This is a genomic window from Microcella frigidaquae (genome assembly GCF_014200395.1).
GTDB lineage: Bacteria > Actinomycetota > Actinomycetes > Actinomycetales > Microbacteriaceae > Microcella > Microcella frigidaquae.
The window spans coordinates 510,021-622,731 of the sequence record NZ_JACHBS010000001.1 but is presented as its reverse complement, the minus strand read 5'-3'; the positions used below and the strand labels follow the sequence as shown (position 1 = coordinate 622,731).

Here is a 112,711-nt window from a genome sequence, read left to right as displayed (position 1 = left end):
TCGGCGGACGAGTCGGTGGCGCTGCTGCTCGGCAGGGGGGCGGTCTCGGGCTCCACGGCGCACAGCCTAGGCCCGAGGCCGCACCCCCGGCTAGAGCGGGTTAGGCCGCGGTCTCCGCGACGGCCGGCACCGCATCCGGCGCGTCATCGCGGTCGACCCGGATGCGGATCGCGACGAGCGACGCGACCAGCGTGATGAGCGACATGCCCGCCAGAACGATGGCCGGGTGCCACCAGGCGTTCGCCGTCGCCGCCCCGAGCGCGCCGGTCAACGCGGGCACGAAGCCCGCCACGACGGCCGCGAGGGCGTAGGCGAAGCCGAGCGCCGAGTAGCGGTAGCGCTCGTCGAACAGCTCGGTGAAGATTCCGCCGAGGGCCGCCCAGCTCATCGTCGGCAGGATGCCGCCGATGATCATCATGCCGACCAGGAAGGCGAACGAGGCCTCCTGCAGGAAGTAGTAGATCGGGAACGACACCAGCAGGGTGCCGAGCGCGCCGATCGCCACGACGAGCCCCGAGCCGATGCGCGTCGCCCACGCGCCGAACAGCGGAATCGTCACCAGCTGCAGCAGGCCGCCGATCGTCGTCGCGATCAGTAGCTGGTAGTAGTCGTAGCCGAGCACCGCCGCGCCGTAGTTGATCGTGTACGTGTTCATCAACGAGTACGAGCCGATGCCCAGCAGGGCCACGCCCACGGCGACGACGATCGTCACCGGCTGGGCCCGCAGCAGGGCGGCGAGCGGGATGCGCGGCGCGCGCCCCGCATCCTTCACCGCCGTGAACACCGGCGTCTCGGTGATCGCCAGCCGCAGGTAGAGCGAGACCGCCAGCAGCGGGATCGCCGTCAGGAACGGGATGCGCCAGGCCCACTCGGAGATCTCCTCGCTCGTGAGCGAGAGCGTCAGCCACAGGAAGGCCACGGCCGAGAGGATCGAGCCGATCGGCGAGCCCAGCTGCGGCATCGCGGCGGCGAAGGCGCGCTTGGCGCGGCTCTCGTGCTCGGTCGCGATGAGCACCGCACCGCCCCACTCGCCGCCCAGCGAGACACCCTGCAGCACGCGCAGCAGCACCAGCAGAATCGCGCCGATCCAGCCCGCCTGCTCGTAGGTCGGCAGCACGCCGATCAGACCCGTCGCGATGCCCATCATGGTGATCGTCACGATGAGCGTCGTGCGGCGGCCGATGCGGTCGCCCAGGTGGCCGAAGATGATCGCGCCGAGCGGGCGGATCACGAAGGCGACGCCGATGGTCGCGAGCGCGGCCAGGTTCGCGCCGACCGCCCCGAGCGGCTCGAAGAAGAGCGGCCCGGCGAAGAAGGCCGAGAAGTAGGCGAACAGGTAGAAGTCGTACGACTCCAGGGAGGTCCCGACGAGGGAGGCCCACCGCGCGCGTCGAGCGATGCGGGGGTCGGAGGGGCTCACGGCGACAGCGGTCTCCGTGACGGCCCCGGACGTGGTTGGCGCTTTGCCACGATCGGTGTTGGTCACAAGCACCACAGCGTACTCCGGCGGCCGCGCATTCCCGGCGCGCGCCCAGCGCGCCGACGGCTAGCATGGAGGTATCGACAGCGATCCGGCCATCACCGGGGAGTCCTCGGAAGAACGCGCGGCCCTCGGGCCGGGCAACTAGACCCGAGCGGGGCAGGCCCGTCACAGCCGCAGGGAGAGAGGCGCAGCATCCGTCAGCCAGAGCATGGCGGCGGGGGTGCTGGGCAAGCGGGGTGGTACCGCGGTGGCGTGAACGACGCCGTCGTCCTCGCGGTGAGACGCAGCAGCGAACCCCCGGAGCCCCTCATGACCTACCCCCTGCACCGCGACGACCAGGGTGTCGTCGCCTCGCCGCGCTTTCCCGAGCTCGAGCACGAGGTGCTCGGCTACTGGGCCGCCCACGACACCTTCCGTCGTTCGGTCTCGCAGCGCGAGGGCTGCGAGGAGTGGGTGTTCTACGACGGCCCCCCGTTCGCCAACGGCCTGCCGCACTACGGCCACCTGCTCACCGGCTACGCGAAAGACGTCTTCCCGCGGTTCCAGACCATGCGCGGCAAGCAGGTGCACCGCCGCTTCGGCTGGGACACCCACGGCCTGCCGGCCGAGCTGGAGGCGATGAAGCAGCTCGGCATCACCGAGAAGGCCGAGATCGAGCAGATGGGCATCGAAGCCTTCAACGCGAAGGCCCGCGAGAGCGTGCTCGTCTACACGAAGGAGTGGGAGGACTACGTCACCCGCCAGGCCCGCTGGGTCGACTTCGAGAACGACTACAAGACGCTCGACATCACGTTCATGGAGAGCGTGCTGTGGGCCTTCAAGACCCTCCACGACAAGGGGCTCGCCTACGAGGGCTACCGCGTGCTGCCGTACTGCTGGCGCGATGAGACCCCGCTGTCGAACCACGAGCTGCGCATGGACGACGACGTCTACAAGCTGCGGCAGGACCAGTCGGTGACCGTCACCTTCCCGCTCGTCGGCGAGACGGCCGAGGCGCTCGGGCTCGCCGGCGTCGAGGCGCTCGCCTGGACGACCACGCCCTGGACCCTCCCGACCAACGCGGCGCTCGCCGTCGGCCCCGAGATCGCGTACGCGGTCGTTCCCCAGGGCTCGGGCGACGGCGAGGCGGCGGCGGATGCTCGCACCTTCCTGCTCGCCGCCGACACGATCGCGGCCTACGCCAAGGAGCTCGGCTACCCCGACGCCGCCGCGGCCCGCGCCGCCGTCACCCGCACCCTCAGCGGCGCCGAGCTGAAGGGCGTGCGCTACGAGCGCCTGTGGGGCTGGTACGCCGAGGCCTACGGGCCGGAGGCCTTCCAGATCCTCGTCGCCGAGTACGTTGCCACGGGCGAGGGCACGGGCATCGTGCACCAGGCGCCCGCGTACGGTGAAGACGACCAGCTCGCGTGTGCCGCGGCGGGCATCCCGATCGTCATCTCGGTGGACGACGGCGGACGCTTCCTGCCCGCGGTCGAGCCCGTGGCCGGCCTGCAGGTGTTCGAGGCCAACAAGCCGCTCACGCAGCTGCTGCGCGAGGCCGGCCGCCTGTTCCAGGTGCGCAGCTACGAGCACAGCTACCCGCACTGCTGGCGCTGCCGCAACCCGCTCATCTACAAGGCGGTGTCGAGCTGGTTCGTGCGCGTCACCGAGATTCGCGACCGCATGCTCGAGCTGAACGAGCAGATCACCTGGGTGCCCGAGAACGTCAAGCACGGCCAGTTCGGCAAGTGGCTCGAGGGTGCCCGCGACTGGTCGATCAGCCGCAACCGGTACTGGGGCAGCCCGATTCCGGTGTGGAAGAGCGACGACCCGACCTACCCGCGCGTCGACGTCTACGGCTCGCTCGCCGAGCTCGAGGCCGATTTCGGCACCCTGCCGCGCAATGCCGCGGGCGAGGTCGACCTGCACCGGCCGTTCATCGACGGCCTGACGCGCCCGAACCCCGACGACCCGACCGGCCGCTCGACGATGCGCCGCATCGAGGACGTCTTCGACGTCTGGTTCGACTCGGGCTCGATGCCGTTCGCGCAGGTGCACTACCCGTTCGAGAACGCCGACTGGTTCGACTCGCACAACCCGGCCGACTTCATCGTCGAGTACATCGGGCAGACCCGCGGCTGGTTCTACACGATGCACATCCTCGCCACGGCGCTGTTCGACCGCCCCGCGTTCAGCAACGTCATCAGCCACGGCATCGTGCTCGGCAACGACGGCCAGAAGATGTCGAAGAGCCTGCGCAACTACCCCGACGTGGGCGAGGTGTTCGAGCGCGACGGCGCCGACGCCATGCGCTGGTTCCTGATGTCGAGCTCGGTGATCCGCGGCGGCAACCTCGTCGTCACCGAGGACGGTATTCGCGCGGGTGTGCGCGAATTCCTTCTCCCGCTGTGGAGCACGTACTACTTCTTCACGCTCTACGCCAACGCCGGCGACCTCGGGGCGGCCCAGCGCCGAACCGACTCGACCAACGTGCTCGACCGGTACCTGCTGGCCAAGACCCGCGACCTCGTCGTCGAGGTGACGGCGCAGCTCGAGGCGCTCGACGCGCCGATGGCCGCGGCCGCCCTGCGCGACTTCGCCGACGTGCTGACGAACTGGTACGTCCGCCGCTCGCGCGACCGCTTCTGGGCGGGCGACGATCGGGATGCCCACGACACCCTCTTCACCGTGCTCGAGACGCTCGCCCGCCTGGCGGCGCCCCTCGCGCCCCTCGTGACGGAGGATGTCTGGCGCGGCCTCACCGGTGGCGAGAGCGTGCACCTGGCCGACTGGCCGGTGGCCGAGGAGTTCCCGGCCGACGACGCGCTCGTCGCAGCCATGGACCGCGTGCGGCAGCTCGCGAGCTCGGGCCTCGCGCTGCGCAAGGCCCAGGGCCTGCGCGTGCGCCTGCCGCTCGCCACGCTCACCGTCGTCACCCCCGACGCGCAGGCGCTCGCGCCCTTCGCCGACATCGTGCGTGACGAGCTCAACGTCAAGGCGGTCGAGCTCGTCGAGTTCGACGACAGCCTCGTCGCCGAGTACGGCATCGCCCGCCGCCTGGCGGTCAACGCCCGCGCCGCCGGCCCGCGCATCGGAAAGCAGGTGCAGCAGGTCATCGGCGCGGCGAAGGCCGGCGACTGGAGCGTCGACGGCGACGGTGCCGATGGAATGCGTGTCGTCGTGGGAGGCGTCGCGCTCGAGCCCGGGGAGTTCACGCTCGAGCTCGAGCTCGACGACCCCGCCGCCGCGGTCGCCTTCCTGCCGGGCAGCGGCTTCGTCCTGCTCGACACCCGCGTCACGCCCGAGCTCGAGGCCGAGGGTCTCGCGCGCGACGTGATCCGCGCCGTCCAGCAGGCCCGCAAAGATGCCGGGCTCGACGTCGGCGACCGCATCGTGCTGCGCCTCGGGGCCGACGCGGCCGCCCGCGCCGCCATCGAGGCCCACCGCGAGCTCATCGCGGCCGAGACCCTCGCCACCGCGCTCGAGCTCGCCGAGCCCGGCGGGGGCGAGCCGGTGCCGGTCGGCGACGGCTCCACGGTCACCGTCGCGGTGGTGCGCGCATGAGCCCCCGCGACGAGGCGTTCGACGCCGCCGCCTCCAACCCCGAGGCGGCCGCCGACCGCGCGGCCGCCCAGGCCGTGCACGACGAGCTGTTCGCGCGCTCCGGCGAGGCGGTGCCGCAGCCGCGGCTCGAGCCCACCCGGCGTGCGGTCGAGCTGCTCGGCGACCCGCAGCGCAGCTTCGCGATGATCCACCTCACCGGCACGAACGGCAAGACGTCGACCGCGCGGCTCATCGAGAGCATCCTGCGCGCCTACGGCCTGCGCACCGGTCTGCTGACCAGCCCGCACCTCATGCTCGTCAACGAGCGCATCGTCATCGACGGCGAGCCGATCAGCGACCGCGCGCTCGCCGACACCTGGGCCGACATCGCGCCGTACCTGCTCATGGTCGACGCCGAGCTGACGGCCAACGGTGAGCCGCCGCTGAGCACCTTCGAGGCGCTCACCGTGCTCGCCTATGCGGCCTTCGCCGACGCTCCCGTCGATGTCGCCGTCGTCGAGGTCGGCATGGGCGGCGAGTGGGATTCGACCAACGTCGCCGACGGCGACGTGGCCGTGTTCACGCCGATCGACCTCGACCACACGCGGTTCCTCGGCGCGACCGTCGGCGAGATCGCGCGCACCAAGGCCGGCATCGTCAAGCCCGCCGCGACCGTCGTGACCGCCCTGCAGCAGACGGAGGCGATGGACGAGCTGTCGAGCGCCGCCGAGCACAACGAGGCCGGCCTCGTCGCCGAGGGGGTCGGCTTCGCCCTGCTGGATGCGCGGCTCGCGGTCGGCGGGCAGGTCATCGACGTGCGCGGCCGGGCGGGGGAGTACCGCGACCTCTTCCTGCCCCTCTACGGCGAGCATCAGGCGCACAACGCCGCGGTCGCCATCGCCGCGGTCGAGTCGTTCCTCGGCGACGGCACCCAGCGCCTCGCCGATGATGTCGTCGCCGAGGGTCTCGCGACCGTCACCAGCCCCGGTCGCCTGCAGCTCATCGGCATCGAGCCGAGCGTGCTCGTCGACGCCGCGCACAACCCGCACGGCGCCCAGGCGCTCGCCCGCGCGCTGCTGAGCTCGTTCGCCTTCGACTCGATCACGGCCATCGTCGGCGTGCTCGCCGACAAGGACGACCGCGGCATCATCGAGGCGCTCGACCCGGTGGTCGACCGCTTCATCGTCAGCCGCTCCGACTCGGCCCGCGCGATCGACGCCTCGACCCTCGCGGAGACGGTCGACGCGATCGCCGGCCCGGACCGGGTGCGCATCGAGCCCGACCTCGCGGTCGCCATCGCCGAGGCGCGCGAGGCCGCCGGCCCCAACGACGCGATCCTCATCACCGGATCGGTCACCATGGTCGGTCAGGCGATGCTCATCGCGCGCGAGCAGAATTGGATGCTGTGACCGACACCACTGCCCCCGAGCCCGGCCCCTCCGGCGACGAGAGCCCCGCATCCGCCCGCCGCCCCCGCCGCGAGAAGGGCGCCCGCGAGTCGCTGCTGCAGGTGACCATCGTGATGGAGGTGCTCGCCGTCATCTTCGGCGCGCTCGCCATCAACGGCCTCGAGGTTCTGCCCTCCGCCGCCGTCTTCGGCGGTGCAGCCGCGTTCATCGTGCTGCTGATCATCGCCGCCCGCGTAGCGCGGTACACCTGGGGGGTCTGGTTCGGCAGCGTCCTGCAGCTCGCGCTGCTCGCCACCGGCTTCATCGAGGTGCTCGCGGCCGTGACCGCGGCCGTGTTCGTGGGATTCTGGATCTACGGCGTCGTCAAGGGCGGCCAGCTCGACGCCGCCAAGCGCGCCGCAACCGAAGGAGCATCGTGACTACCCCTGTCGAAGAGACCCTTGTTCTCATCAAGCCCGACGGCGTCGCCCGCAACCTGACCGGCGAGATCCTGCGCCGCATCGAGGCCAAGGGCTACCAGCTCGTCGACCTGCGCATGGTGCAGCCCAGCCGCGACCTGCTTGCCGCCCACTACGCCGAGCACGAGGGCAAGCCGTTCTACGAGCCGCTCATCGAGTTCATGGAGTCGGGCCCCGTCGTCGCCGCGCGTGTCGCCGGCAACCGCGTCATCGAGGGCTTCCGCTCGCTGGCCGGCACGACCGACCCGACGACGGCCGCGCCCGGCACGATCCGCGGCGACCTCGGCCGTGACTGGGGGCTGCGTGTGCAGCAGAACCTCGTGCACGGCTCCGACTCGCCCGAGACCGCCGCGCGCGAGCTCGCGCTCTGGTTCGGCTGATCCCGGCGCGACCGTGACCTCCGACAGCGACGAGCTCGTTCGCTGGTTGGGCGAGGTGGCGGCCGACGCCGACCTCCGGATCGAAGCCCTCCGTCTCGGCGACAGCGCCGACTGGGCGCTGCGCGACGGAGCGATCCGGCACCGTACCGACCGGTTCTTCCGGGTCGTCGGCGTGCGCACCCCGGAGGGCGACCAGCCGTTGCTCGAGCAGCGCGAGATCGGCACCCTCGGGTTCCTGCTGCGCGGGGATGCCCGCCGTGAGGTGCTCGTGCACGCCAAGGTCGAGCCGGGCAACGTCGGCGGCGCTCAGCTCGCGCCCACGGTGCAGGCCACCGCGAGCAACGCCGACCGCGTGCACGGCGGGCAGCCGCCGCCCTTCAGCCGCGAGTTCGCCTCTGACGCGGTGCGCGAGCGGTCGCGGGTGCTCGGCAGCGAGCAGGGCACCCGGTTCGCCGGCAAGCTCAACGCCAACGTGATCGCCGACGCGGTGCGGGCGCTCGACAACGGCCCGACCCACCGGTGGCTGGCGGTCGACGCCCTGCTCGAGCTGCTCGACCACGACTGGCTCGTCAACACCGACGCGCGCTCAGTGCTCGTCACCGCCGACTGGGCGGACCTCGTCGGCCGCGCTCCCTTCACCCGCCGGCGCGACGACTGGAGCGCGCGCTTGGCCGCCTCGCTCGCCGCCCCCGCCGACACCGACGCGGTTCGGGATGCCCTCGCCGCGGCACGGCGGGCGGCCGGTGTGGCGCATCCGGTCGCGCTCGACCTGCTCGAGGGCTGGGTGCTGGACGACGAGGGGGTGTCGCCGCGCGGTGCCGGCGCCTTCCGCGTGCGGCAGGTGGCCGTGCACTGCCGCGGTCGCGAGGTCGAGCGCTGGGACCAGCCCATCGTCGACAGCGCGGGGGAGGGGCTCGTCGAGCTGTGGGTCGATGACCGCGGCCCGCATCCGCTGTTCGGGCTCACCGCCGTCGCCGAGCCGGGTCTGCTCGACCGGGTCGAGCTCACGGCGACCGTCGTGCGCCCGCCGGGAGTGCGCCGCCCCGAGCCGCAGCGGGGCGGCGCCGATGCGGTGATCGCCACCGTGCGGCAGTCCGACGAGGGCGGGCGGTTCCTGCACGATGCCAGCCGCTACACCCTGCTGCGGGTCGCCGAGCCTGAGCGGGCTCCGGCCGGCACGCACTGGCTGAGCCTCGGCCAGCTCGTTCCGCTGCTGCGGTCGGGGCGCACGCTCACCAACGAGGCGCGCAGCGCGCTCTCGCTGCTGCTGCCGTGGCTGTGAGGCGCCTATGACCGTCCGCTCGCTGGCACTCCAGTCGATCCAGTACTGCACCTCGCCCGCCGCCGTCGAGCGGGCCGCCGCGAGCGTCGTCGCGGCGGCCGAGACCCTGCGTCGCGAGCGCCCCGCGGTGTCGCAGCTCAGCTGGCGCATCGGCGACTGCTCGCCCGAGCCGGTGCTCCATGCGGCCGCCGTCGCCCGCCTGCGTGCCCAGGTCGGCGCGGCCGGCGTGCGCCTTGAGCATCGCGTGTTCGGCACCAACCACGGCCCCTCTCGCGGCCACAATCTGCTCTGGGAGGAGTTCGGGGCCGCCGACGCGCTCTTCCTCATGGCCCCCGACCTCGTGCTCGCCCCGGACTCCCTCCTCGAGCTGCTGCGGCTGCTCGACGACCCCGCGGTCGCCGGGGTCGAGGCCCGGCAGATCCCGCCGTTGCACCCGCCGCGGCTCGGTTCGTACGACGCGCCCGCGTCGTGGATCGGCGGCGCGTGCAGCATGCTCCGTGGCAGCGCGTTCAGCGCGGTCGGCGGCTACGACGCCGACACGTTCTTCCTGTACCACAACGACGTCGACCTCTCGTGGCGACTCCGGGATGCGGGCTGGACCTTGCGCGCCTCCGCCCACGCCGTCGTCTTCCACGACAAGCGCCCCGACCGCGACGGGCGGTTCGCCCTCGGGCCTGCCGCCCGGCAGGCGGCCACGCTCGGCTGGCTCAGCTGCCTGCACGTCTGGGGTCGGGCGGACGCCGTCGCGACCCTGCGGGCGCGCATCGAGGCGGCCGCCAGTGGCACCCGTGACCGCTCGGCTGATGCTGACGCTGCGGCAGACGCCGCAGCCGACGCCGCAGCCGACGCCGCGGCCGACCGGGCCGCGCTGGCCGACTTCGACGCCCGCCTCGCCGCGGGAGCCCTGCGTGCGCTGCGCCGCTCGGCGGTCATCGATGCGGGGCTGCGGGAGCATCCCCTGGGGGGACTGTCGTGACTCGCGTCGGCCTCGCCGTGCGCGTGCGACTGCGGCCCGCCCGGCTCTGGCACTCCGGTCGCGCGGCCTCGCGCGGGGTCGGCGCGGTCGAGACGGCGCTCTCGCTGAGCGCGCAGACCGAACCCGCCGACACGGGCCGCGCCGCCTGGGTGCTGACGCTGCGCGAGGGCGACGTGCTCATCGCCGACGGGCTCGAGACCGTGCGCGACGCCGCCCCCCGGCTGCGGCTGCCCGCCTGCTGGGTGCCGGTGCAGACCGTGCCGGCTCGCATCGACCACGAGCAGGGCCGGCCGCTGCTGCGCGTGCTCGGCACGCCCGAGCCGCAGCCCGCCGAGGGTCGGCCGCACCGGCGACTGCTGCGCCGTCGCGGCCCCGTCGGGCTCGCCGCCGCGGCGGTGCTCGTCGTCAGCGGGCGCGCGAACACGGCACCGTTCGACGGCACACCGGTCGTGATCGTGCCGGTGCCGGAGAGCGAGTAGCGGCCGGCCGGAGCGCTCAGCCCAGCAGCAGGCTGATCAGCGTCGGGAACTGCACGAGGATCGCCGTGGCGATCGCCACCAGGTTGGCGAGCACGATCACCCAGGTGAACGGCCACACGGCGGACGCCACGCGCTGGACGCGCGGGCTGTTGATGAGCACGCCGCTCTTCAGGCACCAGAGCAGCAGCACCCAGAACATCGGGATCACCATGAGCCAGACGAGCATGCACCAGGGGCACAGCGCGCCGATCGCGTAGACGGCCTGCTCGAACAGCCAGTGCACGAACAGGTAGGCGCCGAAGACGCCCGTCAGGAAGGCCCACCAGAACCAGCGGTCGAAGCGCGCCCCGGCGAGCAAGGCGACCCCCACCGCGATGGGCGCCACGAGCCCGGCGACCCCGAGCAGCGGGTTCGGGAACCCCAGCAGCGAGGCCTGCCACGACTCCATGACGTTGCCGCACGAGATGAGCGGGTTGATGTCGCAGTTGAGCGTGTACTCGGGGTCGAGCAGCAGGCGCACGCGCTCGGTGATGAGCTCCATCGCGCCCCACCAGCCGATCGCGCCGGTCAGGATCAAGAAGATCGCGAGCCCGATCGGGCGGCGCGCGGGCGCGCTCTCTGTCGAAGCGGCGGGGTCGGCGGGCGAAGTCTCGACAGCGGTCACGCTCCGATTATCCCGGGCGGATGCGGCGCGCACCCCGGTCGAAGGTCCCGACTCGACGGCCCGCGTGCGATAATGAGGGGCAGTCGTCGCCAGCCGCGCTCGCGACGACGAACAGAAGAGCTTCCTGGGCACACCAGACCAGTACCGCGGCACCGATTGCCGCGACCGCGGGGAATAGCCAGTTTCCCCAGCCGCACCGTCGTGAGAGGGCGTGTGGGGCGGCGGAGCCCGACCGTGAGAGGGTCGCCCGCCAGAGCCGCCAGGCGCAGCACTCGAACTCGGGGGCGCCGCGGCCCACAACAGAAGATTTCGGCGGGGCTCCGGCACCGCCCAGAGGTTTCCGTCCGGGCGCGGCCCGCACGGCTGAGGAGTGCACCAGCAATGGTGAATGACGAGACGAACGTGAACGACGGCGCCGGTACCGGCAGCAGCAGCGGCGCGAGCAACGGCGCCGAAAAGGTCGGCCGCAAGCGCGCCCGCCTGTTCGGTGGCCTCGCGCCCAAGAAGGCCAGCGAGCACGCCGCCAAGTCCGAGACCGGCTTCGACGAGGGCCACCTCGCCGAGCCCGACCCGACCGAGCCGGTGCTGCAGGCGACGGATGCGGAGGCCGAAGCCGCCGCGACCGAGCCCGCGCAGCCCGCCGCGGTCGAGGAGCCCGCGGTCGAGGAGCCCGCGGTCGCGGAGCCCGCGGTCGCGGAGGACCCGGCCGCCGAGGAGGCAGAGGCCGAGGGCGCTGCCGAGCCCGCGCAGCCCGCCGAGCCCGCCTTCCCGGTGCTGAAGCCCGAGTCGACCACCTCGCTGCTGTTCTTCGCCCCGCCCGTGTCGGCGCTGCCCGCCGGCCCCGTCGTCGACGACCTCGACGACGACGAGCCCACCAGCTCGACCCGCCGCCGCTCGCGCTCGCGCCGCGGCCGCGGGGGAGCATCCGGTGACGACGACGCCGCGTCGACGACGACCGGCGGCGACAGCAGCCGCACCCGCACCCGTCGTGCTCCCGAGCCGATCACCGAGCCGCAGCGCATCAAGGGATCGACCCGCCTGGAGGCGAAGAAGCAGCGTCGCCGCGACGGTCGCGACGCCGGCCGCCGCCGCCCGGTCGTCACCGAGGCCGAGTTCCTCGCCCGCCGCGAGAGTGTCGACCGCGTCATGGTCGTGCGGTCGAAGGACGGCCGCATCCAGATCGGCGTGCTCGAGGACGGCGTGCTCGTCGAGCACTACGTCGCCCGCTCGAGCGAGTCGAGCCTCATCGGCAACGTCTACCTCGGCAAGGTGCAGAACGTGCTGCCGAGCATGGAGGCCGCCTTCGTCGACATCGGCCGCGGCCGCAACGCCGTGCTGTACTCGGGCGAGGTCGACTGGGATTCCGCCGCGCTCGACAGCGATGGCAAGACGCAGCCGCGCCGCATCGAGCTCGCGCTCAAGCCCGGCGACAAGGTGCTCGTGCAGGTCACGAAAGACCCGATCGGGCACAAGGGCGCCCGCCTGACCAGCCAGGTCAGCCTGCCCGGCCGCTACCTCGTCTACGTGCCGAACGGCTCGATGAGCGGCATCAGCCGCAAGCTTCCCGACACCGAGCGCGCCCGCCTGAAGAAGATCCTCAAGGAGGTGCTGCCCGAGAACGTGGGCGTGATCGTGCGCACCGCCGCCGAGGGCGCCACCGAGGAGCAGCTGACCCTCGACGTGCAGCGCCTGACCAGCCAGTGGGCGCACATCGCCGAGCAGGTCGAGAAGGCGCAGGCCCCGGCCCTGCTGCACAGCGAGCCCGACCTGCTGATCAAGATCATCCGCGACGTCTTCAACGAGGACTTCCGCTCGCTCGTCATCAGCGGCGCCGACGCGCAGCAGACCATCGAGGCCTACCTGCGCGGCGTCGCGCCCGACCTGCTCGACCGCGTGCAGAAGCACGAGGGCGACCGCGACCCCTTCGACGAGTTCCGCATCTCCGAGCAGATCGAGAAGGCGCTCGACCGCAAGGTCTGGCTGCCCTCGGGCGGCTCGCTCGTCATCGACCGCACCGAGGCGATGACGGTCGTCGACGTCAACACCGGCAAGTTCGTCGGCTCGGGCGGCAACCTCGAGGAGACCGTCACCAAGAACAACCTCGAGGCGGCGGAGGAGATCGTCCGCCAGCTGCGGCTGCGCGACATCGGCGGCATCATCGTCGTCGACTTCATCGACATGGTGCTCGAGTCGAACCGCGACCTCGTGCTGCGCCGCCTCGTCGAGTGCCTGAGTCGCGACCGCACCAAGCACCAGGTCGCCGAGGTCACGAGCCTCGGCCTCGTGCAGATGACGCGCAAGCGCCTCGGTCTCGGGCTGCTCGAGACCTTCAGCGAGCAGTGCGAGGTGTGCGCGGGCCGCGGCCTGATCGTGCACCACGAGCCGGTCGCGAAGCACCGCGCGGCTTCCGACAGCGGCTCGTCGAACGGCGGCTCGGGCCGTCGGCGCGGCGGCGGCAGCGGCGGCGGCAGCGCCTCCGGCTCGGGCTCCGGCGCGGGTCGCGGGGGCAGCCGGCCGGGCACCGCGACGGCCGCCCACGCGATCACCGACGACGTCAGCCGCGCCGTGGCCGCGATCGCCGCCAAGACGGTCAACCACGAGTCGACCGCGACGGGTGCGATCACGCTTCCGGTGACGGATGCTCCCGCCGAGGGCGCCGCCCCCGCGGCCGGCACCGCCGCGACCGAGGCCCCCGCGACCGCCGTCACCGTCGAGATCCTCGACATCCCGGTGGAGTCGAAGCCCGCGCGCCAGCGCCGCGCGATCGACCCCTCGTCGGCCGACGAGCTGCTCGGCGCCGTGCTCGAGGCGCTGCCCGAGCCGCCCGCTCCGGGCACGCGCAAGCGCCGCTCGCGCCGCGCCACGAGCGGCACGATCTCGACGCAGAACCCCGCCGAGTAGGCGCGCGGCCTCCGGGCCGCCGCCAAGGAGCCTCCCTAGACCGGAAAGCGTGACCCAGACGCCGGCAGACACCTTCGCGCGCGCCGGCGACCACGGCACGCACGGTCACGGCACGCACGGTCACCAGGGCCACGGCCACGACGGTCACTCCCACGACGGCCCGCGTCGCGCGCGGCTCGTGCACGTCATCTGGCTCGTCGCCGCGGTCGCCGTGGTCATCGGCATCGTCGTCGTGCGTGAGTGGACGGCGCAGAACCTCGAGGCGGGCGTCCCGGATGCCCTGCAGGACCTGCTGACGCTGTCGACCAGCGTGCTCGTCGAATCGCTGCCGTTCATCGTGCTCGGCATCGGGCTGTCGATCCTCGTGCAGGTGTGGATCCCCGAGCACTGGCTGCTCCGCATCCTGCCCCGCAACCCGTGGGGGCGCCGCGCCGTCATCTCGCTGTTCGGCATGTTCCTGCCGGTCTGCGAGTGCGGCAACGTGCCGCTCGCGCGCGGTCTCGTGCGTCGGGGCTTCTCGGTGCCCGAGTCGATGACCTTCCTCGTCGCCGCGCCGATCCTCAACCCGATCACGATCATCACGACGCACCAGGCCTTCGGCTTCGACGACGGCATCCTCGTCGCGCGCCTGCTCGGAGGCTTCGCGATCGCGAACATCCTCGGCTGGCTGTTCAGCAAGCACCCCGAGCCGATGAACCTGCTCACCGGTCGGTTCGCCGAGCAGTGCGCGATCGACGACGGCCACCGGCACTCCCGCACGCGGCGGGAGGCGAGCCTCGACCTGTTCGTGCGCGAGTCGAGCATCCTGATGCCTGCCCTCGTCATCGGAGCCCTCGCGGCCGGCGCGATCCAGGTCGTCGTGCCGCGCGACGTGCTCGTCGCCCTCGGCAGCGACCCGCTGTTCAGCGTGCTCGTGATGATGCTGCTCGCGTTCATCATCTCGGTGTGCGCCAACGTCGACGCGTTCTTCATCCTGCCGTTCGCCTCGACGTTCCTGCCCGGCTCGATCGTCGCCTTCCTCGTCTTCGGGCCGATCGTCGACATCAAGATGCTCGCTCTCATGCGCACGACCTACTCGACCCGCACGTTGATCCAGCTGACCACCGTCGTCGCCCTGCTCAGCCTGACCCTCGGACTGGTGGTGAACTACCTTGCCTGAGCCCGGAACCCGCGCGCCCCTGTGGCGAGCCGTGCAGCGCTGGCGCGGTGTCGCCATCATCGGCACCATGGCCGTCGTCACGCTGTGGTTGGCGTACTCCGGCCAGCTCGTGCTGTACATCCACCCGCGCTACATCCTGTTCACGGTGACCATGGCGGGCATCGCCGTCGTGCTGTCGCTGCTGGCCGTCGCGGGTCGCCGCGACCACGATGACGAGCATGCGGGGCCGCCGCCCCGTCGCGAACGGATGCTCGCCCTCACGGCCGCGGGCATCGCCGGCGTCTTCACCCTCGGCATGGTCGTGCTGCCGCCCGCCACCCTCTCGACCGCCACCGCGCAGCAGCGCGAGGTCAACGCGACGGCGAGCGACGACGCCGAGGCTCTCGCGGCGGCGACGACCGCCGACGCCGCCACGGTCGCGTCGTTCACGGTGCGCGAGTGGTCGGCCGTGCTGCGCCAGACCAGCGACCTCGGGTTCTACGCCGACCGCCCGGCGACCGCGCTGCTCGGCTTCGTGGTGCCCGACGATGAAGACCCGGAGAACCTCTTCTACGTCTCGCGCTTCTCGGTGACCTGCTGCGCGGTGGACGCGCAGCCGCTCGGCGTGCCCGTGTACCTGCCCGGCTGGGCTGCGCAGTACCCCGCCGACACCTGGGTCGAGATCTCGGGATCGTTCGGCAGCAACCCCTCGCGCACGAGCACCGAGCCGATCGTGCTGATCCCCGACACGGTCGAGGTGGTGGAGCAGCCGCGTGAGCCCTACCTCTTCTGACGCCGACGCCGGCGCCGGGGCTGCGGGCGCCGCGGCCGAGAGCGCGGCACACGCCCGGGTGGCCGCCGCCTCCCACCGCCTGCGGCTGCAGCGCGACCGCCGCCGCTTCGAGCGCACCTTCTGGGTGCTCGTGGCCGCCCTCGGCGCCGTGTCGGCCGTGTTCCTGCTGCTCGGCGCCCTCCAGGGGCCGAAGCTGAGCTCGGCGATCGTCGACCCGCAGCGTGTCGTCGAGCAGCCCGGCCAGCAGCTGCGGCTGTTCGCCAACCAGCCGCTCGCCGAGGTCACCGCCGAGCAGGTCACCGTCACGCCGGCCGCGGCGGTCACCACCCTCGTGCAGGACGACGTGCTCATCGTGCAGTTCGAGCAGCCGCTGCGGGCCGGCACCGAGTACACCGTCGAGGTCACCGAGGTCGGGGCGCTCAGCCGCGACGCCACGAGCACCTTCACCCACCGGTTCACCACGGCGGGATCCACCCTGCTCTACCTCGACCGCGGGGAGACCGTCGACGAGGTGCTCCGGGCCCCGCTGGACGGCGCGGGTCGCGGCGAGGTCGTGTACGCGGCGGAGGGCATCCAGCACATCGCCCCCGTGGAGGGGCTGCTCGTCGTCGCGCGCGACGCCCCCGACGGCACCAGCGTGCTCGAGCTGGTCGCGTCCGACGGCACCGTGCAGACCCTCTCCCTGCCGGAGGGTGCCCAGATCGAGCGTCTCGTGCCCTCGCCGAGCGGAACGCTGCTGGCGATGATCCTGCTCGTGCCCGACCCGGCGCAGGAGGGTGCACGGGTCGAGGCGCTTGCCGCGATCGATCTCGGCACCGAGACGGCCGTCGAGCCGGTTCTCGGTCTCGACGGGGTTCCGTTGCGCGCGATGGCCGCCGAATTCTTGTCGGATGCCCGCACCCTGGTCGTCCACGCCTTCGACACGAGCCTGCTGCGGGTCGAGCTCGCCGAGCCGCCCCTGGCGCTGCCGTTCGGCCAGGTGCCGACGATGTACGCCCTGTCGACCGACAGCACGCGGGTCACCGGGGGCGACGGCTTCGGCGAGGTCGTCGTCGATGTCGCGACCGGCACGGAGGACCGCCTGGTGCCTTCGCTCGTCAACGGGCAGCTGGCCTTCGGGGGCGAAGTGCGGCTCACGCGCGGCGAGCTGCGCGTGCAGAAGGTGGCCGTGCCCGATGAGACCGGCGGCACGATCGTCTCGCTGCTGATCGCTGACGAGGGCGCGGGGGAGGCCCGGGTGCTGTTCCGCACGGTCGACGACCGGGGCAGCATCGGCGACTTCGTCCTCTCGCCCAACGACCAGTACGTCGCGGTCGAGGTGACCCCCTCGGTGGCGGATGCTCAGCCCGACGGCAGGCCGGTCAACGGCCGCCCGACCAGCGTCACGACGGTCGTCATCGACATCGCCACGGGAGCCGTGGTTCGCACGCTCGAGGGCTTCGCGCCGCACTTCTGAGCGGGCGGCGCCCGGGTGCGGTTCGCGATGCCGCGTCGGGGCGCTACAGGCCGCGCTTGGCCCGCTGGCTGACCCTCAGGCCCGCGGCGTTCAGCCGGGCGACCAGCTCGCGCCCCGTCACGGGCACGGCACCCTGGGCGATGAGCGCCTCGCGGCGGTCCTCCGGGTAGTCGTAGTGGTCGTGATCGAAGCCGCGCGGAGGGATCCCAGCGGCGACCGCGAAGGCGTGCAGCTCCTCGAGAGAGGTGTCGCTGACCAGGTGGCCCCAGAGTCGACCGTGCGCGGGCCAGATGGGCTCATCGATCAGCACGGTCACCCTGGCGATTGTAGGCTGGGTGACGAGCGCGGCCCGCATCGGGCCCGTTTGACCCTGACTCTCCGCGTCGGCTATTCTTGACCGTTGGTGCGCGCTGGGCTATGCCTGCGCCGACACCCCCCAGAATGTCTCCTCGCGGCAGATGTTGCGGTACGAGGAGTTGTCTCGCGGGACAGCTCCCGGCGAGATTCTTCCCAAACAGAGCAAAGGTGAAACGTGGTCTACGCAGTTGTGCGCGCCGGTGGGCGGCAGGAGAAGGTCGAGGTCGGCACGGTCGTCGTCCTCGATCGCATCAAGGCGAGCGAGGATGGCACCATCCAGCTCACCCCCGTGCTGCTCGTCGACGGTGACACGGTCACCACCGACGCCAAGAAGCTGGCCAAGGTCACCGTGACCGCCGAGGTGCTCGGCGATCTGCGCGGCCCGAAGGTCGTCATCCAGAAGTTCAAGAACAAGACCGGGTACAAGAAGCGCCAGGGTTTCCGCGCCGACCTGACCCGCGTCAAGATCACCGGCATCAAGTAAGGAGTCGCGCACATGGCACACAAGAAGGGCGCATCGTCCACCCGTAACGGTCGCGACTCGAACCCCCAGTACCTGGGCGTGAAGCGCTTCGGCGGCCAGGTCGTCAAGGCCGGCGAGATCCTCGTCCGCCAGCGCGGCACCCACTTCCACCCCGGCGCCAACGTCGGCCGCGGGGGCGACGACACCCTGTTCGCGCTCGCCGCGGGCTCGGTCGAGTTCGGCCAGAAGGGCGGCCGCAAGGTCGTCAACGTCGTCAGCGCCTGACGCTCGACACACAGATTCCACGCGAGGGGGCGGGCTTCGGCCCGCCCCCTCGTCGTTCCAGCAGCACCGCACAGAGAACCACCGATCAGCGAGGGGGATGCCCATGGCCGCGTTCGTCGACCGCGTCACCCTGCACCTGCGCGCCGGCAACGGCGGGCACGGCTGCGTGTCGGTGCGCCGCGAGAAGTTCAAGCCGCTCGCCGGCCCCGACGGCGGCAATGGCGGTGACGGCGGCGACATCGTGCTCGTCGCCTCCGCGCAGGAGACCACCCTGCTGCCGTACCACCGCCGCCCGCACCGCTCCAGCGACAACGGCGGCCCCGGCATGGGCGACAACCGCGCGGGCTTCACCGGCGCCGACCTCGAGCTGCCCGTGCCCGTCGGCACGGTGGTGCGCGACGCCGACGGCACCGAGCTCGCCGACCTGACCGAGCCGGGCATGCGCATCGTCGTCGCGCCCGGCGGCCAGGGCGGCCTCGGCAACGCCGCGCTCGCCACCACGAAGCGCAAGGCTCCCGGCTTCGCCCTGCTCGGCACGCCCGGCTGGGAGGGCGACGTCCTGCTCGAGCTGAAAACCGTCGCCGACGTGGCGCTCGTCGGCTACCCGAGCGCGGGCAAGTCGAGCCTCATCGCCGCCATCTCGGCCGCCAAACCGAAGATCGCCGACTACCCCTTCACGACCCTGCACCCGAACCTCGGCGTCGTCGAGTCGGGCGAGTCGCGCTTCACGGTCGCCGACGTGCCGGGCCTCATCGAGGGCGCGAGCGAGGGCAAGGGCCTCGGCCTGGAGTTCCTGCGCCACGTCGAGCGCTGCAGCGCCCTGCTGCACGTGCTCGACTGCGCCACCCTCGAGCCCGGGCGCGACCCGATCAGCGACCTCGACGTGATCCTGGGCGAGCTGGCGGCGTACCCGGTTCCCGAAGGGCAGCTGCCCCTGCTCGAGCGTCCGCAGCTGATCGCCCTGAACAAGGTCGATGTGCCCGAGGGGCGCGACCTCGCCGCGCTCGTGCGGCCCGAGCTCGAGCAGCGCGGCTACCGGGTGTTCGAGATCAGCGCCGTCAGCCGCGAGGGCCTGCGCGCCCTCACCTTCGCGCTCGCCGAGATCGTCGAGGCCGATCGCGCCGCGAAGGCCGCCGACGCGGTGGTGCGCGAGCGCATCGTGCTGCGGCCCGCGCCGGTCAACGAGAAGGACTTCCGGATCGTCGTCGAGGGCGGCAGCGACGGGCCGGTGTACCGCATCCTCGGCGCGAAGCCCGAGCGCTGGGTGCACCAGACCGACTTCCGCAACGACGAGGCCGTCGGCTACCTCGCCGACCGGCTGGCCAAGCTCGGCGTCGAGGACGGCCTGTTCGCCGCGGGCGCCGTCGCGGGCGCGACCGTCGTGATCGGCCCCGGCGACGGCGTCGTCTTCGACTGGGAGCCCACCCTCACCAGCGCCGCCGAGCTGCTCACCGCGCCGCGCGGCACCGACCCGCGCCTCGACGCGGCGACGCGCCCCTCGACCTCCCAACGCCGGCACAGCTACCACGAGCGCATGGACGCCAAGGCGGCGGCCCGTGCCGACCTCGAGGCCGAGCGCATCGCCGAGCGCGACGCGAGCCGCTGGGACGATGACACCGCATCCGCATCAACCGCCGAGGAGGGCGATGACTGAGCACAGCACGGGCTCCGGCACGCGTGCCGCCGTGGCCGCGGCGAAGCGCATCGTGGTGAAGGTCGGCTCGTCGTCGATCAGCGGCGCCAACGCGGGGCAGATCGGCCCGCTCGTCGACGCCCTCGCGGCGGCCCACGCCCGCGGCCAGGAGGTCGTGCTGGTGTCGTCCGGGGCCATCGCCACGGGCATCCCGTACTTGAAGCTCGACGCGCGCCCGACCGATCTCGCCACCCAGCAGGCGGCGGCGGCCGTGGGCCAGAACGTGCTGATCCACCGCTACCAGGAGAGCCTCGACCGCTACGGCATCGTCGCCGGGCAGGTGCTGCTCACCGCGGGCGACCTCGAGAACGCCACCCCGCGCAGCAACGCGCAGCGGGCCATGGAGCGCCTGCTCGGCCTGCGGATCCTCATCATCGTCAACGAGAACGACACGGTCGCCACGCAGGAGATCCGCTTCGGCGACAACGACCGGCTCGCCGGGCTCGTCAGCGAGCTGATCGGCGCCGACCTGCTCGTGCTGCTCAGCGACGTCGACGCGCTCTACACGAAGCCGCCGCACGAGCCGGACGCCGAGCGCATCGCCGTCGTACCGCACGACGACGACCTCGCGCGCGTCGAGATCGGCTCGATCGGGGCCGCGGGCGTGGGCACCGGGGGAGCCAGCACGAAGATCGCCGCGGCCAAGCTGGCCGTCGGCCAGGGGATCCCCGTCGTGCTCACCTCGACCGACAAGGTCGCCCAGGCCCTCGCGGGCGAGCCCGTCGGAACCTGGTTCGAGGCGGCCCCCGTAGACTGACGGCATGTCGATCGCCGACTCCGACACCCGCTCCAGCGCCCCCGCCGACGCCCTCATCGCGACCGAGCTGATGGCCGCGAAGGAGGCCTCGCGCGCCCTCGCGACCCTCACCACCGCCCGCAAGAACGCCGCCCTCGAGGCCATCGCGGCGGCCATCGAGGATGCGGTGCCGGCGATCATCGCGGCCAATGCCGACGACCTCGAGCGCGGGCAGGCGACCGGGCTGTCGGCCGGGCTGCTCGACCGGCTGCGCCTCGATGAGGCCCGCATCCGGGCCCTCGCCGCCGCCGTGCGCGACGTGGTCGCCCTGCCCGACCCGGTCGGCGTCGTCGTGCGCGGGTCGCGCCTCCCCAACGGGCTGCAGCTGAGCGAGGTGCGGGTGCCGTTCGGCGTGGTCGGCGCGATCTACGAGGCCCGCCCCAACGTCACCGTCGACATCGCCGCGCTCGCGCTCAAGAGCGGCAACGCCGTGCTGCTGCGTGGCGGCAGCGCGGCCGAGAGCTCCAACCGCGTGCTGGTCGCGACGATCCAGTCGGCCATCACCGCCGCGGGGCTGCCTGCCGAGGCGGTGCAGACGATCGACGCCCACGGCCGTGCCGGGGCGACCGCCCTCATGCGCGCCCGCGGCTTCGTCGACGTGCTGATCCCGCGCGGCAGCGCCGACCTCATCCAGACCGTCGTGCGCGAGTCGACCGTGCCCGTCATCGAGACGGGGGCCGGTGTCGTGCACATCGTGCTCGACGCGACCGCCGACGAGGCGATCGCTGTCGACATCGTCCACAACGCCAAAGTGCAGCGCCCCAGCGTGTGCAACGCCGTCGAGACCGTTCTCGTGCACCGCGACGCCGCCGAGCGGCTGCTGCCGCCCGTGCTCGAGCGCCTGCGCGAATCGGGCGTCATCGTGCGCGGCGATGCCCGAGCGCGCGCCGTCGACGCGGCCCTGCCGCCGGCCACCGACGACGACTTCGCGACCGAGCACATGGCGCTCGAGCTGAACGTCGCCATCGTCGACGACCTGGATGCGGCGCTCGAGCACATCCGCCGGTTCTCGACCCAGCACACCGAGTCGATCATCACCCGCGACATGGCCAACGCCGAGCGCTTCCTCGCCGAGGTGGACTCGGCGGTCGTCATGGTCAACGCCTCGACCCGCTTCAGCGACGGCGGCGAGTTCGGCTTCGGCGCGGAGGTCGGCATCTCGACCCAGAAGCTGCACGCCCGCGGGCCGATGGGCCTGCCCGAGCTCACCAGCACCAAGTGGATCGTGCGCGGCGACGGCCAGGTGCGCGGCTGAGCCTCGCGCCTGGGCTCCGCGCCCACCGTCAGCCGGTAGACTGAGCGCCGAGGGGCCGACGGCCCCCTGACCCTCGACTTCGGGAGCACCGCCATGCAGACGACGCTGATGACCCTCATCCTCGCCGCGGAGGAAACCGAGCCGCTGATCGCGCCCCCGCTGGTGATCGCCGGCTCGATGGCCGGCATCTTCATCCTCCTGGCCCTGGCCACCTGGTCGTACCGCGATGTCGCCAACCGCCACAGCCACAAGGTCAAGAAGACCGCGTCGCACGACGCCGGGCACTGATCCGGGCCCTCGCCCCCGCCGATAGCCATCGCCGCCACCACTGCCGACAGCCCGCCCGCATCGCGGGCGCGCATCGGCATCATGGGCGGCACCTTCGACCCGATCCACCACGGGCACCTGGTCGCGGCCAGCGAGGTTGCCCACGCCTTCGCCCTCGACGAGGTCGTGTTCGTGCCCACCGGGCAGCCGTACCAGAAGAGCGGCGTCACCCCCAGCGAGCACCGGTACCTCATGACCGTCATCGCGACGGCCGCCAACCCGCGGTTCCGGGTCAGCCGGGTCGATATCGACCGCGACGGGCCGACGTACACCATCGACACCCTCCGCGACCTCCGGCGCGAGCATCCCGACGCCGACCTGTTCTTCATCTCGGGAGCCGACGCGATCGCGCAGATCCTCACCTGGAAGGATGCGGCCGAGCTCTGGAACCTCGCCCACTTCATCGCTGTCAGCCGACCGGGGCACGATCTCTCCGTTCGCGGTTTGCCGAAGGGCGACGTAAGCTTGCTCGAGATTCCCGCGCTGGCCATCTCGTCGACGGACTGCCGCGAGCGCGTCGAGCACGGATCACCGGTCTGGTACCTCGTGCCCGACGGTGTCGTGCAGTACATCTCGAAGCACCAGCTCTATCGGAGCACGACATCATGAGCACCCCGACCGATCCGCCTCTCAGCCGCCGCGCCGCGCGGCAGGCCGAGCAGTCGGCGCAGGATGCTCAGCAGCAGGCTTTCGCGCGCCCCGAGCAGCACGGCGGCCACGCCGCCCCCATCTCGGTGCCCTCGTCGCCGCCCAGCGATGTCTCGTACCGCACCCAGGTGAGGCCGCGCGTGCCCCACTATGACGCCCCGCCCGCCGCGCACACGGTGATCCCGGGCGCGGCGCCGGGAGTGCCCCCCGTGGCACCGCCCGTGGCGCCGCCCGTCGCGCCACCCGCGACGGAGGCGCCCATGCGCCGCCGCGACTTCCGGCCCCCGGCCGAGCAGGCCGCGCCGACGCATCACGCCGCGCCCCCGGTCGGCGCCCCCACGCAGACCGCTCCCTCCGGCGCTCCGCAGGCCGGCCACGCTGGATTCGACGCCGACCTCGACTACCGAACGCAGTTCGCGCAGCGCCGAGAACCCGTCCCGCCGCAGGGGGATGCCCCGGCCTCCGCCGCGCCGCACTTCATCACTCCACCCGCCCCGCAGGTACCGCTGGCCGCGGCGTCGCTGCCCGTCGAGCAGACGCTCTCTCGCCGGGAGATGCGTGCCCTGCGCGACCAGCTGAACCCCACCGTCGAGCAGGATCCGCCGCCGCTCGTCGCGCCGCAGGCCCCGCCGCCGGTCGCCCAGCCCGCTCCGCAGGTCGTCGCGCCGTCGCACTCGGCGCCGATCGCGCAACCCGTGCAGCCCACGCCTTCGCCGCTCGGTGTCCCCACGGCGCACGTCGCCACGCAGCCCGCTCTCGCTCCCGCGGTCGTTCCCGTGCCCCTCGCCGAGCCTGCGGCGGTTCCGATGCCGACCGTCGGCTCGCCCATGGTGGGCTCGGCGCCGACCGGCAGCCACTGGTCGGTCGGCATCCACGCCGATGACGACCCGTTCGAGAACACCTTCAGCCGGGAGGTGGGGTCGACCTCCGCCGGCACGAGCACAAGCGCGCTCGTGCTTCCCGAGATGCCGATGGGCAGCCTCGCCGGCCCCGTCACGGGCACCGGCGAGATCATCATCACCGGCATGATCGACCTGCCGCGCACCGTCTCATCGACCGGCACCGTGCCGACCGTGCACGACAGCCCCGACATCGACGACCTCTTCGACGCGGGCGACCTCACGCCCGCTCCGGCCGACGCGGCGCCGGTGAGCGCCTCGCGCGCCGTCAGCAGTCATGCCCAGGGGCACAGCATCATCACCCCGAGCAGCCGTCGCCCCTCGAGCAACACGGTCACGACCGTGCTGGTCGCCGCGACGGTCGTGATGGCGGTCGTCGCCATCGGCCTGTTCGTCGTCGCCGCCGTCAACGGGCTATTCTGAGGGCTCTGCCCGCCCCGTTCCGAAGGACACCGTGACCGCATCCGACCGCGCTATCGCCCTCACCCAGGTGGCGGCGAGCGCCGCCGATGCGAAGCAGGGCGGCGACCTGGTGGCGCTCGACGTCTCCGGGCCGCTCCCGCTCACCGACGTCTTCCTGCTCGTCACCGGCCGCAACGAGCGCCAGGTGCAGGCGATCGCCGGTGAGATCGAGGACAAGCTGATCGAGGCGGGCGCCAAGCCGCTGCGCCGCGAGGGCCGCGCGGAGGGCCGCTGGGTGCTGCTCGACTTCGGCGACCTCGTGGTGCACGTCTTCCATGAGGAGGAGCGCCTGTTCTACTCGCTCGAGCGCCTCTGGAAGGACTGCCCGGTCGTTCCGCTGACGCTCGGTGAGCATCCAGTCGACGCATAGCGTCGGACGGGCAGACTGGGGGGCATGAAGTGCCCTACCGACGACACGCTGCTCGTGATGAGCGACCGCAACGGTATCGAGATCGACTACTGCCCGCAGTGCCGGGGCGTGTGGCTCGATCGTGGCGAGCTCGACAAGATCATCGAGCGGGCCTCGACCGTGGCGCCGGCCCCCTCGGCCGCCCCGCGCGTCGACCTGCCGCCGCAGGCGCCCTCCGCGCCGCCGCCCGGCGGCTACCCGGCGGGCAGCTATGCACAGCCGGGCTACGGCCGTCGCTGGGCCTCGTCGCACTCGCCGGGGTCGGCCCCGCGCTATGGCCAGGGGTACCCCGGCAGCGGCTACAAGCGGCCGAAGAACTGGCTCAGCGAGCTCTTCGACTGAGCCACTCGGCCCGCACCCTCGCGCGGGCGAGCGAAGCCCCGGCCGAATTGGTCGGCGGCCCCGCGGTGTACTAGTCTTATCGAGTTGTCACCGGCCAGCAGGTCGGCGACCACGGGCCTGTGGCGCAGCTGGTAGCGCACCTGCATGGCATGCAGGGGGTCAGGGGTTCGAGTCCCCTCAGGTCCACGAACGACATCCCGGTCTCGGCCGGGATTCGTCGTATCCGGCGCCTGCTGGCCCGAGCAGCGGGGCGGCGCGCCGGCGATGCCGAGCCCTGCGCCGGCATCCGGTTCGAGAGGACCCGTCGTGACTCGCGACCTCCCCGCCCCCGCCGTCTCCGCCCAGCGCATGCACGCGATCACCGAGGAGACGACCCAGATCGTCGACATGGTGCTCGAGTACGCGCGCCGTCGCATCCTCAGCGATGACACCCCGCTCGACAAGCCGTTCACCCCCTCCGAGTTGCGGCGCCTCGCCGGCCGCACCATCAGCGACGAGGGCATGGGCGCCCGTCGGGCTCTCGCCCTGTTCGAGAACGTGCTCGCGCCGTCGTGCATCACGACCGAGCATCCCCAGTACCTGTCGTTCATCCCGTCCGCGCCGTCGAAGGCGGCGACCGCCTTCGATCTGATCGTCTCGGCGACGGCCGTGTACGGCGGTTCGTGGCTCGAGGGCTCCGGTGCCGTCTACGCCGAGAACGACGTGCTGGCCTGGCTCGCGCACGAGTTCGGCTTGCCCGAGACCGCCGGCGGCGTCTTCGTGCAGGGCGGCACGATCGGCAACCTGTCGGCGCTCGTCGCCGCCCGCGACCACGCCGACCGGCTGCGCCGCGAGGCGGGGCGCGCCCGCCCCGAGCGCTGGGTCGTCGTGGCGAGCTCGGAGGCCCACTCGTCGATCGCGAGCGCGGCCCGCGTCATGGACATCGACGTCGTGGTCGTGCGAGCCGGTGACGACGGCGTCATGCGCGCCGACGGGGTGCGGGATGCCCTCCGCGAGCACGGCGACGCGGTGATCGCCGTCGTCGTGACCGGGGGTTCCACGAACTTCGGCATCGTCGACGACCTCGCCGGCGTCGCCGCGCTGAAGGACGAGCGCGACTTCTGGCTGCACGTCGACGGTGCCTACGGCCTGGCCGCGGCGCTGACGGAGATCGCCCGCCCGCGCTTCGCCGGGCTCGAGCGCGCCGATTCGCTCATCGTCGACCCGCACAAGTGGCTGTTCACGCCGTTTGACTCCTGCGCCCTGCTGTATCGCGACCCCGAGATCGCCCGCCTGGCGCACACGCAGCACGCCGAGTACCTCGACGCCCTCACCGACTCCTCCGAGTGGAACCCCTCCGACTACTCGGTGCAGCTCACCCGGCGTGCCCGCGGCCTCCCGCTCTGGTTCTCGCTCGCGACCTTCGGCGCGCAGGCCTACCGCGACGCGATCACCGCCTCGATCGAGCTCGCGCACGCCGCCGCCGACGAGATCCGCGCCCGCGAGCACGTTCGCCTCGTCCGCGACCCGCAGCTCTCGGTCGTGGTGTTCGAGCGCATCGGCTGGGAGCACGGCGACTACGCGCACTGGTCGAACCGGCTGCTCGACGACCAGCACGCCTTCGTGGTGCCGAGCTCGCACGCCGGCCGGCCCAACGCGCGCTTCGCGATCGTCAACCCGCGCACGACGGTGGACGACCTGATCGGGATCCTCGACACCATGGTCTGAGTGCGCGCCGCGCCCTACACTGGCGCGGTGACCTCCGCCCCGGTCTCCGCGCAGCCTGCGGAGCCGCGCGCCGCGCGCTGGCTGGCGGCGCTGCTCACCCCCCTCGTCGTGCTGCTCGCCGCGGTCGGTCTCGATGCCGTCGATCAGGTCGCGCCCGAGCCCCTGGGCGGCACCGCGGCACGCTACATCCCGCCCGACGGGCAGCGCACGGTGCTGCGCGACAGTGCGGGAGCGATCGTCGTCGTCGAGCATGCGCGCTCGGTCGGCATCGAGGGCCTGCTCGCCGCACCGCCCGCCGTGGCGGCCGGCGTGCTGACCCGACTCGGCGAGGCGGAGGCCCGGGTCGCCCAGTGGTGGCGGGTCACCCGCACCGACGATGCCGGGGTGCGCTCGACCGACCTCTACCGCCTCTCGGAGGAGGGCATCGGACAGGTCGCCGCCTGGGGCGGGCAGGTCGGGTTCGTGTTCGAGCCGGAGCTGCCGCTGCTGCCGGCCGAGGCCGTTCCGGGCGACCTCTGGCGGGCATCCGGAAGCGCTCTCGCTGACGGCGCGCTGACCTTCGAGGTCGAGGGCGCGGCCTTCGTGGCGACCGGGCCCTTCACCGACGTGCAGGGCGCCGCCGTGCCGCTGACCGGGGGGTGCCTGGGTGTCGACAGCACCGTGCGCATCGCGTCGCCGTCGGATGCTCTCGAGACCGTGATCGTCGACTCGACCGTGTGGTGCCCCGGGCGCGGTCCGGTGTGGAGCTCGGGCACGGTGGACGGCGAGCCGATCGGCCAGGCCGAGGAGCGCCCCCTCGTCGTCGCCGCGCTCGAGCGCGGGCTGCCCGCGGTCGCGCCCTGGCCCGCGGCGGTCGAGCCTTCCGCGCGCCTCGACCCCGCTCAGCGTCTGCCTCTCGTGCAGGTGGACCCCTTCTTCGGCGACATCGAGGCGACTGCCCAGTTCGCGGTGCCGCCCGTCGCTCTGCCCGATGGCCGGCTGCTCGTGGCCAATGACCGCGGCGACGAGGTGCAGTGGTGGCGGCTGGGCGAGGGGCGCGCCGAGCTCGACGCGGCCGCGCATCCGGGCGGCGTCATCATCGCGCTGGCCGGCGTGGGTGACCTCGCGGTCGCGACCACCGCCCAGCGCGCCGTGGTCGCCTACGACGGCCTCGGACGCCGCCTGTGGCAGTGGCGCGGCCCGGAGCTGGTTCTGGCCGATCCGGTCGCCGTCGCCCGAGCCGGAACCGTGCCCGATGTGCTCGTGGCCGACCGGGGAGGACGTGTCACGCTCCTCGAGGGCGGCACGGGGGTGCCCCGGTGGTCGGTCGATCTCGGAGGCGACACCCGCGCGCCCCTCGTCGTCGCGGGCACGACCGCCGTCGTGGCGGATGAGCGCGGCCGTGTCTCGGGCTTCGACCTCGCCGACGGAACGGTGCGCTGGCAGGTCGACGCCGGGTTCGTGGACGGGGCGGCTACCGACCCCGACGGGACGGCGATCGCCCTGCAGCTCGATTCCGGCGACCTCGTCGTGCTCGACCCCGGCGACGGCAGCGAGCGGTACACGGTGCGCTACCCCGGCATCGCCCGCTCGCTCCTCGTGACGCGGGATGCCGTGCTCGCGCTCGCGGACGAGCGGCTTCTCGCCGTCGCTCTCGCCGACGGGGCCGAGCTCTGGCGCGGCCCGGGCGGGCTCGCTCTAGTCGGCGGGGGAGACGCCGTCGCCGTTCTGGCCGCTGACGCCCTGCGCCTGACCGCGGTCGCCGACGGTCGCGTGCTCGACGAGCTGCCGCTGGAGCCCGCCGCGGTGAGCGCGACGCGGGGCGCCGTGGCCGTCGGCGGGGCCGTGCTGGTCGTCGACTCCGACGGGGTCGTCGTCCGGAGCGTGCTCCGATGACCCCCCTGCGCCGACTGGCAGCCGGTCTCTCCCGCTTCTGGAGCGGACTGATCACCACGCCGATCCGCGACGGCCGACTGCGCGACACCGGGTGGCCGGTCGGCCTGCGCCCCATCGTGGTGGTGGGGGTCGTCGCCTTCGCCCTCGCCGTGCTCCTGATCCTGCTCGCGCCCGCGATCCGAGCCGCGCTGCCCCTGTCGGTGACGGTCGGCGCGACCGTGCTGTCGCTGCCGCGGCTCGTGCTGCCGACGATCTTCTGGCTGATCATCCTGTCGATCGCCCTCGTTCAGTCGGCCGCCCTGCACGTGCGGGCGCGCACGGCCGCGGTGCTCACCGTCATGACGGTGCTCGTCGTGCTCTTCCTCGGATCGCTCGACCTCGGCAGCGACGGCGAGGGCGGCCTCGGGGTGACCCCCGGCAAGGTCGTGTCGGTGGTCGTCGCGTCGGTGATCGTCGCGCTGACGGTGCTGCGGCACCGGCGGGACTTCGCCTGGTGGGAGTTCCCGCTCATGCTCGCCCTGGTCGCGGGCGCGGCCGTCGTCGCGCTCGGCCGCAGCGCCCAGCAGAGCGCAGCCTTCGGGCTCGATTTCGGCCCGCCGACCGCTTCGCTCGTCATGTCGTCGATCGGGCAGCTGGCGGTGCCGGCCGCGCTCGCCGCCGGGGTCGCCGTCGCCGAGTTCGCCATCACCGCGTCGACGGCGGCCGTCGCGGCGGTGCAGCGCCCGGGTGCCGCGCCCGAGGAGACGCCCCTCGCACGGCTCGGCCTGCGCGCCGTGCCCCTGGTGCTGCTCGTCGCCTTCCTCGCGGTTGCGCTCTGGCGCGTCATCGAGCTCGTGGTCGCCCTGCTGCTCGGGCTAGGAGTCGCCATCGAGCCCGGCGACCTGCCGCTCTCCGCGGCCCTGATCGGGCTGGTCGCACTGCTGTGGTGGGTGCTCGCACGGCTCCGTGGCGGGTCGGCCGCCCGCATCGGCACGGTGATGACCCACCTCGACGCCGTCGCGTTCCCCGTCGCGGTCGCGCTCACCGTGACCCTCGCGCCCCTCGTGGCACTGCTGCTCGGCGTGCAGGTGCTGAGCGCCTGGGGTCTTGACCCGGCCACGACCGGCGGGGCGCTCGCGGTCGCGGATGCTCTCCGCAGCTCCGTGGCCCTCTCCGTCGTCCGGCTCGGGGTCGGGCTCGGGCTCATCGTTCTGGCCCTGCTGCTCGCCCGCCGCGGCGGCCGCGGAGCCCCCGAGCTCATGGCCGCGATCGGCGTCATGGCGATCCTCAGTGCGGGCCCCGCGCTGCTCGAGACCCGGCTGCCGTGGTCGTCGCCCGCCCTCGCGACCGTGGTGGCGCTGGCGACGCTCGTGCTCGCCGCGGTGCTGGCCGTGCGCCGCCAGCTCGACTCCCGACGCCTGGCCCTCCTGCTCACGGCCCTCCTGCTGTCGGCGGCGGCCGCCTGGCGCGACGTGCTCGCCGATCCGCTGAGCGCCGTGATCGGGGCGAGCGGTCTCGCGCTCGTGCTGTTCGGCTTCGTCTGGGGCTTCCTGACCGATGCTGACATCACGCACGGCGACAGCCGCGCCTATCCGCGCCCGGCGCGCGTGCTGCTGTTCCTGGCGAACGCGGTCTTCGGCGTGACGGTGCTCGCCTACGGCGCGCTCGCCCGCTCGGTTGATGCGGGTATCGATCTCGACGCCTTCGCCCAGTTCGGCGATCAGCTGCTCGGCACGGCCGTGATCCTCGCCGCGGTGATGGCGGTCTGGGCGGCTGCGGTGTCGGCCGATTCCCGGCCGGCTCGCGCTACCGTGGGGCCATGACCGAGCCGACCGAGCCCACCGAGCCGACCGAGCCGACCGAGCCGACCGAGCCGACCGAGCCGACCGAGCCGACGTTCGACCCGCTCCTGCAGAGCGCGCTGCGCACCCACACCGATTACGGCGTCGAGAAGCTGGAGGAGGCCGATCTCGCGGCCGACCCGTTCACCCAGTTCACGGCCTGGCTGGCCGAGGCGGCCGAGCGCGGCGTGTACGAGCCGAACGCGATGGTGCTGGGCACGATCGACCCCGATGGTGCCCCCTCGATCCGCACCGTGCTGCTGCGCGGCGTCGACGAGCGCGGCTTCGCCTTCTACACCGACTACACCTCGCGCAAGGGCCGGGCCCTGCTCTCCAACCCCGGGGTCGCCGTCGTCTTCCCGTGGTACACCCTGCACCGCCAGGTGAAGATCTTCGGCACGGCCCACCGTGTCGAGCCTGAGGACTCGGAGGCCTACTTCGCGAACCGACCGCGCGGCGCCCAGGTGGCGGCGTGGTCGAGCGATCAGTCGCAGCCCATCGCCTCGCGCGCGGCGCTCGAGCAGAAGGTGGTCGACGCCGAGCAGCGCTTCGCGGACGCCGAGACCGTGCCGCGCCCGGAGCGCTGGGGCGGATTCCGCATCGTCCCCGACCGTGTGGAGTTCTGGCAGGGCCGCACCTCGCGCCTGCACGACCGCCTGCTCTTCCACCGCGCGGGGGAGGGCTGGAGGGTGGAGCGGCTGCAACCGTGAATCCCGGCGCCGGGAATACCGGCGCCGCATCCCGCGTTCCCCTTTTCGATGCATTCGCATAGAATTGTGGATGCGCTACCGGGCCCGAACGACGCCCGCCCCGCACGACAGACAGGGAGAACCATGGCCATCAGCGATCCGAGCGACCTCGAGCTCGGCCTCGACACCTTCGGTGACGTCACCGTCGACGCCGACGGGGCTCCGCTCTCGTACGCCCAGGTGATCCGCAACGTGGTAGCCGAGGGCGTTCTCGCCGACCAGGTGGGCGTCGACGCGATCACCGTCGGCGAGCACCACCGCGACGACTTCGCGGTCTCGGCCCCCGACGTCGTGCTCACCGCCATCGCCGCCCGCACCGAGCGCATCCGCGTCGGCAGCGGCGTGACCGTGCTCAGCTCGGACGACCCGATCCGCGTCTTCCAGCGGTTCGCGACGATCGACGCCATCTCGAACGGCCGCGCCGAGGTCATCATGGGCCGCGGCTCGTTCACCGAGTCGTTCCCGCTGTTCGGCTACGCGCTGCAGGACTACCAGACCCTCTTCGAGGAGAAGCTCAACCTCTACGCCGAGGTGCAGAAGGAGCAGCCCGTCACCTGGCAGGGCTCGACCCGCGCCCCGCTGCAGAACCAGATGGTCTACCCGACCACCGAGAGCGGCAACCTCCGCACCTGGGTCGGCGTCGGCGGCAGCCCCGAGTCGGTCGTCCGGGCCGCGCAGTACGGCTTCCCGCTCATGCTCGCCATCATCGGCGGTCCGGCCGAGCGCTTCGCGCCGTTCGTCGAGCTCTACCACCGCGCGCTCACCCAGCTCGAGAAGCCGTGGCAGCCGGTGGGCGTGCACTCGCCCGGCTACATCGCCGAGACCGATGAGCAGGCCATGGAGGAGCTGTGGCCCGCCTACGAGCAGATGTTCGGCCGCATCGGCCGCGAGCGCGGCTGGGGCCCGACGACCTACGCCCACTTCCGCCAGGAGGTCGAGCACGGCTCGCTGTACGTCGGCTCGCCCGAGACCGTCGCGCGCAAGATCGCGGCGACCGTGTCGACGCTCGGCATCCAGCGGTTCGACCTCAAGTACTCGACCGGCCCGCTGTCGCACGACAAGCTCATGCGCGCGATCGAGCTCTACGGCACCGAGGTCATGCCGCGCGTGCGCGAGCTGCTCGCCGAGCTGAAGGCTCCCGCTACGGCCCGGTGACGACGGGGATGCCCGTGGCGCTCGACGCGCTTTCGACGCTGCCGCCGTTCGTGAGGTCGGTGAAGCCCAGGGCGGCCATCCGGTCGATCGCCTGGGCCGAACGGTTGCCGCTGCGGCAGTAGACGTAGTAGCTGCCGGCGGGGTCGAGGGCGCTGATCTGCGCCTCGAAGTCGGGCGACTGCACGTCGATGTTCACGGCGCCCTCGAGGTGGCCGCCGGCGAACTCGGCGGGCGTGCGCACGTCGATCACGACGGTGCTCTCGGCGAGCGCGACCGGCTCGGCCGGTGCCGTGCAGGCGGAGACGCCCACGGCGAGGCCGAGGGTGAGCGAGAGGGCGAGCAGGAGGCGGCGCATCGGAGTCCTTCCGGATCGGTGGGGGAACGCATCCACTATACCCTAGGGGGTATTTTAGGGCGCGCCGGATGCGGGGCCTGGGCCGTGCCGCCCCCGGATGCTTGACTGGCCTCATGAGCGACACGATCCTCGACCGCCGTGTGCTCGTCGTCGCGGTGCTCGCCGCCTTCGCCGCCTTCCTCGACGGTTCGATCGTCACGGTCGCCCTGCCGGCCATCACGGTCGAGCTCGGCGGGGGACTGCCCGTGCAGCAGTGGGTGGTCGACGCGTATCTGATCACCCTCGGCTCGCTCATCCTCATCGCGGGCTCGCTCAGCGACCTGCTCGGCCGCATCGCCGTGCTGCGCATCGGGCTCATCGCCTTCGGCCTCACCTCGCTCGCCTGCGGTCTGGCACCGACCGCCGAGGTGCTCATCGCCGCGCGCGCCGCCCAGGGCGTCGCCGGAGCGCTGCTGGTTCCCAGTTCCCTGGCGCTCATCATGAGCACGCACCGCGGCGCCGCCCAGTCGCGTGCGATCGGGCTCTGGACGGCCTGGACCTCGGCCGCCTTCATCGTCGGACCCCTGCTCGGCGGGCTGCTCACCGACGCGGCCAGCTGGCGCTGGGTGTTCGTGATCAACGTGCTGCCGATCGCGCTGACGCTTGCGCTGCTCGTGCCGTTCCGCAACGAGCGCCCGGCCGAGCGCCCGCCGATCGACGTGCTCGGCGCGGTGCTCGGCGCGCTCGGGCTCGGCGGGGTCGTGTTCGCGCTCATCGAGCAGGCCAACTACGGCTGGGGCTCGCCCGTCGTGCTCGCGCCGCTCGTCGTCGGCACGCTCGCGCTGATCGGCTTCCTCGTGCGGCAGGCCACGGCGCGGCATCCGATGATGCCGCTCGGGCTGTTCCGCCAGCGCAATTTCGCCGTCGGCAACCTGGCCACGGTCGCGATCTACGCGGCGCTCTCCGTCGCCGGCCTGGCCCTCGTGCTCTACCTGCAGCAGGTCGCGGGACTCTCGGCCACTGCCGCAGGCCTCGTCACCCTGCCGGTGAGCATCCTGCTCATCGCGCTCTCGTCGTTCTTCGGCGGCTGGGCCGGGCGGGTCGGCGCCCGCTGGTTCATGGCCGCCGGGCCCGCCGTCGCCGCGGTCGGCATGCTGCTGCTGCAGGCGATCGCCACACCCTTCGACCTCGTGCAGCAGGCGCTCGCGGGCGTGCTGCTCTACGGGCTCGGCATCGCGATGACGGTCGCGCCGCTCACCTCGGCGATCCTCGGCGCGATCGAGCCGGAGCGCGCCGGTATCGCCTCCGCCGTCAACAACGCCGTGGCGCGCATCGCCGGGCTCGTCGCGATCGCGGTGCTCGGTGCTCTTGTCGGAACGACCGTCGACGATGCCTGGCTCGATCGTGCTCTGCTGCTGTGCGCCGGGCTGCTGCTCTCGGGTGCGCTCATCTCGGCCGTGGGCATCCGCACCCCGCGCCCGGCGGCGACGTAGGCTCGACGCATGCGACGGCGCCGACGGCTCACCCGGGCGGGGGTCGTCGCGCTCGCGGCCGCTCTCGTGGCCGTCACCGGATGCTCCGCCGAGGCTCCGCCGCCCCCTCCGCCGCTCGCACGCCTCGTCGGGGCGCCTGCCCCGCTCGACCCGACCGCGGTCTACCTCGAGCAGCGCATCGCCGCGATGACCCTCGAGCAGAAGGTCGCGGCCCTGATCATGGTGCACGTGCCCGGCACCGACCCCGCGCGCATCCGCTCGGTGATCGACGCCCACGGGCTCGCGGGCGTGATCCTCATGGGCGACAACATCCCCGGGCCCGCCGCGCGGGTCGCCGCCCTGACCGGGGAGCTGAGCTCGGAGCCGGGGCTGCCCGTGCTCACCGCCATCGATCAGGAGGGCGGCATCGTGCGCCGTCTGCAGGAGGACCGCTTCGCCGCCTCCTGGGAGCTCCGCGCCGCCCCGCCGGCCGCCGCGGAGCAGGCCTTCGCCGGGCGTTCGGCGCTCGTCGCCGATGCCGGCGTGCTCATCAACTTCGGCATCGTCGCCGACGTCACGCCCGATCGCTCCTCGTTCATCCACGTGCGCACTCTCGGCGAGACGCCAGCTGCGGCCGCGGAACGGGTGGCTGCGGCGGTGCGGGGCGAGCAGGGCTCGGTGCTCTCGACCCTCAAGCACTTCCCGGGCCACGGGGCCAGCCCGGACGACTCGCACGTGAGCATCCCGCGGTCGAGCCTCACCGTCGAGGAGTGGCGTGCGACCCACGCGGTGCCGTTCCGCGCCGGCATCGAGGCGGGCGCGCCCCTGGTGATGACGGGTCATCTGCTGTTCGATCGGGTCAGCCCCCTGCCCGCGTCGCTGTCACCGACCTGGATCACGATCCTTCGCGAGCAACTCGGCTTCGAGGGCGTCATCGTGACCGACGACATGCTGATGCTCCAGCGCTCGGGGGTGGCCGACTACCGCGACCCGGTGCGCAACGCAGTGCGGGCGCTGGCGGCCGGCAACGACTTGCTGCTGTACGTGCTGCCCGCCGACCCGTCGACGGTCGGGGTCGATCTGGCCGACATGATCCGGGCGCTCGCAGCGGCTGTGGAGGACGGCCGGATCGACGAGGCGAGCGTCAACGCCTCGCTCGAGCGGGTGCTCGGGATGCGCCGTGCCGCGTCGGGCGAGATCGGGCCGTACGTCGACTGCGGACCGAAGTGCCGTGGTGCTCTCGCCCGCCCGCACGTGGCGGAGGGCACCGCGGGCGGCTAGAGCGTCGGCAGGTCGAAGTCGGTGACGCGCTCCGGCAGCTGATTGGTCGTCACGCCGCGCGGCAGCACGTCGGCGGTGGCCGGCGCCGAGGCGGCGACGGTCGCCGTGATGGCGCCGAGCACGATGGAGAGCGTGCCGAGCCCGGTAATGAACGCCGTCACAGGGGTGAGGCGGCGGTGCCGTTCGAGGGAGACGACGATGGCACCGACGAGCAGCAGGGTGGCTGCCGTGATGATGAGCGCGATCATGACGATTCGTTCCTGTCGGGTAGCGAGGAACGCGGTTCCGCACGCGGAATCGGGTTTCGGGTGGGGTGACGTGTGGGTGCACGACCCCTTCAGGGTACGCCCGTGCCCGACCGCGATCAACCATTGGTGAGCCGGTGTCGCCACCCCACTCCGGGGGGAGGGGGTTCCGTCGGCGCGCCGTAAGCACCCCGCGGGCGCGCCGAGCAGTGAGAATGGAACGGTGACTGCTGCGCCCGACCGAGTGCTCCACCGTGACGTCCTCATGGCCGTCGCGACCTCGCTCGAGAGCGACCTGGCCGACGCCCAGCCGTTGCAGGTCGAGCCGACGGGCAATGGTTTCACGCACGGCTATCGCGTCACCCTGCGCGATCGCTCCGGTGCCACGGTCGACCACACCGTCTTCGTCGAGACCTCGCCCGCCGAGGGGGCGCGCCCAGGCGTGCTCACGCTCAGCAACCCCGGCACCGGTGAGCGCGTCGACGTCTGGGTCTACCCGGCAGATCCCTCGCTGCCGGCGCTGCGCACGGCGGTCTACGCCGAGGCGGCCGGGGTCGTGCTCGCACGCCTCGGGCTGCCCGTGCAGGGCCTGCGCGTGAGTCTCGCCGCCTACCGGCCCGGCAAACGCGCCGTCGTGCGCGTCGACACCGACACCACCGCGTACTACCTGAAGGTCGTGCGACCGCCCGCGGCCGAGCCCCTGCAGGCCCGGCACACGCTGTGGCGCGAGGCGGGCATCCCGGTGCCGGCCGTTCTCGGCTGGAGCGAGGAGGGCCTCGTGGCCCTCGAGGCGCTCGCGGGCTCCGAGGTCATCGGCGTGCTCGACCGCATCGCCGACCCCGGCGCGCTACTCGACTCGATCGAGCTCCTCGGCGAGCGGATCGCCCGGGTGCCCTCGACCTCGTCGGCCCGCTCATCGCTGGTGCGGCGTATCGACTGGTACGAGGAGCGCCTGATCGAGCAGCTGCCGGCCCTCGACGGCGTGATCGAGCGGACGGCGCGCACCGCGGCGCGGCGCTTCCGGGCGGGCGGGACACCGCCCCCCTCGCGCACTGTGCACGGCGACCTCCACCTGGCCCAGCTGCTCGTCGACCCCGCCGCCCCCACGAGCATCGCGGGCGTTCTCGACATCGACACCTCCGGGTGGGGCGACCCCGCGGATGACGCCGCCGCACTCTACGCGCACCTGATCGCGACCGTCGTCCACGACGGCGGGAGCCGCGCCACCGTGCGCGCCCGTCGCGCCTCGGTGCTCGCCGACGGCTGGCGGCAGCGCTGGTTCCGCTCACCGGATCCGGGCTTCGTGCACCGCGCTCACGCGATCGCCGCCACCCAGCTGCTCGGGCACGCGCTGTCCCGGTCCGCGGCGGGCAGTGCGGGTGCGACCGAGCTGATCGAACGCGCCCAGCGAGTCGTCAACGCCGATGAGAGGCCTCTCACCACCTCCTCCTGGTGATCTCACCCGGGCCGCCGAGAGTGGGGTCATCGCAACGGACCGCCCGGTCCGTGCGGAGGAGAGGAACATCATCATGGACACCAAGAACTGGATCGCCGTGGGGGCCGCCGGAGCGCTCAGCCTCGGTGTGGCCGCCGGCGGAGCGGCGAGCGTCGCCAACGCGATGCCGCTGATCGAGACCGTGAGCGGTCTCACCGTGCCGGGCCTGACCGTGGTCACCGACGACGACGGCACCGCCGATCTCGACTTCGTGGTCGAGAGCGACAGCATCGTCTCGCCGGCGTCGGCGCAGTCGCCGGCCACGCCGTCGCCGGCATCGACCCCCTCGGTCGCCTCCACGCAGTCGCCGGTCTCGCCCGCGTCGGCGCAGTCGCCGATCTCGCCCGCGAGCCCCGTCTCGCCCGCCTCGGTCGACACCGCGCCGAGCCCGGCCTCGCCCGCCAGCATTCCCTCGCCGGCGAGCCCCGCCAGCGTCGAGGACTGAGCGCGCAGCGGCTGAGTGAACCAGCCCGACGGCCTCCGGATGAGAGCACTCTCATCCGGAGGCCGTCGCTTTCGGCGCGGTCAGCCGCCAGAATGAAGACAGACCCGTACCCGCCGGGGGAGAGGAGGTGCACCCATGGCCGCTGCGCGTCGCTGGGTCGCCGCCACCGCCGCCTCCGTGCTCGGCATCGGCGTGCTCGCCACCAGCGCGATCGGTGTCGCCAATGCGATGCCCCTCGTCGAGAGCACCCGGGTCGCCGATGTGCCGCCGATCACGACCACCCCCGGTGACCAGAAGGGCGGCCCGGCCGCCCAACCGGGCACCGGGTCGTCGACTCCCGCCCCGGCGACGTCGCCCACCCCGAGCGCGGCGCCGGTCGCATCGGCGAGCGTCGCGCCGGCTCCCTCCCCGCAGACCGTCGCCCCGCGTCCCTCGGTCACCACCTCGGTCGCCTCGCCGGCCAGCCCGGTCAGCCCGGCCAGTCTCGACGACTGACCTCCTCTGTCCGGCCCGCCGCCGGCGCTCAGACCAGCCGGTAGCCCATCCCGCGCACCGTCTCGATGCGGTCGGCCCCGATCTTGCCGCGCAGGTAGCGCACGTACACGTCGACGACATTCGAGCCGGGGTCGAAGTCGAAGCCCCAGACCCGGCTCAGCAGCTGCTCGCGCGAGAGCACCTGGTCGGGATGCCGCAGGAACTGCTCTGCGAGTGCGAACTCGCGGGCCGACAGGTCGATGGTCCGCTCGCCGACGGTCACCCGCCGGGTGCGCAGGTCGAGCGCGACCTCGCCGTGCCGCAGCACGGTCTCGGCGACGGTCTGCTGTCCCGATTCGCGCAGGCGCAGGCGGATGCGGGCCACGAGCTCGTCGAATTTGAAGGGCTTCGGCAGGTAGTCGTTGGCACCGCCGTCGAGGCCCGCGACCGTGTCGTCGGTGCTCGTGCGCGCGGTCAGCATGATGATCGGCATGGTCTCGCCGGCGGCGCGGAGGCGCGCGAGCACCTCGAAGCCGTCGATGCCGGGCAGCCCCACGTCGAGCAGCACCAGGTCGAACGACCCGGTCGCGACGTAGTCGAGGGCGTCGAGCCCGTTGCCGACGACGGTCGGGGTGTAGCCCGCCGCGGCGAGCCCCTTCTCGATGAACGACGAGATGCGCGCCTCGTCCTCGACGATCAGGATGCTCGTCATCGGTCCTCCGTGGTGCTCGGCATCGCGCTCGACGCGGTGCTGGTGGGCGTGGGTGTGCTGGCCGTCGGGAGCTCCTCGCCCTCAGGGAACCCCGGGGCGGGAGGCGGGGGCGGCGGCGCGGCAGCCGCGACGGTCGGCACGACGATGCCGAACCGCGATCCGGCGGAGGACGAGTCGAGGCTCACGTAGCCGCCGTGGGCCCGGGCGATGGCCGCGACGATCGGCAGCCCGAGCCCCGAGCCCGCGATGCCGCGGCCGGTGTCGGCGCGCCCGAAGCGCTCGAAGATGCGCTTCTCGGCTCCCGCGGGGATTCCCGGACCCTCGTCGGCCACCCACAGCTCGACCGAGCCGCTGTAGGCCGTGCTGCCGACGCGCACTGTCGTGCCCTCGGGCGCGTACTTCGCCGCGTTGTCGGCCAGCTGCAGCCAGGCCTGGGTGATGCGCGAGGTCGAGAGCGGCGCGACGGCGGTGGCGGTCTCGCTCAGTACCCAGGTCTTGCCCGGGATCGCCTGCATCTTGGCGAACACCTGCGCGGTGAGGTCGCCCACGTCGACGGGCTCGACCACGACCTGGGTCTCGACCCGGGCCAGGGCGTCGATGTCGTTGACCAGCTCGGCCATGCGGTCGAGCTCGTCGATGGCCAGTTCGCGCACCGACCGGACGTCGTCGGGGGCGGTGGGGTCGAGCAGCTCGAGGTGCCCGCGGACGATCGTGATCGGGGTCTTCAGCTCGTGCCGCACGTCGTCGAGCAGCTGACGCTGGCTGGTGAGGGCCTCATCGATGCGGTCGAGCATCGCGTTGACCGTCTCGGTGAGCGTGGAGACGTCGTCGCGGCCGGTGACGGGGATGCGCTCGCCGAGGTCCTGCGCCGTGATGCGCGAGGCCGTCTCGGCGAGGGTGCGCAAGGGCGAGAGCAGCCGCCCGGCCACGAACCAGCCGATGACGCCGATGGCGGCAAGCGACGCCAGAGCGAGCCCAGCGTAGGTCAGGAAGGCGCCGCTCACCTCGTCGATGGCGCGCTGGGCGTCGATGGCCGTGACGAAGGCGCCGACCTCGGGGTCGCCCGGGATCGTCACCGGAACGGCGACGTACCGGAGGGTGCCGACCGTGGTGATCGCCGTCCCGAGGGTCACCTGCCCGCCGGACGCCTCCTCCCAGGCACGCGTGATGAAGGCGGGGTCGTCCTCGAGGTCGAATGCGGTGTCGACGCCCGGCAGCAGCCGCACAGCTCCGTCGATGAGGGCCACGCTGCTCTCGTGCCGCCCGGGCACGATCCGCGAGAGGATCCCGTTCAGCGCATCCAGCACGGAGGACGGAACCCCCTCCGCCCCCGTCGGTTCGGTCGATTCCCCGGTGGTCCCGTCCTCGTCGGCGCTCGCTGCGGGAGCGCTGGTGCCCGTCACGATGCCGCGGGCTGCCTCGACCGTGGCGAGCAGCTCGGCGTCGAGACCCGCGATCGTGCGGTCGCGCTGAACGAGGTAGGCGGTCACGCCGGAGACGGTCATCCCGAGAGCGGTGACGATGAGGATCACCGCGAGGATCCGCGAGCGCACGGAGATGCGGCGGAGCCCGGTGCGCGTCATGGGTCCATTATCGGCGGCCGTTCGCTGGGCGGGGCCCGGATGAGAACACTCTCACCGGCGGGTGCCGGGGGCGAGCCGCGCCAGCTCGCGCAGGTCGACCGCCTCGTCGACCTCGAGAGCGAGGTGCCCCTCATGCTGGCGCAGGGTGCCGCGCACGAGCACGAACCGCGCGGCGAGGCGGTCGCGCAGGGCGCGCGGCGCGCCGGCCGGGAGACGCAGGGGCAGCACCGCTCCGCCGTCGTCGAGCAGGGCATCGCCGCCGAGCCCCGGATCGGGGCGCCGCCGTTCGCCGCCCGCGACGACGCTGCGGCCGATACTGCTCGGGCCGAGCAGGGCGAGCGGCTCGGCCTCGACGGCGCCCAGCAGTTGCTGGAACGGCTCGAGCGCCGCGCCGGCCTGCGGGCGCGGCGGCTCGACGGGTACGGGGATGTCACGCGCGTCGACGAACAGCATCGGATGCTCGGGCCCGGCGCGGCGCGAGTTCCACCGACCCATGCGTCCTCCTCCGACGGTGTCGGCAGGAGTCTATCGAACAGATGTTCGAATGTGGGGCCGTCAGCCGTCGGCGGTGACGATGCCGACCCGCGCCAGCTGCTCGAGCAGGCCCGCACCATCAGGTGCCCACACCCACGGCACGCCGCCGCGGTCGGGATGCTCATCGTCGAGGTGACTCCGACCGCCGGCGAGCACGGCCTCGGAGGTCGAGAGCTGCCGGATGGCGATCGCCGCCACCTTGTCGGGATGCTCGGCCGCGAACGCGCGGTACAGCTCCTCGTCGTGCTGCCCGTCGTCCCCGATGAGCACCCAGCGCACGGTCGGGAACTCGCGCGCGAGCCGGGCGAGGCTGTCGCGCTTGTGCTGTCGCCCGCTGCGGAACAGCCGGTCGTGCGTCGGCCCCCAGTCGGTGAGCAGCAGCGTGCCGGCCGGGTACAGGTGCCGGCCCATGAACCGGTCGAGCGTCGGAGCCACGTTCCAGGCGCCCGTCGACAGGTAGATGACGGGGGCGCCGGGATGCTCGCGCGCGAGCCGCTCCAGCAGCACGGCCATGCCGGGCACCGGCCGCCGCGCGTGCACATCGAGCACGAAGGTGTTCCAGGCGGCGAGGAAGGGACGGGGGAGCGCCGTCACCATGACCGTGTCGTCGATGTCGCTGACGATGCCCAGGCGGGCATCCGGGTCGACCACGAAGATGCGGGCGGAGACCGGTTCCGACCCCTCGGCCTGCAGGGTGATGGTGCGGATGCCCGGCGCGAGTCGCACGGTGAGGTCGACGTCGACGACTCCGCCCCGGTCGGCCTGCACGGTGAAGTGCTGCCCGTCGGCGACGACGGTGACTACCGCGTCGGCGACGGGGATGCTCGTGAAGCTGCGCCAGCCTCGAATGGTGCTTCGCTCGGGCCGGTCGCTCGCAGCGGGGGCGAGCAGCACGCGGCAGAGGACGCGGATCCAGCCGTCGCCACCGTAGCCGCTGTAGGGGATCACGACCGGGGTGAGACCGCGCTTGCGCCCTCGGCGTTCGCGCCAGCGGTGGAAGCGGTCTTCGACGGCCACGGCCCGGCGGGCCCACGGGGCCTTCGGGGCGTCGGGGGTCGAGGCGGTCTCCGGCACCCCGTCAGTGTGTCAGACGCGGGCCCCGTCGCGCCGTGCGGGCGCGGGGCTCCGCGGCCGGGGCGCACAGAACGGTATACCCTCCCCGGTATTCGTTTTGCGACCGTTCGCGCCCGAAGAACCTTCGCGCCAAGACGGACAAAACTCATTTCGAGGAGTACGCTTGCGGCTCGTCGAAAGGTTCACCATGAACGTCACCGAATCCGGTACCGCGCTCCTGAGCGCCGCCCCCATTCGCAACGAGCCCGTCCAGGCCCGCAGCACCGCCCGTCTGGCGACGCTGCTCGACTCGGCCGCCGCCGTCATCGACGAGATCGGCTACGAGCGCCTCACGACCGCCATGGTCGCCGAGCGCGCCGGCGCCTCCATCGGCACGGTGTACCGCTACTTCCCCGACCGCATCGCCGTGCTGCAGGCGCTGGGCGCCCGCAACACCGAGCGACTCCTCGCTGCCATCGCCCCGGCGCTCGCGGCCGGGCGCCACGGCTCGGCGACCGAGGTGATGCTCGCCGTGCTCGACGCGACCAGCGAGCTGTTCCGCTCCGAGCCCGGTTTCCGCTCGGTGCGTGTCGGCGATGTGATCGACCTGCTGCCGCCGCAGACCGAGACCACCGCGCACGCGGCCGTTGCCGAGGTCATCGCCGACGCACTCGTCGCCGGTTACGGCATCGCCGACACCGCCGACACCCGCCGTGCCGTCGGCACGGCCGTCGAGGTCATCGACGCGCTCGTGGCCCGCGCTTTCGCCCGCGCCCCGCAGGGCGACGCGGCGCTGCTCGACGAGGCCCGTCGCGCTCTGACCGCGGTGCTCGCCGGCCGGCTCTGAACTGATGCGCGGCCGTCCCTGCCGGCCGCGATGAATGGTCACGCGGTTGTCCTTGCCAGCCGCGACGAATTGCCTCGCGTGGCCGTCCCTGTCGGCCGCGGCACTTCCGCTCTCGTCTGGAGAACTGCCCAGAATCGCGGCGAACCGGAAGCCCTCCGGCTCCGAATGCTGTTTGACTGAACGTGCGCTGAGCGCGCGATCATGCTCGGCGGCGACGGGAAGAGGGCATCGTGATCGAGTTCCGCTCCATCTCCAAGCGCTTCGACGACGGCACGCTGGCGGTCGACGACTTCAGCCTCGTCATCCCGAGCCGTCGCGTCACCGTGCTCGTCGGATCCAGCGGATCCGGCAAGACGACGCTGCTGCGCATGATCAACCGGATGGTCGACGCGACCAGCGGTGAGCTCGAGATCGACGGCGAGAACGTGTCGACGATCGAGCCCGTGCAGCTGCGCCGCCGCATCGGCTACGTCATGCAGAACTCCGGTCTGCTGCCGCACCGGAAGGTCATCGACAACATCGCGACGGTGCCGCGCCTCAACGGGGTGCCGAAAAAGCAGGCCCATGCCCGCGCGCTCGAACTGATGGACACCGTCGGCCTCGACCGCGACCTCGCCGAGCGGTACCCCGCCCAGCTCTCGGGCGGCCAGCAGCAGCGTGTCGGTGTCGCGCGCGGTCTCGCCGTCGATCCGAACATCCTGCTCATGGACGAGCCCTTCGGTGCCGTCGACCCGATCGTCCGCGCCGACCTGCAGCAGGAGCTGCTGCGCCTGCAGCGCGAGCTCGACAAGACCGTCGTCTTCGTCACCCACGACATCGACGAGGCGTTCCTGCTCGGGCACCAGGTGGTCATCCTCGAGAAAGGCGGCCGCATCGCGCAGAAGGGCACACCGGCCGAGATCCTCGCCAACCCGGCGAGCGAGTTCGTCGCCAGCTTCGTCGGGGCCGATCGCGGAAAGCGGGCCCTGAGCATCCAGACCATCGACGGCGCGCAGGTGCTCGTCGACGGCGACGGCAACCTCGCCGGCCGACTGGTGGAGGCGAGCCCGGCGTGACCTGGGTTCTCAACAACCTCGAGCTGATCCTGCAGCTGACGCTGGAGCACATCCGGCTGAGCATCCTGCCGATCCTGCTGGGGTTCGTCATCGCGATCCCGCTCGGCTGGGTCGCGTACCGCTACCGCCTCACCCGTGGGCTGATCCTCACCCTGGTCGGGCTGCTCTACACGATCCCGTCGCTCGCGCTGTTCGCGATTCTGCCGCCCCTGCTGGGCATCCGCTTCCTCAGTGAGGCGAACGTCATCATCGCGCTCACCATCTACGCCGTTGCGATCATGGCGCGGTCGGTGGCGGATGCTCTGGCGAGCGTCGACCCGGATGTGCGCCAGGCGGCCACCGCCGTCGGGTACTCCGGCTGGGGCCGGTTCTGGGGCGTCGAGTTCCCCCTCGCCGGGCCCGTACTGCTCGCGGGGCTGCGCGTCGTGGCGGTGAGCACGGTGAGCCTGCTCACGGTCGGCATCATCATCGGCGTGCAGAGCCTGGGCTACCTGTTCACGAACGGCTACGAGCGCGGCATCCTGGCCTCGGTGCTGACCGGCGTGGTCATGACGGTGCTGGTCGCCCTGCTGTTCGACCGCGTGCTCGTGCTCCTCGGTCGGCTGGTGATGCCGTGGACCCGCTCGGCGACGGCGATGGCCGCGACCGGGGGCCGCGCATGAACTTGTTCGCAGAGGGCATCGCCTGGCTGCTCGACCCCGTCAACTGGGAGGGCAGCGGGTCGATCCCGCAGCGCCTCGGCGAGCACCTGCGCTACACGGCGATCGCCGTGCTCATCGCCTCGTTCATCGCCGTGCCGCTCGGCTGGTGGATCGGCCACACCGGCCGGGGGCGCGAGCTCGTCGTCGGCCTGACCGGCGCGGCGCGGGCCCTGCCCTCGTTCGGCCTGCTGTTCCTGTTCGTGATGGTCGCGGGCGTGCTGCAGCGCGAGCCCGCCTCCGTCGTCGTGCTCATGCTCCTCGCCGTGCCGCCGATCCTCGCCGGCGCCTACGCGGGCTTCGAGGTGATCGACCGGCGGGTCATCGATGCTGCCCGGGCCGTCGGCATGACCGAGTGGCAGATCCTCTGGAAGGTCGAGGTGCCGCTCGGCCTGCCCCTGCTCTTCGGCGGGCTCCGCAGCGGCGTGCTGCAGGTCGTGGCGACCGCGGTACTGATCTCGTACATCGGGCTCGGCGGCCTCGGCTACGACATCATCCAGGGCATCGAGCTGCGCCGATTCGACCAGATCCTCGGATCGGCGATCCTGATCATCCTCCTGGCTCTCGTGCTCGATGCGCTGTTCGCGCTGCTCGAGCGCTCGGCGGTGCCGCGCGGTGTGCGCGCCGGCCGCCTCCCCGAACCCCGCACCGCGCCAACCGGGCGCCGTGCGACGGCGGAAACTCCCGCCACCACTGGAAGAGAAGAGAAGAACTGATGTTCACAGCAAGGAACAAGGGCCGGCTCGCCGTGACGGCAGCCGTGGTCGGGGCATCATTGGCCCTGGCAGGGTGTGCATCGGGCGACCCGCTGGCGCCCGAGCCGGATACGGATGCCCCCGCCGAGACCATCGTCATCGGCTCGCAGGCGTACTACTCGAACGAGATCATCGCCGAGCTCTACGCGCAGGCGCTCGAGGCCGAGGGCTTCGAGGTCGAGCGCAACTTCCAGATCGGGCAGCGCGACGCCTACATCCCCGCGCTCGAGGCCGGCGAGGTCGACCTCTTCCCCGAGTACACGGGCAACCTCCTGCAGTTCTGGAACCCCGACACGGAGGCCACGCAGGCCGACGAGGTCTACGCCGAGCTGCTCACCGTCGTGCCCGAGGGCCTGCAGGTGCTCGACCAGTCGCCCGCGACCGACCAGGACAGCTACAACGTCACCGCCGAGTTCGCCGAGGCCAACGGCCTCGAGTCGATCGCCGACCTCGCGGGCGTCGAGGGCCTCATCCTCGGCGGAGCCCCCGAGCTCGAGGAGCGCCCCTACGGTCCGACCGGCCTGCTCGACGTCTACGGCGTGACGGTCGCCTTCGAGGCGACCGGCGACACCACGGTCGACGCGCTGCTCGCCGGCCTCGTGAACGTGGCCAACGTCTACAGCGCCGACCCGCGCATCGGTCAGAACGGCCTCGTCACGCTCGCCGACCCCGAGGGCCTCTTCCTGGCCTCGAACGTCGTGCCGATCGCCTCGGCCGACCTGCCGCAGGCGGCGGTCGACGTCATCAACGCCGTGAGCGCCGCGCTCACGCCCGAGGGACTGGTCGCGCTCAACGTGCAGAGCAGGGTCGACCAGCTGAGCTCGGCCGAGATCGCCACGCAGTGGCTGACCGAGAACGGATTCCTCGGCTAGTCCGAATCCGTTGCGTCCTGCGGGGCGGGTGCCGATGGGTGCCCGCCCCGCTTCGGCGTCGGGGGCACGATCACGGTCTCGCCGTCGGCGTACTGGCCGACGTAGCGATCGAGCACCTTCTTGACCGCGAAGACCAGCAGCCAGAATCCGATGATCACGCCGACGAAGATGAGCGCCGCGAAGTCGAGCTGCCCCGCGATGCTGCGGTAGCCCTCCGCGGCTGCCGACCCGACGCTCACGTAGGCGAAGGCCCAGATGATGCAGGCAGGCGTCAACCAGAGCATGAAGGTGCGGTAGCGCAGTGCGCTCATGCCGACGACGAGCGGCGTCAGCGAATGCAGCACCGGCACGAAGCGCGAGATGAAGACGGCGATGCCACTGCGGTGGGCCAGGAAGCTCTCGGCCCGGTGCCAGTTCCTCTCGCCGAGCCGCTGACCGAGCCGGGATGCCCGCAGACGCGGCCCGAAGAACCGGCCGATCGCGAACCCGAGCGACGCGCCCGCGAGCGCGCCGACGATGACCGTGATGACGAGCCCCCAGTACTCGGCGGGGGAGTCGACGGCGGTGCTGGCCACAAGCACCACGGTGTCCCCGGGCACGATCAGGCCGAGCAGGATGGTCGTCTCGAGCATGATGAAGAGCCCGGCGAGAAGCGTGCGCAGCACGGGGTCGACGCCCTCGATCAGCGCGAGCACCGCATCCAGCACCTCGTTCACGTCTGGAGCCTATCCAGGCTCCCTTCAGTGCGGGCTGGGGGAGACCCGCGACGCGCCTGGGCGGAGGCGATCGAGATTCGGGACCTTCGGCCCGTGTGCCGCCCGGCGGCCCGTTCCTAGGCTCGAGAGCGGCAGCGTCGCCGTGTCCCTCATCCCCCCTCTCCTGAATCAAGGCAGGTGACCGCTCGTGGTCGAATGGCTCGATCCCCTCATCCTCGCTCGCTGGCAGTTCGGTCTGACGACCCTCTACCACTTCCTGTTCGTGCCGCTCACGATCGGCATGGTCATCCTCGTCGCGATGTTCCAGACGGCCTGGGTGCGCACGGCGAAGCTCAAGTACCTTCACCTGACGCGCCTGTTCGGCAAGATCTTCCTCATCAACTTCGCCATGGGCGTCGTGACCGGCATCGTGCAGGAGTTCCAGTTCGGCATGAACTGGAGCGACTACTCGCGCTTCGTGGGTGACGTCTTCGGCGCTCCGCTCGCGATGGAGGGGCTGCTCGCGTTCTTCCTCGAGGCGAGCATGATCGGCCTCTGGATCTTCGGTTGGGACAAGCTGCCGGCCAAGTTGCACCTGGCCGTGATCTGGCTGCTCGCGCTCTCGACCACGCTCTCGGCCTACTTCATCCTCGCGGCGAACGCGTTCATGCAGAACCCGGTCGGCTTCGAGATCAACGAGGAGCTCGGGCGCGCTGAGCTGACCGACATCGGCGCGGTGCTCACCAACCCGGTCGCGCTCACGCAGTTCCCGCACACGATCTTCGCCTCGATCATGTTCGCCGCCGTCGTCATCGTCGCGGTCGCGGCGTACCACCTGTCGAAGGGGCAGTACCTCGACGAGATGCGCACCGCGCTGCGGTTCGGCCTCATCGTGAACGTCATCGCCTTCGTCGGCGTCGCGCTGTCGGGCGACCAGCTGAGCCTCGTCATGGTCGAGACCCAGCCCATGAAGATGGCGGCGGCCGAGGCGCTGTACCAGACCACGGCGGGCGCCTCGTTCTCGATCTTCACCTGGGGAACGCCCGACGGCTCGAGCGAGCTGTTCTCGATCCGCGTTCCGTACCTGCTGTCGATCCTCTCGACGCAAGACCCGATGGGCACCGTCGAGGGCATCAACGACCTGCAGGCGCAGTACCAGACCGAGTTCGGCCCCGGCGACTACACGCCCATCATCTGGATCACCTACTGGAGCTTCCGCTGGATGATCGGCCTCGGCGCCCTCTCGGCCCTCGTGTCGCTCGTCGGCCTGTGGCTGACCCGCGGCGGACGCACGCCGAGCGGCTGGGCCTGGAAGGTCGCGATCTGGGCGGCTCCGCTGCCGCTGCTCGCGAGCCTCGTCGGCTGGACCTTCACCGAGATGGGCCGTCAGCCCTGGATCGTGTTCGGGCTCATGCGCACCGAGGATGGCGTCTCGCCCGGCGTGACCGGCCTCGAGGTGCTCATCTCGCTCATCGCCTTCACGCTCATCTACGGGGTGCTCGCCGTCGTCGAGTTCAGGCTCATCGTCCGCGCGGCCGTCGACGGCCCGAAGGAGTGGGCGAAGTACGACGCCGACCAGCATGACGACGAGGCCGGCACCGGCTCCGTCGACCCCGCCAAGCTCGCGACTGTCTACTAGCAGCGCCCCTCACGGAATCGAAGGACACCCCTCATGGATCTCGCTCTCCTCTGGTTCGGCATCGTCGGATTCTTCTTCATCGGCTACTTCGTGCTCGACGGCTTCGACTTCGGCGTCGGCATGGCCCTGCCCTTCCTCGCCAAGGACGACACCGACAAGCGCGTCATGATCAACACCATCGGCCCGGTCTGGGACCTCAACGAGACCTGGCTGATCGTGGCGGGCGCATCCCTGTTCGCCGCGTTCCCCTACTGGTACGCGACCCTGTTCGACGGGTTCTACCTCGCCCTGCTGCTGATCCTGCTGGCCCTCATCGCCCGCGGCGTCTCCTTCGAGTACCGCCGGCTCGGCCGCTCGGACCAGTGGAAGGCCTGGTTCGATGGGATGATCATCGTCGGCTCGGCCGTGCCCGCGCTGCTCTGGGGCGTCGCGTTCGCGAACATCATCCAGGGCGTCGCGATCGATGAGACCGGCACCTACGTCGGAACCCTCTTCGACCTCCTGAACCCGTACGGCCTGCTCGGCGGCCTCACGACGCTGCTGCTGTTCTTCACCCACGGCGTGCAGTTCGTGGCGCTGAAGACCGACGGCGAGCTGAAGGAGCGCGCCCACGCCCTCTCGGTGAAGGCCGGACTGGTGACGATCGTCGTCGCCGCCGCCTTCCTGGTCTGGACGATCGTGCAGCACCTCGGCGCCCCGCACCTCGCGTTCATCGTCGGCTTCGCCGCCGCGGCGGCCGTCGCCCTGATCGGCTCGTGGGTCGCAAACCGCATCCGTCGCGAGGGCTGGGCCTTCGGTCTCACCGCTGCGACCGTCGTGTTCGCGGTGCTCACGATCCTTGCCGCGCTGTACCCGAACGTCATGCCGTCGACCATCGACCCGGCCTACAGCCTGACCATCGAGAACGCCTCCAGCTCGCAGTACACGCTCGAGGTCATGACCTGGGTCGCCGTGGTGATGCTGCCCCTCGTGCTCGCGTACCAGGGGTTCACCTACTGGGTGTTCCGCAAGCGCGTCACCCGCACGGCGATCCCCGTCGTCGCGCACTGAGGGGCGGCGCCCTGAAACCGCTCGACCCCCGACTGCTGCGCACCGCGTCGGCCGCCCGCGTCCTGCTGGCGGCCGGCGCGGTCGTCGCCGTCGGCCACACCGCGAGCATCATCGCGTTCTGCTGGTTCGCGGCGCAGACCATCGCCGCGGTCGTCGACGGCGTTCCGGTCGAGCGGCTCGGCGCGCTGGTCATCGCGACGGCTCTGAGCATCCTCGCCCGGGCGCTGACCCAGGCGGCCCTGGATGCCCTCGCCGTGCGCGGCGCCGCCCGCGTCAAGAGCCAGCTGCGCGCGCGGGCCATCACCGCCCTCGATGCCGGCGGCTCCGAGCTTCTCGGCGCCACCTCCTCGGCGCGGGTCGCGACGCTGCTCGGGCAGGGGCTCGACGCCCTCGACGGATACCTCGCCCGCTACCTGCCGCAGTTGATCCTCACCGCGGTGGCGACGCCGCTCATCGTGGGGGTGCTGCTGCTGGCAGATACGACGACCGGCATCACGGTGATCCTGACGCTGCCGATCATCCCCGTCTTCATGGTACTCATCGGGCTGAGCACCCGGGCCGTGCAGCAGAAGCAGTGGCGGCAGCTCGGCGTGCTCGCGCACGGGTTCCTCGAGGTCGTGCAGGGGCTGTCGACGCTCATGGTGTTCGGCCGGCAGCACCGCCAGGTCGATCGGATCGCCGAGGTGACCGACGACTACCGCCGCCGCACGATGGCGATTCTGCGCCTGTCGTTCCTCAGCGGCTTCGCGCTCGAGCTCGCGGCGAGCCTCTCGGTGGCGCTCGTCGCCGTCTCGATCGGCATCCGGCTCATCGACGGCTCGCTGCTCCTCGGCCTGGGGCTCTTCGTCCTCATCCTCGTGCCCGAGGCCTACCTGCCACTGCGCCAGGTCGGCGCCCAGTTCCACGCGGCGAGCGAGGGACTCGCGGCGGCGGAGGACGTGCTCGAGCTGCTCGAGCGCGAGCCCGCATCCGTCGCGTCTGCATCGCTGCAGCCGACAGCGTCGATCGGTCGCTCGTTGCCGGTGTCAGCGGAGACGATCGCAACGAGTGACCGATCGGCGTCGTCGTCGTCGACGGATGCGGGGCGCACGCCGCCCGCCCTCGAACTGCGCGGCCTTGCGGTACGGCGCGGCGACCGCGTCGTCGTCGACGGCCTCTCCGGCGCCTGGATGCCCGGCACGGTGCTCGTCGTCACCGGCCCGAGCGGTGCCGGCAAGAGCTCACTGCTCGGCGCCGTGCTCGGCTTCATCGCCCACGACGGGGAGGTGCTGCTCGACGGCGCCGCCTTGCACGCGGAGGACCGCCTCGGGCGCATCGCCTGGGCCGGTCAACGCCCCGACCTCACCGGCGGCCCGCTCGACGCCGTGGTCGCGCTCGGCGCGCCGACGATCGATCACGCGCAGGTCACCGCGTCCCTCGCCTGGGCGGGCCTCGACGACGTGCCGCGCGGCACGGTGCTGGGGGCGGCCGGCGACGGCCTCTCGGGCGGTCAGGCCCAGCGGGTCGCCCTGGCGCGCGCGCACTACCACGCCCAGCAGCGCGATTGCCGCGTCGTGCTGCTCGACGAGCCGACCTCCGCCCTCGACGCCGAGAGCGAGCGGCACGTCATCGCCGGCCTGCGCGCCCTCGCCGACGAGGGGCGTCTCGTGGTCGTCGTCACCCACCGGAGGTCCGTCATGGCCGCCGCTGATGAGCGAGTGGTCGTGGAGGCCGTCGCATCCGCCGCCCTCGAGGGAGCGGGCCGATGACCGCCGGCCGCCGCGCCGTGCTGCGCGCCTCCGTGCCGCCGCTGCGCGACTTCCTGCCCGCGCTCGGCCTCGGCGTGCTGGCGAGCGGCTCGGCCGTCGCGCTGCTCGCCACGAGCGCCTGGCTGATCGCCCGCTCGGCCGAGCAGCCGCCGATCCTCTTCCTCGGCTTCGCGATCGTCGGCGTGCGCGCCTTCGCGCTCGGCCGCGCCGTCTTCCGTTACCTCGAGCGCCTGGTCGCGCACGACGCGGCGTTCCGCGCGCTCGCCGGCCTGCGGGTGAGCGTGTTCCGCCGCCTCCTGCCGGTCGCGCCCGACGGGCTCCGCGGCGTGCGTCGCGGCGACCTGCTGACCACATTGGTGCGCGACGTCGACGCCCTGCAAGACTTTCCGCTGCGCGTGCTGCAGCCCCTCGTCACCGCGCTCACCGTCGCCGGGCTCGCCGTCGTCGGGGTGTGGTGGGTCGACGCGGGCGCCGGGCTCGCCCTGCTCGGGGGCCTCCTGGTGACGGACGCGCTCGCCGCCCTGCTGCTGCGCCTCGTCAGCCGCGGGGCCGACGAGCGCATCGCGCCGCTCCGGGCGGCCCTCACGGATGCGGTGCTCGAGCACGTCTCCCGCTGGGAGACCCTGCGCGCGTACGGGGCCGATGAGGCTCAGCGTGCCCGCGTGCTCGAGCTCGACGCGCAGCTGCGGCGGGCTGAGTCGCGCCAGTCGCTCGCGGCGGGCGGCGTCGCCGCGCTGTTCACCCTCGGTGCGGGCGCGACCCTCCTGACGACGCTGCTCGTCACGGCGCCCTCGCTCACCGCCGGTGCGATCACCGGCCCGCAGCTGGTGATGCTCGTGCTCGTGCCGCTCGCCGTGCTCGAGGTGGTCGCGACCCTGCCCGGGGCGCTTTCGGCGTGGTGGCGGGTGCGGGCGAGCGCCGAGCGCATCACCGCGGTCGTCCCGACCGCGGCACCCGCCGAGCTGCCCGTTGTGCCCGCGCGGCCCGCCGCGCCACCGAGCGGGGCCCCGGTCATCCGGCTGCGCGGTGTGTCGGCCCGCTGGCCGGGGGAGGCCGCACCCGCCCTCCGCGACCTCGACCTCGACCTGGCACCCGGCGACCGCCTGGTCGTCGAGGGGTCGAGCGGCGCGGGCAAGACGACGCTCGCGCACGTGCTCGTGCGGTTCCTCGACCACGAGGGCGAATACACGATCGGGGGCGTCGATGCGCGCGACCTCGACCCCGACGCGGTGCGCCGCCTCGTGGTGCTCTGCGAGCAGAGCCCGCACCTGTTCGATGAGAGCATCCGGCAGAACCTGCTGTTCGCGTGCGACACGGCGACCGACGACGACCTGCTGGCCGTGCTCGACCGAGTGGGGCTGGGCGACTGGTGCCGGGCGCGCGGCGGGCTCAACGCGCCGGTCGGCGAGCGCGGCCGTCTGGTGAGCGGCGGCGAGGCGCAGCGTATCGCTCTCGCCCGCGGCCTGCTGGCGGATGCGCCCGTGCTGATCCTCGACGAGCCCACGGCGAACGTCGACCCCGACCGGGCCGAGAGCCTGCTGGCCGAGCTCCTCGGCGCGGCGGCGGGCGCCGACCGGGCCGTGCTCGTCATCTCGCACACCCCCGTGCCCGACGCGCTCGTCACGGGTCGCCACCGGCTGCGCCCTGCGCGCTAGGCTTGCACCGCCACCGCATCCGACGTTTCGATTCCTCGAGGAAGAGGCTCACGCTCATGGTGCGCACCACCGGCCCTGCTCCCACGTTCATGACGAGCGACGACGGGGTTCCTGTCTACCGACCCGGACTCGATGAGGATCCGGAGGCTCCGCGCGCGATGCGCATGGAGCGCGACTCGCTCGGCGAGATGCCGATCCCGGCGGACGCCTATTGGGGTATCCACACCGCTCGCGCTCTCGAGAACTTCCCGATCACCCGTCGGGCGCTGTCGAACCACCCCAACCTCGTCATCGCGCTGGCGATGGTGAAGCAGGCCGCCGCGCGTGCCAACAAGGAGATCGGGGTGATCCGCCCCGAGCGGGCCGACCTCATCGACCAGGTCTGCCAGGAGATCATCGACGGCGAGCTCCACGACCAGTTCGTGCTCGGCGTGCTGCAGGGCGGCGCGGGCACCAGCACGAACATGTGCGCCAACGAGATCATCGCCAACCGCTGCCTCGAGCTGATGGGCAAGGAGAAGGGCGACTACGCGAACTTCCACCCCATCGACCACGTCAACCGCAGCCAGTCGACGAACGACGTCTACCCGACTGCCATCAAGCTCGCGATGGTGTTCAGCCTGAAGAGCCTGCTCGACGAGCACCGGCTGCTGATCGACTCGTTCTCGGCGAAGGGCCAGGAGTTCGCGCAGATCCTCAAGGTCGGCCGTACCCAGATGCAGGACGCCGTGCCGATGACCCTCGGCCAGGAGTTCCGCGGCTTCGCCACGACTCTCGGGGAGGACCAGGAGCGGCTCAGCGAGATCATCCCGTGGCTCAACGAGATCAACATGGGCGCGACCGCCATCGGCACCGGCATCACCGCCGACCCGCGCTACGCGGAGGCCGTCCGCCGGCACCTCAGCGAGATCTCCGGCTACGAGATGGTGACCTCGCCCGACCTCATCGAGGCGACGAGCGACACCGGCATCTTCATGACCGTCTCCGGCACGCTCAAGCGGGCTGCCGTCAAGCTCTCGAAGATCTGCAACGACCTGCGCCTGCTCTCCAGCGGCCCCCAGGCCGGCTTCGGCGAGATCAACCTGCCGCCGCGCCAGGCGGGCAGCTCGATCATGCCGGGCAAGGTCAACCCGGTGATCCCCGAGGTGGTCAACCAGGTCGCGTTCTCGATCATCGGTGCCGACGCCACGGTGACCGCCGCGGTCGAGGGCGGCCAGCTGCAGCTGAATGCCTTCGAGCCGGTCATCGCGACGAGCATCATGCAGTCGCTGGCCTGGATGACCAACGCCTGCCGCACGCTGCGCCTCAACTGCGTCGACGGCATCACCGCGAACGTCGACCGGCTCAACGAGATGGTCGAGACGAGCGTCGGCGTGGTCACCGCGCTGACCCCCTACATCGGCTACCAGGAGTCGGCGGCCCTCGCGTACGAGGCGCTCGCGACGAAGGTGCCGATCCGCCAGCTGGTGATCGAGCGCGGCCTCATGACCGAGGAGCAGATCGCGAAGGTGCTCTCGCCCGAGCGGCTCAGCGGCGTCGTGCCGGCGACGGGGGCGATCCCGCTGCCGATGGTGGCGCCCGAGAACTAGGCGGGCTCGCCCGCGGTGCGCGCGCTCACCGGCCGGGGGACCGCCCCGGCTGGCGGCGCGGCGCGCCACAGGTGCAGAGTCGCGTACGAGCGCCAGGGCGCCCATCGGGTGCCGAGCGCCGCGGCCTCGGCGGGCGTCGTAGCGGCGCCGCGCGCCCGCAGGGTGCGCAGCAGCACGAGATCCGTCGCGAGCAGCAGGTCGGGCGACCCCAGCACCCGCAGCGCGACGTAGTCGGCAGTCCACGGGCCAATGCCGGGCATCCGGAGCAGACTGGCCCGCAGCTCGGCCGTGGTCATGCCGACGTCGAGCACGAGCTCGCCCGAGGCGAGCGCCTCGGCCACCGCGACGACGGCGCGCACCCGCGCGGCCGGCCCGCGCAGCAGCCGAGCCCCGTGCTCGGCGATGGCGGCCGCGGAGGGGAACGGCAACAGCGCGTCGTCGTGGGGCGGCGCCGTGCTCTGATCGACGGCCGGCTCGGCGGGGAGTTCGGCGGCGAGCTTGGCAGCCGGCTCGGCAGCGAGCTCGGCGGCGAGGCGGCCGAGCACCGTCCGCGCGGGGGGCAGCGAGATCTGCTGTCCGACGATGGTTCGCAGCAGCGTCTCCGCCGGGTCGACAGCGCCCGGGATGCGGATGCCGGGCACCGCCGCGACAAGCGGCCCGAGGAGCGCATCCGCCCCGAGCGCGGCGTCGATGGCCTCCGCATCGGCGTCGAGGTCGAACCATCGCCGCACCCGGGCGGTGAGCGGCGCGACGTCGGCGAGCGTGGCGAGCGCCGCGGTGACGCGCACGCCCGCGCGCTCGGCGTCGAGCTCGACCCACACCCGTCCGGGGCCGCCGGGCAGCGTGATCCACCGCTCGGCCCCGCGGGGCTCGCCCGTGGCAGAGAGCAGCACCCGCTCGACCCCCGGCACGGCGTGGTCGGCGATGTACCGCAGAACGCCGGCGCCGTCGAACGGCGCGCGGGCGGCGAGGCGGAGGGTCAGGGGCGTGTGCGGGCCGCCCGCACGGGCGGCCGGGTCGATCGCGTCGCGGGCGCGGCGCGCCCGCTGGCGCAGCTCGATCGGAGTGAGCCGGTAGATCTCCCGCACGGTGTCGTTGAACTGGCGGATGCTCGCGAAGCCCGCCGCGTGCGCGACCTGGGCGATCGGCAGGTCGGTCGCGGCGAGCAGGGTGCGGGCGGCCTCCGCCCGATGCGCCCGGGCGAGCGCGAGCGGCCCGGCGCCGAGCTCCTCGCCGAGCACGCGCGTCAGGTGCCGGGTGCTGTAGCCGAGCCGCTGCGCGAGCCCGGGAACGCCGTCGCGCTCCACGACGCCGTCGACGATGAGGCGCATGGCCCGGCCGGCGAGGTCGTCGCGCAGGTTCCAGTCGGGGTTGCCGGGCACGGCATCCGGCTGGCACCGCTTGCAGGCGCGCAGGCCAGCCTCGTGGGCGGCCGCGGCCGTCGGGTAGAACCGCACGTTGTGCGGTCGGGGTGTCGCGGCCGGGCAGCTGGGCCGGCAGTAGATGCCGGTGGAGTGCACGCCGGCGATGAACTGGCCGTCGAAGCGCGCGTCGCGCGCGGCGAGCGCACGGTAGCAGCGGTCGTGGTCGAGGGCGGGCACCCCTTCAGCGTCGCAGGCGCGGGATGCTCGCACCAGCGGTTTTCGGACATCGCGGCACCCCTGCCCCCGCGGCCGCCGCGCCACTACAGTGTCCCCATGACCGGCCCCGACGCGTCCCCCCACCCGCACGGCACTCCCGACTACAGCGCGACGGCCTCCGGCCTCGTGAGCGTGGCACCGCCCGCCGCGGCACCCGACGACGTGCGGCTCGAGACCGCGCACCTCGTGCAGCCCGGGCTCGCCACCGTCCGTCGCCGCTCGAACGCGGGGCTCGTGGTCGCCGCGATCATCGGCTTCATCGGCCTCGCGCTCGTCATGCTGTTCGTGCTGGCCTACCTGTTCGTGGGGCTCGGGCCCGGCGGCGTCATCATCGGCGGCCTGATGGCGCTCGTGCCGCTCGGCATCGTGTTCTGGGGCATCCGCTGGATCGACCGGTGGGAGCCGGAGCCGCGCGGGGCGCTCGTCTTCGCGTTCCTCTGGGGTGCCGGGGTCAGCGTGCTCATCGCGCTCATCGTCGATGCCGAGATCCAGAGCGTCATCGCCGCGGCGGGCCTCGGCGAGTTCGGGGCCGAGTTCTTCGGCGCGGCGATCCAGGCGCCGATCGTCGAGGAGCTCGGCAAGGGGCTCGGCGTGCTGCTCCTGTTCTTCGCCGTGCGGCGGCACTTCGACGGACCCGTCGACGGCATCGTGTACAGCGCCTGGGTCGCGGGCGGGTTCGCGTTCACCGAGAACATCCTCTACTTCGGCAGCGAGCTGGTCGCGGGGGGCGCCCCGGTCGAGGTGTTCTTCATCCGCGGCATCATGTCGCCGTTCGCCCACGTCATGTTCACGGCCTTCATCGGGGCGGCGATCGGCTACGCGGCCCAGCGTCCCGGCTGGTTCCGGGGCGTCGTGGCCTTCGCCCTGGGCAGCATCCCGGCGATCCTGCTGCACGCGTTCTGGAACGGCGCACTGTTCTTCGTGAGCGACTTCTACGGCTACTACCTGCTGGTGCAGGTGCCGATGTTCGTCGTCGCCGTCTGGTTGGTGAGCCTGCTGCGGCAGCAGGAGCGGCGGGTGACGTTCGATCGGCTCACCGAGTACGCGACCGTCGGCTGGTTCCACCCCGACGAGGTCGCGATGCTGTCGAGCCCGGCCGGTCGGCGCACCGCCATGGCGTGGGCGCGGTCGCACGGTCTCGGACCGGCGATGAAGGCGTTCATCCGCGACGCGACCCGCCTCGCCTACGCGCGGCAGCGCATCGTCGGCGACCGCGACATGATCGGGGCGCAGGCCGACGAGGCCGAGCTGCTCGCGCGCGTCGCCGCCTCGCGGCACGCCCTCCACGGCGCCACCGTCTGACCGCCGTCTGACCGCCGTCGCGGCCGCCGGGCGCGAATCGCCCGCGGTCAGGGGCTGAACGAGGTGATCGTGCTGACGATCCACACCAGCGCGAATCCGACGACCATGACGATGCCGAGCACCGACACGCCCCGTCGCAGCCGTTGCCCCTGGGGGGCCACGATGTTGGCACTGAACTCGCCGATTCGCTCGTCCACGTAGCGATCGGTCTGCGACAGCGTCTTCGCGCCGACCGTCGACACGATGCGCAGCAGCCGCTGATAGGTGGCGGCATCGGCGAGCGGGAACGGACGGGCGCTGTAGACGAGCATCCACTGATCGATGATCTCGACGTCGAACGGCGACGCCTCGTCGATGAGGAGGGCCATGAGGTCGGGGGTGAAGACGTAGAGCGCGTCGCGCTCGTACTCCTTCGGGCAGTAGAGGCGGAAGTACCGGTCGAAGTCGCCCTCGAGCGACAGCACCTGGTCGTTCGAGAACACGGCCGGCAGGTTGGTGGACCCGAGCAGGCCGTTGTTGGCGCGCGAGTCGAGCAGCATGTGCGGCAGGGCCCGGTCGAGATGCAGCGCGAGGAAGCCCCAGTGGTGGGTGGTGCGGTTCTTGCCGCTGCCGGTCGTGTACCGGTAGTTGCCGAGGTCGAGGTAGCGCCCGTCGGCGGTGCGCAGGTGGTCGGTGACCTGGCGGCTCGTGCCGATGCCGAAGATCAGGCCGGGGTAGCTGGGAGCCGGGCTGAGCGACTCGTAGCGGAGGCCGTTCGCGGCGGCGAACCGCGCCATGCGCAGACGCTTCTCCCAGTCGAAGCGCCGGGCTCGCCAGGCCGTGACGCCGATGCCGATGCCGATCGCGATCAGGATGAGCGGGAAGATCAGAATGATCGCGTCGACCGGGTCGAGCGCACCGCTCAGCAGCGCACCGAGGGCCAGCACCGCCGGCGCGAGCACGGAGAAACCCAGGACGAGCACCATCACGCCGCCCAGCACGAGCCCGAGGATCCGGCTGACCTGCTCGGCGGTGGCGTTCGGTCGTGCCGCCAGCGTCGCGCGGCGGAACTCGGCGACCTCCGTCGCGGTCACGGGAGCGAAGAGCGGCGTGTAGTCGATCGTGCGGTCCACAGCGTCATGCTGGCATGCAGCGCGACGCGAGGGGGAGTCCGGGGCCGAAAATGACTCGCCGCCCAGTGGCGGGGCGATGCCTCCTGCGCTCCTGGGCGGCGAGCTGTTCTTCCTCCAGTGTGCGCCGCCCGGGCCGCGGTCGTCAATGGTCGGTCTGCGCGGTCCGGATGCTCCCGCCCGCCGAGCCGGGGCGCGCCGTTGCTACTCTGACGGTCGAGGAGCGGCCCGTCCCGGGCCCGCACGATCGGTCGACCCGGAGGCGCACGGCATGGCGAGCTGCACGACGTGCGGGAGCCCCCTGCGCGAGCGCGCCCGGTTCTGCACCCGCTGCGGGGCGGCCGTCGCCGCCGCGCCGCCGGTTCCGGAGCCCGTGGTGGCCGCGCCACCGGAGGTGCCGGAGCTCGTCGCCGCGGTACCGGAGGCCACGGCGCCGCCCGAGCCGGCGACGCCGGTGGAGGAACCGAAGGCGCACGACGAGGTTCCCGCCCGCATCCCGGTCACCCCGCTGAGCACGCAGCCGCAGCGCAGCGCGGCAGCCCTCGGAGCTCTCGCCGCGGGCATCGCCCCGCTCCTCATCTCCGTCGTGGGCAACCTCGTCGCCTCGGAGTTCGCGCGTCGCGCCCTGGGCGAGGGCGCCCCTGCCGGCGGGGCCTGGGGCCCCGTGCTCGTCGCGATCGCGGCCGTCTTCGTGCTGACCGCCGGCGCGCTGACGGTCTGCGGCATCCTCGGCGTGCGCGCCCTGCGCGAGACGGCGTCGGGCGCCGTGCGCGGCCGACCCCTCGCGATCGCCGGGCTCGCCGCCGGGGCCGTGAATCTCGTGCTCTGGGTCGCCGGGCTCATCGTGACCGTCGGCAGCCTCGGCGCGGTCATCGCCTGACGCGCGCTGTTCCGACCGAGGCGCGCCCGAGCGCCTCCAGCGTCTGCGCAGTCTCCTCCCAGGCATCTGCCAGCCCTAGCCGCATCCGTCGGCGCGCGTCGGAGGGAAGTGAAGAGTGAAGGCACTTCCGCCTGACGCCCCGACAGGGGAACGCCCTCTCGGGGGCCCTACCAAGGAGGAACCATGCGCAACCGTATTCTCGCGGGCCTGGGCGTCGCCGCCCTCGCCTCGGTCGGCGTCGCCGCCCCGGCGACCGCCCTCAGCAGCACCACCGCCGACATCTGGGTCGTGCACGCCGTGCCCGGCGTCGAGGTCGATGTGTACATCAACGGCGACCTGGCGATCGAGGGCTTCGACCCGACCACCGTCACCCCGCTCGTCGACGTCGCCCCCGGCAACTACGTGGTCGACATCGTTCCGGCCGCCTCGCCGGCCCCGGCGACCATCACCCCCGGCTCGGGCCTCTTCGGCACCGGCGCGGGCGGCGCGGACATCGCGGCGAACACCTCGTACACCCTCGTCGCCCACCCGGACGCCGACGGCGACTTCGTGCTCACGCCGTTCGAGAACGACCTCTCGGCCGCCGGTGACGGCAACGCGAGCGTGACGGTGCGCCACACCGCCGAGGCTCCCGCGGTCAACGTCGTGGCCCTGCCCGACACCGAGCTGTTCAGCGGCGTGGTGAACGGCACCGGCGGCACGGTCACCGTTCCTGCCGGCACCTACGACATCCAGGTCCAGGTCGCGGGCTCCGACCCGCTGGCCGTCGCGATCGACGCGGCCGACACCGTGCTCGAGCCCGGCGTGCACTACTTCCTGCACGCCTACGGCCCGGTCGATGGCGCGTACTCGATCATCCCGTTCACCATCGGTGAGGCCGCTGGCGGCATCCCGGCCGGCTCGGCGGGCCTCGTGGCCGACAACGCTGCTCCGGTCAACGGCGCGGCCATCGCCGGCGCCGCCGCGCTCCTGGCGCTGCTGGTCGCCGCGGGTGTCGTGGTCACGCGTCGTCGCGTCGCGGCCGAGCGCTGATCCGTTCCGAGTGAAGCGAGAGATCATGCGCACCAGGCTGGCGGCGACCACGCTGCTGACCGTCGCCGGCCTGGTGCTGATCTCGGGATGCTCAGCTCCTTCCCTCACGCAGGGGAAGGAGCGGGGCACTCCCGCGTACGACCCGTTCCGGGCCGCCCGCGTGGAGGCGACGCTGCCGAGCCTCGACCTGCTGCAGGTCGTCAAGTCGCCGCCGACCCGCGTGACGGTGCCCGATCTGGGCATCGACATGCCGGTCGAGCCGCACGGTCGAGACGCGGACGGCCAGATGAGCCTGCCGGAGAGCCCCTTCGACGCGGGCTGGTATGAGTTCGGGTCGGCGCCCAACAGCGGAACCGGCAACACGATCATCGCCGCGCACGTCGATGACCGGGTCGAGGGGGTCGGCCCGTTCGCGCAGCTCCGCGGTGCGCAGCCGGGTACCCGGGTGCGTGTCACAGACGCGGAGGGCACGCGGCACATCTACGAGATCGTCTCGGTCGAGAAGCTCGACAAGGGGGAGGTGCCGTGGGGGCGGTACTTCCAGACCTTCGGGCCCGAGAAGCTCATCCTCGTGACCTGCGGGGGCGACTTCATCGAGGAGATCCGCAACTACACCGACAACTACATCGTGACGGCCGAGAAGGTCTCGTGACAGCATCACCGGCTACGCTTGCGCCGACGGACGCCCGGAGCGTCCGTCGTCCGGCGAGTCGAGGGGAGGCGGCAGCGGTGCCCACGAGCCTCGACGACGCCACCGACCTGGCGCGCCGTTTCGCCGAGGGCGACGAGCGCGCCCTCGCCGAGATCTACGGCCAGTGGTCGTCCCTGGTCTACTCGCTGGCCCTGCGCTCGCTCGGTGACGCCACCGACGCCGAGGACGTCACCCAGAAAGTCTTCGTCGCCGCCTGGCGGGGCAGGGAGCGCTTCGACCCCGCGCGGGCCTCGCTGTCGGCCTGGCTCGTCGGGATCACCCGCAACACCGTGGCAGACACGCACCAGGCCCGGGCCCGCGAGCGCGCCATGACCGAGCAGATGGCTGCCCTGACCGGCGACGACATCGCGCCCGCGCCCGAGACCGATCTCGCCGACCGGCTCCTGATCGCGGACGAGATGGCCCGGCTCGAGCCGCTCGCCCGCCGTGTGGTGGAGCTGGCCTTCTTCGACGACCTGACCCACCTGCAGATCGCCGACCGGCTCGGCATCCCGGTCGGGACCGTGAAATCGCACATCCGCCGAAGCCTGACCAAACTGAGAGGACGACTGGAGGTGAGCCGTGGAACAGCCGACTGACCACATCGACGCGGATGCCCTGGCCCTCGTCGCCCTCGGCGAACCGTCCGACGACGCGGTCGTGCGATCGCACCTCGACCGGTGCGAGCTCTGCCGCGCCGAGCTCGAGGCTCTCCGCTCGACGATCACCGTGGCACGCTCCACCATGGGCGAGGTCGCCCTGATCGAAGCGCCCGCCCGCGTCTGGCAGGCGGTGCGCGGCGAGCTCGGGCTCGACCCCGCTCTCCAGCCGCCGAGCCGGCCGGCCCGGGTGCCCTCGGTCGTGAGCGTGTCGAGTGCCCCGTCTCCGGTGGTCGAGCTGATCACGCGGCGCGAGCGGCGTGCGGGCATCCGCCGCATGACCGCGGTCGTCGTCGCGTCGGCCGCCGCTGCCGCGATCATCACCGGCGGCATCCTCGGCTGGGGCGCCGCCGCCCCGCGCGACGCGGGCCAGGTGCTCGCCGCGACCGCGCTCGATGCGCTCCCCGACTGGCAGTCCGCCTCCGGTGACGCGACGCTCGCGCAGAGGGCCGACGGGCAGCGCGTCCTGCGCGTCTCGCTCGACGCCGAGGTCGCCGAGCGCGTCGTGCGCGAGGTGTGGCTGCTGACGCCCGAGATCGACGGGCTGATCAGCCTGGGCTACTTGACGTCAGGGTCTGGCGAGTTCATCGTGCCCGACTCGGTCGACCTCGCGCGCTACTCGGTCGTCGACATCAGTGCCGAGCCCCTCGACGGAGACCCCACGCACTCCGGAGATTCCATCGTGCGCGGGGCCCTCGACGTCTAGGGCGGGTGTGCCGGCTAGCTGGCGGCGGGAGCCGCGGCGTCGGCCTTGGCGACCTCCGCCTTCGGGGTCTTCGGGGGCAGTGTGAACAGCGTCGCGACACCGATCGCGATGAGCATCCAGCCGCCGAAGATCAGGAAGGTGACGATCGCGAGGCCGGGCAGGAACAGCACGACGACACCGGCGATGATCGAGACCAGGCCGGCGACGACGGCGAGCCAGCGGGGCAGGGCCGTGCGGCCGGTGAACCCCCCGGCGATCGAGGCGATGCCGTCGAAGATCCAGCCGAACGCGATCACGTAGGCGAGCACGACGAGCGAACCGGCCAGGTTGTTGAGGGCGACGATACCCGCGACGATGATCAGCGCGCCGAGGATCCCGACGAGCCAGCGGACGCCGGCAGTGAGCGAGTCGGCGGTGAACGCGATGACCAGGCGGAAGATGCCGCTCACCACCAGGTAGGCGCCGAACAGCAGCGCCACGGTGAAGAGGGTCGCGCCCGGCCAGACGAGGGCGGCGACGCCGAGGGCGATCGCCGAGAGGGCGGAGGCGATGACGAAGCCCCGTTCGAGCACGACGGGGGAGGGGGCGGCGGACGTGGCAGCCATGAAGCTCCTGCTTTCGGGATGGTGGTCGGGGCGCGGTCGCGCCCCGTGGGGGTCAGCCTAGACGCGGGAGGGCTCCGGGCCCAGGGCGAAACGGCGCCCGGCGATCTCGAGGGGGCGGATGCGCACCCACCGGTACTTCAGCGTCGGGATCCACGGCTCGAGGCCGAGCCGTTCCGCGGCATCCATCTCGCTCTGCCGTTCCACCCGCTCGGCGCTGCCCTTGACGACGACGCTCCATGCCTCGTGCTCGTCATGCCCGTCGATCTCGAGCGCGATGCGGTCGTTGATGGCGAGCTCGAGCAGCTTCGTCCCCGGCGCGGTGCGGAAGTACACCGTGCGGGCACCCTCATCGACGGCGTAGTTGATGGGGAAGATGTCGACGAGGCCGGCGGCGCTCACCGCGATACGACCGAGGTCGTTCGACCGGAGGAGCGCCCAGCACTGGTCGTTCGTCAGCTCGGTGATTCCCCCGAATCCCATGACCATGGCAGCGCTCCTCTCGGTCGATCCATTCCAGCGTCCGCGCCTCGCCCGGGAGTAGGGCCGAAGGTCCCGAAACCCTCGCCGTCGGCGAGTGCGGCTGAATAGGCTGGCGGCATGGAGCTCGCCCCGATCGCCGCCCGCGTCGTCGCCTATCACGAGAACGGGGGCCCCGAGGTGCTCCGGATCGAGCAGGCGGAGATCGCGGCACCGGGCCCGGGAGAGGTGCGGGTGCGGGTCGCCGCCTGCGGCCTCAACCCGGTCGACGCCAAGCTGCGGGCCGGACGCTCGCGCATCGTGCTGCCGCCGCCGGTGCGGGTCGGCCGCGAGTTCTCAGGGTGGGTCGAGGCGATCGGCCCGGGGGTCGACGGACTCGCACTCGGCCACCGCGTCTTCGGTTCGATCGGCCAGGGTTGTGCCGCTGAGCACCTGGTCGCCCCGCACGGCTCGCTGACCCGAGTGCCCGAGGGGCTCGACCTCGAGCGGGCTGCCGGCCTGTCGCTCGCCGGCCAGACCGCGTGGGACGCCCTGGCCTCGCAGCCGCTGCAGCCCGGCGACACCATCGTCGTCAGTGCCGCGGCGGGCGGCGTCGGCGGCATCCTGGCCCAGCTCGCCGTCGCCCGGGGTCTCCGGGTGATCGGTACCGCGAGCCCGGCCAACCACGACTGGCTGCGTTCGCGCGGTGTCGAGCCTCTCGACTACGCCGGCGATCTGGCGGCGGCGCTCGCCGCGGCCGCCCCGGACGGCATCGACGCCGTCTTCGACCAGGCCGGACCCGCGACCATCGAGGCTGCCCTTGCGGTTGGCGTGCCGGTCGACCGCATCAACACGATCGCCACCGACGCGAGCGCCTACGGGGTGCGGGCGGTCGGGCGCGGCCCCGTGCATCCGCCGACCCTGGATGCTCTCGCCGCGCTCGTCGTCGACGGCACCATCGACCTCCCGATCGAGGCGCGCTACCCGTTCGACGAGGTGCGCGCCGCCTTCGAGCATCTCGAGCGCGGGCACCTGCGCGGCAAGGTCGTGCTCGTCATCGCGGCGTGAGGCGCGACGTCAGCTGTCGCGGGCAGTGACCGTTCCGGTGACCTCGCAGACCGCGGCGAGGGTGTTGTAGACGGTGCCGAACTTCTGCAGGTTGCGGTGCAGCAGCTCGACCCGGTGCGGCGGCTCGTCGGTCGTGAGCACGAGCTCGTAGTCGATGGCGGTGAAGCGCGGGGGCGCCTCCTGGCGGTGCATCGTCACCTGCACCTCCGCGCTCCGGTAGGCGAACGGCAGGAGCGCGCTCGAGCGGGCCACGTTCTTGAGGAGGCACGCGGCGAACGCGCCCGCGAGCAGCTCGGCCGGTCCGGGGTGGCCGGACGGCGCATCCGGTTGCCAGCGGGTGTCGAGGAGGAGGTCGTCGCTCGCGGCGAGCAGCATCGCGCTCTCGACGTCGGCGCGGGCGTGCACGGTGAAGGCGAGGGGGGAGGCGGCCATGCGACCAGTCTGGCGCGTGCGACGCACGGTTGCCGCGGGCGTCGGAGATTCAGGACGAAGGTCCTGGCGCACTAGCCTGAGCCGCATGCTCCCCCAGCTGCGCCCCGTTCCCGCGCTGACCCCCTACGCCCTGGTCGCGATCGTGCACCTGGTCGCGATCGGCGCCGGCGCCGATGGCATCGTTGCCGCAACGAAGCCGCTGCTGATGCCCGCGCTGCTGCTCGGCCTCGTACTGGGGCTTCCGGTACGGCGTTCACGGCTGCTGCTGTGGGGTGGGCTCGCCCTCGTGTTCTCGTGGCTCGGCGACGTGCTGCTGCAGAACCCCGGCGACATCGGGTTCCTGCTTGGCATGGGAGCGTTCGGGCTTGCGCACGTCGCCTACCTCGCGCTGTACCTGGGGCCGCTGCGCACGCGGCGCGTGCCCGGGTACGGCATCCTGCTCGGGGTCGTGTGGTGGGGCAGCATGATCGCTGCGCTGGGTCTCTACCTGGGTTCGCTGCTCGTGCCCGTCGCGCTGTACGGGCTCGTGCTCGGCGCGGCCGCCGTGTGCGCGCTCGCGACCCGACCGGTTATCGGCATCGGCGCGGCCGTCTTCCTCGTCAGCGACACCCTGCTCGCGCTCGACCGCTTCCTGCCCGGCTTCTCGGTGCTGGAGGTCGACCTGCCCATCATGCTGACCTACACCCTCGGGCAGGGCCTGATCATCGCGGGCGTCATCGCGGTGGCGCGCCACCGGGCCGGGTACACGGATGCGGGCGCGCTGGCCCCAACGCCAGCGGCTTCGCAGCAGGCAGGGTGAGTCATGCTCGCGTAGTGTGGGTGGCGTGACCAGCGTCCTCGATCTCCGCACCCGCCCGCCGGCGATCGGCATCATGCGCGAGTGCATCACGCGCCACGACGCCGACCCGCCGCAGTCACGCCTGGCCTGGCTGTTCGGCATCCATCCCCTTCGAACGGATGCTCGCGCCTGGTACCGGGGAGCCCTGGGCGAGCGTGCCGTCGGTCGGAATCTGGACAAGATGGGTGGCGAGTGGGCGGCGATCCACGGGGTGCCGATCGGCAACCGTGGCTCGGACATCGACCACGTGGTTATCGGCCCCTCGGGGGCCTACACGATCAACACGAAGCGGCACGATGACGCCCGCATCTTCGCCGGTGGTGGCTCGATCCGGGTCAACGGGCAGCCGACGCAGTACGTGCGCAATGCGCAGTACGAGGCAGGTCGCGCCGCCCGGCTACTCTCCGCCGCTGTCGGCTATCCCGTCGAGGTGACACCCATCGTGGTGTTCGTCGACGCCCGTGAGGTGCGCTACGGCTTGAAGGAGCCGGTTGTTGCCGTGCTCACGCTCTCTCGTCTCACGCGCTGGCTGCGACGCAACCCCCGAGCCCTCTCGTCGGAACAGTGCGCCGAGCTTCGGGAGGCCGCCGCTCGCCTGTCGACCTGGGGCAGCGCGCTCACCGACGGTATGCCTGATCATGAGGTCACCGAACGTTTTGAGACGATCGACCGAGTAGTCACCGCGGCGATCGTGCGAAACCGACTATGGCTGACGGCCGCGCTCATCATCGGCGGGTTGATCGCCTTCAACGTGATCAGCGAACCGCTGGGCGCCGTTCTCGGCTAGCCCCAGATCGGCACCGTCGCCAGTCTCTGGCACACTCAAACCCAGTTCTACCCCGATGAGGAGGCCCCTGCAGCATGGTGACCGGAGCACTGAAGGGAAAGGTCGACGCAGTCGGGAACGCGTTCTGGTCGGGCGGTATCGCCAACCCGATCGAGGTGATCGAGCAGATCACCTACCTGCTGTTCATCCGCCGCCTCGACGAGCTGCAGCAGCTGGCCGAGAACCGTGCACGCCTCACCGGTGAGCCGCTGTCGAACGTGGTCTTCGGCGAGGGCTTGAGCTCGCCGCCCGGCCGCACCCCGCGCCCGCTGAGCGACCTGCGCTGGTCGTTGTTCAAGAACCTCGACCCGGCGACGATGTTCGAGGTCGTCGACGGGCACGTGTTCCCGTTCATCCGCGCGCTCGGCGATGAGGGCTCTAGTTTCGCGCGCAACATGAAAGACGCGCGCTTCACAATTCCCACTCCGGCGCTGCTGGCGAAGGTGGTCGACCTTCTCGAGGCGATCCCCATGGACGACACCGACGCCAAGGGCGACATCTACGAGTACATGCTCGGCAAGCTGGCGACGTCGGGCACGAACGGGCAGTTCCGCACTCCCCGACACATCATCAAGCTCATGGTCGACATGACGGCGCCGAAGCCCGGCGACCGCATCGTCGACCCCGCCGCCGGCACGGCCGGCTTCTTGACGGTCGCGAGCGAGTACCTGCGGGAGCACCACCCCGAGATCTGGGCGGATGCTGCGAAGCGCGACCACTTCAACCGTCTGGCGTTCAGCGGCTTCGACTCCGATGCCACGATGAGCCGCATCGGCAGCATGAACCTGCTGCTGCACGGGGTGGAGGCGGCCACGGTCGAGCGGCGCGACTCACTCGCCGAGGGCGTCGGAGCCGACGATGGCGAGTACACCCTGGTGCTCGCGAACCCGCCGTTCGCGGGCTCGGTCGATGCCGAGTCGATCGCCACCGACCTCACCCGCATGGTGAAGACGAAGAAGACCGAGCTGCTGTTTCTGGCACTCATGCTGCGGCTGATGAAGAACGGTGCCCGGGCCGCGGTGATCGTGCCCGACGGCGTGCTGTTCGGCTCGTCGACCGCGCACAAGGCCCTGCGCCGCATGCTCGTCGACGACCACAAGCTCGACGCGGTGGTGAAGCTGCCGAGCGGTGTCTTCAAGCCCTACGCCGGAGTCTCGACCGCCATCCTGTTCTTCACCAAGACCAGCTCGGGCGGAACTGACCACGTTTGGTTCTACGACGTGCAGAGCGACGGCTTCAGCCTCGACGACAAGCGCACCGCGCTCGCGTCGAGCGACCTACCCGACGTGCTCGCCCGCTGGCAGACGCTGACGGATGCTGGCTCACCTGAAGCAGATCGCCCCCGCACGGCCCAGAGCTTCCTGGTTGCTCGCCAGGAGATCGTCGATGCCGGCTACGACCTCAGCCTCAACCGCTACAAGGAGGTCGAGCACGAGGAGGTCAAGCACCGCGACCCGCTCGAGATCATCGCCGAACTGCAGGCCCTCGAGGCCGAGATCGCCGCGGCCACGGCCGCCCTCGCCGAGAGTCTGCGGAGTCAGCGTTGAGCTGGGAGCGTGTCGCACTCGAGGACGTCTGTGAAGTCGTAGGTGGTGCTACCCCGAAGACTGGCGAGCCGGAGTTCTGGGGTGGTGACGTCCCGTGGGTGACACCTGCAGATCTGACCAATCTGAAGGGTGTGTACATCTCGGAGACACCTCGGAGGTTGACCACGGAGGGGCTTCGAAGCTGCGCGGCCAAGGTGTTGCCGGCTAATTCAGTGCTCTTGAGTTCGCGCGCACCAATCGGGCATGTCGCCATCAATACGGTGCCCATGGCGACTAACCAGGGCTTCAAGAGCTTCATTCCAGATAGAAGCCGTCTAGACGAGAAGTACCTCTTTTGGTGGCTCGTTTCGAACAAGGCCGCACTGCAGCGACTTGGGGTCGGGGCGACCTTCAAGGAGATTTCGAAGGCCATCGTCTCGCGAGTCGTCATCCTCCTTCCACCTCTGCCCGAGCAACGCCGAATCGCCTCCATCCTCGACGAGGCGCAGACCTTGCGGCGCCTTGCAGAAAGTCGTGTTGTGCTTCTCGAGGACATGGTGCGGTCTGCATTCCGAGCCACGCAGGCGTCAGCATCATTGGCTCGGGTGCGGCTTTCTGACATCGCTGAGGTGGTTGGTGGGTCCACGCCGAAGTCCGGTGTCGCCGAACTGTGGGATGGAGACATCCCATGGATCACCCCGGCAGATCTTTCGAAGAATGCCGATCTGGTCATCTCGAAGACGGCTCGGACAATCAGCGATCAAGGCCTGAGATCGATCGGTAACCGGCTTCTGCCCCCTGGTGCAGTTCTCTTGAGCTCACGCGCGCCGATTGGACTCGTTGGCATCGTGGGGGTTCCGATGGCCACGAACCAAGGGTTCAAGAGTCTGATTCCTGACGCCGAGATCGTCGACTCGACCTATCTCTACTGGTGGTTGCGAGCGAACCGCGCGACGCTCGAGAGGCGAGGCGTCGGCGCAACGTTCAAGGAGTTGAGTAAGACAGTTGTCGAGTCGATAGAGCTTGCTCTTCCGCCGATTGAGGAGCAACGAGAGTTCGGTCGTTTGGCACGTGATGCGGAGGAGGCACGCCTCCGGGCTGTCGCTTCTCTGAGGCAGGTGCAACTGTTGACCGACTCCCTACAAGCCCGCGCAATCCGAGGGGAATTGTGAACGAGAACGACACCGCCGTGAGTACCATCCCGACCTGGCATGCCTTCCTGAAGCCGGTGCTCGAGGTGATGTCGGACGGGCGGCAGTGGCCGTCGCGAGCCCTCAAGGAGGCTGTGTGCGATCACGTCGGACTCACTCCTGAGCAGCGGGCTGAGAAGCTCGGCGACGGCGACTCGCGCGCGCTCAATCGCGTCGGCTGGGCGCTCTCGGCGCTCTACCGTGCCAAGGCTGTCGACAAGCCTGCGCGTGGGGTGAATGTCATCACGGATTTCGGCCGCGAATTCCTGGCCGCGCATCCCGGAATCATCACCGACGCCGACGTGAAGTCGCTGCCCGTCTGGAACGAGTACGAGCCGACCCGCCGGCCGTCGACGCGCACCGCGACCCTCGTGGCGCGCGAGTTCGACGAGAGTGACGACCCGACCGAGCTGATCGAGGCGGGCATCCAGAGCTTCGAGGCTGACGCCGCGGCCGAGCTGATTCGGCGGCTGCAAGAGCAGCATCCTGACTTCTTCGAGCAGGTGGTCGTCGACCTGCTCAACGCGATGGGCTACGGCGGGGCGGAGCAGCGCGGCCAGCGCATCGGCCGCTCGGGCGACGGGGGAGTCGACGGCGTCATCGATCAGGATGCCCTGGGCCTCAGCCAGATCTACGTGCAAGCCAAGCGCTACGCGGCCGACAACGCGGTGCAGCGCCCCGAATTGCAGGGCTTCATCGGCGCCCTCGCCGGGCGCGGAGCCACCCAGGGTGTCTTCGTCACCACCAGCCGCTTCAGCCAGGGCGCGCGCGACTACGCCGACAGCATCCCGCAGCGCATCGTGCTGATCGACGGCCCGCGCTTGGCCGAGCTCATGATTCAGTACCGCGTTGGTGTGCAGGTGAAGAAGACCTACGACGTGGTCGAGGTCGATGAGGACTACTTCGACTGACTGTCGTTGCCGTCCACAAATCTTCCGTGGTGGCATCGCCCACGCTCGTCACTCACTACTTTCTACCCTTCACTGTCGAAAGGTAGAATCATGCCCGTGGGCTTGAACATCAAAGACGACGAGACGGTTGCACTCGTCACCGAACTCGCGCGTCAGCTCGGCACCACTAAGACTGGCGCCATTCGTGAGCTCGCGCGCCAGCGGCTCGCTGAGCTCGACGCTCAGCGCGACGACGACCTGCAGGCGGAGATCGCCGAGACCACTGCATGGCTCGAAGAGAACATCTGGCCGAAGACGCGTAACCTCCGACCGCTCACGCGTGAAGAGGAAGACATGCTGCTCGGTCATGACGAGATGTTCGCGTCGTGATCGTCGACACCTCCGCCTTGATAGCGCTGATCACTGACGAGCCGGAGGCGACGCGCGTGCGAGATGTCCTGCTCGGCGCGCACTCTCGGGCCATCTCTGCGCCGAACCGCGTCGAGGCGGGGCTCGTGCTCGGAGGGCGCGGTCTTGCTCACCCTGAGCGAATCGTGGCCGAGGTTCTCGACCGCTTTCGCGTCACGACGACAGACTTCACGGCCGCCCACGCGCACGCCGCGGTGGCCGCGTGGGCGCGATACGGCCGGGGCCGACACGCCGCGAAGCTCAACTACGGCGACTGCATGGCGTACGCCACGGCGAAGCTCGCGGGCGAGCCGCTGCTCTACGTGGGCGACAACTTCGCCCTTACCGACGTGGAGTCGGTGCTGCCCACCTGAGCAAACGTGGTCAAGGTCGACTGGGGCTTCCGCCCGGCCATGTGGGCAGTGGCCACTGACCTGTGGCGTGAAGAACTACCGTGCAGAAAGCAGTAACCCCGGAGACGTGCTTTCGCAGAGGCCTTCCGGGGTCTTCGATGACTACCGTATCACGAGGACTTGAATGCCCGCCAGACATGCTGACATGGCCAAGATTGAGGGCGTCCTTTCGTCAGAGCGATTGGGCCCCTACCTTCGCGCGTGTCGCAACGATCTCACTCAAGCGATTCGGCTCTACGAGTGGAACGTGCAGGTTTCGGGTGCGTGCTTCGAATCCTTAAGCATCGTTGAAGTCTCCGTGCGCAACGCGTTGAGCGCCGAACTCACGGCCCATCACGGCTCACTCGCGGGGTACTGGTACGACGACCCCCTGTCGGTGTTGTCTGCTCAGGCCCATGACGACATCGCCAAGGCGAGGCGGCGAGTTCGTGAACTCAGAAGACCGGAGTCGCCCGGCAGAGTGATCGCCGAGTTGAACTTCAGTTTCTGGAGGTTCCTCTTGGCCCGGCGCTACGAGGCCACCCTGTGGACTCCGCACCTGCGACATGCATTTCCGAATCTGCAGCCTCAGAGTCGACAGACCGCCTTTGCGGCTCTCGAATCCTTGAACGAGTTGCGCAACAGGGTGGCGCATCACGAATCGGTCTATCGCCGAGATCTCGAAAGCGACATGCTCACGATGTTTCGAGTGCTGAATTGGATCGAGCCTGAGGTGCGCGAGTGGGCGGCCTCGGTCACTCGGATCCCGACGGTCTTGGCCAAGAGGCCAGTTGTCTGAACGCCATCGACATTGGACCCGTGCTCCATGAAACGAGGATGGCGGCGAAGTCACGTCGCGCTCGGGTGCGGACGAGCCGAAGCTCGCCCGCACCCGGGTTGGCCGGCGCTACTGCAGCGCGATCGTCCAGGCGCCGTCTGCCGACACCTGAATCAGCGCAGCGCCCGCCTGCCAGCGCACCTGACCGCTGTAGGTGCCGATCTCATTGACCAGCAGGTCGCTGCGGTCGCCGAATGACCAGACTGCGAAGTTGCTGCTGCCCGTGTGCGAGATGTCGGCGACGGTTGCGTCGCCGCGATACACGAGCACATCGTCGCCCTGCCCCGTAGTGCTCGCACCCTGCGGGGCCTCGCGGACCGACAGCACGTCGCGCAGCGTCACCGTCCACGGCCCATCCGCCGTGATCTCGAACGCGGTGATTTGCTCGCCCGTCGTCTGGTTGAAGGGAACGGTGCCGCTGTAGCTGCCGATCTCGTTCACGAGCAGGTCGGTCTGCTCGAGATTGGCATCGAGCGACCACACGGCGAAGTTCGCTCTGCCACTGTGCGTCATCGTCGCGATGCCGATCGAGTCGGGACCAGCGGGCAGCTCGATCTGCAGAATCGTGTCGCCCGACCCCGAGTAGACCACGTCGGGGGCAGGCTCGACGACCTCCGGCTCGGGCTCCGGCTCAGGGGCAGCCTCGCTCGGCGCCGGCTCCTCATCGACGATCTCCGGCGCGTCGGCGGCCACATCGTCCACTCGGCTGCCGATGCCGGCGATGAATCCGATGCTGACGATGATGGCCACGAGCCAGGCGACCGGGCCGAGAATGACGCCGGTCAGGGCCTGCCCGCGCCGCGGGGTCTTCTTGACCAGCGCGATGATGCCCAGCACGATCGCGGCGAGAGCGGGTATCCAGGCCACGAAGCTCAGGCCCGGGATGATCGCGCCGACCATGGCGACGATGCCCGCGATCATCGACCACAGGGCGAGGGCCGAGCGCGGCTTCGGCGTGGTGGCGGCCGCCGCAGCCGCGACGGCACTCTCCGCGGGCTCAGGCGCGGGCGGCGGCGTGCTGGTCGACGGCTGCGGCTGCGGCTGCGGCTGCGGCTGCGCCTCAGGCTGCGGCTCAGGGGTGGTGGGGGTGTCAGACATGGGGTGATCTCCCTCGGGGTGCTCCGGCTCAGCGGAGGGTTCTGCGCCCACCGTCGGCGACGGCGTGCGACCGGCCGGAAGGTGGCCAGTACGCCAGCACAGCGGAGACCACTGACATTCGCTCGGCAATGGCCCCTATTCGGGGCGGAATCCGACCGCTCGTCACCTCTCGGCCCTAGGCTGGCGACCAGACCATGAAGGGCACGGCCGGGTGAGCAACTTCGAATTCCTGAGCGAGCGTTTCGCGCCGATCGCGGCCGAGGCGCGGCGCGCGGAAGGCTATGCCGCTCGCGACCCCCGCACTTCGTCGTTCTACGCGCGCCGCGCGCTCGAGTTGCTCGTCGAGTGGATGTACGAGTACGACACCGCGTTGCGCGAGCCCTATCAGCGCGACCTCAGCGCCCGCCTGCACGAGCCGACCTTCACCCGCCTCGTACCGCCGGTCGTTGTGACCAAGATGCAGATCATTCGGCGGCGCGGCAACGAGGCCGTGCATCGCTCGGGTGGCTATACCGAGGCGCAGAGTGTGCCCGTCGTGCGCGAACTCTTCCACGTGCTGTTCTGGTTCGCCACTCAGTACGCCGCTGACGTGGCGCAGCGCCCCGCGGCCGGCCGAGCGTTCGATGCCGCGCTCATTCCGCGACCGCAACCCGGCATCGCCGCCAAGACCCGCGCCGAGCTGCAGGCTCTCACCGAGCAGCTGGCGGCGCAGGATGCGGCGCTCGAAGCCGCCCGCGCCGACAATGCCGCGCTTGCCGCCGCGCTCGAGCAGGCGCGGGCAGAGGTCGCCGCCGCCAAGCAGGCCGCTGCTGCTCTGGTCGACACGCACGACTACGACGAAGCAGCGACGCGCGATGCCTTCATCGACCTCCTGCTGGCGGAGGCGGGATGGCCGCTCGGCGACCCGCGCGACCGCGAGTTCGAGGTGTCGGGCATGCCCAACTCCTCGCCCGGCGGGGTCGGGTTCGTCGACTACGTGCTGTGGGGAGCCGACGGGATGCCCCTCGCCGTGGTCGAAGCCAAGCGCACGCGTAAAGACCCGCAGGTCGGGCAGCAGCAGGCGAAGCTCTACGCCGACGCGCTCGAGCGCAGGTACGGACAGCGGCCGATCATCTACTACACCAACGGATACGAGCACTGGCTCTGGGACGACACCCTCTACCCGCCCCGCCCGGTGCAGGGGTTCGCGACGCGCGACCAGCTCGCCCTCGCCGTGCAGCGGCGCAGCACGCGGCAGCCGCTCGCGAGCATCCCGATCGATGATCGCATCGTCGAGCGGCCATACCAGCAGCGGGCGATTCGCCGAGTGGGCGAGGTGTTCGAGCAGCAGCAGAGGCGCGCTCTGCTCGTGATGGCCACCGGGTCGGGCAAGACCCGCACCGTGATCGCGCTCACTGACCTGCTGATGCGGGCCGGGTGGGTCAAGCGTGTGCTCTTCCTTGCCGACCGGGTGGCGCTCGTCAACCAGGCGACCGCAGCCTTCAAGCAGCACCTGCCCGCGTCGAGCCCCGTCAACCTGGTCACCGAGAAGGGTGTCGACGGCCGGGTGATGGTCTCGACCTACCCGACGATGATGGGTCTGATGAACGAGGTCGTCGAGGGCGTTCGGAGGTTTGGCCCCAACCACTTCGACCTCATCGTCATCGACGAGGCGCACCGCTCGGTGTACCAAAAGTACGGCGCGATCTTCGAGTACTTCGACGCCCACATCGTCGGCCTGACCGCCACACCGAAAGACGAGGTCGACCACAACACGTACAGCCTTTTCGGGCTCGAAGACGGGGTGCCGACCGACTCGTACGACCTCACCGACGCGATCGCCGACGGATACCTCGTGCCCCCGGTCGGCAAGGCGGTGGCGACGTCGTTCGTGCGGCAGGGCATCCGCTACGACGACCTCTCGGATGACGAGAAGGAGCAGTGGGATCTGCTCGACTGGGCGGATGGCGACGTGCCCGACGAGGTCGACGCGACCGCCGTGAACAACTGGCTCTTCAACGCCGACACCGTCGACAAGGTGCTCGAGGTGCTCATGACCGAGGGTCGACGCGTGAACGGCGGTGACCTGCTCGGCAAGACGATCATCTTCGCGAAGAGTCAGCGGCACGCGCAGTTCATCGTCGAGCGTTTCGACGCCAACTACCCGCACTACGCCGGGCACTTCGCGCGCATCATCACCCACCAGGTCACTTACGCGCAGAGCCTGATCGACGACTTCTCGACCACCGACCGCCTGCCGCAGATCGCGGTGTCGGTGGACATGCTCGACACCGGCATCGACGTGCCCGACGTCGTGAACCTCGTCTTCTTCAAAGAGGTGCACTCGAAGACGAAGTACTGGCAGATGGTCGGGCGGGGCACGCGGCTGCGGCCCGAGCTCTACGGCCCTGGTGACGACAAGAAAGACTTCGTGATCTTCGACGTCTGCCAGAACATCGAGTACTTCAACCAGCAGCTGCCGCCCGACCGTTCCAGCCGCACGGCCTCGCTGACCGAGCGGCTCGTGTCGGCGCGGGTCGAGCTGATGCGCACGATCGACCAGGCGTCCGGCGGAGGGGCTCACCCCGACCCCGAGCTCGCCGCTCTGCGCGAGCTCGTTGCGGCGCGGTTGCACGATCGTGTTGCGGGAATGTCGCTCGACAACGTGCTCGTGCGGCCGCACCGCCGGAGGGTCGAGCACTTCGCCGCGGGGGAGTCATGGCTGGCGCTCGATGACGATCAGTACGCGGTAGCGGCCGAACTCGGGGCGTTGCCGTCGGCGGCGGACGCCGACGACACCGACGAGGCGGCCAAGCGTTTCGACCTGCTCGCGCTGCGGGCGCAGCTGGCGGTGCTCAACCGTGACGCGGCGTCGCTCACGGCGGTGGGCAACGGGGTACGGGGGATCGCGGACGCATTGGCCCATCAGAAGACGATCCCCGCCATCGCCTCGCAGCTCGAGTTCATCGACCGCGTCGCCACTATCGACTGGTGGGTCGATGTGACGGTGCCGATGCTCGAGCAGATGCGCGTGCGTCTGCGCGACCTCGTGCGCCTGATCGACGCTCGCGAGAGGCCGCTCATCTACACCGACTTCGAAGACACCCTCGGCCCGGTCTCTGATGTGACGGTCGTGCCCACGAACCCCGGGGTCGATCGTGAGCGCTTCCGCTCGAAGGCCCTCGCCTTTCTGCGCGCGCACGCCGACGACGCGGTGCTGTACAAGGTTCGGCACGGTAAGCAGCTGACGGCGCTCGACATCGAGCAGCTCGACGCGATCATGCGCGAGAGTGGCGAGTTCACCGAGGGCGAGCTGGCGCTCGCCACCACTGAGGCCGACGGCCTCGGTCTCTTCGTGCGCTCTTTGCTCGGCCTCGATCGCTCCGCTGCTCAGGATGCGTTGGCCGACTTCATCGCCGGCGAGACCTTCACCGCCAATCAGCTGGCGTTCCTCGACCTGCTGGTGTCGCAGCTCACCATGCGGGGCATCGTCGAGCCGGGGCTGCTCTTCGAAGACCCCTTCACCGGCCTCGCGCCGACGGGCCCGCAGGCCCTGTTCAGCGAAGAGCAGGTCGCAGAGTTGATCGTGGTGCTGCGCCGTGTGCGCCAGACGGCGGAGGTTGCGTGAACGTCATGTCCCGGGTAGCGGGCAAGATCGGCGAGAAGTTCAGAAAGGAGATCCCATGATGAGGGCGACAACGGAGGACGGTCGGCAAGTCGTTCTCTTTCCCACCGGCGAATGGGTCTGGGAAGACGAATCACGGGTCGCTACCCCGAGTGTCCCGTCGCTCTTCCGAAGCGTCCCGTGGGGGGTGTCGAAGGATGAAGTCCAAAGGCGAGAAGTCCGCGAGCCCTTGACCGCAGACTCCGGGTCTGACGAGCTCCACTTCGAAGTCCGATTCTTCGGACAGCGTTGGTTGGCGAGGTACTCGTTCTTCAAGAACACACTCGAGAAGGGCGAATTGCTCCTCGTCGACGAGTTGCCGGATGAAGATGCGAACGTCGAGTTGTTTCAGAGAATCAAGGTCGCTTGCGAAGCACAATTCGGAGAGGGTCAGGAGAAGCAGATTTGGAGCAACGACCTCTTCGAGGATGACCCGGAGAGCTGGGGTCTCGCAGTAGGCCTGGGGCACATGACCTGGCATGCCGTCTTTCGGAGCAGTGACTCCAGAATCGAGATCTTGCTTAATGAAGGTGATGGTGTGGATATGGCCCTCTTCGTCAAGTACAGCCCTGCGGTCCAGAGCATCTGACCCCTGCTAGTATCTGAAGGTTGCCGTCCAACGGCCGCGGATACAGAGAGCTACGGGCATCGGGCCCGCAGCGCCGCGCAACGAGCAGAGAAGGGGGTCCCTCTATGGCACTGGAAGCAGACGTCAAGAAGGCGATCATCGACGAGTACGCAACCCACCCCGGTGACACCGGATCCCCCGAGGTCCAGGTCGCGATGCTGACGCGTCGCATCAAAGACCTCACCGAGCACCTGAAGCAGCACAAGCACGACCACCACTCGCGTCGTGGCCTGCTGCTGCTGGTCGGTCAGCGTCGTCGTCTGCTGGGCTACCTGGCCGACGTCGACATCGAGCGCTACCGCTCGCTGATCGAGCGCCTGGGGCTGCGCCGCTAGTCGAACGACACCGCGAGCTTCTTCTGCGACGGCCGCCACCCGAGAGATCGGGGGCGGCCGTTGTGGTTTCTGCGGTCTGTGCAGGCGGTGACGGATGCCCGCCGCTGCTCTGAGCGTGCGCACAGCCGTCGCGCCGCGCATCGTGGCACCCTGAACCCATGCCCGCCCGCGCCGTCGCCGCCGCGTTGCGCCTCGTCGCGCTCGTTGTCGCCGCGGTGGGCGCCGCTGGGCTGGCGGGGTGCGCCGATGCCGCGGTCGGCGTCGGGGCGTCGCGGAGGTGCGCGCCGAGCGCGATGCGGCGGCGGCGCAGGCGCACGAGGCCGCTCTCGACCGGGCCGCCGTCTTCCTGCGCGACAAGTGGGGCCCGGTCGCGCTGCCCGACGAGCCGATCGTGCGCTGGGTGACGGTGGGGGAGTGGGGCCCGGCGATGGCCCGCTGCCTCGGCGAGTCGGGCTTTCCGGGGGTGCGGCCCGCTGATGACGGCGAGCGCCTCGACTACAGCGGCGCACGGGTGCAGAGCACGCGCGAGTTCTTCGAGATCGAGGCCACGTCCCGCTGAGTGGTGGTCTTTCGTTTCCACGCGATGATCAGCTGGCTGCAGTCTAGGCGGCCGTGATCTCGGGCAGCATCACCGCGTCCTCGACCGAGCTGGTGGCGGTGAGTTCGGCCATGGACGCTTCGGAAAAGTAACGGCGGTCGCCAGCTTCCCATTCGTCGTGCTGCTCGATCAAAACGGCGCCGGTCAGGCGCAGCAGGCTGGCAGTGTTCGGGAACACTCCGACGACGTCGGTGCGACGTTTGATCTCACGGTTCAGCCGTTCCAGCGGATTCGTCGACCAGATCTGCCGCCAATGCCGGGCGGGGAAGTGCTTGAACGCCAGCACGTCGGCTCGGGCATCGTGGAGCATCTGGGCAGCCTTGGGGTGAACGCGGTCGATCATGCGAGCAACCTCCTCGAACTGCGCGTCAATATGCTCAGCGTCGGGTTGGGCGAAGATCGTGCGGATGATCGAGGCCACCATCTCCTGCCGACCCTTAGGCAGGACGGTGAGCACGTTGCGCATGAAATGCACGCGGCACCGCTGCCAGGCCGCTCCCTGCACCACCACCGCGATAGCTGCTTTCAAACCCGCGTGCGCGTCGGAGATCACCAGCTTCACCCCGGAAAGCCCTCGAGCTTTCAACGATCGCAGGAACGCTTTCCAGAACTCCTCCGTTTCGCTGTCGCCCACGTCAAAGCCGAGCACCTGACGGTGCCCGTCAGCGGTGATCCCGATCGCGACCACAACCGCTTGAGACACCACCCGCCCGTCGATGCGAACCTTGCAATAGGTGGCGTCCAAGAAGACGTAGGGGTAGGCGATCTGAGACAGGGATCGGTCGCGGAATGCCGCAACCGTCGCGTCCAGGCCGGCGCAGATGCGAGACACCTCGGACTTCGAGATGCCCGTGTCGGCGCCGAGCGCCTTGACCAGATCGTCAACCTTGCGGGTGGAGACGCCGTGCAGGTAGGCCTCCATCACCACGGCGAACAGCGCCTGATCGACCCGGCGGCGCCGCTCCAACAACGACGGAAAGAAACTGCCGGCCCGCAGCTTCGGGATCCGCAACTCCAGATCTCCCGCAGTGGTCGACAGGGTGCGCAACCTCGCCCCGTTGCGAGTCGCAACGCGCTCGGCGGTGCGCTCGTAGGGTCCGGCGCCGATCACCGACGCGGCTTCGGCGTCGATCAGTTCTTGGTAGAGCCGTTCGGTCATCTGACGGATGCGGTCGGTGGTGTCGGTGAGTTTCAGCTCGGCGAGCAGCTGAAGCAGGGCAGACTGATTGAGGGCCATCGTGCGATCTCCTGTCGTGAGTAACTTGGTCGTTCTCACTGACCATCGCACGGTGGCCCCTCACGTCAACGACACGACGCTCAGGACCGGAAAGTCCACCACCCCACGGGACTCAGGCGAGATCGATGTGGCGGGCTGGGTCTGCCAGGCCCGCTACCCGGTGCTGACCTGGTTCGAGGATGACGTGCGCGCCATCGAGGCTCCCTGGGCGTTCGAGTACGTGAGGGCCTCGCTCGTGCCGTGCCTGCTCGCGCACGGCTACGAGGTTCCGACCGCCCCGGGGCCGCGCGAGTTCGCGGATCGCTGGCGCACCGATGCGGCGTTCGACCCCTATGCGCTCGTCGGGGAGGCGGCGGGCGACCGGGCCCGCGCGGCGGCCCGCTGCCCGGCGCCCGAGACGGTGCTGGAGGGGGCGGGGTGAGCGCCGCATCCACCCCCCGCTAGGCGGCGATCGTCGTCATCGTCGGATGCGCGCTCACGGCGTGCGCCGGGCCCCACCGCGACAGCCTCGGGCTCGAGGCCGTCGCCCAGGAGCGCGCCGACCGGGCCGAAGCCCGCGTGGACGAGCTGCTCGCCGGCTTCGCGAGCTACCTCACCGACCGCTGGCCGGGCGTGCGCCTGCCCGAGCCGACGATCGAGGCCTGGCTCGCGCCCGGTTACTGGACCACGGCGTTCGAGCAGTGCGCGTCGGAGGCGTCGGGCCTGCGGGTGCGGGTGAGCCTCGAGGCCGGGGTCATCGCCGACCCTCCGCCGCAGTCGGTCGCCGAGCGGCGCGACCTCGATCTGGCGATCTACCTGTGCCAGGGAACCCTGCCGCCGCCCGGCTTCGCCGTGGCCGAGCCGGGCCCCGTCGAGATCGCGTGGGTCACCCAGTACGCCCGCGAGACGCTGCCGGCCTGCCTGCGCCGCGAGGGGGTGATCGCCCAGCCGCTGTCCTCCGATCCCTTCGCGATCGTCGCGGGCGGGTCGACGCCGAGCTGGGATCCCTATGCCGCTGTGCGCGGCGATGCGCCGACCCTGCGCCGGGTGCAGGCGGTCTGCCCGCATCCCGCGGTGCTGCTCGCGGGTCTGTCTCCGGTGGGTGCGGAGGTCTCGGGCGTGCCCACCGAGCGCGTCCGCGGCGAGGTGTCGCGGTGAGGCGCGGTCCGGCGCTCCTGGCCGGTCTGGCGACCGGGGCGACCCTGTCGCTGCTGGGGCTCGTCGGCTGCGCCGAGCCGCCCGAGGTTCCGAGTCTCGAGCAGGTGCAGGCGGAGCGCTCGCTGACGATGACGGCCGCCTGGGTGCGCGCGGCGGCCGCCACCGAGGACTACATCGAGCGCGACTGGCCGGAGGCGGAGTATCCGCCGCTGCGCTTCGAGCGGTGGGTCGACGAGCAGTCGGCGATCCCCGAGACGCTCGCCTGCATGGAGGGGATCCTCGAGCGGCCAGCGGGCACGGTGTCGGCGAACGGCATCGTCTCGCTGTTCCCGCGGCCCGAGGATGAGCCCACCTGGCAGCTGCCGGTCGCACAGCTGCGCTGCCAGGTCGCGCTCATTCCGTGGACGGGGCTGTACCCGTTCGGCGGGCCCGTGGAGCAGGAGTGGGTGCGGCATCAGCTCACGGTCGCTCTCCCGGCGTGCGCGCGGCGCTGGGGTGCCGAGCTCGTGGTCGCCGACCTCGACCGTGCGGTCGACGCGTCGATCTTCCCGACCTCGGCGAGCCGCGAGCTGGCGGCGACGCAGAGCGTCTGGCTCGCGGCCGAGCTGCGGGGGGCCGACGCGGTCACCGAGGCCTGCATCCGCGCGCAGTGCCCCGACCCTGGCCGCATGCTCGCGCAGCTCGGCCCGGCGGAGATCCGGTCGATCGATGTGGGCCCGACCGGTTCGGGAGGGGTGCCGTGATCCGCGCGGCCCGGCGGTGCGCGCTGGTCGCCTGCACGGGCGCTCTGCTGGCCGTGCTGGTTTCCGGATGCGCCGCCGCCGCCCCCGCCGCCCCCACTCTCGACGACTCCCTCGCCGAGCGCCGCGCGGCGCTCGAGGCCGCGGAGCGCGAGCGGTTCGACGCCTTCGTGGCGTCGTCATCCGCGCGCATCGCCGAGCTCGGCGTGCCCGTGCCCGAGTTCCAGGGGCTCGTCGCCCGCGAGGTCTGGCCCGATGCGGTCGCGGCGTGCATCGACCGTGCCGACCCGCGCATCCGGGCCGACCGCGTCGACGACCGGTTGACGGTGTCGTACTTCGGCATGGTCGGGGAGGATTTCGACCGTTCCCGCTGGGCGATCGAGAGTTGCACGGCACAGTTCGGGGTGGCCGAGCCGCGCGAGCTGCGGCAGAGCGGACCGGTGGAGAGGGCCTGGCGGTTCGCCGACGCGCAGCAGCGCCTGCTGCCCTGCCTCCGGGCCGCGGGCCTGGTCGTGCCGAGCCTGCCGTCGGCGGAGGAGTTCGGCCAGCGGCTCGAGACGACGGCTGCCTGGAACCCCTACGCGCTGCTGGCCGCCGACCCCGCGGCGCTGCAGCGGGCGCTCGTGCTGTGCCCGCCGAGCGAGCGGCTGCTCGCCGAGCGCGAGGCCGTGATGAGCGGGGGCCGGCCATGACCCCGGCGTGCTCGTGAGCGGGTCGCAGCGCCCGCCGGATCCGGTGGTGAGGGCCGGGGTCGGGCGGTGGGGGCGCCGGCTCGTCGTGGCCGCCGTGCTCGTGGTGCTCGGGGCGGGCGCGCTGCTGGCGGAGGCGGTTCCGGAGGGCATCCCGCGCGTCATCGCGAGCCTGCTGACGCTCGCCGCCTTCGGGCTCGGAGCCGCGAGCGTCGCGGTCATCACCGTTCGCTGGCGCACCTCGGTGCGTTTCGACGGCGAGTCTCTCGTCGTGCGCGATCCGCTCGGCGCTCGCGTGGTGCCGGTGACCGACCGCGACATTCTCGGCCGCGGCCTCGACTCGGCCCTCACACCGACCTACTGGCTCTTCGACGGCGAGCGTCGCGCCGTGCCGATCAGCCCCGACCTCGACCCGGTGCGCCTCGAGGGTCTTGCTTACAGCCTGGGGATCCCGATCGTCGACATCGATGACGCGCCGGGATTCCGGCGGCTCTAGGTCGCGACACGCCGGGCTGATAAGGTGAACCCGGCGCGATTCCTCGCGCCGTTCAAGTGAATACCGCACGGAGCAGGCCGGCTCGAAGCTGGTCACCGGTGGTGATCTCCCGATTCGTCTCCCGCGTCGACCGACGCGAGAGAGTCGGAGCGGTGGATGTCTACTGTTGGCCAGAGCAGACCCGGCGGCACACCGCCGACGTCCCTTCCTGCCCGCTCCTGCTCCGCGCGCTGCGCCGTGCATCCTTCCGGGATGCCGCGCGCAGAGACGTGTGAACACAGACGTATAAGGAGACAGACCTCGTGGAAGGTCCTGAAATCAAGTTCGCCGAGACGGTCATCGACAATGGCTCGTACGGCACCCGCACCATCCGCTTCGAGACGGGTCGGCTGGCCCAGCAGGCGCAGGGCGCCGTGGCCGCCTACCTCGACGAGGAGACCATGCTGCTGAGCGCGACGAGCGCCAGCAAGCAGCCGCGCGACGGCTTCGACTTCTTCCCGCTGACGGTGGATGTCGAGGAGCGGTCGTACGCCGCGGGCAAGATCCCCGGCTCGTTCTTCCGGCGCGAGGGGCGGCCCTCGACCGAGGCGATCCTGGTCTGCCGTCTCATCGACCGCCCGCTGCGCCCCTCGTTCGTCGACGGCCTGCGCAACGAGGTGCAGATCGTCATCACCGTGCTGAGCATCGCGCCCGACGAGTTCTACGACGCCCTCGCCATCAACGCGGCGAGCGCCTCGACCCAGATCTCGGGCCTGCCGTTCAGCGGCCCGATCGCCGGTGTGCGCCTCGCGCTCATGCCGAAGAGCGACGGCACCGGCCAGTGGGTCGCGTTCCCCAAGCACAGCCAGCTGGCCGAGGCGGTCTTCGACCTCACGGTCGCCGGCCGCATCGTCACGAAGGCTGACGGCACCGAGGATGTCGCGATCATGATGGTCGAGGCCGAGGCCACCGAGTCGAGCTGGAACCTCATCCAGGGCGGGGCCATCAAGCCGAGCGAGGCCGTCGTGGCCGAGGGTCTCGAGGCGGCCAAGCCGTTCCTCGCGCAGCTCGTGAAGGCCCAGCAGCAGCTCGCCGCGCAGAGCGCCAAGGAGATCCAGGAGTACCCGGTCTTCCTGCCCTACAGCGACGAGCTCTACGCCGCCGTCGACGCTGTCGCGCACGACGAGCTCGCCCGCGTCTACCAGATCGCCGACAAGGTCGAGCGGCAGAACGCCGACGACGTGCTCAAGGCGTCGACCAAGGAGGCCATCGCGGCCAAGGTCGCCGCCGGCGAGCTGCCGGAGGACGCGCTGTCGCAGTTCGGCGCCGCCTACAAGTCGGTCTCGAAGAAGATCATGCGCGCGCGCGTGCTCACCGAGGGCGTGCGCATCGACGGTCGCGGCCTGGCCGACATCCGGGCGCTCGACGCCGAGGTGCAGGTGATCCCGCGCGTGCACGGCTCGGCCATCTTCCAGCGCGGCGAGACGCAGATCCTCGGTGTCACGACGCTCAACATGCTGAAGATGGAGCAGCAGATCGACTCGCTCAACCCGGTGACGAGCAAGCGCTACCTGCACCACTACAACTTCCCGCCCTACTCGACTGGTGAGACCGGCCGCGTCGGCAGCCCGAAGCGTCGCGAGATCGGGCACGGCTTCCTCGCCGAGCGCGCCCTCGTGCCGGTGCTGCCGAGCCGCGAGGAGTTCCCCTACGCGATCCGCCAGGTCTCCGAGGCGCTGAGCTCGAACGGCTCGACGTCGATGGGCTCGGTGTGTGCCTCGACCCTGTCGCTGCTGAACGCCGGTGTGCCGCTCAAGGCGCCCGTCGCGGGCATCGCCATGGGCCTCATCAGCGACGAGGTGGATGGTGAGACCCGCTACGCGGCCCTCACCGACATCCTCGGCGCCGAGGACGCGCTGGGCGACATGGACTTCAAGGTCGCCGGCACGAGCGAGTTCGTCACGGCGATCCAGCTCGACACCAAGCTCGACGGCATTCCCTCGTCGGTGCTGCACCAGGCGCTGGGGCAGGCGAAGGATGCCCGCATGGCGATCCTCGCGGTCATGAACCAGGCGATCGACGGCCCCGACGAGATGGCCCCGACCGCGCCGCGCGTCATCAGCGTGCAGATCCCGGTCGACAAGATCGGCGAGCTCATCGGCCCGAAGGGCAAGACGATCAACGCCATCCAGGACGAGACCGGCGCGCAGATCTCGATCGAGGAGGACGGCACCGTCTACATCGGCGCGACCGATGGCGCCTCGGCCGAGGCCGCGCGTGCGCAGGTCAACGCGATCGCCAACCCGATCAACCCCGAGGTCGGCGAGCAGTACCTGGGCACGGTCGTGAAGCTCGCGGCGTTCGGTGCCTTCGTCTCGCTCATGCCCGGCAAGGACGGCCTGCTGCACATCAGCGAGGTGCGCAAGCTCGCCGGCGGCAAGCGGGTCGACAACGTCGAGGACGTGCTCTCGGTGGGGCAGAAGATCCTGGTCGAGATCACCAAGACCGACGACCGCGGCAAGCTGTCGCTCTCGCCCGTGCTCACCGAGGGCGAGGGCGGCGACGCCCCCGCCGCTCCGGAGGGCGAGGACGGCTAGTCCGTCCGACTCTCGGCACGATCACCGGATGCCCGTCCTCCCGTCGGAGGGCGGGCATCCGTCGTCCGTGCCATCGCCGCCCGAGCCGCTCGGAGAACGGTCGCCGCACCGCATGGCTACTTCATGAATCTGCCTCAGGTAATCAGCGTTTCGTCAGGCTGCACACAGCCAGGTTGTGCCTGGTATGCGGCTGGTACCAGGCGAGCGGCGTAGCGTCAGGGTGCTTCTCGCGGCCGGACCCCGATCGCTGACCGCATGAAGGACGTTCGACACGACACCCAACCCCACCTGTCGAGGGCCACCCGCCCGAGACCTGACACGGTTCGAAGGAGAATTGTGGACTTCCAGATCGTCCAAGCGTTTTTCATGCTCGGTTTCGTCGCCATGGCGGCCGGCACCCTGTGGTTCTACCTCGAGCGCAATGACCTGAAGCCCGAGCACCGCTCGGTGGCGACCTACGCCGCGGTCATCACGTTCATCGCCGCGATCATGTACTACGTCATGAAGGACGTCGTGAAGTTCCCCGGTGGGGAGATCACGGCGGCCGACGTCGACGCCACGCTGCCGCTGCGGTACATCGACTGGCTGCTCACCACGCCGCTGCTCCTCGTGGAGTTCGCGCTGATCGTGGCTCTCGCGGGCGCCCTGAAGAAGGGCCTCCTGACCAAGCTGATCATCGCCGACATCATCATGATCGTGTTCGGCTACCTCGGTGAGGTGGGCACGCCCGGCAGCGCGACCAACTACATCTTCTTCATCATCTCGACGCTCGGCTGGCTCTACATCGTTTACGTCGTCTTCACCCTGAAGCTCGGCTCGGACGCCCCGGCGCACGTGCAGCGCGCGGTCTCGATCATGAAGTGGTTCGTGATCGCCGGCTGGGCGATCTACCCCATCGGCACCGCCACCCAGGAGTTAATCGAGCTCGGCGGCGGCGACGCGGCCCTCGCCATCAGCATCGCCGCGATCATCTACGTGATCGCCGACGTGCTGAACAAGGTGGGCTTCGGCATCATCGCGGTGCGGGCGGCCAAGAAGAGCTAGGTCTCCGCACGCAACACTCCCGGCGCGGTCGTGCCCCTCGAGGGTGCGGCCGCGCCGCGGCGTCTGCGGTCGGCCGCGACACGGCCCGATAACGATCGGGCGCGGGTCCCCGAGCGAGCACCGCTCACGGAGTACTGTCGGCCTCAACCACCGGTGCCCCCGGCACAATCTCAGCGAGAGCATCCACGACCGTGAACGACAGCCAGGCCCCCCGCGGCGGAGCCACCGCGGTCTCGACCGCGCCCGTAGTGCTGCCGCGCCGCCTCGGGCCGAGCGCGCTGCAGGTCTACCCGATCGCGTTGAGCGGCACCGTGTTCGGCTGGACGGCCGACGGGCCGACCACGACCGCGGTGCTCGATCGCTACGTCGAGCTCGGCGGCACCTTCGTCGACACCGCCGACTCGTACGCCGGTGGGCGCAGCGAGATCATGATCGGCAACTGGATGCGCGGCCGCGGCAATCGCGACGCCATCACCCTGGCCACCAAGGTCGGCAAGAGTGCCGATCATCCGGGGCTGTCGGCCCCGGCCATCCGGGCCGCCGTCGAGGCGTCGCTGCGCCGACTGCGCGTCGATCGCATCGACCTGCTCTTCCTGCACATCGACGACCCCGGCGTGCCCTTCGAGGAGACGCTCCTCGCCGTCGACGAGCTCATCCGCGCCGGTGACGTGCGCTACTTCGGCGGCAGCGACCACACCGGCGAGCGCCTGCTCGAGGCGCGCATCGCCGCCGGGCAGCTCGGCGTCGCGCACATGGTGGCGCTGCAGAAGCACTACAACCTCGTGCATCGCGACGAGTACGAGGGCGACCTCGCTCGCGTGGCGGCCCAGCTCGATGTCGGCGTGCTGCCGCGGTTCGCCCTCGCGGCGGGCTTCCTCTCGGGAAAGTACCGCAGCCGTGCCGATCTCGAGCGCGAGCGCCGGGGGGCCGAGGCCTCCCGGTACCTGAACCGTCGCGGCCTGCGCGTCATCGCCGCGCTCGATCGCGTCGCGCACGAGCTCGGGGTCGAACCGGCGACCGTGGCGCTCTCGTGGCTGCTGAGCCGCCCGCGGGTCGTCGCCCCGGTGGTCTCGGTGAGCGGGCCCCAGCAGCTCGATGCGATCATGGCCGCACCGCGCACGCCGCTCGCGCGGCACCATCTCACCGAGCTCGACCGCGTCAGCGCCTGATCGGCGACCCCGGCGCGCGAGCGCCCCAGGCCGCGACGGTGCGGTCGTCGAGAACGCGCTCGACCGCCCGGCGGAACGCGATGGCGGCGCCGATGGGATCGCCCACGTGCCCCCACGACAGCGCACCCACGTACGCGACCATGATCTGGTCGGCGGCCTCGCCCGCGAGCACATGGCCGGTCTGCCGCAGCAGCTCGGTCACCCTCCCGGCGATCGCTTCGTGGTGCTCGGCGATGATCTGCCGAACCGGGTCGTGCGGGTCGGGAAACTCGGCCGCCGCATTGACGAACAGCGACCCCCGGAAGCACTCGGACTGCAGGGCCGCGCTCACATCGTCGGTGAGGGCCGCGAGCCCGTCCTCCGGGCTTGCGGCCGATCGGATGCGCTCGTCGAGCGAGGCGAGCGCCTGTGCCGAAGCCGCCCGGAGGTAGTCCTGGATCAGACGGTCCTTCGACCCGAAGTGCTTGTAGAAGGTCGCCTTGGTGACCGACGACTCGTGGATGAGCCGGTCGACCCCGACCGCGCGGATGCCCTCCGCGGCGAACAGCCGCGTGGCGGCCTCGAGGATCCTCCGCTTGGCGGGGGGCATGCGCAGTGCGCTGTCGGCGGGGGCGGGGAGGGTCACGCTGGCTCCGGCTTGTCCGCGGCGCTCGGCTCCCTCGGGTGGGGGTTGAAGCATCCGATGGCGCCACTGTAGCAGGGGACAGACAGGGCTGTCTGTCCGTTGTCTGTACCCCGTTCGCGTGTCGGGCATGGCCTAGGCTCTGAGGGGTCGAGAAGGAGCGTGGGTCACGTGTCGCGGTACGTCTATCTGGTTCGGCACGGCGAGCAGCTGGATGCGGAGCACGGCCTCCCCGACGGACCGCTGAGCGGGCGCGGCCAGCGTCAGGCTCGCGCCATCGCCGAACGGCTCAGCGGCGTGCCGTTCTCCCGCGTGCGCACGTCGCCCCTCCAGCGCGCGGTCGAGACGGCCAAGCTCATGACCGAGTACATGCCCTCGATCGAGCCCGAGCCCTCGGCACTGCTCATGGACTGCATCCCCTCCGGCCCGACTCCTGACATGCCCAGCGTCTTCGAGCCCTTCTACGGCGGCATCACCCCCGAGGAGATCGCGGCCGGTGAGGCGCAGATGGCCGACGCGACCGCGGAGTGGCTCTCGCCCTCGCGGGATGACCGTCACGAGCTGCTCATCACGCACAACTTCGTCATCGCCTGGTTCGTTCGCGAGGTCTTCGGGGCGCCGGCATGGCGCTGGATGGGGATCAACCAGGCGAACTGCGGGCTCACGATCATCCGGGTGCGCAGCGCGAAGCCGCCCGTGCTCGTCGCCCACAACGACCTCGGCCACCTCCCGGCCGAGCTGCGCACGGGTCTGCCTGTCGACCAGCCCTTCTAGGCGACGCGGTCGGCGGTGCCGGTGCTCGTGACGCCGCCGGGTCGGGCGGCAGCGAGCCGTGCGAGCCGACGGCGCGTGTAGTGCAGGCTCGATGATTCGCTGCCCAGCAGCATCCGCATCCATCGCAGCGCGAGACCGGTGAGGGCGATCGCCGGCCAGCGGGGTCTCCGCAGGCCGAGCAGCTCGCGATAGGTGTCGGGCAAGGAGGCCACGGCGCCGGCGAAGAGGATGCGGTACGCGGGCCCGACCCCGCGCCCGAGCGGAGGGCGCCGGAGCCAGCGCACAGCCTCCTCGACCCGCTCGTCGCGCCGCAGCACGGGCAGGAACGAGGCGATGGCGGCATCGAGCTCGGCGCGGCTGCGCGGCGGGTCGACCATGCCCATGAGCTCGCCCGCGCGCGCCCATTCGCGCACATACTGGTCGGAGCCGCCCGCAACCGGCCCGCCCCACGTCTCATGGCTGCCGATGAAGGCGTCGGCGAACACGCAGTGCACCCAGCCGATGAGGTCGGCGTCGTCGGCCGAGTAGGCGACCGTCGAGCCGTCGGCCGACGCGTACGTGCCGCGCACCGTGCCGTGCAGGCGCGTCACCCAGGCGCAGGCGGCTTCGGCCTGCGCGCGATCCGCGAAGGTCGTCGTGAGCACCCAGCGCACGGTTCCGGCGAGCCGACCGAGCGGGTCCTCCCGATAGCGCGAGTGGTCGTGCACCCCCGCCATCGCCCCGGGGTGCAGGGTCTGCATGAGGAGGGCGCGGATGCCGGCGACGACCGTGGGGATGCCGCTGTGCACCTCCCAGACCGCTGATCCAGGGCCGAACCAGCCCTCGTCGTCGCCGGTCTCGAGGGCGCGAACCCAGTCGGGCGTGCCCTGCGGGTCGCCCGAGAACATGACCAGGATGCGGCCGCGAGCGCGCTCGAGCGGAACGGGGCGTGGCATGCTGAGACTGTCGCACACCGTGCTGAGCGTCGTTCGGGAGTGGGCTGAGAGGGCCGGTTCGATGCCGCGGGGATGACTGGCGAAAATACCCCCGGGGGTATATCATCGTCCCATGACCTCTCCTCGCACCTACGTCATCGTGGGCGGTGTCGCCGGTGGCATGTCGGCCGCCACGCGCCTCCGCCGCCTCGACGAGACCGCGCGCATCGTCGTGCTCGAGCGCGGCGAGCACGTCTCCTTCGCCAACTGCGGGCTGCCGTACCACGTCGGCGGCGTCATCGCCGACCGCGAGTCGCTCATCCTGCAGACGCCCGCCTCGCTCGCGGCGCGCTTCGCCCTCGACGTGCGGGTGCGCACCGAGGCTGTGGCGATCGACCGGGATGCCCGCACTGTGCTCGCGCGCGACCTCCGCACCGGCGCGGAGGAGGCGATCGGCTACGACGCGCTCATCCTCAGCCCCGGTGCCGCACCCGTGCGCCCGCCGATCGCCGGCGTCGATCGCGGACTGACCCTGCGCGACATCGGCGACATGGACCGCATCATCGCCGCGGCGCAGGATGCCCGCCGTGCGGTCATCGTCGGCGCGGGATTCATCGGCCTCGAGCTGGCCGAGAACCTCCGCCATCGCGGCCTCGAGGTGGCGGTCGTGCAGTCGATGCCGCACGTGCTGCGCCCGTTCGACATCGAGATGGCGCACATCGTCGCACAGCGTCTTCGGGCCAACGGGGTGCAGCTGCACCTCGGCACGACGGTCACCGCGATCGCCGATGACCACGTCGTGCTCTCGGACGGCCGCACCCTGCCGAGCGACCTCGTCGTGCTCTCGGTGGGGGTGCAGGCCGACAGCGCGATCGCGCGGGCGGCGGGTCTCGCCCTCGACGACCGCGGCCATATCGTCGTCGACGAGCTCCAGCGCACCTCCGACCCCGCCGTCTACGCGGTGGGCGACGCGGTCGTCAAGCGGCGCTTCGACGGCGACCCCGCACCGGTCTGGCTCGCCGGACTCGCCAACCGGCACGGCCGGCTCGCGGCCGACGCCATCGCCGGGCGACCGCACGCCGCCGTGCCCGCACTCGGTACCGCCGTCATCGGGCTGTTCGGGCTCACCGCGGCCGCGGTCGGTCGCACCGAGCGCGAGCTCCGCGCAGAGGGGAGGGCGATCCGCGTGATCCACACCCACCCCACCGATCACGCCGGCTACTACCCGGGCGCCGAGCTGCTCGCCCTCAAGCTCATCGTCGACGCCGAGACCGATGCCATCCTGGGCGCGCAGGCCGTCGGCGGCGGTGCCGACAAGCGCATCGACGTCATCGCCACCGCGATGGCGGGCGGCATCCCCGCGCGCGGCCTCGCCGATCTCGAGCTCGCCTACGCGCCGCAGTTCGCCTCGGCGAAAGACCCCGTCAACATGCTCGGCTACGTCGACGACAACCTGATCGACGGCGAGCTCAGCGTGCAGTGGCACGAGGTCGAGGCCCGGCTCGCGGAGGGCTGGCGCCTCATCGACGTGCGCACCGCGGGCGAGAACGCCCTCGGCGCCATCCCGGGCAGCACGCTCATGCCGGTGGACGAGCTGCGCGAGCACGCCGAGAGCCTGCGCGGCCAGCGGGTGATCGTGCACTGCAAGGTCGGTCAGCGCGGGCACACGGCCGCCGCGCTCCTGCGGCAGTACGGTGTCATCGTGGCGAACCTCGACGGGGGCTACACCACCTGGCGCGCCGGAACGCAGGCGGTCGCCGCCGGGGCGGGCTCCGCATCCTGACGACCCGCCCGCACCATCGCAGCACCCGCACCGTCCGCACCACCGAGAGGAGATACCGATGGCCGATGAGATCACCGTCGATCAGCTCGTGATCGAGCGCGAGCGCGGCGCGACCGTGATCGACGTGCGCGAGGTCGACGAGTACATCGACGCGCACGTGCCCGGCGTGCGGCTCGTGCCGCTCGGCACGCTCCCCGATGAGCTGGATGCCCTTCCGCACGACGAGCGGCTGTTCATCATCTGCCGCTCCGGTGCCCGCAGTCTGCGCGCCGCCGACTTCCTCCTCGCCAACGGGTTCGACGCCGTCTCGGTCGCAGGCGGCACGATGGCGTGGGTGCAGCGCGGGCTCGACTACGAGACAGGGGACGACCGATGACCACCATCCCGGCCGAGGAGGCCAAGCGCATCGCCAACCGGCTGCGCCGAGCGCAGGGGCAGCTCGGCGCCGTGCTCGGCATGATCGAGGAGGGGCGCGACTGCCGCGAGATCGTCACCCAGCTCAGCGCCGCGTCGAGCGCGATCGATCGTGCGGGCTTCGCCATCATCGCCTCGGCCATGAAGGAGTGCCTGCGGGAGGACGGCAGCGGCGACCCCGTCGAGGTCGCCGACCTCGAGAAGCTGTTCCTCAGCCTCGCCTGAGCGCGAGCGGGGTCAGAGCGCCCGACCGAGCCAGGTCGTCGCGTTGGGGTTGTCGTTGTACGGCTCGATCGGGCTGAAGCCGAGCGCGGCGTACAGGGCCGCGGCAGCGTCGAGCGAGCGATGGGTGTCGAGAACGAGCTCCTGACCGCCGAGCGCACGGGCCCGATCGACGAGCTCGTCGAGCAGCGCCCGCCCGACCCCCCGGCGACGGGCGTGCGGCAGCACCCAGAGGTGCTTGAGCTCGAACCGCGCCCCGAGCGGACCGTCGGCGACCCGGCGGATGCCGCCGCAGCCGACATCGGCGGGCTCGCCGCTCAGGTTCTCGCCCTCCGCGATCAGGAACACGCCGACGGGGAGGCGGTACTCCGCATCGATGGGCTCGGTGCGCCGGTACGCCTCCGGCCCGTCGGGGAAGCCCTGCGCGCGCGCCTGGAAGTACTGATCGAGCAGCACGCGCGCCGCATCGTCGCTCGGCAGGGCGGAGCGCCAGGTCACCATGACCCCAGCCTAGGCACCGTTGCCGCGCCGTAGACTGGCGGCATGGTCATCCGGGTCGCCGTCGTCGGGGCGAGCGGCCGTCTCGGCTCGCTCGCATGCACGCTCATCGAGCAGCAGAGCGACCTCGCCCTCGTCGCGCGGCTCGACTCGCGCAGCGACCTCGGCGAGATGCTCGGGGCCGACGTTGTGCTCGATGTCACCGCGCCGGGAGTCTCGCCGACCGTCGTCGATCACGCTGTGCGGTCGGGCCTGAAGGTGCTGGTCGGCACCAGCGGCTGGAGCGAGGACCGGCTGCGCACCCTTCGCGCGCTCGTGGCGCAGCATCCGGATGCGGGGGTCGTGGTGATCCCGAACTTCGCGCTCGGCTCCGTCGTCGCGACGCACCTGGCCACCATCGCCGCCCGCTACTTCGAGTCGATCGAGATCGTCGAGGCGCACCACGCCGCCAAGGTCGACTCGCCCTCGGGCACGGCCGTGCGCACCGCCGAGCTCATCGGGCACGCCCGCGCCGACCTCGGCCCGGTCGTCGCGCCGCACACCGACCAGCGCGCCCGCGGACAGCAGGTCGCGAGCGTGCCGATCCACTCGCTGCGTCTCCAGGGCGTGGTCGCGCGGCAGGAGGTCCACCTCGGCGGCACCGGCGAGGTCGTGACCATCACCCACGAGACGCTGTCGCCGAGCTCCTACGAGGCGGGCATCCTGCTCGGCCTGAGGGCCGCGGCCGAGACCACCGGTCTCGTCGTCGGGCTCGACAGCCTGCTCGGTCTCACCTCGCCCGTCGCGGGATCCGATACCGCGGCGGCTCCCGACCGGAGCGACCGCGGATGACGCGCGCCCGCTGGGGAGCGCTGCTGATGGCGCTCCTTCTCGCCCTGTACCTCGCCGTCGTCATCGGCTACGCGGTCAACCTGGTCCGCGACCCGCTGCCGATCGTGCAGGCCATGGGCTGGGCGCTGGTCGTGCTGCCGCTCGTCGGCGTCTGGGGGCTCGCCGTCGAGCTACGCTTCGGCTTCGGCGCCGAGCGACTCGCCCGCCGCCTCGAGGTCGAGGGCGGCCTGCCCGACGACGAGGCGCCCGCCCGCGTCAGCGGTCGCGTCGAGCGCGCCGCCGCCGACGCGATCTTCGAGCGCTACGCGGCCGAGGTGCAGCAGCACCCCGGCTCGTGGCAGCACTGGTTCCGGCTCGCGCTCGCCTACGACGCGGCGAGCGACAGGCGCCGTGCCCGCTGGGCGATGCGCGAGGCGCTCCGACTCGAGCGGGCCGAGACCGCGGCCGAGGGAGCGGCCTAGGCCTCCTCGGCCGGAGTCGGCCGCACCAGCTCCTCCAGCGCCTGCTCGACGGTCTCATGCCGGAAGCGGAAGCCGTCGGCGAGCAGCTTGGCGGGGACCTGCTTCTGGCTCGACAGCAGCAGCTCGCGGCCCGCGTCGCCCATTATCGTGCCGATGAGACCTTCCGGCAGGCGCAGCAGGTGCCAGCGGTGCATCGCCGCTGCCAGCGCCCGCGTCACGCGGTCGCTCGTCGCGGGGGTGGGGCCGGCCAGGTTCACCGGGCCGCGCAGCGTCGAGGTGAGCAGGTGGCGGATCGCGGCGGCCTCGTCGTAGAGGCTGATCCACGGCCAGTGCTGGCCTCCCGAGCCGACACGGGCAGCCGCGCCGACGGCGGTGAGCAGCCGCAGCGGCGTCATGGCTCCGCCCCGACCGATCACCAGACCGGTGCGGAGGAAGACCGTGCGGGTTTTCGCGGGCGCGAGGCTCGCGGCCTCCTCCCACGCGGCGACGACGTCGCTGAGGAAGCCCTCGCCCTTGCTCGCATCCTCGGTCAGGCGCACGGCCGGACGATCGCCGTAGTAGCCGACCGCCGAGCCGCTGAGGAACACGGAGGGAGGGTTCGACGACTTTGCCATGCCCTCGGCGAGCGCGCGCGTCGCCCGCACGCGCGACTCGAGGATCTGCTTCTTGTAGCCGCGGGTCCAGGGGATCCGCGCGATCGAGGCGCCCGACAGGTTGACGACCGCGTCGGCACGGTCGAAGACCCCGGTGTCGAGCACTCCCGACCCGGGCGACCAGGCGAACTCGGTCTCGCTGCGCGGCGCGCGGCGCACGAGCGTGAGCACGGTGTGGCCGTCGGCGCGCAGCTGGCGCTGCAGCTCGGTGCCGATCATCCCGGATGCGCCGGCGATCAGCACCGTGAGAGGTGTCGCGGCCGCCACTACGCGAGCGAGGCTTCGAGCGTGATGGGGATGCCCGCGAGGGCCCGCGACACCGGGCAGCCGGTCTTCGCGCCCTCGGCGAACTCCTGGAACTGCTCGGCCGTCAGGCCCGGCACCTTCGCGCTCACGAGCAGGTGGCTGCCGGTGATGCCCTCGCCGGGCACGAAGGTGACGGCGGCCGTCACCTGCAGGCTCTCGGGCGCGTGCCCGGCACCGGCCAGGGCGTGCGACAGCGCCATCGAGTAGCAGGCCGAGTGCGCGGCGCCGAGCAACTCCTCCGGGTTGCTGCGGCCCGCGACGCCCTCCGAGCGGGCGGCCCAGGTGACCGGGAACTCGCCGGCGTCGGACGAATCGAGTGAGGTCGTCCCCGACCCCTCCATGAGCGACCCGAACCAGAGGGTCGTCGCTTCACTGGTCACGGCCATGGCGGTGCTCCTTGCGTCTCGGGGTCGGGAGGTCTCCAGCCTACGCGCGCGCACCCCGCGTGCGGAGGATTCCCAGCCTCGCCAGGAGCACGTACAGCTGGCATCCCAGGCAGTAGGCGAACGCCGCGTTGAGGAACGCGGCGATGAACGCGGCCGCAGCGGCCACGACGAGGGCACCGGGCACCCCGATCAGGTGCAGCACGAGGCCCGTCACCGTCACCAGAAGGCCCACCAGTTGCGCGAACGTCGGGGGAGCGGGGTGCTCGCGCTCGGTCGGCGGGGCCAGGCGCGGGGCGATCAGGCGGCGGAACAGCAGACCGTAGGGGTGCTTCTGGATGCCCGCGAACGCCCCCCACGCGAACAGCGCGACAAGCGCGGTGAGCAGCAGGGCGGAGGGCTGCAGCGCGCGGGCCACGAGGTCGGCCCCCTGCTGCTCGGTGAGCCCGAGCAGGATGACGACGAGCAGCAGCGCCGCTGTGATGGCCGCCCCGAACCGGGGGCCGCGCGGGTCGATGCCGAACGGCGTGCCCGCCGGGGCGTCCGGTGCCGGACGCTCGCCGCTCACGCCGGCACCGCCACGGGCAGGCGGGCGGCGTCGACCGCCGCGCGCACGTCGGCGGGCGTCACCGCGCCGATCAGGCGGGCGCGAACGTGCCCTTCCCCGTCGAGCACAAGCGTCGTCGGCGTCGAGTACACCGAGTGCCGCCGGGCAACCTCCGGCTCGTCGACGACGTCGATCTCGCGGTGGGCGACCGTCGGGTCGGCGGCGACCAGCGTCTCGGCGACCCGCCGCATCGCGGCGCACGCCGAGCACACCGGACTCGACAGCTGCACGAGGGTGACCTCGGCGCCCTCCACGGCGAGCTGGTGCTCGTCTCCGCCGCAGCCCTCGGCGACGCGCGTGCCGCGGGCCCGCACGAGCAACCCGAGCAGGGTCGCCGCGCCGATGAGACCGGCGATCAAGAGCAGGGCGGTGAGAGCATCCATGCCCCTCACAATAGGAAACGCGCGTCGGGTATTCCCGCGTATGACGCTGTGCGACGCGCGAGCGGGCCGCCGCGGTGGCCGGGGCACCCCGATAGGGTGGCGATCGTGACCGACGCCGCCGAGATCCAGTTCCGCTCCGACGTGACCGTCGAGCTCGTCCGGGCCAGTGCTCACGACAGCGACGTGCTGTTCGCCGCCCGCGTCTCGACGCAGGGCGAGCAGACCCTCGAGGCCGCGGCGAGCGGCGACGAGGCGACCGCCCGCGATCGCGGCCTCATCAACTACCTGATGCGAGACCGCCACGGCTCGCCCTTCGAGCACAACTCGATGACCTTCTACGTGCAGGCGCCGATCTTCGTCTTCCGCGAGTTCATGCGGCACCGCATCGCCTCGTACAACGAGGAGTCGGGCCGCTATCGCGAGCTGCGCCCCGTGTTCTACGTTCCCGGCCCCGACCGCAACCTCGTGCAGGTCGGCAAGCCCGGCGCCTACGAGTTCCTGCCGGGCAGTGCCGAGCAGCTCGCGCTCGTCGACGCCGAGGTGCGGGCATCCTGCACCGCCGCCTACGCGTCGTATCAGCGGATGCTCGACGCGGGCATCGCGCGCGAGGTGGCCCGCGCGGTCCTCCCCGTGACGATCTACAGCACCATGTACGTCACGATGAACGCCCGCTCGCTCATGAACTTCCTCTCGCTGCGCACCAAGCGCGAGGGCACGCACTTCCCGTCCTTCCCGCAGCGCGAGATCGAGATGGTCGCCGAGCAGATGGAGCAGCACTTCGCCGCGCTCATGCCGCTCACCTACGAGTCGTTCAACGGCAACGGCCGCGTCGCCCCGTAGCCCGCGGCCCGCTCGGCACCGCGGCGCGATACCCTGAAGCACGTGTCTGCGAACAATCCCTTCGGCCAGGTGCTCGTCGCCCTCGTCACGCCCATGCTCCCCGACGGCGAGGTCGACTGGGCCGCGGTCGAGAAGCACATCGACGATGTGATCAGCAACGGGGCCGACGGCGTCGTCGTCACCGGCACGACCGGTGAGACCAGCACCCTCACCGACGCCGAGAAGCTGCGCCTGGTCGAGGTCGGCAAGTCGGTCAGCGCCGGCCGGGCATCCATCATCACGGGCGGCGGCTCGAACGAGACCGCGCACGCCATCGAGCTCTACAAGGCCAGCGAGAAGGCCGGCGCCGACGGCGTCATGATCGTGACGCCCTACTACAACAAGCCGACCCAGGCCGGTGTGCTCACGCACTTCCGCATGATCGCCGACGCGACCGATCTGCCGGTGATCCTCTACGACATCCCGGGCCGCGCGGGCATCGAGATCACGTACGAGACCGTCCTGCGCGCCGCGAAGCACCCGAACATCCTGGCGGTGAAAGACGCGAAGGGCGACCTGAGCGAGGTCAGCCGGGTCATGAACCAGACCGACCTGATGTACTTCGCCGGCGACGACGCGAACGTTCTGCCGACGCTCGCGATCGGCGGCACGGGCCTCATCGGCGTCACGGCGAACGTCGTCCCCGGGGCGTACCGCACCATCGTCGACGCGGTGAACCGCAACGACCTGGCGACGGCCACCGCCGAGCACCAGCGCCTCGAGCCGCTCGTGCGCGCCATCATGACCCACGTCCCCGGCACCGTCGCCACCAAGTACGTGCTGCACGGTCTCGGCCGCATCGGCTCGCCGCGCGTTCGGCTTCCCCTGGTCGGCCCGGAGGAGCACGAGGCCGCGATCATCGAGGCCGAGCTCGACCTGGTGAGCGACCTGCAGGGCGTCGACTTCCGCAACTTCCGGCCCGACCGCAACGCGGCGGCCGGCGGTGCCCTGCCGAAGGTGGCCGGCACCACCCGATAGACCACACCCCGGGGCACGAGCCCCTCCGAGCGCGACAGACCGCGCATCACAACCAGTCAGGCGGACCATGCCCCACGACCTCTTCGACCCGCCCGCCCTCGACCCGAGCACCCTGCGCATCATCCCGCTGGGCGGCGTCGGCGAGATCGGCCGCAACATGACCGCCTACGAGTTCGGCGGCAAGCTGCTCATCATCGACGCCGGCGTGCTCTTCCCCGAGGAGACCCAGCCCGGCGTCGACCTGATCCTCCCCGACTTCGGCCCGATCCGCGACCGGCTCGACGACGTCGTCGCCGTGGTGCTCACCCACGGCCACGAGGACCACATCGGCGCTGTGCCGTACCTGCTGCGGATGCGGCAGGACATCCCGATCATCGGCTCGACCCTCACGCTCGCGCTCATCGAGGCGAAGCTCAAGGAGCACCGCATCCAGCCCTACACCCACACGGTGAAGGAGGGGCAGGTCGAGCAGCTCGGCCCGTTCGCGCTCGAGTTCATCGCCGTGAACCACTCGATCCCGGATGCTCTCGCCATCGTCGTCTCCACGCCCGCCGGCACCGTGCTCCACACCGGCGACTTCAAGATGGACCAGCTTCCCCTCGACGACCGCATCACCGACCTCCGCGCGGTGGCCCGCTGGGGCGAGAAGGGCGTCGACCTCGTGCTGAGCGACTCGACGAACGCCGACGTGCCCGGCTTCACCGCGCTCGAGCGCGACATCGGTCCCGTGCTCGAGAACGTCATCGCCCGCGCCCGCCGCCGCGTCATCGTGGCCAGCTTCTCGAGCCACGTGCACCGCGTGCAGCAGGTGCTCGACGCCGCCCACGCCAACGGCCGCAAGGTGGCGCTCATGGGCCGCAGCATGGTGCGCAACATGACGATCGCCGCCGATCTCGGGTTCCTGAAGGTGCCGGAGGGCATCCTGATCGACCACAAGAAGGCTGCCACGCTGCCCGACGACCAGATCGTCTACATGTCGACCGGCAGCCAGGGCGAGCCGATGGCCGTGCTCGCGCGCATGGCGAACCTCGAGCACCAGATCGAGATCGGCGAGGGTGACACGGTCATCCTCGCCTCGAGCCTGATCCCGGGCAACGAGAATGCCGTCTACCGCGTCATCAACGGGCTCATGAAGCTCGGCGCGAAGGTCGTGCACAAGGGCACCGCGCGCGTGCACGTCTCGGGCCACGCCTCGGCCGGCGAGCTGCTCTACTTCTACAACGTGCTGCGGCCCAAGAACGTCATGCCGGTGCATGGCGAGCAGCGGCACCTCGTCGCGAACGCCGAGCTCGCCATCGCGACCGGCGTGCCCGAGCAGAACGTGCTGCTCGCCGACAACGGCTCGGTCGTCGACCTGCGCGACGGCGTCGCCCGCGTCGTCGGCCAGCTCGACATCGGCTTCGTCTACGTCGACGGCTCGACCGTCGGCGCGATCACCGACGCCGACCTGAAGGACCGCCGGATCCTCGCGGAGGAGGGCTTCATCTCCATCTTCGTGGCGGTGGATGCGCAGACCGGGCGCGCCGTCGTCGGGCCCGAGATCCACGCCCGCGGCTTCGCGCCCGACGAGGCGGTGTTCGATGAGGTGAAGCCGCAGATCGTGGCGGCGCTCGCCGAGGCCGCGGCGAATGGGACGCGCGACCAGCACGCCTTCAGCCAGGTCGTGCGGCGCGTGGTCGGCCGCTGGGTGAACACGCAGCACCGTCGCCGTCCGATGATCGTGCCGGTGGTGATCGAGGCGTAGCCTCGATCACCCAGACAGCGCCGGTTTGCCGCGCCGCGGAGCGGCGCGGGCCGAGGCCTGACGGCCTCGATCACCCAGACAGCGCCGGTTTGCCGCGCCGCGCAGCGGCGCGGGCCGAGGCGTAGCCCTCCCTCACCCCGAACGGGTGTCGCGACGCCTCGGGCCGGGGGCGTAGCCTGACCTCGTGACGAATCCGCGCTTCCTGCCCTCGGCGGGCCTCCTGCCCGCCCTGGCGATGTGCGGTCCGGACTTCGCCATGGCCGTTCCGCCGACTCTCGAGTCGCTCATGTCGCTCGGCGGCTGGGCCGCCGAGGACGCCGCCGGGCAGCCGCCGGAGCCCGACGGAGCGTAGGCGCGTGTCGCCCCGGGCCGCGTCGGATCGCGCGGGTACCGTGGGCGCATGGCTTCGAGCACACGGTCGTCGGCGCGCCCGCGCTCGGGTTCGGCGCGCTCGGGGTCGGGCTCGACCCGCAACCGCAGCTCCTCCGCCGCGGCCACGAAGAAGCTGCCGGTCGCCGAGCCGCAGCCGGGCATCCTGACCCGCGCCTGGATGGGCCTCGCCCACGTGACCGGTGCCGCGTTCCGCGTGTTCGGCCGCGAGACCCTGGCCAAGGAGGAGCGCCGCGACGGCGTGCCGTTCTTCTTCATCGTGCTCGCCGTCATCGGCGTCGTCGTCGAGTGGTTCTTCATGGCCGACCCGGTGGCGGTCGCGCTCAACGCCTGGACCTTCGGCGGATTGATCGGACGCGTCTCGTTCGCGCTGCCGGTGATCCTCATCGTCTTCGCGGCCTGGCTGTTTCGGCACCCGGCGAGCGTGCACGACAACACCCGCATCGGCATCGGCCTCGGGCTGCTGGTCGCGAGCGTGAGCGCCCTGTGCCATGTCGCGCTCGGCGCCCCGCAGCCCGCGCTCCCGCCACTCGCGCTCGCGCAGGCCGGGGGCCTCGTGGGCTGGGTGCTCGGCGGCGTGCTGCTGCTCGCGAGCATCTGGGTGGCCGTTCCCGCCCTCGTGCTGCTCGCCCTGCTGTCAGTGCTGATCATGACCAAGACGCCGCCGAACCGCATCGGCGACCGCCTGCGCGAGCTCTACGCGTACCTGTTCGGCGCCGAGCTGGCGCCGCGCGAGCCGAAGCAGAAGCCCGCGAGCGAGACGACGCCGGTCGAGTTCGGCTCGCTCACCGACCTGGGGCTCGACCTCGACGACACGAGTTCGATGCCGTGGTGGCGCAAGGGCCGCTCGGCGCGCGAGTCGGCCGCCTTCGACAGCCCGGTCGAGCGCGACCCGGTCACCGAGGTCATCGACCCGCTCGAGCGCGCGACGGTGACGGAGAACCTCGGCGAGGTGCTCTCGGCGGCCGAGCAGGCCGTGGCCCGGTTCACCGGCGAAGTGGATGCCCCCGCGAGCCCGCGCGAGTCCGCGACGCCGGCCGTCCTCCCGGGCTTCGCCACGACGGCGAGCGAGCGCGGCGCGGCGGGCGAGTTCTCCGCGCCCGCGCCCCGGTCATCCGGCGCACGGCCCTACCGCCTGCCGGCGGCCACCATCCTCAAGCCGGGGGATCCCCCGAAGGCGAAGTCGGCCGCCAACGACAGCGTGGTGGCCGCGATCACCGAGGTGCTCACGCAGTTCCAGGTCGACGCTCGGGTCACGGGGTTCAGCCGCGGCCCCAGCGTGACGCGGTACGAGGTCGAGCTCGGTCCGGGCGTGAAGGTGGAGCGCTTCACGGCCCTCACTCGCAACATCTCGTACGCCGTCGCGAGCAACGAGGTCAACATCCTTTCGCCGATTCCCGGCAAGAGCGCGATCGGCGTGGAGATCCCGAACGTCGACCGCGAGATCGTGAGCCTCGGCGATGTGCTGCGCTCGAGCGCAGCATCCAAGGCCCTGCACCCGATGGCGATCGGGGTCGGCAAGGACGTCGAGGGCGGCTACGTCGTCGCGAACCTCGCCAAGATGCCGCACCTGCTCGTCGCCGGTTCGACCGGGTCGGGAAAGTCGAGCTTCATCAACTCGATGATCACGAGCGTGCTCATGCGGGCGAAGCCGGCCGAGGTGCGCATGGTCCTCGTCGACCCGAAGCGCGTCGAGCTGGCCGCCTACCAGGGCGTGCCGCACCTCATCACGCCGATCATCACGAATCCGAAGAAGGCGGCCGAGGCACTGCAGTGGGTCGTCAAGGAGATGGACATGCGGTACGACGACCTCGCGTCGTTCGGGTTCCGCCACATCGACGACTTCAACCGCGCCGTGCTCGCCAACGAGATCGTGCTGCCCGAGGGCTCTCAGCGGCAGCTGCAGCCGTACCCCTACCTGCTTGTCGTCGTCGACGAGCTCGCCGACCTCATGATGGTCGCGCCGCGCGATGTCGAGGACTCGATCGTGCGCATCACCCAGCTGGCCCGGGCGAGCGGCATCCACCTGGTGCTGGCGACCCAGCGGCCGAGCGTCGACGTCGTGACCGGCCTCATCAAGGCGAACGTGCCCAGCCGTCTCGCCTTCGCCGTCTCGAGCATGACGGACAGCCGCGTGATCCTTGACCAGCCGGGCGCCGACAAGTTGATCGGCCAGGGCGATGCGCTCTTCCTGCCGATGGGCGCCTCGAAGGCGATCCGCGTGCAGGGAGCCTGGGTCACCGAGGAGGAGATCCACGCCGTCGTCGAGCACGTCAAGCAGCAGGCCCTGCCCGAGTACCGCGCCGACGTCGCAGCCGAGGCCCAGAAGCGCGAGATCGACAGCGACATCGGCGACGACCTCGAGGTGCTGCTCGCCGCCGCCGAGCTGGTCATCAGCACGCAGTTCGGGTCGACCTCGATGCTGCAGCGCAAGCTCCGGGTCGGCTTCGCCAAGGCCGGCCGCCTGATGGACCTCCTCGAGTCGCGCGAGATCGTCGGCCCCTCCGAGGGGTCGAAGGCCCGCGACGTGCTCGTGTCGCCCGACCAGCTGCCCGAGGTGCTCGCGCGGCTGCGGGGCGAGGAGCCTCCCGCCGCGTCGGCCGGCGCCCCCGGCGGCGGGACGGGGGGCGGCGGGTCGAGCAGTGGTGCTGCGGCCGACGACCCCGTCGCCCGCATGACCGAGGGCTATCCTGAGGTCGAGGGCGACTCGGACGAGGACGCCTGGCAGCTCACCGATCGTGACTGAGGCGCCGACGCCTCGTGACCGCGCCGACCTGGAGGACCGCGTGACCGACCCCGAGGCGAGCACCCGGTCGTACTCCTTCCGCGGGCGGGTGGTACGCGCGGGCGAGACGCCCGCGAGCAGCGGCAACCTGGCGAACATCATCACCGTGGTGCGCATCCTGCTCGCCCCGCTGTTCGTCGTCCTCCTCGTGCTGGACGGCGGCGCCGACGGGCCGCTCCGCGTCGCGGCCGCCGTGCTCTTCATCGTCGCCATCGCGACCGACGGCGTCGACGGCATGCTCGCACGGCGTCGCAACCTCGTCACCGACCTCGGGATCCTCCTCGACCCGATCGCCGACAAGCTGCTGACCGGCGCGGCCCTCGTCATGCTCGCGGTCCTGGCCGAGCTTCCCTGGTGGGTGGTGGCGATCATCCTCGTGCGCGAGTGGGGCATCACCGTCTACCGCTTCATCGCCCTGCGCGACCGGGTGATCCCCGCCTCGCGCGGCGGCAAGCTCAAGACGGTGGTGCAGGCGGTCGCCATCTCGTTCGCGCTGCTGCCGCTCTGGGCCGTGCTCGGCGAGTGGGTGCACATCCTCAACACCGTCCTCATGACCGCCGCCGTGGTTCTGACCGTCGTCACCGGCATCGAGTACCTGGTGCAGGCGCGGCGGCACGCGCGTCGCGCCGAGTGACGGCATCGTGACCGTGGCGGGAGCGGCGAGCCCGGCGGCGGGCGCGGGCTCCGTCGACTCGACCGCCGTCCTCGTCGAGCGGCTGATCGCCGAGGGCCGTTCGGTCGCGGTCGCGGAGTCGCTGACCGGCGGTGCGCTCCTCGCCGAGTTGATCCGCGTGCCCGGTGCCTCCGCGGTCGTCCGCGGGGGAGTCGTCGCCTACGACACCGCGCTGAAGCATTCGCTGCTCGGGGTCGATGCCGGGCTGCTCGCGGCGGCGGGTCCGGTCGACCCGGCGGTCGCCAGTGCGATGGCCGAGGGGGTGCGCGCGGTCGCGGCCGTCGGCGGGCATCCGGCTGATTGGGGCGTCGCGACGACGGGCGTGGCCGGCCCCGATCCGCAGGGTGCGGCCCCGGTGGGCCTGGTCTACGTCGCGGTGGCGGATGCGGAGCGCACGCTCGTCCGCGAGCACCGCTTCGCCGGCGACCGCGCGGCGGTGCGGCGCCAGGCGGTCGCGGCGGCGCTCGCGCTGCTCGCCGACGCGCTCGATGCGTTCTCTGCCGCGTGACGCCGCTGCGTGACGCCGCGCTGACGAGCCCACGATGCTCGGGAATGCCATACGACACGGTCGTGTTACAGACAGCAGACTGACAACCGGCGCACAGGTGGCGGCGGTTACAGTAATCGCATCCGGTTCGGGTAGTGTTACCCGCCCGGCGCAAGCCGCCCGAGAGGCAGTGAAGGAGGTCACCATGGTTCTGGTCCGGCAAGAGATCGGCGAGGTCCTCCGCGATGTCCGCCTCCAGAAGGGCCGCACCCTGCGGCAGGTCGCCAGTCGCGCGAGCGTGGCGCTGGGCTACCTGAGCGAGGTCGAGCGCGGCCAGAAGGAGGCGTCGAGCGAGATCCTCGCCTCGGTCGCCGAGGCGCTCGACACCCCGATCTCGGTCATCATGCGCGAGGTGGGCGACCGCCTCGCCGTCATCGAGGGCCTCTCGACGGTTCCCGACACCCTGCCCGACGAGCTGGTCGCCGAGTTCGACGCCGACCTCGCGATGCGCTGAGCCCCGCGCTCACCGCATCGCCCGCTCCTCCGGCAGCGCCCGACACGGCCCGGCTCCCGCGTGACCCGCAGCGAGTTCCTCCGCGCCATCGACGACGAGTTCGGTGAGGCGTACGGGCGCAGCCTGGTGCGCGATCTCGTACTGGGAGCGCTCGGAGACCGCACCGCCGAGGAGGCGCTCGCGCAGGGTCTCGCCCCGCGCGAGGTCTGGCTGGCCCTCTGTGCTGTCATGGATGTCCCGCGCGAGCGCTGGTACGGCGCGGGCCGCCCGGAGCCCCGCCGGTCCTGACCCGGCCGCACCGTCGGTGGGCGTCCGCCTCCGGGATGCGGGCGCGCGCCGCACGGACGACACGCCGCGCCGCAACCGTTCGAACATCTGTTCGCCTGCGGGCTAGACTCCCTCCCAGCGGCACTCGAACACGAGTCACTGCACGGAACGCGCGTCGAGCCCGGCTGATGTCGGGGGAGGAGCGTACCGTCGGTCTCGTCGGCGATCGCCGTCACGCCTTGTCGTGATCCGACCGGCCCTGCTCCATCGGCCGGACGAGGAGCGACAGAAGACAGGCACACCGCGCACGAGATGAAGGAGACCGCAATGCCCTCAGCAGCAGACCGCGAGAAGGCCCTCGAGACCGCTCTCGCCCAGATCGACCGTCAGTTCGGCAAGGGCAGCGTCATGCGCCTCGGCTCCGACGAGCGTGCGCCGGTGTCGGTGATCCCGACCGGCTCGATCGCCCTCGATGTCGCCCTCGGCATCGGTGGCCTTCCGCGCGGCCGCATCATCGAGATCTACGGCCCCGAGTCCTCGGGCAAGACCACGCTCACGCTCCACGCCATCGCCAACGTGCAGCGCGCCGGCGGCATCGCCGCCTTCATCGACGCCGAGCACGCGCTCGACCCCGACTACGCGCAGAAGCTGGGGGTCGACATCGACCAGCTCCTCGTGTCGCAGCCCGACACCGGCGAGCAGGCGCTCGAGATCGCCGACATGCTCGTGCGCTCGGGCTCGATCGACCTCGTGGTCATCGACTCGGTCGCGGCCCTGGTGCCGCGCGCGGAGATCGAGGGCGAGATGGGCGACAGCCACGTCGGCCTCCAGGCCCGCCTCATGTCGCAGGCCCTCCGCAAGCTCACCGGTGGCCTCAACTCCACCGGCACCTCGATGATCTTCATCAACCAGCTCCGCGAGAAGATCGGCGTCTTCTTCGGCAGCCCCGAGACCACCGCGGGCGGCAAGGCGCTGAAGTTCTACGCCTCCGTGCGCCTCGACATCCGTCGTATCGAGACCCTCAAGGACGGCACCGAGGCCGTCGGCAACCGCACCCGCGTCAAGGTCGTGAAGAACAAGATGGCCCCGCCTTTCAAGCAGGCCGAGTTCGACATCCTCTACGGGGTCGGCATCTCCCGCGAGGGCAGCCTGATCGACTTCGGCGTCGAGCATGAGATCGTCCGCAAGTCGGGCGCCTGGTACACCTACGAGGGCGACCAGCTCGGCCAGGGCAAGGAGAACGCGCGCAACTTCCTGCTCGAGAACCCGGCCATCGCGGCGGAGATCGAGAAGAAGATCCTTGCGAAGCTCGGCATCGGCGCGAAGCCCGAGGCCGTGCCCGTGCCGGTCGAGGCTCCCGCTCCGAAGGCCGCGGAGAAGCCCGCGGCCCGTGCCGCGAAGCCCGCCGAGGCCGAGCCGATCGCCGACGACGCCCCATCGCTCCGCCCGGCCGCCAACGCCTGATGACCCCGGCGCCGTGACAGACATCCCCATGCACGGCGCCGGCGAGGGCGTCCCCCCGGTGAGCGATGATCGCATCGCCCCGGTGATCTCCCTCGCCGGTGCCCGTGCGGCGCGCCGTGACGGTCGTGGCGCGGTGCAGAAGGTCGTGGCCGATGCGGTCGTGGCCGGTCCGGCTGAGGCTGAGGCTGAGGCTGAGGCTGAGGCTGAGGTTGCAGCCGCTGGTGCCGAGGCCGATGAGGTCGTCCAGCCCCCTGCGCTCACGGTCATCGAGCACCGCCGGCCATCGGCGGACGAGCTGCGGGCCCTCGAGCAGCAGGTGCGGCAGATCGAGAGCATGCCTCCCGACGAGCTGCCCAACCGCCTCGCCGACGACCCCGGTGCTGCACGAGCGGCGCGACGGGCCGAGAACGTCGCCCTGCATGCGCTCACCCGCCGCGGACAATCGCGCGCCGAGGTCGCCGACCTCCTCGTGCGCCGCGAGCTCCCGCCGGAGGTCGTCGAGGCCGAGCTCGAGCGGCTCGCCGGTGTCGGGCTCATCGATGACGTGGCGCTCGCCCGTGACCTCGTCGATCGGCTCCGCGCCCGCAAGAAGCTCGGGGCCAGCGCGCTCCGGGCCGAGCTGCAGCGGCGCCGCCTCGATCGCGACGCGATCGAGGCTGCCCTCGCCACGATCGCGGACGACCATGCCGACGACGAACTCGTCGACGAGCTCGCGCGCGACCGCGCCCGTCGGCTCGGCGGCCTCGACCGGGTCACCGCCGAACGGCGCCTCGTCGACTACCTCGCCCGCAAGGGCCACAGCGGCTCGCGCGCACGCGAGGCCGCGCGACGCGCTCTCGACGGCGCGGGGCCGCGCGGCGGGCGCTCCGGGGCCGGCGCCCGAGACGGGGGCCCGGGCGGCCGCCGCCCCGTCGAGTTCCATTAGCCCGCCGTAGACTGGGCGCACCATGAGCACCGCCACGCTGTCGCCCGTCGACCTCGCGCCCGCCGAGCGTGCGCGCACCTACGAGGTGCGCACCTTCGGCTGCCAGATGAACGTCCACGACTCCGAGCGGCTCAGCGGCTCGCTCGAGGCCGCTGGCTACGTGCGCGTCGAGAGCGGCCAGGCCGACGTCGTCGTCATCAACACCTGCGCGGTCCGCGAGAACGCCGACAACAAGCTCTACGGCACCCTCGGACACCTCGCCGCGAAGAAGCGCGAGCACGAGGGCCTCCAGATCGCGGTCGGCGGCTGCCTCGCCCAGAAGGACAAGAACACCATCCTCGAGCGGGCGCCCTACGTCGACGTCGTTTTTGGCACCCACAACATGGGCTCCCTCCCCGCACTGCTGGAGCGCGCGCGGCACAACGGCGAAGCGCAGCTTGAGATCCTCGAGTCGCTCGAGGTGTTCCCCTCCACGCTCCCCACCCGCCGCGACTCCGTCTCCAGCGGTTGGGTCAGCATCTCCGTCGGCTGCAACAACACCTGCACCTTCTGCATCGTCCCCGCCCTGCGGGGCAAGGAGAAGGACCGCCGGCCGGGCGACATCCTCGCCGAGATCCAGGCCCTCGTCGACGACGGCGCCATCGAGGTGACCCTGCTCGGGCAGAACGTCAACTCCTACGGCGTCGAGTTCGGCGACCGCCTCGCCTTCGGCAAGCTCCTGCGGGCCGCAGGCCAGATCGAGGGGCTCGAGCGTCTGCGGTTCACGAGCCCGCATCCGGCCGCCTTCACCGACGATGTCATCGACGCGATGGCCGAGACGCCGTCCGTCATGCCGCAGCTCCACATGCCTCTGCAGTCGGGCTCCGACCGCGTCCTCAAGGCGATGCGCCGCTCCTACCGCAGCGAGCGCTTCCTGGGCATCCTCGATCGGGTGCGCGAGCGCATCCCGCACGCCGCGATCACGACCGACATCATCGTCGGCTTCCCCGGGGAGACCGAGGAGGACTTCGTCGACACCCTGCGGGTCGTCGAGCAGGCGCGCTTCGCCAGCGCGTTCACGTTCCAGTACTCGATCCGTCCCGGCACTCCGGCGGCCACGATGGCTGACCAGGTGCCGAAGGAGGTCGTGCAGGAGCGCTACGAGCGGCTCATCGCCCTGCAAGACGGGATCAGTGCCGAGGAGAACCGGGCGCAGGTCGGCCGCGAGGTGCAGGTGCTCATCGCGATGGGCGAGGGCAAGAAGGATGCGGAGACCGAGCGCATCTCCGGCCGCGCGGAGGACAACCGGCTCGTGCACCTCGCCGTGCCGGCGGGCTCCGACCGCCCGCGCCCCGGCGACGTCGTCACCACGACGATCACCCATGCCGCGCCGTTCCACCTGATCGCCGACCACGACGCGCCCCTGCGCATCCGCCGCACGCGCGCGGGCGACGCCTGGGACCGCCAGCAGGCCGAGAGCTGCGGCGTGCCTGCCCCGGCCACCGGCGGCACGGCGGCCGGCGGGGCGCGTGCCGTGTCCCTCGGGCTCCCCACGCTCCGCATCGGCAGCGGTCCCGCCTCGGGCGCCTGAGCGGATTCTCGCGATGATCGTCGCGATCGTCGGCGCGACCGGCACTGGCAAGAGCGGCTTGTCGCTCGCCCTCGCCGAGCGCTGGGCGGCGCGCGGCATCGCCGCCGAGGTCGTCAACGCTGACGCGATGCAGCTCTACCGGGGCATGGACATCGGCACCGCGAAGCTCAGCGAGAGCGAGCGGCGGGGCGTGCCGCATCACCTCATCGACGTGCTCGACGTGACCGACGAGGCGAGCGTCGCCCAGTATCAACGGCAGGCGCGCGCAGCCATCGAGCAGGTGCTCGACCGCGGCGCCGTGCCGATCCTGGTCGGGGGCTCGGGGCTCTACGTCGCCGCCGTGCTCACCGAATTCCGCTTCCCGGGAACCGATGCCGACCTGCGGGCGCGCTGGGAGGCGGAGCTCGCCGAGCGCGGGCCCGCATCCCTGCACGCCGCCCTCGCCGAGCGCGACCCGGCCGCTGCCGCCGCCATCGGCCCGCATAACGGCCGCCGCCTGGTGCGCGCCCTGGAGGTCGTCGAGCTGACGGGCGAGCCCTTCGGGGCGGGGCTGGATGCCCGTGAGCGGCCCTGGCGGCCGTACCGGCAGCTCGGGCTCGCGCTCGACCGCGACCGGCTCGTGCCGCGCCTCGACGACCGCGTGCGGGGCATGTGGGCGGCCGGGCTGCTCGACGAGGTGCGCGGGCTGCTGCCGCTCGGCCTCGAGCGCGGCGTCACTGCGAGCCGGGCGATCGGCTACGCGCAGGCGATCGCGCAGCTGCGCGGCGCGCTCGACGAGGCGGAGGCGATCGCGCAGACGCAGGCGCTCACCCGGCGTTACGCCCGTCGGCAGGTCGGCTGGTTCCGGCGCGATACGACAGTCGAGTGGCTCGACGCCGCGGCCGACGACCTCGTCGCCGCGGCTGAGCGCCGGCTCGCGCTCGACCGCGCTGACTAGCATGGGCGAGTGACCACGCTGCGATTCACCAAGGGCCACGGCACGGGCAACGACTTCGTGCTGCTGAGCGACCCCGACGGCGCGCTCAGCCTGACGCCCGCGCAGCGTGCGGCTCTCGCCGACCGGCGTTTCGGCATCGGGGGCGACGGTGTCATCCGCGCCGTCCGCTCCCAGCACCTGCCCGCCGGGCGGGCCGTACTCGAGCACGAGCCGGACGCCGAGTGGTTCATGGACTATACGAATGCCGACGGCAGCCTCGCCGAGATGTGCGGCAACGGCATCCGCGTCTTCGCCCGGTACCTGATCGAGGAGGGCCTCGCCGAGCTTCCGCCGGGCGGGACGCTCCCGATCGCGACCCGCGCCGGCATCGTCGACGTGCACCGCCTGACCGCCGGGTTCGCGGCCGACCTGGGCCGCTGGCGGCTCGACGGCACCGAGCCGCTGGTGCGGGCGCGCGGCCTTCCGGTCGCCCGCCCCGGGCTCGGCATCGACGTCGGCAACCCGCATGTCGTCGTGGCGCTCGCGAGCGAGGAAGAGCTCGAGGCCCTCGACCTCGGCCGCGCCCCGCTGCTCGACCCGGAGCCCGAGGCCGGGGCGAACGTCGAGTTCGTCGTCCCCGCCGACCCGCTCGTCGTGGACGGAGTGGGGCGCATCCGGATGCGCGTGCACGAGCGCGGCAGCGGCGAGACGCTTTCCTGCGGCACGGGCGCGGCAGCCGCGGCCCTCGCCGTGCGGCACTGGGCGGGCGCCGGCGCGCCGAGCGCGTGGCAGGTCACCGTGCCGGGCGGGGTGCTCGGGGTGCGGATGATCCCGACCGAGGGTGGCGAGCACGTCACCCTCTCCGGCCCCGCCGAGCTGGTCTACTCGGGCGAGATCACACTCTGACCCTTCGGCTCAGCCGGTGATCGTCGTGATCGGCCCGGTGAGTCCCGAGCGGTTGCGCACCCGCAGCACGCGGAACCCCTTGTTGGTCGCATACCGTGAGACGGCGAGCTCCCCCCGGTAGCGGTCCTCCATCCAGCGCTGCAGCGAGTCGCTGCCGAGGTTGCGGGCGACGACCAGCCAGGCGTCGGCGGCCTCGCGCAGCCGCGGCAGCCAGGCGTCGAGCATGCCGTGCAGCTCGTTCTTGCCGATGCGGATCGGCGGGTTCGACCAGATCGTCATGAACCGGATGTCCTCCGGAACCTCATCGGGCGCCGCCACCCGCACATTGTCGAGCCCGAGCAGCTCGGCGTTGCGCCGGGTCAGTTCGCGCGCCCGCTCGTTGATGTCGACCGCCCACACCGTCGCGCGCGGCGACTCGAGCGCCAGAGTCAGCGCGATCGGCCCCCAGCCGCAGCCGAGGTCGAGCAGGTCGCCGCTCGTCGGGGGAGGCGGCACATGACCGAGCAGCACCCCTGTGCCGATGTCGAGGCCCCCCGGGCTGAAGACGCCGCCCGCGGTCTGCAGCGTCACCTCGCGGCCCGCGAGCGTGACGGTCAACGGCCGTGCGACGAGCTCCCCGCTCGGCTGAGCGGAGAAGTAGTGGTCGGCAGCCATGCGCAGAATCTACCGAAGCCGGGCGAGTACAGTGAACGGCACATGACCGATCGCGACCATTCCTTGACCGACGCCCCCGCCGACGCCGGTGCCGGCACCGCCTCCGACAGCGACACGGCGACGGATGCGGTGGCCCGCGTGCTGGCGACCGCCGAGTCGCGCGCCCGCCGCGTCGTCGTGCAGCCCGCGGCGGCCCTGCAGGCCGACGCGGCCTACCTCGACGATCGCGACGGCGACCAGTTCGACCGCGAGGAGCGCGCGGCCCTGCGCCGCGTGCGCGGCCTCTCGACCGAGCTCGAGGACGTCACCGAGGTCGAGTACCGCCAGCTGCGGCTCGAGAACGTCGTGCTGATCGGCATCTACGCGCAAGGCGACCTGGAGGACGCCGAGAACTCGCTGCGCGAGCTCGCCGCCCTCGCCGAGACGGCCGGAGCCGTGGTGCTCGATGGTCTGCTACAGCGGCGCCCGCATCCCGACCCCAGCACCTACCTCGGCAAGGGCAAGGCGCACGAGCTCGCCCTCATCGTCAAGGAGCTCGGCGCCGACACGGTCATCGCCGACACCGAGCTCGCCCCGAGCCAGCGGCGCGCGCTGGAGGACGTCGTCAAGGTGAAGGTGATCGACCGCACGGCGGTGATCCTCGACATCTTCAGCCAGCACGCGAAGAGCCGCGAGGGCAAGGCGCAGGTCGAGCTCGCCCAGCTCGAGTACCTGCTGCCGCGCCTGCGCGGCTGGGGAGAGTCGATGTCGCGACAGGCCGGTGGCCAGGTCGGCGCCGCCGGCGCGGGCATGGGCTCGCGCGGCCCCGGTGAGACGAAGATCGAGCTCGACCGCCGCCGCATCAACACCCGCATGGCGAAGCTGCGCCGCCAGATCAAGGGCTTCGCGCCCGCTCGCGCGGCCAAGCGCGCCAACCGCGACCGGTACGCGGTGCCGAGCGTCGCGATCGCGGGCTACACGAACGCGGGCAAGTCGAGCCTGCTCAACCGCATCACGCGGGCGGGCGTCCTCGTCGAGAACGCGCTGTTCGCGACCCTTGACCCGACGGTGCGCAAGACGACGACTCCCGACGGCCGGCCGTACACGATCGCCGACACCGTCGGCTTCGTGCGCAACCTGCCGCACCAGCTGGTCGAGGCCTTCCGCTCGACCCTCGAGGAGGTCGCGGAGTCGGACGTGATCCTGCACGTGGTCGATGGCGCGCATCCCGACCCCGCCGCCCAGCTGGCGACGGTGCGCGACGTGATCGGCGAGGTGGGGGCCCGCGAGCTGCCGGAGCTCGTCGCCGTCAACAAGAGCGACCTGCTCGACGACGACGCGCGGCTGCTGCTGCGCGGGCTCGTGCCCGACGCGGTCTTCGTCTCGGCGAAGACGGGGGAGGGCATCGAGGAGCTGCAGCACCGCATCGCCGAACTG

The 112,711-nt window shown here is 71.5% G+C and carries 115 protein-coding genes and 1 tRNA gene (2 of these 116 only partly in view); 90 read left to right on the top strand and 26 right to left on the bottom strand.

Going from position 1 to position 112,711, the window contains the following annotated elements; all coding sequences use genetic code 11:
* Nucleotides 1-56: the start of a hypothetical protein gene (locus BJ959_RS03040; protein ID WP_153981704.1), read on the bottom strand. Its footprint begins 565 nt before the window's first position; the window shows 56 of its 621 coding nt (coding positions 1-56); its start codon is at nt 54-56; the stop codon falls past the left edge of the window.
* Nucleotides 57-100: 44 nt separating this feature from the next.
* Nucleotides 101-1,420 carry an MFS transporter gene (locus BJ959_RS03035; RefSeq protein ID WP_153981703.1) on the bottom strand — a complete coding sequence of 440 codons (1,320 nt, stop codon included), beginning with the start codon at nt 1,418-1,420 and terminating at the stop codon, nt 101-103.
* Nucleotides 1,421-1,792: 372 nt separating this feature from the next.
* Here BJ959_RS03035 and ileS point away from each other — a divergent pair, with 372 nt between their 5' ends.
* The 7 genes from ileS to BJ959_RS03000 are packed head-to-tail and all read left to right on the top strand — an operon-like array spanning nt 1,793 to nt 9,989.
* A complete protein-coding gene (ileS, locus tag BJ959_RS03030; RefSeq protein WP_153981702.1) occupies nt 1,793-5,026 on the top strand; it encodes an isoleucine--tRNA ligase in 3,234 nt (1,077 codons plus the stop codon).
* Nucleotides 5,023-6,414 carry a bifunctional folylpolyglutamate synthase/dihydrofolate synthase gene (locus BJ959_RS03025; RefSeq protein ID WP_153981701.1) on the top strand — a complete coding sequence of 464 codons (1,392 nt, stop codon included), beginning with the start codon at nt 5,023-5,025 and terminating at the stop codon, nt 6,412-6,414. Before ileS ends, BJ959_RS03025 begins: the two co-directional genes overlap by 4 nt.
* Complete coding sequence (locus tag BJ959_RS03020) at nt 6,411-6,833, top strand: DUF4233 domain-containing protein (RefSeq protein ID WP_153981700.1); 423 nt, start codon at nt 6,411-6,413, stop codon at nt 6,831-6,833. Before BJ959_RS03025 ends, BJ959_RS03020 begins: the two co-directional genes overlap by 4 nt.
* Nucleotides 6,830-7,252 carry a nucleoside-diphosphate kinase gene (ndk, locus tag BJ959_RS03015; protein WP_153981699.1) on the top strand — a complete coding sequence of 141 codons (423 nt, stop codon included), beginning with the start codon at nt 6,830-6,832 and terminating at the stop codon, nt 7,250-7,252. The genes BJ959_RS03020 and ndk overlap by 4 nt, the downstream gene beginning before the upstream one ends.
* A gap of 13 nt (nt 7,253-7,265) precedes the next feature.
* Nucleotides 7,266-8,534 (top strand): NDP-hexose 2,3-dehydratase family protein, encoded by a 1,269-nt coding sequence (locus BJ959_RS12945; RefSeq protein WP_165879039.1) that lies wholly within the window; start codon nt 7,266-7,268, stop codon nt 8,532-8,534.
* 7 nt (nt 8,535-8,541) lie between these two features.
* On the top strand, nt 8,542-9,510 hold the full coding sequence (locus BJ959_RS03005) for a glycosyltransferase family protein (RefSeq protein ID WP_153981697.1): 969 nt from the start codon (nt 8,542-8,544) through the stop codon (nt 9,508-9,510).
* Complete coding sequence (locus tag BJ959_RS03000) at nt 9,507-9,989, top strand: hypothetical protein (protein WP_153981696.1); 483 nt, start codon at nt 9,507-9,509, stop codon at nt 9,987-9,989. The genes BJ959_RS03005 and BJ959_RS03000 overlap by 4 nt, the downstream gene beginning before the upstream one ends.
* A 16-nt stretch (nt 9,990-10,005) precedes the next feature.
* On the opposite strand, the gene BJ959_RS02995 is transcribed toward BJ959_RS03000, so the two are convergent.
* The gene (locus BJ959_RS02995; protein ID WP_341800017.1) at nt 10,006-10,653 is read right to left on the bottom strand and encodes a vitamin K epoxide reductase family protein; all 648 of its coding nucleotides are present in this window, start codon (nt 10,651-10,653) and stop codon (nt 10,006-10,008) included.
* A gap of 381 nt (nt 10,654-11,034) precedes the next feature.
* Here BJ959_RS02995 and BJ959_RS02990 point away from each other — a divergent pair, with 381 nt between their 5' ends.
* The 4 genes from BJ959_RS02990 to BJ959_RS02975 are packed head-to-tail and all read left to right on the top strand — an operon-like array spanning nt 11,035 to nt 16,941.
* A complete protein-coding gene (locus tag BJ959_RS02990) occupies nt 11,035-13,554 on the top strand; it encodes an Rne/Rng family ribonuclease (RefSeq protein ID WP_243739001.1) in 2,520 nt (839 codons plus the stop codon).
* Between the two features lie 49 nt (nt 13,555-13,603).
* Entirely contained in the window at nt 13,604-14,713 is a 1,110-nt protein-coding gene (locus BJ959_RS02985; protein WP_341800016.1) for a permease, read from the top strand.
* Nucleotides 14,706-15,485: a TIGR03943 family putative permease subunit gene (locus BJ959_RS02980; RefSeq protein WP_243739000.1), complete on the top strand. Its 780-nt coding sequence runs from the start codon at nt 14,706-14,708 to the stop codon at nt 15,483-15,485. Before BJ959_RS02985 ends, BJ959_RS02980 begins: the two co-directional genes overlap by 8 nt.
* The gene (locus BJ959_RS02975; protein ID WP_153981694.1) at nt 15,466-16,941 is read left to right on the top strand and encodes a hypothetical protein; all 1,476 of its coding nucleotides are present in this window, start codon (nt 15,466-15,468) and stop codon (nt 16,939-16,941) included. The genes BJ959_RS02980 and BJ959_RS02975 overlap by 20 nt, the downstream gene beginning before the upstream one ends.
* A 43-nt stretch (nt 16,942-16,984) precedes the next feature.
* On the opposite strand, the gene BJ959_RS02970 is transcribed toward BJ959_RS02975, so the two are convergent.
* Nucleotides 16,985-17,257 (bottom strand): DUF4031 domain-containing protein, encoded by a 273-nt coding sequence (locus BJ959_RS02970; protein ID WP_153981693.1) that lies wholly within the window; start codon nt 17,255-17,257, stop codon nt 16,985-16,987.
* 216 nt (nt 17,258-17,473) lie between these two features.
* On the opposite strand from BJ959_RS02970, the gene rplU reads away from it, so the two are divergent.
* The 16 genes from rplU to BJ959_RS02890 all read left to right on the top strand — a co-directional run bounded on the left by rplU (nt 17,474) and on the right by BJ959_RS02890 (nt 32,183).
* Nucleotides 17,474-17,782 (top strand): 50S ribosomal protein L21, encoded by a 309-nt coding sequence (gene rplU / locus BJ959_RS02965; protein ID WP_153981692.1) that lies wholly within the window; start codon nt 17,474-17,476, stop codon nt 17,780-17,782.
* Nucleotides 17,783-17,794: 12 nt separating this feature from the next.
* Nucleotides 17,795-18,046: a 50S ribosomal protein L27 gene (rpmA, locus tag BJ959_RS02960; RefSeq protein WP_153981691.1), complete on the top strand. Its 252-nt coding sequence runs from the start codon at nt 17,795-17,797 to the stop codon at nt 18,044-18,046.
* 103 nt (nt 18,047-18,149) lie between these two features.
* A complete protein-coding gene (gene obgE / locus BJ959_RS02955) occupies nt 18,150-19,700 on the top strand; it encodes a GTPase ObgE (protein ID WP_153981690.1) in 1,551 nt (516 codons plus the stop codon).
* Entirely contained in the window at nt 19,693-20,496 is an 804-nt protein-coding gene (gene proB / locus BJ959_RS02950; RefSeq protein WP_153981689.1) for a glutamate 5-kinase, read from the top strand. Before obgE ends, proB begins: the two co-directional genes overlap by 8 nt.
* A 4-nt stretch (nt 20,497-20,500) precedes the next feature.
* On the top strand, nt 20,501-21,790 hold the full coding sequence (locus tag BJ959_RS02945; protein ID WP_153981688.1) for a glutamate-5-semialdehyde dehydrogenase: 1,290 nt from the start codon (nt 20,501-20,503) through the stop codon (nt 21,788-21,790).
* Nucleotides 21,791-21,883: 93 nt separating this feature from the next.
* Nucleotides 21,884-22,078, top strand: coding sequence for a TMEM165/GDT1 family protein (locus tag BJ959_RS02940; protein ID WP_153981687.1), 195 nt, complete (start codon nt 21,884-21,886; stop codon nt 22,076-22,078).
* 27 nt (nt 22,079-22,105) lie between these two features.
* Entirely contained in the window at nt 22,106-22,726 is a 621-nt protein-coding gene (gene nadD, locus BJ959_RS02935) for a nicotinate-nucleotide adenylyltransferase (protein WP_341800019.1), read from the top strand.
* Nucleotides 22,723-24,087, top strand: coding sequence for a hypothetical protein (locus BJ959_RS02930; RefSeq protein WP_153981685.1), 1,365 nt, complete (start codon nt 22,723-22,725; stop codon nt 24,085-24,087). The genes nadD and BJ959_RS02930 overlap by 4 nt, the downstream gene beginning before the upstream one ends.
* 31 nt (nt 24,088-24,118) lie before the next feature.
* Nucleotides 24,119-24,496 carry a ribosome silencing factor gene (gene rsfS / locus BJ959_RS02925; RefSeq protein ID WP_153981684.1) on the top strand — a complete coding sequence of 126 codons (378 nt, stop codon included), beginning with the start codon at nt 24,119-24,121 and terminating at the stop codon, nt 24,494-24,496.
* 24 nt (nt 24,497-24,520) lie between these two features.
* A complete protein-coding gene (locus BJ959_RS02920) occupies nt 24,521-24,877 on the top strand; it encodes a TFIIB-type zinc ribbon-containing protein (protein ID WP_153981683.1) in 357 nt (118 codons plus the stop codon).
* A 113-nt stretch (nt 24,878-24,990) separates the two neighbouring features.
* Nucleotides 24,991-25,063 (top strand) — tRNA-Ala (locus BJ959_RS02915).
* Between the two features lie 162 nt (nt 25,064-25,225).
* Nucleotides 25,226-26,584: a pyridoxal phosphate-dependent decarboxylase family protein gene (locus tag BJ959_RS02910; protein WP_243739010.1), complete on the top strand. Its 1,359-nt coding sequence runs from the start codon at nt 25,226-25,228 to the stop codon at nt 26,582-26,584.
* Between the two features lie 27 nt (nt 26,585-26,611).
* Entirely contained in the window at nt 26,612-28,459 is a 1,848-nt protein-coding gene (locus tag BJ959_RS12940; protein ID WP_153981681.1) for an outer membrane protein assembly factor BamB family protein, read from the top strand.
* On the top strand, nt 28,456-30,261 hold the full coding sequence (locus BJ959_RS02900) for a hypothetical protein (RefSeq protein WP_153981680.1): 1,806 nt from the start codon (nt 28,456-28,458) through the stop codon (nt 30,259-30,261). Before BJ959_RS12940 ends, BJ959_RS02900 begins: the two co-directional genes overlap by 4 nt.
* Nucleotides 30,258-30,989, top strand: coding sequence for a pyridoxamine 5'-phosphate oxidase (gene pdxH / locus BJ959_RS02895; protein WP_153981679.1), 732 nt, complete (start codon nt 30,258-30,260; stop codon nt 30,987-30,989). The genes BJ959_RS02900 and pdxH overlap by 4 nt, the downstream gene beginning before the upstream one ends.
* A 123-nt stretch (nt 30,990-31,112) precedes the next feature.
* Nucleotides 31,113-32,183: an LLM class flavin-dependent oxidoreductase gene (locus BJ959_RS02890; protein WP_153981678.1), complete on the top strand. Its 1,071-nt coding sequence runs from the start codon at nt 31,113-31,115 to the stop codon at nt 32,181-32,183.
* Here the strand turns inward: BJ959_RS02890 and BJ959_RS02885 are convergent.
* On the bottom strand, nt 32,170-32,538 hold the full coding sequence (locus BJ959_RS02885) for a rhodanese-like domain-containing protein (RefSeq protein ID WP_153981677.1): 369 nt from the start codon (nt 32,536-32,538) through the stop codon (nt 32,170-32,172). The two genes, BJ959_RS02890 and BJ959_RS02885, sit on opposite strands and share 14 nt — an antisense overlap.
* Nucleotides 32,539-32,651: 113 nt before the next feature.
* Here BJ959_RS02885 and BJ959_RS02880 point away from each other — a divergent pair, with 113 nt between their 5' ends.
* The gene (locus tag BJ959_RS02880) at nt 32,652-34,010 is read left to right on the top strand and encodes an MFS transporter (RefSeq protein ID WP_153981676.1); all 1,359 of its coding nucleotides are present in this window, start codon (nt 32,652-32,654) and stop codon (nt 34,008-34,010) included.
* Nucleotides 34,011-34,019: 9 nt separating this feature from the next.
* The gene (locus BJ959_RS02875; protein ID WP_153981675.1) at nt 34,020-35,270 is read left to right on the top strand and encodes a glycoside hydrolase family 3 N-terminal domain-containing protein; all 1,251 of its coding nucleotides are present in this window, start codon (nt 34,020-34,022) and stop codon (nt 35,268-35,270) included.
* On the opposite strand, the gene BJ959_RS02870 is transcribed toward BJ959_RS02875, so the two are convergent.
* Entirely contained in the window at nt 35,267-35,518 is a 252-nt protein-coding gene (locus BJ959_RS02870; protein ID WP_153981674.1) for a hypothetical protein, read from the bottom strand. The two genes, BJ959_RS02875 and BJ959_RS02870, sit on opposite strands and share 4 nt — an antisense overlap.
* 220 nt (nt 35,519-35,738) lie before the next feature.
* Here BJ959_RS02870 and BJ959_RS02865 point away from each other — a divergent pair, with 220 nt between their 5' ends.
* The 3 genes from BJ959_RS02865 (at nt 35,739) to BJ959_RS12785 (ending at nt 37,950) form a co-directional block, all read left to right on the top strand.
* The gene (locus BJ959_RS02865; RefSeq protein WP_153981673.1) at nt 35,739-36,971 is read left to right on the top strand and encodes a phosphotransferase; all 1,233 of its coding nucleotides are present in this window, start codon (nt 35,739-35,741) and stop codon (nt 36,969-36,971) included.
* A gap of 73 nt (nt 36,972-37,044) precedes the next feature.
* Nucleotides 37,045-37,455, top strand: coding sequence for a hypothetical protein (locus BJ959_RS02860; RefSeq protein ID WP_153981672.1), 411 nt, complete (start codon nt 37,045-37,047; stop codon nt 37,453-37,455).
* A 135-nt stretch (nt 37,456-37,590) separates the two neighbouring features.
* A complete protein-coding gene (locus BJ959_RS12785; RefSeq protein ID WP_153981671.1) occupies nt 37,591-37,950 on the top strand; it encodes a hypothetical protein in 360 nt (119 codons plus the stop codon).
* A 28-nt stretch (nt 37,951-37,978) separates the two neighbouring features.
* Here the strand turns inward: BJ959_RS12785 and BJ959_RS02850 are convergent, their stop codons facing one another.
* Genes BJ959_RS02850 through BJ959_RS02835 form a run of 4 tightly spaced genes read right to left on the bottom strand, consistent with a single transcriptional unit; the run spans nt 37,979 to nt 41,832 of the window.
* Nucleotides 37,979-38,641: a response regulator transcription factor gene (locus BJ959_RS02850; protein ID WP_153981670.1), complete on the bottom strand. Its 663-nt coding sequence runs from the start codon at nt 38,639-38,641 to the stop codon at nt 37,979-37,981.
* A complete protein-coding gene (locus tag BJ959_RS02845; protein ID WP_153981669.1) occupies nt 38,638-40,224 on the bottom strand; it encodes a sensor histidine kinase in 1,587 nt (528 codons plus the stop codon). The genes BJ959_RS02850 and BJ959_RS02845 overlap by 4 nt, the downstream gene beginning before the upstream one ends.
* A gap of 51 nt (nt 40,225-40,275) precedes the next feature.
* Complete coding sequence (locus BJ959_RS02840; RefSeq protein WP_153981668.1) at nt 40,276-40,719, bottom strand: hypothetical protein; 444 nt, start codon at nt 40,717-40,719, stop codon at nt 40,276-40,278.
* A 60-nt stretch (nt 40,720-40,779) separates the two neighbouring features.
* A complete protein-coding gene (locus BJ959_RS02835) occupies nt 40,780-41,832 on the bottom strand; it encodes a phosphatase domain-containing protein (protein WP_153981667.1) in 1,053 nt (350 codons plus the stop codon).
* Nucleotides 41,833-42,019: 187 nt separating this feature from the next.
* Between BJ959_RS02835 and BJ959_RS02830 the strand changes: the two genes are divergently transcribed.
* The 5 genes from BJ959_RS02830 (at nt 42,020) to BJ959_RS02810 (ending at nt 46,038) form a co-directional block, all read left to right on the top strand.
* Nucleotides 42,020-42,658 (top strand): TetR/AcrR family transcriptional regulator, encoded by a 639-nt coding sequence (locus tag BJ959_RS02830; RefSeq protein ID WP_153981666.1) that lies wholly within the window; start codon nt 42,020-42,022, stop codon nt 42,656-42,658.
* A 230-nt stretch (nt 42,659-42,888) separates the two neighbouring features.
* Nucleotides 42,889-43,713 carry an ATP-binding cassette domain-containing protein gene (locus BJ959_RS02825; protein ID WP_153981665.1) on the top strand — a complete coding sequence of 275 codons (825 nt, stop codon included), beginning with the start codon at nt 42,889-42,891 and terminating at the stop codon, nt 43,711-43,713.
* Entirely contained in the window at nt 43,710-44,375 is a 666-nt protein-coding gene (locus BJ959_RS02820; RefSeq protein ID WP_153981664.1) for an ABC transporter permease subunit, read from the top strand. Before BJ959_RS02825 ends, BJ959_RS02820 begins: the two co-directional genes overlap by 4 nt.
* Nucleotides 44,372-45,127: an ABC transporter permease gene (locus tag BJ959_RS02815; protein ID WP_153981663.1), complete on the top strand. Its 756-nt coding sequence runs from the start codon at nt 44,372-44,374 to the stop codon at nt 45,125-45,127. Before BJ959_RS02820 ends, BJ959_RS02815 begins: the two co-directional genes overlap by 4 nt.
* Nucleotides 45,127-46,038: an ABC transporter substrate-binding protein gene (locus BJ959_RS02810; protein WP_153981662.1), complete on the top strand. Its 912-nt coding sequence runs from the start codon at nt 45,127-45,129 to the stop codon at nt 46,036-46,038. The genes BJ959_RS02815 and BJ959_RS02810 overlap by 1 nt, the downstream gene beginning before the upstream one ends.
* Here BJ959_RS02810 and BJ959_RS02805 read toward each other — a convergent pair.
* Nucleotides 46,035-46,754 (bottom strand): VTT domain-containing protein, encoded by a 720-nt coding sequence (locus BJ959_RS02805; protein WP_153981661.1) that lies wholly within the window; start codon nt 46,752-46,754, stop codon nt 46,035-46,037. The two genes, BJ959_RS02810 and BJ959_RS02805, sit on opposite strands and share 4 nt — an antisense overlap.
* Before the next feature lie 187 nt (nt 46,755-46,941).
* Between BJ959_RS02805 and BJ959_RS02800 the strand changes: the two genes are divergently transcribed.
* The 5 genes from BJ959_RS02800 to BJ959_RS02780 all read left to right on the top strand — a co-directional run bounded on the left by BJ959_RS02800 (nt 46,942) and on the right by BJ959_RS02780 (nt 54,414).
* Nucleotides 46,942-48,372 carry a cytochrome ubiquinol oxidase subunit I gene (locus tag BJ959_RS02800; RefSeq protein WP_183321852.1) on the top strand — a complete coding sequence of 477 codons (1,431 nt, stop codon included), beginning with the start codon at nt 46,942-46,944 and terminating at the stop codon, nt 48,370-48,372.
* 33 nt (nt 48,373-48,405) lie between these two features.
* Nucleotides 48,406-49,422: a cytochrome d ubiquinol oxidase subunit II gene (gene cydB, locus BJ959_RS02795; RefSeq protein ID WP_153981659.1), complete on the top strand. Its 1,017-nt coding sequence runs from the start codon at nt 48,406-48,408 to the stop codon at nt 49,420-49,422.
* The gene (cydD, locus tag BJ959_RS02790; protein WP_341800018.1) at nt 49,419-51,170 is read left to right on the top strand and encodes a thiol reductant ABC exporter subunit CydD; all 1,752 of its coding nucleotides are present in this window, start codon (nt 49,419-49,421) and stop codon (nt 51,168-51,170) included. The genes cydB and cydD overlap by 4 nt, the downstream gene beginning before the upstream one ends.
* The gene (gene cydC / locus BJ959_RS02785; protein WP_153981658.1) at nt 51,167-52,825 is read left to right on the top strand and encodes a thiol reductant ABC exporter subunit CydC; all 1,659 of its coding nucleotides are present in this window, start codon (nt 51,167-51,169) and stop codon (nt 52,823-52,825) included. The genes cydD and cydC overlap by 4 nt, the downstream gene beginning before the upstream one ends.
* Nucleotides 52,826-52,983: 158 nt before the next feature.
* Nucleotides 52,984-54,414: an aspartate ammonia-lyase gene (locus BJ959_RS02780; protein ID WP_243739006.1), complete on the top strand. Its 1,431-nt coding sequence runs from the start codon at nt 52,984-52,986 to the stop codon at nt 54,412-54,414.
* On the opposite strand, the gene BJ959_RS02775 is transcribed toward BJ959_RS02780, so the two are convergent.
* Entirely contained in the window at nt 54,411-56,015 is a 1,605-nt protein-coding gene (locus tag BJ959_RS02775) for an AlkA N-terminal domain-containing protein (RefSeq protein WP_153981657.1), read from the bottom strand. The genes BJ959_RS02780 and BJ959_RS02775 overlap by 4 nt on opposite strands.
* Before the next feature lie 96 nt (nt 56,016-56,111).
* Here BJ959_RS02775 and BJ959_RS02770 point away from each other — a divergent pair, with 96 nt between their 5' ends.
* Nucleotides 56,112-57,356 carry a PrsW family intramembrane metalloprotease gene (locus BJ959_RS02770; RefSeq protein WP_153981656.1) on the top strand — a complete coding sequence of 415 codons (1,245 nt, stop codon included), beginning with the start codon at nt 56,112-56,114 and terminating at the stop codon, nt 57,354-57,356.
* A 47-nt stretch (nt 57,357-57,403) separates the two neighbouring features.
* On the opposite strand, the gene BJ959_RS02765 is transcribed toward BJ959_RS02770, so the two are convergent.
* Nucleotides 57,404-58,468 carry a hypothetical protein gene (locus BJ959_RS02765; protein ID WP_153981655.1) on the bottom strand — a complete coding sequence of 355 codons (1,065 nt, stop codon included), beginning with the start codon at nt 58,466-58,468 and terminating at the stop codon, nt 57,404-57,406.
* A 268-nt stretch (nt 58,469-58,736) separates the two neighbouring features.
* Between BJ959_RS02765 and BJ959_RS02760 the strand changes: the two genes are divergently transcribed.
* From BJ959_RS02760 to BJ959_RS02740, 5 genes are all read left to right on the top strand, one after another.
* Nucleotides 58,737-59,345, top strand: a complete 609-nt coding sequence (locus tag BJ959_RS02760) for a zinc ribbon domain-containing protein (RefSeq protein WP_165879038.1) — start codon at nt 58,737-58,739, stop codon at nt 59,343-59,345.
* 183 nt (nt 59,346-59,528) lie between these two features.
* Entirely contained in the window at nt 59,529-60,377 is an 849-nt protein-coding gene (locus tag BJ959_RS02755) for a DUF4397 domain-containing protein (protein ID WP_153981653.1), read from the top strand.
* A 25-nt stretch (nt 60,378-60,402) separates the two neighbouring features.
* On the top strand, nt 60,403-61,029 hold the full coding sequence (locus BJ959_RS02750) for a class F sortase (protein ID WP_165879037.1): 627 nt from the start codon (nt 60,403-60,405) through the stop codon (nt 61,027-61,029).
* A gap of 77 nt (nt 61,030-61,106) precedes the next feature.
* Nucleotides 61,107-61,667, top strand: coding sequence for a sigma-70 family RNA polymerase sigma factor (locus BJ959_RS02745; protein WP_153981651.1), 561 nt, complete (start codon nt 61,107-61,109; stop codon nt 61,665-61,667).
* Nucleotides 61,651-62,433, top strand: coding sequence for an anti-sigma factor domain-containing protein (locus BJ959_RS02740; protein ID WP_153981650.1), 783 nt, complete (start codon nt 61,651-61,653; stop codon nt 62,431-62,433). Before BJ959_RS02745 ends, BJ959_RS02740 begins: the two co-directional genes overlap by 17 nt.
* A 14-nt stretch (nt 62,434-62,447) precedes the next feature.
* Here the strand turns inward: BJ959_RS02740 and BJ959_RS02735 are convergent, their stop codons facing one another.
* A complete protein-coding gene (locus BJ959_RS02735; protein ID WP_153981649.1) occupies nt 62,448-63,038 on the bottom strand; it encodes an HdeD family acid-resistance protein in 591 nt (196 codons plus the stop codon).
* A gap of 57 nt (nt 63,039-63,095) precedes the next feature.
* A complete protein-coding gene (locus BJ959_RS02730; protein WP_153981648.1) occupies nt 63,096-63,524 on the bottom strand; it encodes a pyridoxamine 5'-phosphate oxidase family protein in 429 nt (142 codons plus the stop codon).
* 111 nt (nt 63,525-63,635) lie between these two features.
* Here BJ959_RS02730 and BJ959_RS02725 point away from each other — a divergent pair, with 111 nt between their 5' ends.
* Nucleotides 63,636-64,562, top strand: a complete 927-nt coding sequence (locus BJ959_RS02725; RefSeq protein WP_153981647.1) for an NADP-dependent oxidoreductase — start codon at nt 63,636-63,638, stop codon at nt 64,560-64,562.
* A gap of 9 nt (nt 64,563-64,571) precedes the next feature.
* Here BJ959_RS02725 and BJ959_RS02720 read toward each other — a convergent pair whose 3' ends face one another.
* Nucleotides 64,572-64,994 carry an OsmC family protein gene (locus BJ959_RS02720; protein WP_165879036.1) on the bottom strand — a complete coding sequence of 141 codons (423 nt, stop codon included), beginning with the start codon at nt 64,992-64,994 and terminating at the stop codon, nt 64,572-64,574.
* A gap of 85 nt (nt 64,995-65,079) precedes the next feature.
* Here BJ959_RS02720 and BJ959_RS02715 point away from each other — a divergent pair, with 85 nt between their 5' ends.
* From BJ959_RS02715 to BJ959_RS02680, 8 genes are all read left to right on the top strand, one after another.
* Complete coding sequence (locus BJ959_RS02715) at nt 65,080-65,793, top strand: lysoplasmalogenase (protein ID WP_165879035.1); 714 nt, start codon at nt 65,080-65,082, stop codon at nt 65,791-65,793.
* A 25-nt stretch (nt 65,794-65,818) separates the two neighbouring features.
* Nucleotides 65,819-66,619 (top strand): NERD domain-containing protein, encoded by an 801-nt coding sequence (locus BJ959_RS02710; RefSeq protein ID WP_165879034.1) that lies wholly within the window; start codon nt 65,819-65,821, stop codon nt 66,617-66,619.
* 74 nt (nt 66,620-66,693) lie between these two features.
* Nucleotides 66,694-68,205, top strand: coding sequence for a type I restriction-modification system subunit M (locus BJ959_RS02705; RefSeq protein ID WP_153981643.1), 1,512 nt, complete (start codon nt 66,694-66,696; stop codon nt 68,203-68,205).
* Nucleotides 68,202-69,356, top strand: coding sequence for a restriction endonuclease subunit S (locus BJ959_RS02700; protein ID WP_153981642.1), 1,155 nt, complete (start codon nt 68,202-68,204; stop codon nt 69,354-69,356). The genes BJ959_RS02705 and BJ959_RS02700 overlap by 4 nt, the downstream gene beginning before the upstream one ends.
* Nucleotides 69,357-69,373: 17 nt before the next feature.
* Entirely contained in the window at nt 69,374-70,285 is a 912-nt protein-coding gene (locus tag BJ959_RS02695) for a restriction endonuclease (protein ID WP_341800015.1), read from the top strand.
* 96 nt (nt 70,286-70,381) lie between these two features.
* Nucleotides 70,382-70,654 carry a type II toxin-antitoxin system VapB family antitoxin gene (locus BJ959_RS02690; protein ID WP_165879033.1) on the top strand — a complete coding sequence of 91 codons (273 nt, stop codon included), beginning with the start codon at nt 70,382-70,384 and terminating at the stop codon, nt 70,652-70,654.
* Nucleotides 70,651-71,046: a PIN domain-containing protein gene (locus BJ959_RS02685; protein ID WP_153981640.1), complete on the top strand. Its 396-nt coding sequence runs from the start codon at nt 70,651-70,653 to the stop codon at nt 71,044-71,046. The genes BJ959_RS02690 and BJ959_RS02685 overlap by 4 nt, the downstream gene beginning before the upstream one ends.
* Nucleotides 71,047-71,230: 184 nt before the next feature.
* Nucleotides 71,231-71,863 (top strand): Abi family protein, encoded by a 633-nt coding sequence (locus BJ959_RS02680; protein WP_197075026.1) that lies wholly within the window; start codon nt 71,231-71,233, stop codon nt 71,861-71,863.
* 108 nt (nt 71,864-71,971) lie between these two features.
* Here BJ959_RS02680 and BJ959_RS02675 read toward each other — a convergent pair whose 3' ends face one another.
* Complete coding sequence (locus BJ959_RS02675) at nt 71,972-73,000, bottom strand: DUF4190 domain-containing protein (protein WP_052225263.1); 1,029 nt, start codon at nt 72,998-73,000, stop codon at nt 71,972-71,974.
* Nucleotides 73,001-73,211: 211 nt separating this feature from the next.
* On the opposite strand from BJ959_RS02675, the gene BJ959_RS02670 reads away from it, so the two are divergent.
* From BJ959_RS02670 to BJ959_RS02655, 4 genes are all read left to right on the top strand, one after another.
* Nucleotides 73,212-76,607, top strand: a complete 3,396-nt coding sequence (locus tag BJ959_RS02670; protein WP_153981639.1) for a DEAD/DEAH box helicase family protein — start codon at nt 73,212-73,214, stop codon at nt 76,605-76,607.
* A 55-nt stretch (nt 76,608-76,662) separates the two neighbouring features.
* Entirely contained in the window at nt 76,663-77,232 is a 570-nt protein-coding gene (locus BJ959_RS02665) for a hypothetical protein (RefSeq protein WP_153981638.1), read from the top strand.
* 104 nt (nt 77,233-77,336) lie between these two features.
* A complete protein-coding gene (gene rpsO / locus BJ959_RS02660) occupies nt 77,337-77,606 on the top strand; it encodes a 30S ribosomal protein S15 (protein ID WP_153981637.1) in 270 nt (89 codons plus the stop codon).
* A gap of 238 nt (nt 77,607-77,844) precedes the next feature.
* Complete coding sequence (locus BJ959_RS02655; protein ID WP_153981636.1) at nt 77,845-78,165, top strand: hypothetical protein; 321 nt, start codon at nt 77,845-77,847, stop codon at nt 78,163-78,165.
* Nucleotides 78,166-78,208: 43 nt separating this feature from the next.
* Here BJ959_RS02655 and BJ959_RS02650 read toward each other — a convergent pair whose 3' ends face one another.
* On the bottom strand, nt 78,209-79,441 hold the full coding sequence (locus BJ959_RS02650) for an IS256 family transposase (RefSeq protein ID WP_183321849.1): 1,233 nt from the start codon (nt 79,439-79,441) through the stop codon (nt 78,209-78,211).
* Between the two features lie 52 nt (nt 79,442-79,493).
* Here BJ959_RS02650 and BJ959_RS02645 point away from each other — a divergent pair, with 52 nt between their 5' ends.
* From BJ959_RS02645 to BJ959_RS02610, 8 genes are all read left to right on the top strand, one after another.
* Nucleotides 79,494-79,862, top strand: coding sequence for a hypothetical protein (locus tag BJ959_RS02645; protein ID WP_153982682.1), 369 nt, complete (start codon nt 79,494-79,496; stop codon nt 79,860-79,862).
* A gap of 137 nt (nt 79,863-79,999) precedes the next feature.
* Nucleotides 80,000-80,578, top strand: a complete 579-nt coding sequence (locus BJ959_RS02640) for a hypothetical protein (RefSeq protein WP_153982683.1) — start codon at nt 80,000-80,002, stop codon at nt 80,576-80,578.
* The gene (locus BJ959_RS02635; RefSeq protein WP_153982684.1) at nt 80,575-81,321 is read left to right on the top strand and encodes a hypothetical protein; all 747 of its coding nucleotides are present in this window, start codon (nt 80,575-80,577) and stop codon (nt 81,319-81,321) included. Before BJ959_RS02640 ends, BJ959_RS02635 begins: the two co-directional genes overlap by 4 nt.
* On the top strand, nt 81,318-82,010 hold the full coding sequence (locus BJ959_RS02630; protein WP_153982685.1) for a hypothetical protein: 693 nt from the start codon (nt 81,318-81,320) through the stop codon (nt 82,008-82,010). Before BJ959_RS02635 ends, BJ959_RS02630 begins: the two co-directional genes overlap by 4 nt.
* 46 nt (nt 82,011-82,056) lie before the next feature.
* Nucleotides 82,057-82,503: a hypothetical protein gene (locus BJ959_RS02625; RefSeq protein ID WP_153982686.1), complete on the top strand. Its 447-nt coding sequence runs from the start codon at nt 82,057-82,059 to the stop codon at nt 82,501-82,503.
* A 302-nt stretch (nt 82,504-82,805) separates the two neighbouring features.
* A complete protein-coding gene (locus BJ959_RS02620; protein WP_153982687.1) occupies nt 82,806-85,079 on the top strand; it encodes a polyribonucleotide nucleotidyltransferase in 2,274 nt (757 codons plus the stop codon).
* 255 nt (nt 85,080-85,334) lie between these two features.
* Nucleotides 85,335-86,123 carry a bacteriorhodopsin gene (locus tag BJ959_RS02615; RefSeq protein ID WP_153982688.1) on the top strand — a complete coding sequence of 263 codons (789 nt, stop codon included), beginning with the start codon at nt 85,335-85,337 and terminating at the stop codon, nt 86,121-86,123.
* A 191-nt stretch (nt 86,124-86,314) separates the two neighbouring features.
* The gene (locus BJ959_RS02610; RefSeq protein ID WP_153982689.1) at nt 86,315-87,292 is read left to right on the top strand and encodes an aldo/keto reductase; all 978 of its coding nucleotides are present in this window, start codon (nt 86,315-86,317) and stop codon (nt 87,290-87,292) included.
* On the opposite strand, the gene BJ959_RS02605 is transcribed toward BJ959_RS02610, so the two are convergent.
* Nucleotides 87,282-87,917 (bottom strand): TetR family transcriptional regulator, encoded by a 636-nt coding sequence (locus tag BJ959_RS02605; RefSeq protein ID WP_165879040.1) that lies wholly within the window; start codon nt 87,915-87,917, stop codon nt 87,282-87,284. The genes BJ959_RS02610 and BJ959_RS02605 overlap by 11 nt on opposite strands.
* Before the next feature lie 168 nt (nt 87,918-88,085).
* Here BJ959_RS02605 and BJ959_RS02600 point away from each other — a divergent pair, with 168 nt between their 5' ends.
* Nucleotides 88,086-88,688: a histidine phosphatase family protein gene (locus BJ959_RS02600; protein ID WP_153982691.1), complete on the top strand. Its 603-nt coding sequence runs from the start codon at nt 88,086-88,088 to the stop codon at nt 88,686-88,688.
* Here BJ959_RS02600 and BJ959_RS02595 read toward each other — a convergent pair.
* Nucleotides 88,685-89,623 carry an oxygenase MpaB family protein gene (locus BJ959_RS02595; protein ID WP_153982692.1) on the bottom strand — a complete coding sequence of 313 codons (939 nt, stop codon included), beginning with the start codon at nt 89,621-89,623 and terminating at the stop codon, nt 88,685-88,687. The genes BJ959_RS02600 and BJ959_RS02595 overlap by 4 nt on opposite strands.
* Nucleotides 89,624-89,735: 112 nt before the next feature.
* On the opposite strand from BJ959_RS02595, the gene BJ959_RS02590 reads away from it, so the two are divergent.
* From BJ959_RS02590 to BJ959_RS02580, 3 genes are read left to right on the top strand one after another with little or no spacing between them, the layout of a single operon-like run.
* Nucleotides 89,736-91,385, top strand: coding sequence for an FAD-dependent oxidoreductase (locus BJ959_RS02590; RefSeq protein WP_153982693.1), 1,650 nt, complete (start codon nt 89,736-89,738; stop codon nt 91,383-91,385).
* Between the two features lie 58 nt (nt 91,386-91,443).
* Nucleotides 91,444-91,761 (top strand): rhodanese-like domain-containing protein, encoded by a 318-nt coding sequence (locus tag BJ959_RS02585; protein ID WP_153982694.1) that lies wholly within the window; start codon nt 91,444-91,446, stop codon nt 91,759-91,761.
* Nucleotides 91,758-92,024, top strand: coding sequence for a metal-sensitive transcriptional regulator (locus BJ959_RS02580; protein WP_153982695.1), 267 nt, complete (start codon nt 91,758-91,760; stop codon nt 92,022-92,024). The genes BJ959_RS02585 and BJ959_RS02580 overlap by 4 nt, the downstream gene beginning before the upstream one ends.
* 12 nt (nt 92,025-92,036) lie before the next feature.
* On the opposite strand, the gene BJ959_RS02575 is transcribed toward BJ959_RS02580, so the two are convergent.
* Complete coding sequence (locus tag BJ959_RS02575; protein ID WP_153982696.1) at nt 92,037-92,522, bottom strand: GNAT family N-acetyltransferase; 486 nt, start codon at nt 92,520-92,522, stop codon at nt 92,037-92,039.
* Between the two features lie 42 nt (nt 92,523-92,564).
* Between BJ959_RS02575 and dapB the strand changes: the two genes are divergently transcribed.
* Both dapB and BJ959_RS02565 read left to right on the top strand, forming a co-directional pair.
* The gene (gene dapB, locus BJ959_RS02570) at nt 92,565-93,350 is read left to right on the top strand and encodes a 4-hydroxy-tetrahydrodipicolinate reductase (RefSeq protein ID WP_153982697.1); all 786 of its coding nucleotides are present in this window, start codon (nt 92,565-92,567) and stop codon (nt 93,348-93,350) included.
* Nucleotides 93,347-93,811 (top strand): hypothetical protein, encoded by a 465-nt coding sequence (locus BJ959_RS02565; protein ID WP_153982698.1) that lies wholly within the window; start codon nt 93,347-93,349, stop codon nt 93,809-93,811. Before dapB ends, BJ959_RS02565 begins: the two co-directional genes overlap by 4 nt.
* Here BJ959_RS02565 and BJ959_RS02560 read toward each other — a convergent pair.
* Genes BJ959_RS02560 through BJ959_RS12545 form a run of 4 tightly spaced genes read right to left on the bottom strand, consistent with a single transcriptional unit; the run spans nt 93,808 to nt 96,143 of the window.
* Nucleotides 93,808-94,731, bottom strand: coding sequence for a TIGR01777 family oxidoreductase (locus BJ959_RS02560; RefSeq protein WP_341800026.1), 924 nt, complete (start codon nt 94,729-94,731; stop codon nt 93,808-93,810). The two genes, BJ959_RS02565 and BJ959_RS02560, sit on opposite strands and share 4 nt — an antisense overlap.
* Nucleotides 94,731-95,156, bottom strand: coding sequence for an OsmC family peroxiredoxin (locus BJ959_RS02555; protein WP_153982699.1), 426 nt, complete (start codon nt 95,154-95,156; stop codon nt 94,731-94,733). Before BJ959_RS02555 ends, BJ959_RS02560 begins: the two co-directional genes overlap by 1 nt.
* A 40-nt stretch (nt 95,157-95,196) precedes the next feature.
* Nucleotides 95,197-95,721 carry a DUF4395 family protein gene (locus tag BJ959_RS12550; RefSeq protein WP_153982700.1) on the bottom strand — a complete coding sequence of 175 codons (525 nt, stop codon included), beginning with the start codon at nt 95,719-95,721 and terminating at the stop codon, nt 95,197-95,199.
* Nucleotides 95,718-96,143, bottom strand: a complete 426-nt coding sequence (locus BJ959_RS12545) for a thioredoxin family protein (RefSeq protein ID WP_153982701.1) — start codon at nt 96,141-96,143, stop codon at nt 95,718-95,720. The genes BJ959_RS12550 and BJ959_RS12545 overlap by 4 nt, the downstream gene beginning before the upstream one ends.
* Nucleotides 96,144-96,248: 105 nt before the next feature.
* Here BJ959_RS12545 and thyX point away from each other — a divergent pair, with 105 nt between their 5' ends.
* The 14 genes from thyX to dapF all read left to right on the top strand — a co-directional run bounded on the left by thyX (nt 96,249) and on the right by dapF (nt 110,641).
* Complete coding sequence (thyX, locus tag BJ959_RS02540) at nt 96,249-96,983, top strand: FAD-dependent thymidylate synthase (RefSeq protein WP_424960753.1); 735 nt, start codon at nt 96,249-96,251, stop codon at nt 96,981-96,983.
* Nucleotides 96,984-97,025: 42 nt separating this feature from the next.
* Nucleotides 97,026-98,000 carry a 4-hydroxy-tetrahydrodipicolinate synthase gene (gene dapA / locus BJ959_RS02535; protein ID WP_341800027.1) on the top strand — a complete coding sequence of 325 codons (975 nt, stop codon included), beginning with the start codon at nt 97,026-97,028 and terminating at the stop codon, nt 97,998-98,000.
* Between the two features lie 67 nt (nt 98,001-98,067).
* The gene (locus BJ959_RS02530) at nt 98,068-99,744 is read left to right on the top strand and encodes a ribonuclease J (protein ID WP_183321847.1); all 1,677 of its coding nucleotides are present in this window, start codon (nt 98,068-98,070) and stop codon (nt 99,742-99,744) included.
* A 184-nt stretch (nt 99,745-99,928) separates the two neighbouring features.
* A complete protein-coding gene (locus tag BJ959_RS02525; protein WP_153982705.1) occupies nt 99,929-100,096 on the top strand; it encodes a hypothetical protein in 168 nt (55 codons plus the stop codon).
* A gap of 48 nt (nt 100,097-100,144) precedes the next feature.
* Nucleotides 100,145-102,880, top strand: a complete 2,736-nt coding sequence (locus BJ959_RS02520; protein ID WP_153982706.1) for a DNA translocase FtsK — start codon at nt 100,145-100,147, stop codon at nt 102,878-102,880.
* 40 nt (nt 102,881-102,920) lie between these two features.
* Entirely contained in the window at nt 102,921-103,553 is a 633-nt protein-coding gene (gene pgsA, locus BJ959_RS02515; RefSeq protein WP_183321845.1) for a CDP-diacylglycerol--glycerol-3-phosphate 3-phosphatidyltransferase, read from the top strand.
* A 13-nt stretch (nt 103,554-103,566) separates the two neighbouring features.
* Nucleotides 103,567-104,100 carry a nicotinamide-nucleotide amidohydrolase family protein gene (locus BJ959_RS02510; protein WP_153982751.1) on the top strand — a complete coding sequence of 178 codons (534 nt, stop codon included), beginning with the start codon at nt 103,567-103,569 and terminating at the stop codon, nt 104,098-104,100.
* A gap of 184 nt (nt 104,101-104,284) precedes the next feature.
* On the top strand, nt 104,285-104,593 hold the full coding sequence (locus BJ959_RS02505) for a helix-turn-helix domain-containing protein (RefSeq protein WP_153982707.1): 309 nt from the start codon (nt 104,285-104,287) through the stop codon (nt 104,591-104,593).
* 60 nt (nt 104,594-104,653) lie between these two features.
* Nucleotides 104,654-104,881 (top strand): DUF3046 domain-containing protein, encoded by a 228-nt coding sequence (locus BJ959_RS02500; protein WP_153982708.1) that lies wholly within the window; start codon nt 104,654-104,656, stop codon nt 104,879-104,881.
* A 306-nt stretch (nt 104,882-105,187) separates the two neighbouring features.
* Complete coding sequence (gene recA, locus BJ959_RS02495; protein ID WP_153982709.1) at nt 105,188-106,324, top strand: recombinase RecA; 1,137 nt, start codon at nt 105,188-105,190, stop codon at nt 106,322-106,324.
* Between the two features lie 13 nt (nt 106,325-106,337).
* Nucleotides 106,338-107,249 (top strand): RecX family transcriptional regulator, encoded by a 912-nt coding sequence (locus BJ959_RS12935; protein ID WP_153982710.1) that lies wholly within the window; start codon nt 106,338-106,340, stop codon nt 107,247-107,249.
* A gap of 22 nt (nt 107,250-107,271) precedes the next feature.
* On the top strand, nt 107,272-108,819 hold the full coding sequence (gene miaB / locus BJ959_RS02485; protein ID WP_153982711.1) for a tRNA (N6-isopentenyl adenosine(37)-C2)-methylthiotransferase MiaB: 1,548 nt from the start codon (nt 107,272-107,274) through the stop codon (nt 108,817-108,819).
* A 13-nt stretch (nt 108,820-108,832) separates the two neighbouring features.
* Nucleotides 108,833-109,756 (top strand): tRNA (adenosine(37)-N6)-dimethylallyltransferase MiaA, encoded by a 924-nt coding sequence (gene miaA, locus BJ959_RS02480; protein WP_153982712.1) that lies wholly within the window; start codon nt 108,833-108,835, stop codon nt 109,754-109,756.
* Between the two features lie 9 nt (nt 109,757-109,765).
* Nucleotides 109,766-110,641 carry a diaminopimelate epimerase gene (gene dapF / locus BJ959_RS02475; RefSeq protein WP_153982713.1) on the top strand — a complete coding sequence of 292 codons (876 nt, stop codon included), beginning with the start codon at nt 109,766-109,768 and terminating at the stop codon, nt 110,639-110,641.
* Between the two features lie 9 nt (nt 110,642-110,650).
* Here dapF and BJ959_RS02470 read toward each other — a convergent pair whose 3' ends face one another.
* Nucleotides 110,651-111,295: a class I SAM-dependent methyltransferase gene (locus BJ959_RS02470; protein ID WP_153982714.1), complete on the bottom strand. Its 645-nt coding sequence runs from the start codon at nt 111,293-111,295 to the stop codon at nt 110,651-110,653.
* Nucleotides 111,296-111,337: 42 nt separating this feature from the next.
* Between BJ959_RS02470 and hflX the strand changes: the two genes are divergently transcribed.
* Nucleotides 111,338-112,711, top strand: the 5' portion of a protein-coding gene (hflX, locus tag BJ959_RS02465; RefSeq protein ID WP_153982715.1) for a GTPase HflX. The gene runs 204 nt beyond the window's last position; the window shows 1,374 of its 1,578 coding nt (coding positions 1-1,374); the start codon lies at nt 111,338-111,340; its stop codon lies off the right edge, out of view.

Bases quoted from the DNA above. Each gene is read 5' to 3' on its own strand.
- ileS (WP_153981702.1), top strand. From the start codon at position 1,793: ATGACCTACCCCCTGCACCGCGACGACCAGGGTGTCGTCGCCTCGCCG.
- BJ959_RS03025 (WP_153981701.1), top strand. From the start codon at position 5,023: ATGAGCCCCCGCGACGAGGCGTTCGACGCCGCCGCCTCCAACCCCGAG.
- BJ959_RS03005 (WP_153981697.1), top strand. From the start codon at position 8,542: ATGACCGTCCGCTCGCTGGCACTCCAGTCGATCCAGTACTGCACCTCG.
- BJ959_RS02990 (WP_243739001.1), top strand. From the start codon at position 11,035: ATGGTGAATGACGAGACGAACGTGAACGACGGCGCCGGTACCGGCAGC.
- rpmA (WP_153981691.1), top strand. From the start codon at position 17,795: ATGGCACACAAGAAGGGCGCATCGTCCACCCGTAACGGTCGCGACTCG.
- obgE (WP_153981690.1), top strand. From the start codon at position 18,150: ATGGCCGCGTTCGTCGACCGCGTCACCCTGCACCTGCGCGCCGGCAAC.
- proB (WP_153981689.1), top strand. From the start codon at position 19,693: ATGACTGAGCACAGCACGGGCTCCGGCACGCGTGCCGCCGTGGCCGCG.
- BJ959_RS02945 (WP_153981688.1), top strand. From the start codon at position 20,501: ATGTCGATCGCCGACTCCGACACCCGCTCCAGCGCCCCCGCCGACGCC.
- BJ959_RS02940 (WP_153981687.1), top strand. From the start codon at position 21,884: ATGCAGACGACGCTGATGACCCTCATCCTCGCCGCGGAGGAAACCGAG.
- BJ959_RS02930 (WP_153981685.1), top strand. From the start codon at position 22,723: ATGAGCACCCCGACCGATCCGCCTCTCAGCCGCCGCGCCGCGCGGCAG.
- BJ959_RS02920 (WP_153981683.1), top strand. From the start codon at position 24,521: ATGAAGTGCCCTACCGACGACACGCTGCTCGTGATGAGCGACCGCAAC.
- BJ959_RS02910 (WP_243739010.1), top strand. From the start codon at position 25,226: ATGCACGCGATCACCGAGGAGACGACCCAGATCGTCGACATGGTGCTC.
- BJ959_RS02900 (WP_153981680.1), top strand. From the start codon at position 28,456: ATGACCCCCCTGCGCCGACTGGCAGCCGGTCTCTCCCGCTTCTGGAGC.
- pdxH (WP_153981679.1), top strand. From the start codon at position 30,258: ATGACCGAGCCGACCGAGCCCACCGAGCCGACCGAGCCGACCGAGCCG.
- BJ959_RS02890 (WP_153981678.1), top strand. From the start codon at position 31,113: ATGGCCATCAGCGATCCGAGCGACCTCGAGCTCGGCCTCGACACCTTC.
- BJ959_RS02885 (WP_153981677.1), bottom strand. From the start codon at position 32,538: ATGCGCCGCCTCCTGCTCGCCCTCTCGCTCACCCTCGGCCTCGCCGTG.
- BJ959_RS02880 (WP_153981676.1), top strand. From the start codon at position 32,652: ATGAGCGACACGATCCTCGACCGCCGTGTGCTCGTCGTCGCGGTGCTC.
- BJ959_RS02875 (WP_153981675.1), top strand. From the start codon at position 34,020: ATGCGACGGCGCCGACGGCTCACCCGGGCGGGGGTCGTCGCGCTCGCG.
- BJ959_RS02870 (WP_153981674.1), bottom strand. From the start codon at position 35,518: ATGATCGCGCTCATCATCACGGCAGCCACCCTGCTGCTCGTCGGTGCC.
- BJ959_RS02860 (WP_153981672.1), top strand. From the start codon at position 37,045: ATGGACACCAAGAACTGGATCGCCGTGGGGGCCGCCGGAGCGCTCAGC.
- BJ959_RS12785 (WP_153981671.1), top strand. From the start codon at position 37,591: ATGGCCGCTGCGCGTCGCTGGGTCGCCGCCACCGCCGCCTCCGTGCTC.
- BJ959_RS02850 (WP_153981670.1), bottom strand. From the start codon at position 38,641: ATGACGAGCATCCTGATCGTCGAGGACGAGGCGCGCATCTCGTCGTTC.
- BJ959_RS02845 (WP_153981669.1), bottom strand. From the start codon at position 40,224: ATGACGCGCACCGGGCTCCGCCGCATCTCCGTGCGCTCGCGGATCCTC.
- BJ959_RS02840 (WP_153981668.1), bottom strand. From the start codon at position 40,719: ATGGGTCGGTGGAACTCGCGCCGCGCCGGGCCCGAGCATCCGATGCTG.
- BJ959_RS02830 (WP_153981666.1), top strand. From the start codon at position 42,020: ATGAACGTCACCGAATCCGGTACCGCGCTCCTGAGCGCCGCCCCCATT.
- BJ959_RS02815 (WP_153981663.1), top strand. From the start codon at position 44,372: ATGAACTTGTTCGCAGAGGGCATCGCCTGGCTGCTCGACCCCGTCAAC.
- BJ959_RS02810 (WP_153981662.1), top strand. From the start codon at position 45,127: ATGTTCACAGCAAGGAACAAGGGCCGGCTCGCCGTGACGGCAGCCGTG.
- cydB (WP_153981659.1), top strand. From the start codon at position 48,406: ATGGATCTCGCTCTCCTCTGGTTCGGCATCGTCGGATTCTTCTTCATC.
- cydC (WP_153981658.1), top strand. From the start codon at position 51,167: ATGACCGCCGGCCGCCGCGCCGTGCTGCGCGCCTCCGTGCCGCCGCTG.
- BJ959_RS02780 (WP_243739006.1), top strand. From the start codon at position 52,984: ATGCGCATGGAGCGCGACTCGCTCGGCGAGATGCCGATCCCGGCGGAC.
- BJ959_RS02770 (WP_153981656.1), top strand. From the start codon at position 56,112: ATGACCGGCCCCGACGCGTCCCCCCACCCGCACGGCACTCCCGACTAC.
- BJ959_RS02760 (WP_165879038.1), top strand. From the start codon at position 58,737: ATGGCGAGCTGCACGACGTGCGGGAGCCCCCTGCGCGAGCGCGCCCGG.
- BJ959_RS02755 (WP_153981653.1), top strand. From the start codon at position 59,529: ATGCGCAACCGTATTCTCGCGGGCCTGGGCGTCGCCGCCCTCGCCTCG.
- BJ959_RS02750 (WP_165879037.1), top strand. From the start codon at position 60,403: ATGCGCACCAGGCTGGCGGCGACCACGCTGCTGACCGTCGCCGGCCTG.
- BJ959_RS02735 (WP_153981649.1), bottom strand. From the start codon at position 63,038: ATGGCTGCCACGTCCGCCGCCCCCTCCCCCGTCGTGCTCGAACGGGGC.
- BJ959_RS02730 (WP_153981648.1), bottom strand. From the start codon at position 63,524: ATGGTCATGGGATTCGGGGGAATCACCGAGCTGACGAACGACCAGTGC.
- BJ959_RS02725 (WP_153981647.1), top strand. From the start codon at position 63,636: ATGGAGCTCGCCCCGATCGCCGCCCGCGTCGTCGCCTATCACGAGAAC.
- BJ959_RS02720 (WP_165879036.1), bottom strand. From the start codon at position 64,994: ATGGCCGCCTCCCCCCTCGCCTTCACCGTGCACGCCCGCGCCGACGTC.
- BJ959_RS02715 (WP_165879035.1), top strand. From the start codon at position 65,080: ATGCTCCCCCAGCTGCGCCCCGTTCCCGCGCTGACCCCCTACGCCCTG.
- BJ959_RS02705 (WP_153981643.1), top strand. From the start codon at position 66,694: ATGGTGACCGGAGCACTGAAGGGAAAGGTCGACGCAGTCGGGAACGCG.
- BJ959_RS02680 (WP_197075026.1), top strand. From the start codon at position 71,231: ATGGCCAAGATTGAGGGCGTCCTTTCGTCAGAGCGATTGGGCCCCTAC.
- BJ959_RS02675 (WP_052225263.1), bottom strand. From the start codon at position 73,000: ATGTCTGACACCCCCACCACCCCTGAGCCGCAGCCTGAGGCGCAGCCG.
- BJ959_RS02665 (WP_153981638.1), top strand. From the start codon at position 76,663: ATGATGAGGGCGACAACGGAGGACGGTCGGCAAGTCGTTCTCTTTCCC.
- rpsO (WP_153981637.1), top strand. From the start codon at position 77,337: ATGGCACTGGAAGCAGACGTCAAGAAGGCGATCATCGACGAGTACGCA.
- BJ959_RS02650 (WP_183321849.1), bottom strand. From the start codon at position 79,441: ATGGCCCTCAATCAGTCTGCCCTGCTTCAGCTGCTCGCCGAGCTGAAA.
- BJ959_RS02615 (WP_153982688.1), top strand. From the start codon at position 85,335: ATGAAGGACGTTCGACACGACACCCAACCCCACCTGTCGAGGGCCACC.
- BJ959_RS02595 (WP_153982692.1), bottom strand. From the start codon at position 89,623: ATGCCACGCCCCGTTCCGCTCGAGCGCGCTCGCGGCCGCATCCTGGTC.
- BJ959_RS02590 (WP_153982693.1), top strand. From the start codon at position 89,736: ATGACCTCTCCTCGCACCTACGTCATCGTGGGCGGTGTCGCCGGTGGC.
- BJ959_RS02585 (WP_153982694.1), top strand. From the start codon at position 91,444: ATGGCCGATGAGATCACCGTCGATCAGCTCGTGATCGAGCGCGAGCGC.
- BJ959_RS02580 (WP_153982695.1), top strand. From the start codon at position 91,758: ATGACCACCATCCCGGCCGAGGAGGCCAAGCGCATCGCCAACCGGCTG.
- BJ959_RS02575 (WP_153982696.1), bottom strand. From the start codon at position 92,522: ATGGTGACCTGGCGCTCCGCCCTGCCGAGCGACGATGCGGCGCGCGTG.
- dapB (WP_153982697.1), top strand. From the start codon at position 92,565: ATGGTCATCCGGGTCGCCGTCGTCGGGGCGAGCGGCCGTCTCGGCTCG.
- BJ959_RS02565 (WP_153982698.1), top strand. From the start codon at position 93,347: ATGACGCGCGCCCGCTGGGGAGCGCTGCTGATGGCGCTCCTTCTCGCC.
- BJ959_RS02555 (WP_153982699.1), bottom strand. From the start codon at position 95,156: ATGGCCGTGACCAGTGAAGCGACGACCCTCTGGTTCGGGTCGCTCATG.
- BJ959_RS12545 (WP_153982701.1), bottom strand. From the start codon at position 96,143: ATGGATGCTCTCACCGCCCTGCTCTTGATCGCCGGTCTCATCGGCGCG.
- BJ959_RS02530 (WP_183321847.1), top strand. From the start codon at position 98,068: ATGCCCCACGACCTCTTCGACCCGCCCGCCCTCGACCCGAGCACCCTG.
- BJ959_RS02520 (WP_153982706.1), top strand. From the start codon at position 100,145: ATGGCTTCGAGCACACGGTCGTCGGCGCGCCCGCGCTCGGGTTCGGCG.
- BJ959_RS02505 (WP_153982707.1), top strand. From the start codon at position 104,285: ATGGTTCTGGTCCGGCAAGAGATCGGCGAGGTCCTCCGCGATGTCCGC.
- recA (WP_153982709.1), top strand. From the start codon at position 105,188: ATGCCCTCAGCAGCAGACCGCGAGAAGGCCCTCGAGACCGCTCTCGCC.
- miaB (WP_153982711.1), top strand. From the start codon at position 107,272: ATGAGCACCGCCACGCTGTCGCCCGTCGACCTCGCGCCCGCCGAGCGT.
- miaA (WP_153982712.1), top strand. From the start codon at position 108,833: ATGATCGTCGCGATCGTCGGCGCGACCGGCACTGGCAAGAGCGGCTTG.
- BJ959_RS02470 (WP_153982714.1), bottom strand. From the start codon at position 111,295: ATGGCTGCCGACCACTACTTCTCCGCTCAGCCGAGCGGGGAGCTCGTC.